At 63.3% G+C, this 110,845-nt stretch carries 116 protein-coding genes and 1 pseudogene (1 of these 117 cut by a window edge); 66 read left to right on the top strand and 51 right to left on the bottom strand.

From position 1 onward, the window contains the following. Together DOD19_RS19360 and DOD19_RS19355 are read left to right on the top strand one after the other, a co-directional pair. Positions 1-352: the end of a PLP-dependent aminotransferase family protein gene (locus DOD19_RS19360; protein WP_112187392.1), read on the top strand. Its footprint begins 1,067 nt before the window's first position; 352 of the gene's 1,419 nt are visible here — the last part of the coding sequence; the start codon falls outside the window, past its left edge; the stop codon is at positions 350-352. A gap of 74 nt (positions 353-426) precedes the next feature. Next, positions 427-864 carry a DUF3005 domain-containing protein gene (locus DOD19_RS19355; protein ID WP_112187390.1) on the top strand — a complete coding sequence of 146 codons (438 nt, stop codon included), beginning with the start codon at positions 427-429 and terminating at the stop codon, positions 862-864. Positions 865-909: 45 nt separating this feature from the next. On the opposite strand, the gene DOD19_RS19350 is transcribed toward DOD19_RS19355, so the two are convergent. Next, positions 910-1,644: an NUDIX domain-containing protein gene (locus DOD19_RS19350; protein WP_112187388.1), complete on the bottom strand. Its 735-nt coding sequence runs from the start codon at positions 1,642-1,644 to the stop codon at positions 910-912. A gap of 96 nt (positions 1,645-1,740) precedes the next feature. Between DOD19_RS19350 and DOD19_RS19345 the strand changes: the two genes are divergently transcribed. Both DOD19_RS19345 and DOD19_RS19340 read left to right on the top strand, forming a co-directional pair. Beyond that, the gene (locus DOD19_RS19345) at positions 1,741-2,790 is read left to right on the top strand and encodes an SPFH domain-containing protein (protein ID WP_024977653.1); all 1,050 of its coding nucleotides are present in this window, start codon (positions 1,741-1,743) and stop codon (positions 2,788-2,790) included. Continuing rightward, positions 2,787-3,719, top strand: a complete 933-nt coding sequence (locus DOD19_RS19340; protein ID WP_024977652.1) for a sugar kinase — start codon at positions 2,787-2,789, stop codon at positions 3,717-3,719. The genes DOD19_RS19345 and DOD19_RS19340 overlap by 4 nt, the downstream gene beginning before the upstream one ends. A gap of 49 nt (positions 3,720-3,768) precedes the next feature. Here the strand turns inward: DOD19_RS19340 and DOD19_RS19335 are convergent, their stop codons facing one another. From DOD19_RS19335 to DOD19_RS19325, 3 genes are read right to left on the bottom strand one after another with little or no spacing between them, the layout of a single operon-like run. Beyond that, positions 3,769-4,548, bottom strand: coding sequence for an enoyl-CoA hydratase-related protein (locus DOD19_RS19335; RefSeq protein ID WP_112187386.1), 780 nt, complete (start codon positions 4,546-4,548; stop codon positions 3,769-3,771). Continuing rightward, positions 4,545-4,979 (bottom strand): MarR family winged helix-turn-helix transcriptional regulator, encoded by a 435-nt coding sequence (locus DOD19_RS19330; RefSeq protein WP_112187384.1) that lies wholly within the window; start codon positions 4,977-4,979, stop codon positions 4,545-4,547. The genes DOD19_RS19335 and DOD19_RS19330 overlap by 4 nt, the downstream gene beginning before the upstream one ends. Then, positions 4,976-5,863 (bottom strand): alpha/beta hydrolase, encoded by an 888-nt coding sequence (locus DOD19_RS19325; RefSeq protein WP_112187382.1) that lies wholly within the window; start codon positions 5,861-5,863, stop codon positions 4,976-4,978. The genes DOD19_RS19330 and DOD19_RS19325 overlap by 4 nt, the downstream gene beginning before the upstream one ends. A 128-nt stretch (positions 5,864-5,991) precedes the next feature. Between DOD19_RS19325 and DOD19_RS19320 the strand changes: the two genes are divergently transcribed. Then, positions 5,992-6,348 (top strand): metalloregulator ArsR/SmtB family transcription factor, encoded by a 357-nt coding sequence (locus DOD19_RS19320; RefSeq protein WP_024977648.1) that lies wholly within the window; start codon positions 5,992-5,994, stop codon positions 6,346-6,348. Then, the gene (locus tag DOD19_RS19315; protein ID WP_024977647.1) at positions 6,332-7,291 is read left to right on the top strand and encodes an SRPBCC family protein; all 960 of its coding nucleotides are present in this window, start codon (positions 6,332-6,334) and stop codon (positions 7,289-7,291) included. Before DOD19_RS19320 ends, DOD19_RS19315 begins: the two co-directional genes overlap by 17 nt. Here DOD19_RS19315 and DOD19_RS28190 read toward each other — a convergent pair. Both DOD19_RS28190 and DOD19_RS19310 read right to left on the bottom strand, forming a co-directional pair. Then, positions 7,281-7,406, bottom strand: coding sequence for a hypothetical protein (locus DOD19_RS28190; protein WP_275426890.1), 126 nt, complete (start codon positions 7,404-7,406; stop codon positions 7,281-7,283). The genes DOD19_RS19315 and DOD19_RS28190 overlap by 11 nt on opposite strands. After that, a complete protein-coding gene (locus tag DOD19_RS19310; protein WP_112187561.1) occupies positions 7,403-7,786 on the bottom strand; it encodes a tautomerase family protein in 384 nt (127 codons plus the stop codon). The genes DOD19_RS28190 and DOD19_RS19310 overlap by 4 nt, the downstream gene beginning before the upstream one ends. A gap of 103 nt (positions 7,787-7,889) precedes the next feature. Here DOD19_RS19310 and DOD19_RS19305 point away from each other — a divergent pair, with 103 nt between their 5' ends. The 3 genes from DOD19_RS19305 to DOD19_RS19295 all read left to right on the top strand — a co-directional run bounded on the left by DOD19_RS19305 (position 7,890) and on the right by DOD19_RS19295 (position 10,765). Beyond that, positions 7,890-8,744 carry a LysR substrate-binding domain-containing protein gene (locus DOD19_RS19305; protein WP_024977645.1) on the top strand — a complete coding sequence of 285 codons (855 nt, stop codon included), beginning with the start codon at positions 7,890-7,892 and terminating at the stop codon, positions 8,742-8,744. Positions 8,745-8,810: 66 nt separating this feature from the next. Beyond that, complete coding sequence (locus DOD19_RS19300; RefSeq protein WP_112187380.1) at positions 8,811-9,650, top strand: GyrI-like domain-containing protein; 840 nt, start codon at positions 8,811-8,813, stop codon at positions 9,648-9,650. A 2-nt stretch (positions 9,651-9,652) separates the two neighbouring features. Next, complete coding sequence (locus tag DOD19_RS19295; protein WP_112187378.1) at positions 9,653-10,765, top strand: alpha/beta hydrolase; 1,113 nt, start codon at positions 9,653-9,655, stop codon at positions 10,763-10,765. Between the two features lie 34 nt (positions 10,766-10,799). Here DOD19_RS19295 and DOD19_RS19290 read toward each other — a convergent pair whose 3' ends face one another. After that, positions 10,800-11,921 (bottom strand): beta-ketoacyl-ACP synthase III, encoded by a 1,122-nt coding sequence (locus DOD19_RS19290; RefSeq protein ID WP_112187376.1) that lies wholly within the window; start codon positions 11,919-11,921, stop codon positions 10,800-10,802. Between the two features lie 225 nt (positions 11,922-12,146). Further along, on the bottom strand, positions 12,147-13,370 hold the full coding sequence (locus DOD19_RS19285; RefSeq protein ID WP_112187374.1) for a M20/M25/M40 family metallo-hydrolase: 1,224 nt from the start codon (positions 13,368-13,370) through the stop codon (positions 12,147-12,149). Positions 13,371-13,627: 257 nt separating this feature from the next. Between DOD19_RS19285 and DOD19_RS19280 the strand changes: the two genes are divergently transcribed. The 4 genes from DOD19_RS19280 to DOD19_RS19265 all read left to right on the top strand — a co-directional run bounded on the left by DOD19_RS19280 (position 13,628) and on the right by DOD19_RS19265 (position 16,432). Further along, positions 13,628-14,302: a histidine phosphatase family protein gene (locus DOD19_RS19280; RefSeq protein WP_112187372.1), complete on the top strand. Its 675-nt coding sequence runs from the start codon at positions 13,628-13,630 to the stop codon at positions 14,300-14,302. A 47-nt stretch (positions 14,303-14,349) separates the two neighbouring features. Next, positions 14,350-15,114 carry an SDR family oxidoreductase gene (locus DOD19_RS19275; RefSeq protein WP_024977639.1) on the top strand — a complete coding sequence of 255 codons (765 nt, stop codon included), beginning with the start codon at positions 14,350-14,352 and terminating at the stop codon, positions 15,112-15,114. Between the two features lie 29 nt (positions 15,115-15,143). Then, positions 15,144-16,058 (top strand): MBL fold metallo-hydrolase, encoded by a 915-nt coding sequence (locus tag DOD19_RS19270; protein WP_112187370.1) that lies wholly within the window; start codon positions 15,144-15,146, stop codon positions 16,056-16,058. Positions 16,059-16,159: 101 nt separating this feature from the next. After that, a complete protein-coding gene (locus DOD19_RS19265; protein WP_024977637.1) occupies positions 16,160-16,432 on the top strand; it encodes a hypothetical protein in 273 nt (90 codons plus the stop codon). Positions 16,433-16,443: 11 nt separating this feature from the next. Here the strand turns inward: DOD19_RS19265 and DOD19_RS19260 are convergent, their stop codons facing one another. Continuing rightward, a complete protein-coding gene (locus DOD19_RS19260; RefSeq protein ID WP_112187369.1) occupies positions 16,444-17,310 on the bottom strand; it encodes a LysR family transcriptional regulator in 867 nt (288 codons plus the stop codon). A 103-nt stretch (positions 17,311-17,413) separates the two neighbouring features. Between DOD19_RS19260 and DOD19_RS19255 the strand changes: the two genes are divergently transcribed. Both DOD19_RS19255 and DOD19_RS19250 read left to right on the top strand, forming a co-directional pair. Next, positions 17,414-18,040 (top strand): LysE family transporter, encoded by a 627-nt coding sequence (locus tag DOD19_RS19255; RefSeq protein ID WP_112187367.1) that lies wholly within the window; start codon positions 17,414-17,416, stop codon positions 18,038-18,040. Positions 18,041-18,223: 183 nt separating this feature from the next. Next, positions 18,224-19,279, top strand: coding sequence for a hypothetical protein (locus DOD19_RS19250; RefSeq protein WP_112187364.1), 1,056 nt, complete (start codon positions 18,224-18,226; stop codon positions 19,277-19,279). A 74-nt stretch (positions 19,280-19,353) separates the two neighbouring features. Here the strand turns inward: DOD19_RS19250 and DOD19_RS19245 are convergent, their stop codons facing one another. The 5 genes from DOD19_RS19245 to DOD19_RS19220 all read right to left on the bottom strand — a co-directional run bounded on the left by DOD19_RS19245 (position 19,354) and on the right by DOD19_RS19220 (position 23,948). Further along, positions 19,354-20,595, bottom strand: a complete 1,242-nt coding sequence (locus DOD19_RS19245; RefSeq protein WP_112187362.1) for an MFS transporter — start codon at positions 20,593-20,595, stop codon at positions 19,354-19,356. Positions 20,596-21,337: 742 nt separating this feature from the next. Continuing rightward, a complete protein-coding gene (locus DOD19_RS19235; protein ID WP_024977632.1) occupies positions 21,338-22,375 on the bottom strand; it encodes an AI-2E family transporter in 1,038 nt (345 codons plus the stop codon). Next, positions 22,372-23,043: a DUF1345 domain-containing protein gene (locus DOD19_RS19230; RefSeq protein WP_024977631.1), complete on the bottom strand. Its 672-nt coding sequence runs from the start codon at positions 23,041-23,043 to the stop codon at positions 22,372-22,374. Before DOD19_RS19230 ends, DOD19_RS19235 begins: the two co-directional genes overlap by 4 nt. Positions 23,044-23,131: 88 nt before the next feature. Further along, positions 23,132-23,434, bottom strand: coding sequence for a hypothetical protein (locus DOD19_RS19225; RefSeq protein ID WP_024977630.1), 303 nt, complete (start codon positions 23,432-23,434; stop codon positions 23,132-23,134). A gap of 127 nt (positions 23,435-23,561) precedes the next feature. Further along, positions 23,562-23,948 (bottom strand): hypothetical protein, encoded by a 387-nt coding sequence (locus tag DOD19_RS19220; protein ID WP_112187360.1) that lies wholly within the window; start codon positions 23,946-23,948, stop codon positions 23,562-23,564. A gap of 420 nt (positions 23,949-24,368) precedes the next feature. Here DOD19_RS19220 and DOD19_RS27750 point away from each other — a divergent pair, with 420 nt between their 5' ends. Continuing rightward, on the top strand, positions 24,369-24,536 hold the full coding sequence (locus DOD19_RS27750) for a DUF6726 family protein (protein ID WP_200869051.1): 168 nt from the start codon (positions 24,369-24,371) through the stop codon (positions 24,534-24,536). A gap of 129 nt (positions 24,537-24,665) precedes the next feature. Here DOD19_RS27750 and DOD19_RS19215 read toward each other — a convergent pair whose 3' ends face one another. After that, positions 24,666-25,214 (bottom strand): GNAT family N-acetyltransferase, encoded by a 549-nt coding sequence (locus tag DOD19_RS19215; protein ID WP_239498044.1) that lies wholly within the window; start codon positions 25,212-25,214, stop codon positions 24,666-24,668. Positions 25,215-25,371: 157 nt separating this feature from the next. Here DOD19_RS19215 and DOD19_RS19210 point away from each other — a divergent pair, with 157 nt between their 5' ends. After that, complete coding sequence (locus tag DOD19_RS19210) at positions 25,372-26,349, top strand: DedA family protein/thiosulfate sulfurtransferase GlpE (RefSeq protein WP_112187358.1); 978 nt, start codon at positions 25,372-25,374, stop codon at positions 26,347-26,349. A 373-nt stretch (positions 26,350-26,722) separates the two neighbouring features. On the opposite strand, the gene DOD19_RS19205 is transcribed toward DOD19_RS19210, so the two are convergent. The 6 genes from DOD19_RS19205 to fliF form a co-directional block, all read right to left on the bottom strand. Further along, the gene (locus DOD19_RS19205) at positions 26,723-28,297 is read right to left on the bottom strand and encodes a flagellar hook-length control protein FliK (protein ID WP_112187557.1); all 1,575 of its coding nucleotides are present in this window, start codon (positions 28,295-28,297) and stop codon (positions 26,723-26,725) included. Positions 28,298-28,335: 38 nt separating this feature from the next. Next, a complete protein-coding gene (gene fliJ, locus DOD19_RS19200; RefSeq protein ID WP_024977626.1) occupies positions 28,336-28,800 on the bottom strand; it encodes a flagellar export protein FliJ in 465 nt (154 codons plus the stop codon). Between the two features lie 108 nt (positions 28,801-28,908). Further along, a complete protein-coding gene (gene fliI, locus DOD19_RS19195) occupies positions 28,909-30,357 on the bottom strand; it encodes a flagellar protein export ATPase FliI (protein ID WP_112187356.1) in 1,449 nt (482 codons plus the stop codon). Then, a complete protein-coding gene (gene fliH, locus DOD19_RS19190) occupies positions 30,347-31,084 on the bottom strand; it encodes a flagellar assembly protein FliH (protein WP_024977624.1) in 738 nt (245 codons plus the stop codon). Before fliH ends, fliI begins: the two co-directional genes overlap by 11 nt. Positions 31,085-31,119: 35 nt before the next feature. Next, the gene (gene fliG / locus DOD19_RS19185; protein WP_024977623.1) at positions 31,120-32,112 is read right to left on the bottom strand and encodes a flagellar motor switch protein FliG; all 993 of its coding nucleotides are present in this window, start codon (positions 32,110-32,112) and stop codon (positions 31,120-31,122) included. After that, the gene (gene fliF / locus DOD19_RS19180) at positions 32,109-33,944 is read right to left on the bottom strand and encodes a flagellar basal-body MS-ring/collar protein FliF (protein WP_112187354.1); all 1,836 of its coding nucleotides are present in this window, start codon (positions 33,942-33,944) and stop codon (positions 32,109-32,111) included. Before fliF ends, fliG begins: the two co-directional genes overlap by 4 nt. Positions 33,945-34,226: 282 nt before the next feature. On the opposite strand from fliF, the gene fliE (DOD19_RS19175) reads away from it, so the two are divergent. The 15 genes from fliE (DOD19_RS19175) to DOD19_RS19105 all read left to right on the top strand — a co-directional run bounded on the left by fliE (DOD19_RS19175) (position 34,227) and on the right by DOD19_RS19105 (position 46,348). Beyond that, positions 34,227-34,568, top strand: coding sequence for a flagellar hook-basal body complex protein FliE (gene fliE / locus DOD19_RS19175; protein ID WP_024977621.1), 342 nt, complete (start codon positions 34,227-34,229; stop codon positions 34,566-34,568). A 36-nt stretch (positions 34,569-34,604) separates the two neighbouring features. Then, the gene (locus tag DOD19_RS19170; RefSeq protein ID WP_112187352.1) at positions 34,605-35,714 is read left to right on the top strand and encodes a glycosyltransferase family 2 protein; all 1,110 of its coding nucleotides are present in this window, start codon (positions 34,605-34,607) and stop codon (positions 35,712-35,714) included. Between the two features lie 10 nt (positions 35,715-35,724). Continuing rightward, on the top strand, positions 35,725-36,498 hold the full coding sequence (gene rfbF, locus DOD19_RS19165; RefSeq protein ID WP_024977619.1) for a glucose-1-phosphate cytidylyltransferase: 774 nt from the start codon (positions 35,725-35,727) through the stop codon (positions 36,496-36,498). Then, entirely contained in the window at positions 36,483-37,589 is a 1,107-nt protein-coding gene (rfbG, locus tag DOD19_RS19160) for a CDP-glucose 4,6-dehydratase (protein WP_112187350.1), read from the top strand. Before rfbF ends, rfbG begins: the two co-directional genes overlap by 16 nt. Continuing rightward, entirely contained in the window at positions 37,586-38,179 is a 594-nt protein-coding gene (gene rfbC / locus DOD19_RS19155) for a dTDP-4-dehydrorhamnose 3,5-epimerase (protein ID WP_112187347.1), read from the top strand. Before rfbG ends, rfbC begins: the two co-directional genes overlap by 4 nt. Then, positions 38,176-39,327: a DegT/DnrJ/EryC1/StrS family aminotransferase gene (locus DOD19_RS19150; protein ID WP_112187345.1), complete on the top strand. Its 1,152-nt coding sequence runs from the start codon at positions 38,176-38,178 to the stop codon at positions 39,325-39,327. Before rfbC ends, DOD19_RS19150 begins: the two co-directional genes overlap by 4 nt. Then, a complete protein-coding gene (locus DOD19_RS19145; protein WP_112187342.1) occupies positions 39,312-40,154 on the top strand; it encodes a phytanoyl-CoA dioxygenase family protein in 843 nt (280 codons plus the stop codon). The genes DOD19_RS19150 and DOD19_RS19145 overlap by 16 nt, the downstream gene beginning before the upstream one ends. A 2-nt stretch (positions 40,155-40,156) precedes the next feature. Continuing rightward, on the top strand, positions 40,157-41,332 hold the full coding sequence (locus DOD19_RS19140; RefSeq protein ID WP_112187340.1) for a class I SAM-dependent methyltransferase: 1,176 nt from the start codon (positions 40,157-40,159) through the stop codon (positions 41,330-41,332). Further along, positions 41,329-41,844 (top strand): GNAT family protein, encoded by a 516-nt coding sequence (locus DOD19_RS19135; RefSeq protein ID WP_024977613.1) that lies wholly within the window; start codon positions 41,329-41,331, stop codon positions 41,842-41,844. The genes DOD19_RS19140 and DOD19_RS19135 overlap by 4 nt, the downstream gene beginning before the upstream one ends. Beyond that, positions 41,841-42,557, top strand: a complete 717-nt coding sequence (locus DOD19_RS19130; protein ID WP_112187338.1) for a WbqC family protein — start codon at positions 41,841-41,843, stop codon at positions 42,555-42,557. Before DOD19_RS19135 ends, DOD19_RS19130 begins: the two co-directional genes overlap by 4 nt. Further along, the gene (locus tag DOD19_RS19125; protein ID WP_112187335.1) at positions 42,550-43,824 is read left to right on the top strand and encodes a glycosyltransferase family A protein; all 1,275 of its coding nucleotides are present in this window, start codon (positions 42,550-42,552) and stop codon (positions 43,822-43,824) included. The genes DOD19_RS19130 and DOD19_RS19125 overlap by 8 nt, the downstream gene beginning before the upstream one ends. 18 nt (positions 43,825-43,842) lie before the next feature. Next, positions 43,843-44,172, top strand: a complete 330-nt coding sequence (gene fliE, locus DOD19_RS19120; protein ID WP_112187332.1) for a flagellar hook-basal body complex protein FliE — start codon at positions 43,843-43,845, stop codon at positions 44,170-44,172. Positions 44,173-44,328: 156 nt separating this feature from the next. Further along, positions 44,329-44,751 carry an organic hydroperoxide resistance protein gene (locus DOD19_RS19115; protein WP_024977609.1) on the top strand — a complete coding sequence of 141 codons (423 nt, stop codon included), beginning with the start codon at positions 44,329-44,331 and terminating at the stop codon, positions 44,749-44,751. A 74-nt stretch (positions 44,752-44,825) separates the two neighbouring features. Beyond that, a complete protein-coding gene (locus DOD19_RS19110; protein ID WP_024977608.1) occupies positions 44,826-45,269 on the top strand; it encodes a MarR family transcriptional regulator in 444 nt (147 codons plus the stop codon). Further along, complete coding sequence (locus tag DOD19_RS19105; RefSeq protein ID WP_112187329.1) at positions 45,266-46,348, top strand: glycosyltransferase; 1,083 nt, start codon at positions 45,266-45,268, stop codon at positions 46,346-46,348. Before DOD19_RS19110 ends, DOD19_RS19105 begins: the two co-directional genes overlap by 4 nt. On the opposite strand, the gene DOD19_RS19100 is transcribed toward DOD19_RS19105, so the two are convergent. From DOD19_RS19100 to DOD19_RS19085, 4 genes are all read right to left on the bottom strand, one after another. Further along, a complete protein-coding gene (locus DOD19_RS19100; protein WP_024977606.1) occupies positions 46,342-46,698 on the bottom strand; it encodes a flagellar protein FliT in 357 nt (118 codons plus the stop codon). The two genes, DOD19_RS19105 and DOD19_RS19100, sit on opposite strands and share 7 nt — an antisense overlap. Before the next feature lie 58 nt (positions 46,699-46,756). Further along, positions 46,757-47,194 (bottom strand): flagellar export chaperone FliS, encoded by a 438-nt coding sequence (gene fliS / locus DOD19_RS19095; protein ID WP_112187327.1) that lies wholly within the window; start codon positions 47,192-47,194, stop codon positions 46,757-46,759. A gap of 59 nt (positions 47,195-47,253) precedes the next feature. After that, positions 47,254-49,302 (bottom strand): flagellar filament capping protein FliD, encoded by a 2,049-nt coding sequence (gene fliD, locus DOD19_RS19090; RefSeq protein WP_112187324.1) that lies wholly within the window; start codon positions 49,300-49,302, stop codon positions 47,254-47,256. 197 nt (positions 49,303-49,499) lie between these two features. After that, complete coding sequence (locus DOD19_RS19085) at positions 49,500-50,321, bottom strand: flagellin (protein ID WP_112187322.1); 822 nt, start codon at positions 50,319-50,321, stop codon at positions 49,500-49,502. A 411-nt stretch (positions 50,322-50,732) separates the two neighbouring features. Here DOD19_RS19085 and DOD19_RS19080 point away from each other — a divergent pair, with 411 nt between their 5' ends. Beyond that, positions 50,733-51,368 (top strand): response regulator transcription factor, encoded by a 636-nt coding sequence (locus DOD19_RS19080; RefSeq protein ID WP_024977602.1) that lies wholly within the window; start codon positions 50,733-50,735, stop codon positions 51,366-51,368. A gap of 134 nt (positions 51,369-51,502) precedes the next feature. Here DOD19_RS19080 and DOD19_RS19075 read toward each other — a convergent pair whose 3' ends face one another. Continuing rightward, positions 51,503-53,239 (bottom strand): EAL domain-containing protein, encoded by a 1,737-nt coding sequence (locus tag DOD19_RS19075; protein WP_112187555.1) that lies wholly within the window; start codon positions 53,237-53,239, stop codon positions 51,503-51,505. A 513-nt stretch (positions 53,240-53,752) separates the two neighbouring features. On the opposite strand from DOD19_RS19075, the gene fliL reads away from it, so the two are divergent. From fliL to DOD19_RS18950, 25 genes are all read left to right on the top strand, one after another. Next, positions 53,753-54,250, top strand: coding sequence for a flagellar basal body-associated protein FliL (gene fliL, locus DOD19_RS19070; protein ID WP_024977600.1), 498 nt, complete (start codon positions 53,753-53,755; stop codon positions 54,248-54,250). Between the two features lies 1 nt (position 54,251). Then, positions 54,252-55,262 carry a flagellar motor switch protein FliM gene (gene fliM / locus DOD19_RS19065; RefSeq protein ID WP_112187319.1) on the top strand — a complete coding sequence of 337 codons (1,011 nt, stop codon included), beginning with the start codon at positions 54,252-54,254 and terminating at the stop codon, positions 55,260-55,262. Continuing rightward, positions 55,252-55,704: a flagellar motor switch protein FliN gene (fliN, locus tag DOD19_RS19060; protein ID WP_112187316.1), complete on the top strand. Its 453-nt coding sequence runs from the start codon at positions 55,252-55,254 to the stop codon at positions 55,702-55,704. Before fliM ends, fliN begins: the two co-directional genes overlap by 11 nt. Before the next feature lie 68 nt (positions 55,705-55,772). After that, positions 55,773-56,174 (top strand): flagellar biosynthetic protein FliO, encoded by a 402-nt coding sequence (gene fliO, locus DOD19_RS19055; protein WP_112187314.1) that lies wholly within the window; start codon positions 55,773-55,775, stop codon positions 56,172-56,174. Beyond that, entirely contained in the window at positions 56,171-56,920 is a 750-nt protein-coding gene (gene fliP, locus DOD19_RS19050; RefSeq protein WP_112187312.1) for a flagellar type III secretion system pore protein FliP, read from the top strand. The genes fliO and fliP overlap by 4 nt, the downstream gene beginning before the upstream one ends. A gap of 19 nt (positions 56,921-56,939) precedes the next feature. After that, entirely contained in the window at positions 56,940-57,209 is a 270-nt protein-coding gene (gene fliQ, locus DOD19_RS19045) for a flagellar biosynthesis protein FliQ (RefSeq protein WP_004631435.1), read from the top strand. Positions 57,210-57,242: 33 nt separating this feature from the next. After that, complete coding sequence (gene fliR, locus DOD19_RS19040) at positions 57,243-58,055, top strand: flagellar biosynthetic protein FliR (protein ID WP_024977595.1); 813 nt, start codon at positions 57,243-57,245, stop codon at positions 58,053-58,055. Between the two features lie 394 nt (positions 58,056-58,449). After that, the gene (locus DOD19_RS19035) at positions 58,450-59,160 is read left to right on the top strand and encodes a beta-ketoacyl synthase chain length factor (protein ID WP_024977594.1); all 711 of its coding nucleotides are present in this window, start codon (positions 58,450-58,452) and stop codon (positions 59,158-59,160) included. Then, positions 59,145-59,951, top strand: a complete 807-nt coding sequence (locus tag DOD19_RS19030) for a 1-acyl-sn-glycerol-3-phosphate acyltransferase (protein WP_112187310.1) — start codon at positions 59,145-59,147, stop codon at positions 59,949-59,951. The genes DOD19_RS19035 and DOD19_RS19030 overlap by 16 nt, the downstream gene beginning before the upstream one ends. Next, positions 59,926-60,183 (top strand): phosphopantetheine-binding protein, encoded by a 258-nt coding sequence (locus DOD19_RS19025; protein ID WP_004631431.1) that lies wholly within the window; start codon positions 59,926-59,928, stop codon positions 60,181-60,183. Before DOD19_RS19030 ends, DOD19_RS19025 begins: the two co-directional genes overlap by 26 nt. Before the next feature lie 44 nt (positions 60,184-60,227). Beyond that, positions 60,228-60,473 carry an acyl carrier protein gene (locus tag DOD19_RS19020; RefSeq protein ID WP_024977592.1) on the top strand — a complete coding sequence of 82 codons (246 nt, stop codon included), beginning with the start codon at positions 60,228-60,230 and terminating at the stop codon, positions 60,471-60,473. A 4-nt stretch (positions 60,474-60,477) separates the two neighbouring features. Then, a complete protein-coding gene (locus DOD19_RS19015) occupies positions 60,478-61,107 on the top strand; it encodes a hypothetical protein (RefSeq protein WP_112187309.1) in 630 nt (209 codons plus the stop codon). Next, positions 61,104-62,780, top strand: a complete 1,677-nt coding sequence (locus DOD19_RS19010; RefSeq protein WP_112187307.1) for an AMP-binding protein — start codon at positions 61,104-61,106, stop codon at positions 62,778-62,780. Before DOD19_RS19015 ends, DOD19_RS19010 begins: the two co-directional genes overlap by 4 nt. A gap of 8 nt (positions 62,781-62,788) precedes the next feature. Then, entirely contained in the window at positions 62,789-64,498 is a 1,710-nt protein-coding gene (locus DOD19_RS19005) for a glycosyltransferase (RefSeq protein ID WP_112187305.1), read from the top strand. Continuing rightward, positions 64,491-66,089: an aromatic amino acid ammonia-lyase gene (locus DOD19_RS19000; protein WP_112187303.1), complete on the top strand. Its 1,599-nt coding sequence runs from the start codon at positions 64,491-64,493 to the stop codon at positions 66,087-66,089. The genes DOD19_RS19005 and DOD19_RS19000 overlap by 8 nt, the downstream gene beginning before the upstream one ends. Further along, positions 66,086-66,520, top strand: a complete 435-nt coding sequence (locus tag DOD19_RS18995) for a thioesterase family protein (protein ID WP_024977587.1) — start codon at positions 66,086-66,088, stop codon at positions 66,518-66,520. The genes DOD19_RS19000 and DOD19_RS18995 overlap by 4 nt, the downstream gene beginning before the upstream one ends. Next, positions 66,508-67,155, top strand: a complete 648-nt coding sequence (locus tag DOD19_RS18990) for an outer membrane lipoprotein carrier protein LolA (protein WP_112187301.1) — start codon at positions 66,508-66,510, stop codon at positions 67,153-67,155. The genes DOD19_RS18995 and DOD19_RS18990 overlap by 13 nt, the downstream gene beginning before the upstream one ends. Continuing rightward, entirely contained in the window at positions 67,155-69,572 is a 2,418-nt protein-coding gene (locus DOD19_RS18985; RefSeq protein WP_112187299.1) for an MMPL family transporter, read from the top strand. The genes DOD19_RS18990 and DOD19_RS18985 overlap by 1 nt, the downstream gene beginning before the upstream one ends. After that, positions 69,569-70,750, top strand: a complete 1,182-nt coding sequence (locus DOD19_RS18980; protein ID WP_024977584.1) for a beta-ketoacyl-[acyl-carrier-protein] synthase family protein — start codon at positions 69,569-69,571, stop codon at positions 70,748-70,750. The genes DOD19_RS18985 and DOD19_RS18980 overlap by 4 nt, the downstream gene beginning before the upstream one ends. A gap of 2 nt (positions 70,751-70,752) precedes the next feature. Next, a complete protein-coding gene (locus tag DOD19_RS18975) occupies positions 70,753-71,238 on the top strand; it encodes a hotdog family protein (protein ID WP_112187297.1) in 486 nt (161 codons plus the stop codon). Beyond that, entirely contained in the window at positions 71,235-71,972 is a 738-nt protein-coding gene (locus DOD19_RS18970) for a 3-ketoacyl-ACP reductase FabG2 (RefSeq protein WP_112187295.1), read from the top strand. The genes DOD19_RS18975 and DOD19_RS18970 overlap by 4 nt, the downstream gene beginning before the upstream one ends. Further along, positions 71,972-73,198, top strand: coding sequence for a beta-ketoacyl-ACP synthase (locus DOD19_RS18965; RefSeq protein WP_112187293.1), 1,227 nt, complete (start codon positions 71,972-71,974; stop codon positions 73,196-73,198). Before DOD19_RS18970 ends, DOD19_RS18965 begins: the two co-directional genes overlap by 1 nt. After that, a complete protein-coding gene (locus tag DOD19_RS18960; protein ID WP_112187290.1) occupies positions 73,198-74,442 on the top strand; it encodes a beta-ketoacyl synthase N-terminal-like domain-containing protein in 1,245 nt (414 codons plus the stop codon). The genes DOD19_RS18965 and DOD19_RS18960 overlap by 1 nt, the downstream gene beginning before the upstream one ends. Before the next feature lie 51 nt (positions 74,443-74,493). Further along, positions 74,494-74,928, top strand: a complete 435-nt coding sequence (locus tag DOD19_RS18955; protein WP_112187287.1) for a hypothetical protein — start codon at positions 74,494-74,496, stop codon at positions 74,926-74,928. 48 nt (positions 74,929-74,976) lie between these two features. Then, positions 74,977-75,414, top strand: a complete 438-nt coding sequence (locus DOD19_RS18950) for a hypothetical protein (protein ID WP_024977578.1) — start codon at positions 74,977-74,979, stop codon at positions 75,412-75,414. Between the two features lie 44 nt (positions 75,415-75,458). Here the strand turns inward: DOD19_RS18950 and DOD19_RS18945 are convergent, their stop codons facing one another. Continuing rightward, positions 75,459-76,187, bottom strand: coding sequence for a class I SAM-dependent methyltransferase (locus tag DOD19_RS18945; RefSeq protein ID WP_112187285.1), 729 nt, complete (start codon positions 76,185-76,187; stop codon positions 75,459-75,461). Between the two features lie 153 nt (positions 76,188-76,340). Between DOD19_RS18945 and DOD19_RS18940 the strand changes: the two genes are divergently transcribed. Then, the gene (locus DOD19_RS18940; protein ID WP_112187283.1) at positions 76,341-77,600 is read left to right on the top strand and encodes an NAD(P)/FAD-dependent oxidoreductase; all 1,260 of its coding nucleotides are present in this window, start codon (positions 76,341-76,343) and stop codon (positions 77,598-77,600) included. Positions 77,601-77,646: 46 nt separating this feature from the next. On the opposite strand, the gene DOD19_RS18935 is transcribed toward DOD19_RS18940, so the two are convergent. From DOD19_RS18935 to DOD19_RS27555, 13 genes are all read right to left on the bottom strand, one after another. Continuing rightward, a complete protein-coding gene (locus tag DOD19_RS18935; protein ID WP_024977575.1) occupies positions 77,647-78,390 on the bottom strand; it encodes a YoaK family protein in 744 nt (247 codons plus the stop codon). 67 nt (positions 78,391-78,457) lie between these two features. Further along, a complete protein-coding gene (flgL, locus tag DOD19_RS18930; protein WP_024977574.1) occupies positions 78,458-79,417 on the bottom strand; it encodes a flagellar hook-associated protein FlgL in 960 nt (319 codons plus the stop codon). A 67-nt stretch (positions 79,418-79,484) separates the two neighbouring features. Beyond that, positions 79,485-81,422, bottom strand: a complete 1,938-nt coding sequence (gene flgK, locus DOD19_RS18925) for a flagellar hook-associated protein FlgK (protein WP_112187281.1) — start codon at positions 81,420-81,422, stop codon at positions 79,485-79,487. Between the two features lie 115 nt (positions 81,423-81,537). After that, on the bottom strand, positions 81,538-82,623 hold the full coding sequence (flgJ, locus tag DOD19_RS18920; protein ID WP_024977572.1) for a flagellar assembly peptidoglycan hydrolase FlgJ: 1,086 nt from the start codon (positions 82,621-82,623) through the stop codon (positions 81,538-81,540). 16 nt (positions 82,624-82,639) lie between these two features. Beyond that, entirely contained in the window at positions 82,640-83,773 is a 1,134-nt protein-coding gene (locus tag DOD19_RS18915) for a flagellar basal body P-ring protein FlgI (RefSeq protein ID WP_024977571.1), read from the bottom strand. A gap of 10 nt (positions 83,774-83,783) precedes the next feature. Beyond that, positions 83,784-84,536: a flagellar basal body L-ring protein FlgH gene (locus DOD19_RS18910; RefSeq protein ID WP_024977570.1), complete on the bottom strand. Its 753-nt coding sequence runs from the start codon at positions 84,534-84,536 to the stop codon at positions 83,784-83,786. A 32-nt stretch (positions 84,537-84,568) separates the two neighbouring features. Further along, positions 84,569-85,351: a flagellar basal-body rod protein FlgG gene (flgG, locus tag DOD19_RS18905; protein ID WP_112187279.1), complete on the bottom strand. Its 783-nt coding sequence runs from the start codon at positions 85,349-85,351 to the stop codon at positions 84,569-84,571. Between the two features lie 40 nt (positions 85,352-85,391). After that, positions 85,392-86,129 carry a flagellar basal-body rod protein FlgF gene (flgF, locus tag DOD19_RS18900; protein WP_024977569.1) on the bottom strand — a complete coding sequence of 246 codons (738 nt, stop codon included), beginning with the start codon at positions 86,127-86,129 and terminating at the stop codon, positions 85,392-85,394. Positions 86,130-86,174: 45 nt separating this feature from the next. Then, positions 86,175-87,383, bottom strand: coding sequence for a flagellar hook protein FlgE (gene flgE / locus DOD19_RS18895; protein ID WP_024977568.1), 1,209 nt, complete (start codon positions 87,381-87,383; stop codon positions 86,175-86,177). A 54-nt stretch (positions 87,384-87,437) separates the two neighbouring features. Continuing rightward, positions 87,438-88,094 carry a flagellar hook assembly protein FlgD gene (locus DOD19_RS18890; RefSeq protein WP_024977567.1) on the bottom strand — a complete coding sequence of 219 codons (657 nt, stop codon included), beginning with the start codon at positions 88,092-88,094 and terminating at the stop codon, positions 87,438-87,440. A 28-nt stretch (positions 88,095-88,122) separates the two neighbouring features. Next, complete coding sequence (gene flgC, locus DOD19_RS18885; protein ID WP_024977566.1) at positions 88,123-88,530, bottom strand: flagellar basal body rod protein FlgC; 408 nt, start codon at positions 88,528-88,530, stop codon at positions 88,123-88,125. A gap of 199 nt (positions 88,531-88,729) precedes the next feature. Continuing rightward, complete coding sequence (gene flgB, locus DOD19_RS18880) at positions 88,730-89,185, bottom strand: flagellar basal body rod protein FlgB (protein WP_024977565.1); 456 nt, start codon at positions 89,183-89,185, stop codon at positions 88,730-88,732. 5 nt (positions 89,186-89,190) lie between these two features. Further along, positions 89,191-89,355 (bottom strand): hypothetical protein, encoded by a 165-nt coding sequence (locus DOD19_RS27555; protein ID WP_160169394.1) that lies wholly within the window; start codon positions 89,353-89,355, stop codon positions 89,191-89,193. Positions 89,356-89,606: 251 nt separating this feature from the next. Here DOD19_RS27555 and flgA point away from each other — a divergent pair, with 251 nt between their 5' ends. The 4 genes from flgA to DOD19_RS18860 all read left to right on the top strand — a co-directional run bounded on the left by flgA (position 89,607) and on the right by DOD19_RS18860 (position 92,943). Beyond that, on the top strand, positions 89,607-90,464 hold the full coding sequence (gene flgA, locus DOD19_RS18875; RefSeq protein ID WP_112187553.1) for a flagellar basal body P-ring formation chaperone FlgA: 858 nt from the start codon (positions 89,607-89,609) through the stop codon (positions 90,462-90,464). A gap of 121 nt (positions 90,465-90,585) precedes the next feature. Next, the gene (gene flgM, locus DOD19_RS18870) at positions 90,586-90,906 is read left to right on the top strand and encodes a flagellar biosynthesis anti-sigma factor FlgM (protein ID WP_024977563.1); all 321 of its coding nucleotides are present in this window, start codon (positions 90,586-90,588) and stop codon (positions 90,904-90,906) included. A gap of 400 nt (positions 90,907-91,306) precedes the next feature. Beyond that, positions 91,307-91,768, top strand: a complete 462-nt coding sequence (locus tag DOD19_RS18865; RefSeq protein WP_004631399.1) for a flagellar protein FlgN — start codon at positions 91,307-91,309, stop codon at positions 91,766-91,768. A 458-nt stretch (positions 91,769-92,226) separates the two neighbouring features. Next, a complete protein-coding gene (locus DOD19_RS18860; protein ID WP_080693687.1) occupies positions 92,227-92,943 on the top strand; it encodes a response regulator transcription factor in 717 nt (238 codons plus the stop codon). Positions 92,944-93,068: 125 nt separating this feature from the next. Here DOD19_RS18860 and DOD19_RS18855 read toward each other — a convergent pair whose 3' ends face one another. From DOD19_RS18855 to DOD19_RS18845, 3 genes are all read right to left on the bottom strand, one after another. Continuing rightward, positions 93,069-94,130, bottom strand: coding sequence for a porin (locus tag DOD19_RS18855; protein ID WP_112187277.1), 1,062 nt, complete (start codon positions 94,128-94,130; stop codon positions 93,069-93,071). A 258-nt stretch (positions 94,131-94,388) separates the two neighbouring features. Beyond that, positions 94,389-95,117, bottom strand: a complete 729-nt coding sequence (locus tag DOD19_RS18850) for a GntR family transcriptional regulator (protein ID WP_024977560.1) — start codon at positions 95,115-95,117, stop codon at positions 94,389-94,391. A gap of 110 nt (positions 95,118-95,227) precedes the next feature. After that, the gene (locus tag DOD19_RS18845) at positions 95,228-95,518 is read right to left on the bottom strand and encodes an H-NS family nucleoid-associated regulatory protein (protein ID WP_024977559.1); all 291 of its coding nucleotides are present in this window, start codon (positions 95,516-95,518) and stop codon (positions 95,228-95,230) included. A 471-nt stretch (positions 95,519-95,989) separates the two neighbouring features. On the opposite strand from DOD19_RS18845, the gene DOD19_RS28185 reads away from it, so the two are divergent. Beyond that, the gene (locus tag DOD19_RS28185) at positions 95,990-96,115 is read left to right on the top strand and encodes a hypothetical protein (protein ID WP_268747346.1); all 126 of its coding nucleotides are present in this window, start codon (positions 95,990-95,992) and stop codon (positions 96,113-96,115) included. A gap of 369 nt (positions 96,116-96,484) precedes the next feature. Continuing rightward, positions 96,485-99,154, top strand: coding sequence for a GGDEF and EAL domain-containing protein (locus DOD19_RS18835; RefSeq protein ID WP_112187273.1), 2,670 nt, complete (start codon positions 96,485-96,487; stop codon positions 99,152-99,154). 67 nt (positions 99,155-99,221) lie between these two features. Here DOD19_RS18835 and DOD19_RS18830 read toward each other — a convergent pair whose 3' ends face one another. Continuing rightward, positions 99,222-99,425 (bottom strand): hypothetical protein, encoded by a 204-nt coding sequence (locus DOD19_RS18830; protein ID WP_009277078.1) that lies wholly within the window; start codon positions 99,423-99,425, stop codon positions 99,222-99,224. Between the two features lie 1,502 nt (positions 99,426-100,927). Between DOD19_RS18830 and DOD19_RS18825 the strand changes: the two genes are divergently transcribed. After that, the gene (locus DOD19_RS18825) at positions 100,928-101,515 is read left to right on the top strand and encodes a lecithin retinol acyltransferase family protein (protein ID WP_112187272.1); all 588 of its coding nucleotides are present in this window, start codon (positions 100,928-100,930) and stop codon (positions 101,513-101,515) included. 857 nt (positions 101,516-102,372) lie between these two features. On the opposite strand, the gene DOD19_RS18820 is transcribed toward DOD19_RS18825, so the two are convergent. From DOD19_RS18820 to DOD19_RS18790, 7 genes and pseudogenes are all read right to left on the bottom strand, one after another. Beyond that, positions 102,373-102,618 (bottom strand): hypothetical protein, encoded by a 246-nt coding sequence (locus DOD19_RS18820; RefSeq protein ID WP_112187270.1) that lies wholly within the window; start codon positions 102,616-102,618, stop codon positions 102,373-102,375. An 83-nt stretch (positions 102,619-102,701) separates the two neighbouring features. Further along, entirely contained in the window at positions 102,702-104,276 is a 1,575-nt protein-coding gene (locus DOD19_RS28180; RefSeq protein WP_112187268.1) for a methyl-accepting chemotaxis protein, read from the bottom strand. A gap of 343 nt (positions 104,277-104,619) precedes the next feature. After that, positions 104,620-105,621 carry a YCF48-related protein gene (locus DOD19_RS18810; RefSeq protein WP_112187551.1) on the bottom strand — a complete coding sequence of 334 codons (1,002 nt, stop codon included), beginning with the start codon at positions 105,619-105,621 and terminating at the stop codon, positions 104,620-104,622. Between the two features lie 17 nt (positions 105,622-105,638). Then, on the bottom strand, positions 105,639-107,996 hold the full coding sequence (locus DOD19_RS18805) for an efflux RND transporter permease subunit (protein ID WP_204360087.1): 2,358 nt from the start codon (positions 107,994-107,996) through the stop codon (positions 105,639-105,641). 120 nt (positions 107,997-108,116) lie between these two features. After that, positions 108,117-109,847: a DUF1302 domain-containing protein gene (locus DOD19_RS18800; protein ID WP_112187264.1), complete on the bottom strand. Its 1,731-nt coding sequence runs from the start codon at positions 109,845-109,847 to the stop codon at positions 108,117-108,119. Positions 109,848-109,996: 149 nt separating this feature from the next. Beyond that, a pseudogene (locus tag DOD19_RS18795) lies at positions 109,997-110,314 on the bottom strand (DUF1329 domain-containing protein); the annotation flags it as partial. Between the two features lie 42 nt (positions 110,315-110,356). Beyond that, positions 110,357-110,845, bottom strand: a 489-nt coding sequence (locus tag DOD19_RS18790) for an integrase core domain-containing protein (protein ID WP_162634399.1), incomplete at its 5' end; no start/stop codon positions are given.

Genomic DNA, 110,845 nt, shown 5'->3' with positions numbered 1-110,845 from the left:
GAGCACGTTGCTGGAGCGCGGCGCCTATCGCAAATATGTGGAGCGGCTGCGCCAGCGCGCGGGTGACTCCGTCATCGCGTCGCTCGATGTGCTGGCCGATTCGGGCTGGGAAGTGTTTCACCATCCCTCGGGCGGCAACTTCCTGTGGGCACGTGTGCCGCATGTTGAGGACTCGCGCGATCTGGCGGCCACCGCCGAAAAGCACGGCGTGACGTTGGCGCCCGGGCATTACTTCCGCCCGAACCTGGAGGTATCGCCATGGGTGCGCATCAATAGCGCGTACGCAACGGAACCGCGTGCGGTGGCGTTCCTGCAGGAGGCAGGCAAACGGGCCACCCGCAAGCGCGCATAGACGCTGCGCTGGCATGACGGTTGCGGCAGGTTTGCCATCTGCTCTCACTCAGGAGCCCCACTCAGGAGCACGTCATGCCCTCCGACAAGTTCCGTTCTGCCCGCCCGCCGCTGCAAGAAGCCGGCAAGGCAGGCACCACCTATGTTCAAGGCCCCAGCCCGGCCGACCCCGTGCAGCAGGCATCACAGCGCATCCGCTCTGTAGACGCCGCCGGCACCGAAGCCTCCGGCAGCACGATCGACACGGACGGCAAAAGCCAGGCGGCGGTCAAAGACTCATCGCTGTGGCAAGACAACGTCATCTATTCCAACGCGTCGCTGGCCAACACCAGGCCCGAGCCTGATCCGGAAGCGCCGATTGCCGGCATCGACAGCCGCCGCAGCCACGGACAGCCAATGGTAGCGCCCGACCGCGGACACAAGCTCGTGCACCGCGGAGTGGTTGACGAGACCGTGCGCAACGGCACGCGCGCGGCGCAGCGATTTTCTTTGGAAGACGACGAACAACCTTAGCCTGGTGCGCTGCCCCCCCCTCTGTCACGGCACCCGTTACCCCGCTCAGGTATTTGAATCCCCCGCGCGCGGGCTGAAGGTGCGCGGAAAGACAACCGGCGCGCTGCGGTCAATCAGGCGGTAGCCCTTGGCGGGGCGATACGAATCGCCTTCTGCCACGCCCGCCTCTTCCAGAAAATTGGCCGACAGCATTCGGGTGCGGAAGCCGCTTTTATCGACCGGGCGGCCGAGCACGATTTCGTACATGCGCTGCAACTGCGGTAGCGAGAACGGCTCGGCCAGCAAAAACGCCGGCAACGATGTGTATTCGACCTTGCTGCGCAAACGCTCGACGGCAGTGCGCAGGATTGCCGCCTGGTCGAAGGCCAGTTCAGGTGCGCGCAGTACGTCGGCCACCGCATACCACGCCACGTCGGCCGCATTGGCGCCCTTGGCAAGCACGACGCCCTGCGCAGGTATCAACGCAAAGTAGACATGCGTGGCCGACCAGCCGCGCGGGTCGCGCGCGGCCCCGCCCCAACTGCCCAACTGCTCCAAATACGGGCTGCCCACGCCGGTTTTCTCCAGCAGCTTGCGGCGCGCGCAGTCTTCCAGCGTGGCATCGACGGCCGTATCGACATATCCGCCGGGTAGCGCCCATGCGCCGGGAAAGGGCTCCCCTTCGGCATTGGGCCGCTGAACGAGCAGCACGCGCAATACATCATCCAGTACTGTGAAGATGACGACATCCACAGTGGTGAACGGTAGCGGAAAGGTCTTGACGGAAGATCGGGTGGCCATGGCGGGTCACAAATTTCTTGACGGCCTCAATAGTAAGTTGTATTGTCCAACCCATACAAGTTGTACTGTGCAACTCACAACAAAAAGGGGGTCATCGTGTTTGGCATCCGTTTCATCAAGTCGCAGCCCACCGTTCACCTCATGCAGTTCCGTGCCGGCAAGGTTGTGCGCGAAGGCTCGGGCCTGTCGTTCTTCTATTACGGCCCGACGACCACGCTGGTGGCCGTGCCGGTGGCCAGCCAGGACCGCCCGTTCATCCTTGAGCTGGTGACGGCCGATTTCCAGAGCGTGACCGTGCAGGGCCAGGTGACGTACCGCATCAGCGACCCGCGCCGCACCGCCGCGATGATGGATTTCTCGCTCGCCAAGAATGGCCAGAGCTATGTCTCGGAAGACCCGAAGCGTTTGGGCGACCGCGTGGCGCAGCAAGTGGAGGTGATCGTGCAGCAGGCCGTGCAGGCGATGGAACTGAAGGCGGCGCTGCGCGCATCGGCGGCCATCGCGCGCACCGCACAAGCTGAACTGGCTGCACAGCCTGAAATTGCAGCGTTGGGGCTGGAGATCCTGGGCGTGTCGGTCATGGCGGTCAAGCCGACGCCCGACATCGCCCGCGCGCTGGAAGCCGAGGCACGCGAGTCCAACCTCAAGGCCGCGGACGACGCCGTCTATTTGCGCCGCATGTCGGCCGTGGAAAACGAACGCGCCATCCGCCAGAACGAGCTGGACACCGACATCGCCGTCGAGCAGAAGAAGCGCCAGATTCGCGAGACGCAGATGGAAGCCAAGGCCACCTTGATGCGCAAGGAGAATGCCCTGCGCAACGAGCAGATGGCCGCCGATGTGGAACTCGAAGGTCAGCGCAAGGCCTTCGTGGCCGGCCAAGCCGAGAACAGCCGCACGCTGGCCGAAGCCGAGGCCTATCGCGTGGCCGCCGTCATGCAGGCGCTGGAAAAGGCCGACCCGCGCATCGTCAACGTGCTTGCTGCGGCCGGCATGCAGCCTGGTCAGCTCATCGCACAGGCCTTTGGCGGCATTGCCGAACGTGCCGAACGCATCGGCCAGCTCAACGTATCGCCAGAACTGCTGCAAGGGCTGATGAACGCCTCCACCGGCACAATCGGCACCACAGGCAGGGCTGCATCATGAGCACCGATGGCCGCAAGGTCGTGCTGGTGACGCGCCGCACCCGGCTTGAAGAGCTGGTGGCGCGCCACCACACGCTGGCGCAGGCGAAGTTCTATCTCGAACACCTGGGCGCCGATTTTTCCGACTACCTGGCCGAGAACGCCGCCTACGCGCGCAGCCTGGAGATCACGGTGCGCGCGCTGGAAACGTGGGGCCGCTACCAGGTGGTGGACCGCGGCTACCTGCCCAACTTCATCTTTGCGCCGGACGACATCGTGGTGGCACTCGGCCAAGACGGGCTGGTCGCCAACTCGATGAAGTATCTCGACGGCCAGCCGCTGATCGGCCTGAACCCCGAGCCCGGCCGCTGGGACGGCGTGCTACTGCCCTTTGAGCCGAAAGACCTCGGCACCGTGCTGACCGACGTGGCACGCGACAAGCGCCCCACCAAGGCCGTGACGATGGCCGAAGCACGTCTGTCCGACGGGCAGGTGCTGCGTGCCGTCAACGATCTCTTCATCGGGCCACGCACGCATGCGTCTGCGCTGTACGAAATCGAGGTAGGCGACCGGCGCGAAGCGCAATCGTCGTCGGGGATCATCGTCGCCACGGGGTTGGGTTCGACCGCGTGGCTGAAGAGCATCGTGACCGGCTCGATGGGTGTCGCGCGCGCCATGCATGCGGGCGGCGATGACTTCCACTACGCGCCCGAACCGTGGGACGCTCCGCAACTGACGTTCGCCGTGCGCGAGCCGTTTCCGAGCCGTGCATCGCAGGCCACGCTCGTGTTCGGGCATGTGGATGCGGATCAACCGCTCAAGCTGCGCTCGCGCATGCCTGAGAACGGTGTGATCTTTTCCGACGGCATGGAAGCCGATTACCTACGCTTTACCGCCGGTATGGAAGCGACGATTTCCGTGGCGGCCACGCAGGGGCGATTGGCGGTTTGAATGAAAAAAGGCGGCCGGACCAGGGCCGCCGAAGGAGACACCGCCGCGCTCAGTGCGCCACGGCGTTGAAATTGGGCGGCCGTCGATCGACAAACGCCCGGAAGGCTTCATGCGCCTCCGGAGATTTCAAGCGCTGCGCAAAGCAGGCGCTCTCGACATCCATCTGCTGCTTGAGCAGTTCGGCATCGCGCATCAGGCGCTTGGTTTCGGTCAGGGCGCCCAGCGGCTGGCGCGCCAACCGCGCCGCAATGGCCTCCGCCTCCGTGCCGAGCTGATACAACGGCACCACCCGATTCGCCAAGCCCCATGCGAGTGCCGATTCCGCGCTCACCGCATCGCCCAGCGCGAACATCTCGAACGCGCGCACATGGCCCAGGCGCGCGGGCATCAGCAGGCTCGACGCCGCCTCAGGCACCAGCGCCAGATTGACGAACGGCGTGGAAAGCTGCGCGTTGTCCGCCAAGAGCACGAAGTCGCAATGGAGCAGCATGGTTGTGCCGATGCCGACCGCGCGGCCCTGCACAGCTGCCACCAGCGGGCGCGTGGCGCGCGCCAGTGCATGCAGGAAGCGGATGACGTTGCGCTCGCCATCGCCCTTGCCGCCCGACATGGCAATCGATGCGAATTCGCCGATGTCGTTGCCGGCGGAGAACATGTCGCCTTCAGCGCGCAGCAGCACCACGCGCACGGTCTTGTCGCACTCGGCGGCGTCCAGCGCATCGGCCAGCGCGCCATACATCGCATCGGTCATGGCGTTCTTCTTGTCAGCGCGTGCCAGGGTGAGCGTCAGCACGCCATCGGCGGTGCGGCTCTGGATGTGTTCAGTCATTGCTCGTCTCCGGTGGGGAATTTGCTTTGCAGGCTGGCGAGCCAGCGTGCGACGACGTCGATCTCGGCGTCGGTAAAACCTTCGGTCAGCCGCGCGTTCAGTTCGGCCAGGCCGGTGCGTGTTTGTGCCAAGGCTTCACGGCCGGCGGGCGTAATCCAGAGCTGCCACGCGCGGCCATCCTTGGCATCGGCGCGGCGCTCGATCAGGCCGGCGTCGGCGGTGCGATCGACCAAGCCACTCATGGCGGAGGGGCCGAGGTCCAACGCGGCGCCGGCTTCGCGCATCAACGCGCCGTCGTTCTTCTCCAGGAAGAACAGCAGGCCGGATTGCGCTGCGGTCACGCCCTCGGCGGTGCGCGTTTGAATCCAGCGCTGCAAGCGGCGTTGCCCTACGCTGATCAGATAAACGAGGCGACGGTCTGGTGCGGTCATGCAGCCACCGCTTCAGGGCGCGTGGCTGCAGCGCGCTCGCTCAGCCAATCCACCAGACCTGGCCACAGCGTGGCAGCAAACTGCGCGCGGAAGAAGCCCATGTGCCCCACCGCGCCGCCGGCCTGCGCGGGCGCAATCTGCCGGCGCTCGACCCACGTGTTCGTGAAGTGCATCGTCAACGCGTTGATGGCGGCGGGCGTGGCCCACGGGTCGTCGTCAAAACCGTAGACGAGCACGGGATGCGTCACGCGGTTGAAGCGCTCGATGGCGCCGAGCGTCGGGTCATCGAAGAAGTAGCGCTGCATGCCGGCCCATGCGCCCCATTCGATGGCGACACCGCCGGGCAGGTCTTCGCCCAGACCCAGGCGCTTGCCGGGTACGTAGCCAATCAGCCGCGCCATCAGTGGCCCAACGCCGCGCAGGATCAGCTCCACGCGCCAGCGTTCGCCGCGTTGGCGGATGAAGCGCGAGTTGCCCGTGTGGCAGGCCACCTGAACAACGCCCGCGACATCCCAGTCTGCACAGCACAGGCCGATGGCGTGGCCGCCCACCGAATGCCCGACTGCCAGTTGCGACAGCGCCGGGTAACGTGCCCTTGCCCATCGCATCACGCCTTCGGCGTCGAGCAGCGCCCAATCGCGCATGCGGGCAGCAAAGCGGCGCAGGCTCTTCGGTCGGGATGCACCGATGCCGCGGTAGTCATACGTGATGGCATGAAACCCGCGTTCCGCCAGGAACTTGGCAAAGGCTTGATAGATGCGTTGCGGCACGCCCGTGGCCGGATGCATGACCACCACGCCCTGCGGCGTGCCAGCGGCCGTCCAGAGCATGGCGCCCAGCGGGTAGCCGTCGGTGGCGGGAATGGTTTGGGGTGTGCTGTTCATTGCGCCGATTTAGTTCGCATACGAAATTTTTACTTTGTATGCGAACTAAATCGGCCTGTCAACCGACGTGTCAACGACGCAAAGATAAAGTACTTGCTTAACTATTCAGGGTCGCTATAGTTAACCACATGCTTAACAATGACACCTCCCTCGATCTCGCCTTCCAGGCGCTGGCAGACGGCAACCGGCGCGCAATGCTGGTGCAGCTTGTGCGCGGGCCTGCGTCTGTGAGCGAACTCGCCCAACCCCTCGATATCTCGTTGCCTGCCGTGATGCAGCACCTCTCAGTGCTGGAGAACTCCGGTCTCGTGCGATCGGAAAAGGTGGGCCGCGTGCGTACTTGCCGTATCGAACCCGAGGCGCTGAGCCTCGCAGAGCAGTGGATCAACCAGCGGCGCCTGGAGTGGGAACAGCACTTCGACCGCCTCGGCGCCTATCTGGACACCCTCAAAACCCAAGGAGACGTACATGACGACGACCATTGACAGCCCCGCCGGCACGACCCTGCGCCCCCTCGTGATCTCGCGCACCTTCCCCGTATCCCGCGACTGGGTCTTCAAGGCCTGGAGCACCGCCGACCACATCAAGCGCTGGTTCTGCCCGACGCACTTCACGGTGCCCGACGCGACGGTGGAGTTTCGCGTGGGCGGCAAGTTCGACGTATGCATGCGCTCGCCCGAGGGGCAAGACCACTGGTCGCGCGGCCACTTTCTTGAGATCGTGCCCAACGCGCGCCTGGTGATCGACATGAACGTCGTGGACGGCGACAACCGCCCGCTGATGAACGCCCACACCGTCGTCACCTTTGCTGAGGAATGCGGTGGCACACGCATGGAAGTCACGCAAACCCACACGCCGCTCGCCCCGATTGCCGAAATGATGATCAAGGGCGCGCCCGAAGGCTGGAAGCAGACGCTCGACAAGCTCGAGCGCGAAGCCGCAAGCATCCCGCTGGCCGAGGGCATTCAGCGTTCGGTCGTGCATGCGACTTTTACGGTGGAGCGCACATACGACGCACCACGCTCACGCGTATTCAAGGCGCTGACCGACCCTGCCGCCAAGGCCAAGTGGTTTGCCGGCGGCAACGGCTACACGCTGCTCGTGCGTGAGATGGACGCCACGCCCGGCGGCCGCGAAGTCGTCAAGGGCCGGTGGGACAGCGGTGTCGTGTCCAGCTTTGAAGCGCTGTATCACGACGTCATCCCCAACGAGCGCGTCGTCTATTCGTACGTGATGCACCTCGACGACCGCAAGATTTCCGCCTCGCTGGCCACGCTGGAATTGCGTGAGCCGAAGGACGGTTCGGGCGGCACGCACCTCGTGATGACCGAGCAGGGCGCCTTCCTGGATGGCTACGACGATTCCGGATCGCGTGAGCGCGGCACGCAGTTCCTGCTCGACATGCTCGGCAATTCGCTCAAGGACTGAGCCTCTGCAATACGTCGCGCGTGACGGCCGCCAACGTGACCGCTGCGCCAACGATCAACACTGCCGCCCACAACACGCCGCCCAGGTGCGCCAGAAGCGCCTGGCGCGGCGTCATTGCGCGTACTGCGCGAGTCCGTTGCCGAACGACCAGTTCTCGGGCAGCACCTCCACCAGATTGATGAACACATCTTCGGGCCGTATGCCGGGCTTGTCGCCCAGCAGCTCGACGATGCGGCGATAGAGCGCCTGCTTCTGCTCCAGGTTGCGCGTGTTGTTGGCAGTGACCTGGATGATCACAACGTCGTCGCTGCGCGCGATGCCGAAGTAGGTCGGACTGACGCTGAAGGTGCTCGCGTCGTGCTCGGTGAGCGTCATGAAGCGATCGTCTTCGGGCACGTTGAACGTCTCGCGCATGGCGCGATAGACGCCATCGAAAATGGCCTGGTGATAAGCGGCAGGCTTGCCGCGCCGCAGCGACACTTGAACGAGAGGCATGGTGGGCTCCGTGGTTTGCAGTGACCACAGCATGCCTCACGTTGATCATTGAAAAAAGGCATCCTAAGATATTTCAATCATTCGATTTCAAAATGACTGAGCCATGAAGATGCTGGATCTGGAGGCCGTCCAGGCCTTCGTGCTGACCGCCGATCTAAAGAGCTTCACGCGCGCGGCGGAGGCCATGGACTCCACGCAATCCGCCGTGAGCCTGAAGATCAAACGGCTGGAAGATGCACTCGGCCGCCGGCTTCTGGAACGCACGCCGCGCCTCGTGCGGCTGTCGCAGGATGGCGCAGCCTTTCTGGCAGCGGCGCGCGAGCTGGTGGCCGCGCACGACGGCGCGATCGGCGCGTTTGGCCTGGAACGGCGACGGCTGTCGGTCGGGATCAGCCATCACATTGTTGGGGCCGAGCTGCCACGCCTGCTGCGCCAGATGGGCCTGGCCGAACCCGCGTTGACGCTGGAGATCCGTATCGCCAGTTCGTGGGAGATCCTCGAGATTTTCGAGAGCGGCGCGTTGGATGCGGCCATCGTGCTGCGCCACGACAACCGCCGCACCGACGGCGACGTCCTCATGGAAGAACCGTTCGGCTGGCTGGCCGCGCCCGACTTCGAGCACCGTGCCGGCGAGCCCATTCGCCTGGCGAATCAAGCTGACACGTGCCGCATACGGCAGATGGCAGTCGCCACGCTGGAAGCTGCGGGCATTGCCTGGCAGGAGGTGTTTGTGGGCGGCGGCGTGGCCACCATCGGGGCAGCCGTGGCAGCGGGGTTGGCCGTGGCGGCGCTCAGCCGCCGCGTTGCGCCACCGGGCACGGTGGACATGGGCGAAGCGCTCGGCCTGCCTCGGCTCCCATCGCGCAGCGTGGTGCTGCATTCCCGCTTGACCGATCCTGTGGCGAAGAAGGCGCTGCGCACGTTCGCATCCGCCCTGCGGGCCACGGCCGCGCGATAGCCATACGCGCACATTTGCGCAATCGCTGCACCGCGCGAAGCGTGCCGGGCGACTATGCTTTGCCGCATGAAGCCGCGCACTGAACACGACTACCACCGCCGCATCGCCCACGTGATCGAAGCGATCCTGGCCGACCCAGCAGCCCCGCACACGGTGCAGAGCCTGGCGGCGGTGGCGCACCTGTCGCCGTTTCACTTTCATCGCATCTACCGGGCGCTCACTGGTGAAGGCGTGTTCGAAACCGTCCAGCGCATGCGGCTGGCGCAGGCCGCGCGGCGTTTGAGCGGCGCAGAAGATTCCGTCACCGATGTCGCCCTGAATGTCGGCTATGGCAGCCCGCAGGCATTCGCCCGTGCCTTTCGCGAATTCACCGGCGTAAGCCCGCGCGCGTTCCAGAGCCGGCAGCAGGCGTTGAATGTGCGCAGCGCAGATACCGCAGACCTGCCGCCCATCGAACTGATCGAGCAGCCGCCTCTGCACGCACTCTGCCTGCGCCACGACGGCCCCGTCGCAACCATCCGTCAGACGTTCGTCATGCTGCGGCAACTGCTCGGCATCGATATGGAATCGGCGGATGCGCCCGACCGCATTGGCGTCTGCTATGGCGATCCGGAAACGCCCGGCTCGTTCGAGTACTTCGCGGGCGTCATCCTCGATGCGCCGCGCGCCATGACCGGCCGCTTGCTGCCGATGCGCATCGAAGGCGGCCTCTACGCTTGCCACCGGCTGATCGGCCCTTACGCGCTGATCGCGCCCACCATGCAGGCGCTCTACGGCGGCTGCCTCCCAAGCTACGGCTTCGATCCGGACGACCGGCCGGCGCTTGAGTTGTATCGCAGCCCAGGGCGGCACCATCCGCCGCGCGCCTGCGTGACCGATCTGATGATCCCCATCCGCAAGGAGTAAAGATGCTGCATCGTTGCCTTGCCGCCGCACTGGCGGCCTTCGTCATGGGCGCAGCTTATGCCGGTTCGGCAGACGCGTCCGCTACGCCTTATCACGTGGGCGAAACCACCCGCGCGTTCCACCCTCAGGCTGAACGCCACTGGCGCGGGGCGCTCACGCACGCGCTCATCACCAACGTCTGGTATCCGGCGGACGTTTCTGTGCCGGAGGTTTCGCACAACATCGATGCACTAGGCCGGTCGCCATTCCGCATGCAACCCTCTGCGGGCGAAGCGCCGGTCGCGTCAACGCATGCGCAATATCCGCTGCTGGTGCTTTCACACGGCACTGGCGGCACGGCCGGAAGCCTCGATTGGATGGCCGCTGCGCTGGCAGCGAACGGCTACATCGTCGCGGGCGTGAACCACCCGGGCAACACGGCGCTGGAACCGCTCACGCACGACGGCTTCATGCTGTGGTGGGAGCGCGCCACCGATGTGAGTGAAGTACTGGATGGCGTTCTCGCCGATCCCGTATTGGGCGCGCATGTCGACCGCACGCGCATCGGCGCAGTGGGCTTTTCGTTGGGCGGGTATACGGTGCTGGAGCTGGCCGGCGCGCGCACGGATGTCCCGGCATTCATGGCGTTCTGCGGCTCGCCGCAGGCCGATGCGATTTGCCATCCGCCGGAGATGGCCCGTGCGCAGATCAACCCAGCAGCTGACACCACAAGGACACCGCAAACGGAAGCGTCGCTCGCCCGCTCCGGTGCGTCCTACCGTGATGCACGCATCAAGGCTGTCTTTGCGATGGCGCCTGCAGTCGGCATGGCGATGGATGCCACGTCGCTCGGCAACATCACCATCCCGGTTTCCCTGATGGCCGGAGATGCGGATACCACCGTGCCCATCGACACCAACGTGCGCCGTGTCGCCAAACTGCTGCCCAAGGCGGATCTGCTGCTGGTGCCAGGCGCGTCGCATTACACGTTCATGGATACCTGCCTGCCCGGCGGTGCCGCCCATGTGCCGCTGCTGTGCAACGACAACCCCGGCGTGGATCGTGATGCGGTGCATGCCCAGGCCGTGCGCCGGGCGCTGGATTTTTTCGGGGCGACGCTACCCGGTCAAACCTGAGTGTCGCCCGCCGGTTGATGTCGACGCCAGTCGATTACTGCTTCTGTACCGCCACGCTGCCGATCGAATAGCCCGCACCAAACGAGCAGATCATGCCCAGGTCGCCGGACTTCAGGTCGGCACGATGACGGTGGAACGCGATGATGGAACCCGCTGATGCGGTGTTGGCAAACTCATCCAGGATGACCGGCGCCTCGTCCGCCGACGCATCGTGCCCAAGCAGGCGCTTGCCGATCAGCTGATTCATCGCCAGGTTGGCTTGATGCAGCCAGAAGCGGCGCACGTCGGCCGGGACATGGCCCAGTTGCTGCAGATGGGCGGCAATGTGTTCGGCGGCCATCGGGCAGACTTCCTTGAAGACCTTGCGGCCTTCCTGGCGGAAGAGCTGATCGCGGTCCTCCGGGTTGCGGTCTTCGCTGCGCGAGAGATAGCCGGCGTTGTTGCGGATGTTGTTGGAAAAGCTCGTCGCGCATTTGGTGCCGAGCACACGCCAGGCATCGGCGGAGCGTGTGTCTTCTGCCCGTTCGACCAACACGGCGGTGCACACGTCACCGAAGATGAAGTGGCAGTCGCGGTCTTTCCAATCGAGGTGGCCGGAGGTGATTTCCGGGCTCACCACCAGCGCGGCGCGCGCCGTGCCGCTGCGCACGGCATTGATGGCCTGTTCCAGCCCGAATGTGGCTGACGAGCACGCGACGTTCATGTCGAACGCGTAGCCGCCCGCGCCAATGCCGTTCTGAATCTCCACGCCCAGTGCCGGATACGGACGCTGGAAGTTGGACGTCGCGCACAGCAACATGTCGACGTCGGCAGCATCGCGGCCGGCAGCGGCCAATGCATCGCGCGCGGCCGCCACGCCAATCTCGGCTTGCAGCGACAGCGCATCATCGGGGCGCCGCGTCAGATGCGGGCGCATACGCGTCGGGTCCAGCACGCCGGCCTTGTCGATCACGTAGCGCTGGCGAATACCCGAAGCCTTCTCGATGAACTCCGCCGACGACTCCGCCAGCGCCGTCAGATCGCCTGCGGCAATCGCCGTGGCGTGCTGCGCGTTGTAGAGCTGCGCGTAAGCGTTGTAGGAGGCGACCAGTTCCTCGTTGGTGATGACCTCGGGCGCGACCCACAGGCCCGTGCCGCTGATGACGACGTCGTGCATACCCGGAATTTGTTAATTTTTCGTGGCGGCGACGATAGCACATCGGCCGGGCAAGGCGGGGCGCGGGATGTGGTCGTTTACATCTAGTGTGGCCTTGCGCTGCCGCGCGCACATGCGCAGACGCCGCCCCAACTCCGCGCCCAGCACTGGCACTGCCAGCAAAACAAAACGGGTGACAGCACCGCTCTGTCACCCGCCCTTTGTTGCGTACCGCCGGCGTGGAGCTTACTTGCTCGCGGCAAGCTCCATGATCATGCGCGACAGCAGATAGAGGCGCGGCACGACGCTCTCTACTTCTGCGTATTCCTCCGGCGTGTGGATGCCGCCGCCAACGATGCCGAAGCCATCGAGCGTGGGCGTGCCGACACCGGCCGACAGGCTGGAATCGGCCGCGCCGCCGCTGCCTTCAAGCGTCAGCTTGCGCCCGATCTCACCGTAGATGGCTTGCGCCTTGGCGGCAAGCTGGTCCGACGCGGCATTGCGCGGCATCGGGGGGAAGCCGCGCACCAGCGAGGCCTTCACTTCCGTATCGGCGATCAGCTTGTTGGCCGACACGCGCGTCATGTCGCGTTCCACGCGGTCGAACTCCTCCGGCACGGCCACGCGCACGTCTGCATAGGCCGTTGCATGGTCGGGAATGACGTTGGTTGCGTCGCCCGCCTTGAGCACGGTCACGTTGAAGGTCGTCTGCTTGGCGCTGTCGCCCAGCTTGCCGAGCTGCAACACCTGGTGCGCCAATTCGTTGGCGGCGTTGCGACCCGACTCGGGTGCCACACCGGCGTGCGCGGCCTTGCCTTTGATGTCGATCTCCGCCGTGCCGCTGCCCTTGCGCCACACGACCAGCCCATCAGCGGGCCGGCCAGGCTCCAGGTTGAGCGTCACGTCATGCTGTTTGGCCTCGCGCTCGATCAACGCGCGCGTGCCCTTTGAGCCGGTTTCCTCGTTGGTGTTGAGCAGCAGCGTGACTTGCCCGTACTGCCTGAAGTCGAGCTGCTGCAGAATCTTCATCGCGTACAAGCCCGCCACCACGCCGCCCTTGTCGTCCATCACGCCGGGGCCGTAGGCGCGCTTGTCCTTGATGGTGAACGGCTTGGCGCGAGCCGTGCCGTCTTTGAAGACTGTGTCCATGTGGGCCATCAGCAGAATGCGCGTCTTCCCAGTGCCCTTCCAGGTAGCGAGGATGTTGTTGCCCACTGCCGGCGCGGCGGGCACCGTTTCCACCTGGGCGCCGGCCTTGCGCAGTTCATCGGTGACGATGCTGCCCATCTGGCTGAGCCCCGCCTCGTTGCCCGTTCCCGAATCGATATTCACCAAGCGCTCAAGCAGGTGCAGTGCGTCGCCACGGTAACCCTCTGCGGCGGACAGCACCTTGGGATTGGCATCGGCAGCGGAGGACAAACCTGAGGCACACAGCAGCAGCGCAGCAACGGCAAGGCGGGATGGTTTCATACGGGACCTTTGTAGCGGAGTGGCAAAACGGCCATTACACACAAGATCGGTGCTTGCGGGGGCAGCGATGTTGCGCGAGGCGCACGGGTGTCACCCGCAGCTTGTCCTGGCAGACGAGTCATGCAGTGGCGGCGGGAAGCGCGATCAAGCACCGGCCCAACTATTCATTGCATGCATTACCGGTCATTCAAAGAATAAATTTCACAAATAATGCACACCCCGCTAATCTGATCCCCCTTTGATTTGGCGAGCAGACGATGGCGGAGCTTTATCTCGTACGGCACGGACAAGCCTCGTTTGGCGCGGCAGATTACGACCGGCTCTCCGAACGCGGCGAGCAGCAGAGCGTCTGGCTCGGCGAATATTTCGCGCGGCAGGACATCGTTTTTGATCGCGTCATCTGCGGCACATTGCGCCGCCATGAGCAGACCGTCGGCGGCATCCTGCGTGGCATGGGCATGTCGGGCACAGCGTATGAGCAGCACGCCGGGCTGAACGAATACGACTTCCAGGGGCTGTTTGCCGCGCTCGGCGAAGATTTTCCGGAGCTGACAGAGTTGGCGTCGGGCTCGATGCGCGATCACTACCGGGCGCTCAAGCAGGTGCTGCATCTGTGGTCGGACGACAAGATTCGCGGGCCGCTGCCAGAGACCTGGGCCGCCTTCCAGCAGCGCGTGGCCGATGCGCGCGCGGCCATCCAGGCCGGCGGCGGGCAGCGTGTGCTGGCGATCAGTTCCGGCGGCCCCATTGCGGTGACCACGCAGCAGGTGCTGGCCGCACCGCCCACCAGCGCCATTGCGCTGAACCTGCAGATCCGCAACAGCAGCGTCTCGCAGTATTTCTTCAACGCCGAATCGTTCCAGTTGGCCACCTTCAACGGCGTACCGCATCTGGACGACCCGGCGCGACGCGCATTCCAGACATACGGCTGATCGCCCAGGCGAACGCCCACAACACACAACCATTGGAGGAGCACACCATGAGCACGAACCTGTTCGACCTGACCGGAAAGATCGCCCTGGTCACCGGCGCCAGCCGCGGCATTGGCGAAGAGATTGCCAAGCTGCTTGCAGAACAAGGCGCGCACGTGATCGTGTCGAGCCGCAAGCTGGCCGACTGCGAAGTCGTGGCAGAACGCATCCGCGAAGCCGGCGGCAAAGCAGAAGCCCTTGCCTGCCACGTCGGCCGCATGGAAGACATTGCGGCGGCGTTCGACACCATCCGCCGCAAGCACGGCCGGCTCGACATCCTCATCAACAACGCGGCGGCCAACCCGCACTTCGGCCACATCCTCGACACGGATCTGGCGGCCTATGAGAAGACCGTGGAGGTGAACATCCGGGGCTACTTCTTCATGTCGGTCGAAGCGGGCAAGATGATGAAGGCGCAGGGCGGCGGCGCGATCGTCAATACCGCGTCGGTCAACGCACTGCACCCGGGCGACAAACAGGGCATCTACTCCATCACCAAGGCCGCCGTGGCCCACATGACGCGCGCCTTCGCCAAGGAATGCGGGCCGTTCGGCATTCGCGTCAACGCGCTGCTGCCGGGCCTGACGAAGACCAAGTTCGCGGGGGCCCTGTTTGAAGACAAGGCCACGTATGACCGGTGGATCAGCGAGATCCCGATGCGCCGCCACGCCGAGCCGCGCGAGATGGCCGGCACGGTGCTTTACCTCGTGTCGGATGCAGCGAGCTACACCAACGGCGAGTGCATCGTCGTTGATGGCGGCATGACGGTCTGACACCGGCCGAGCCACACGGAGCAAGCGAGATGGCGACCCTGCCCCACGCAACGACGGCGCGCGCCGACTTCGGCCGCGTGTCGGTGTTCTTTGGCGAGAAAAGCGGGAAATATCCCGACGGCAACCAGGTCGTCATCCGCGGCTCCGACACGCTGGCCGCGTTCGACACACCGCTCGTCTCCAACCACATCGGCCCCGAATTCGACGCGACCGAGCTGGTGGTGATGGGCCACGTGCATGAAGACCACATGGCGGGTCTGCACCGGCTGCCCCGCGCGACGGTGTACGTGCATGAAGCCGATCTGGCCGCCGCCCGCAGTTGGGACGGCATGGTCACCACGTACGGCCTGGACGAGGCAACCGCCCCGGCCATGCTGGAGAAACTACAGCGCGAGTTCTTTTATGCCCCCCGCCCCGATGCGCTGGGCTATGAAGACGGCGCGCAGTGGGACCTGGGCGATACGCACGTCCGCGCGTTTCACATGCCGGGGCACACCGCCGGCCACACCGTTCTGCTGGTCGAGCCCGAAGGCGTGGCTTTTATCGGCGATATAGACCTGACCGGCTTCGGCCCTTACTACGGCGACGCCTGCTCAAGCCTGCGTGATTTCCGCCGCAGTTTGGCGCGCCTGCCGGACATTCCGGCCAAGGTGTGGGTCACGTCGCACCATCGCGGCGTCTACACCGACCGCGAGCACTTTCTGCGCGACCTGGCGACGTATACGGCCAAGCTCGATGAACGCGAACAGCGCCTGCTGACCATGCTGCGCGAATCCCCCAAGACACTGGCGCAATTGGTGGAGCAACGCCTGCTGTATCCCCCGGGCTACGAGACGTTGTGGGTCGTCAGCGCGGAAACCCACACGATTTCGCAGCACCTGGCCGAACTGCAGACTGATGGGCGGGTGCAGGTGGACGAATACGGCGTGTACCGGGTCGACTGAGGCGCCCGTCGCGGTGATGCAGCGCGCCCGCAACATCGTCCTTGAAATCTGTGGATACCTGTATATATTTACAGTAACTGTAAATTTATACAGCACTTGCCATGGACGACCTGATCCGCATCGAAAACGAGTACGACCGCCAGACGGTGCTCTGGCTGCGCGAGCGCCTGGGTGAACAGGCGCTGAACGAAGTCGTGTTGCGCATGGACGGCCGCGGGCAGCCATATGCGTCGGAAGTCTGCCGCACGCTGGGCCTGACGCCGCCGCCGCGCAAGCGGGCGACACCGCGCGCGCGACCGCTCAACCGGGCCGTTGGCGAGGCATATCTGGCCGCTATTCGCGGCATCCTGGGCGGCGGGCACGCAGCGGCGTAAGCCGCCGTGCGTTAATCCGCAAGCGTGGCGGCCGTCTCTTCACGCAACCAGGCGAGCCACGCGCCGGCCGCGCTGTCGTCAGCAATAGGCGCATCGGCCAGCAGGTAATAGCCCGAGCCGTCACGCCGGAACCCTTCGGGCGCGATCAGCCGCCCATCTTTCAGGTCATCACCGGCCATCAGCTTTGATGCGATGGCCGTGCCCTGCCCCGCCAGGGCTGCCTGCAAGCTCAGATAGAAATGTTCGTAGCGCGCCTCGGGCAACCGACCACGCGGCCGCACCATGCCGCTGGCCCGCCACCATGCCTGCCATGCATCGGGGCGCGTGGCCGTGTGCAGCAGCCGTCGGCGCACGGCGATATCCGCTTGCGGGGCGTGCACCGGGCCGATCCACTCATCGCAGATGGGCGCCGCATGCACGTGTGCGGGCCATGCAAAGTCATCGCGGCGTAGTGCGACGTCCACACCTGTGCGTGCGAAATCGATGGGGCCACCCGCCGCAAACAGATGCACCTGGATGGCCGGATGCCGCGCCTGAAAGCGCGACAGCCGCGGGATCAGCCACCGCATCGCCAGCGTCGGCTCGCAGGACACCACCAGCGCTGAAGATGTGGCCCGACGGGCAATACGGTCAATGCTATCTGTGAGAATCGCGAACGCATCAGTGGCAGCCGCGTGCAACTGCTCGCCCGCAGGCGTCAAGAAGACCGCGCGGTTGCGCCGCTCAAACAAATCTACCCCTAACGACACCTCAAGCTGCCGTATCTGTCGGCTCACAGCGCCATGCGTAACGTGCAACTCTTGCGCCGCGCGCACGAAGCTGCCATGCCGGGCGGCAGCTTCAAACACACGCAGGGTGTTCAGCGGAGGCAGGGCCATCTGTCAGTTTTTCTCACCGAAAAACGGCATCATAAATCGATTTTCAGCGATGACGGACCCATCCAGAATCGGCGCATCCTCACTTTGCGACTGCGCATCTGACATGACCGAACTCCTTGCTGTTGCCGTCATCACCATCCTGGCCGTCATCAGTCCGGGCGCGGACTTTGCCATGGTCACGCGCAACAGCCTGCTGCATGGGCGGCGCGCCGGCGTGCTCTGCGCGTTGGGCATTGCACTGGGCGTGCAGGTGCACGTGTTCTACACGATGTTCGGAATGGGACTGCTGATTGCGCATGCTCCGGCGCTTCTGCAGGGCATCAAGCTGGTGGGCGCGGCGTACCTGGTGTGGATTGGCTGGAAGACGCTGTCGGCCAAGGCGTTGCCCAACGGTGAGGCAACCGCCCACGGCACCAGCACGCCGACGCTATCGACCCTCGCCGCGCTGCGCATGGGATTTCTCACCAATGCGCTCAATCCAAAAACGACGTTGTTCGTGGTCAGCACGTACACGCAGGTTGTTCACGCGGGCACGCCGCTGGCCGCGCAGTTCGGCTATGGCGTGTTCATGTCGGCGGCGCACGCGGTGTGGTTTGCGTTGGTGGCGGCGGTGTTTGCGTCAGGTGCGTTGCGACGTTCGCTGCTGGCACGGCAACGCATCGTGGACCGCGTGATCGGCGTGATCCTGATCGGGTTGGGATTGGCGCTAGGGCTCGCGCGGCTTGCGTGATTTCAGGCAGAGCGGCCTGCCCGTGCCTGCGCCCATGCCATCTGCCCCAGGTCTTCTGCTGCATTAACAGGCGCCAGCCCGTTTGAGACAGTGCCCTCGCGCCCTGCCCGTCGCCACGCGGCGATGGAGGCCATCGCGCAACCCCGCTGACTCGCAGCACAACCTCACACCTGGAGTGCAACCATGCAATGGAATCGCGCCTTCACTGACCTCATCCGCAATGGCCGCGCGGCTTACTGGGGCAACTGGACGCTCGCCCCCACCATCAGACCCGGCGCCGTCGGTTTTGTGTCGCCCGACACCGGCGACTTCACACCCGTCAAGCCGGAAACGCCGGGCGTGGCAGTCAACACGCGCACCGTCCCCAATCAATGGAAGCTGTCGACCAACAACGTCCACCGCACGGAGACCAACGTCAAGCTCGATGGCTCGGCCACCGATCCTGAAAGCGGCACCAAGATCAACGCGGGCGTGGAAGTGAAATGGGAGTTCTCGTCGGTCGGGTCGATCGCCTCGGAATTCGGCATTGCCTCGGAGTCGTACATCAACGACCTGACGCAGCTCACGCGGCCCGAGACAATCAAGTGGCTGGCCGAGCAGGCACAGTCGGTCAGCATGGGCTCGGGCGGCAACATCGCGCAGGGCTTCGGCGTGGTGACCAGCGTGATCCTGGCCAACAGCGGGCTGAACGTGGGTTCGCAAGACAACAACTCGTCGTTCTCGATCACGGGCTCGGCGGGTGCCGTGCATGACATGCTCGGCAGCGCGACGGGCAAGGGGTCGTTCGTGTCGGTCAACCAGACAAAGAGCGTCGATCAGCACCTGTGGCCGTTCGAGCCGGGCAAGCAGGCGCCGGCGCCCATTCCGGTGGCCTACACGTTTGCTTCGTTCGACGGCAACCTGCTGATCCCGAACTGGATCACGCGCCTGGGCGGCTTCGAGATCTACTTCAACAACAAGCCGGGCTGCACCTACGTCACGCACATCAAGCTGCGCTACAACACGCCGCAAGGCCCACGCAGCGACGAGTTCTCGCTCAGCGGCGGCATCTCCAAAACGGTCGCGAACATCCCGCTCAACGCCACCAATATCCAGGTGGACGTGAAGTTCCAGGGCGTGGTGAACAGCGACAACTACTCGTTCAACTGGCCCAGCCCGCTAGGCCAATGGCTGACCGGCCGGCGCGAGATCGAGATGACCGGCGTGTGGCCGGGCCAGACCCACGCCATCGAGAAGTAACGCCCAAAGCAAAGCGGCGGAGCGTCCTGGAGGGGACGTCCGCCGCGCTGTGTCTGTATGCCGTATGCGGCGCGTTACGCCGCCTGCTGGCGCTTGCGCTCGATATCCGGCAGGAACACCGTCAGCAAACCGATGAGCGGCAGGAACGAGCAGAGGTGATAGACGTTGTAGATGTCGGTTGCGTCAGCCAGCTTGCCGAGCACCGCGGCGCCAATGCCGCCCAGCCCGAACGCGAATCCGAAGAACAGGCCCGACACCATCCCGACCTTGCCGGGAATCAGCTCCTGCGCATACACGAGGATGGCCGAGAACGCCGAGGCCAGCACCAGCCCGATGATCACCGTCAGCACGGCGGTCCAGAACAGGTTGGCGTATGGCAGCAGCAGCGTGAACGGCGCCACGCCCAGGATCGACACCCAGATCACGACCTTGCGGCCCACCCGATCACCAATCGGCCCGCCCACGATCGTGCCGACCGCCACCGAGAACAGGAAGAGGAACAGGAACAGCTGCGACGTCTGCGCCGACAGGTGGAACTTGGTGATCAGGAAAAACGTGTAATAGCTGTTCAGGCTCGCCAGATAGAAGTACTTGGAGAACAGCAGCACGACCAGCAGCGTCATCGCAAACGCCACCTGCTTGCCCGGCAGCCTGACCGCGGCATGCGCCCGGCCGCCCGCCTTGCGGCCATGGCCTGCGGCACGTTCACGCTTGTACCAGCCGCCTACGTGATAAAGCACGAAGATGGCGATCAGGGCCGCGATCGAGAACCACGCGAGGCTGTGCTGCCCATACGGCATGATGATGATTGCCGCGAGCAGCGGACCCATCGCGCTGCCCACATTGCCGCCCACCTGGAACAGCGACTGCGCCAGCCCATGCCGGCCGCCCGACGCCATACGCGCCACGCGCGACGATTCCGGATGGAAGATCGACGAGCCCGTGCCCACCAGCGCCGCCGCCAGCAGCACCGTGCCAAAGTTGGGCGCCATCGACAGCAGCACCAGCCCCACCAGCGTGAAGCCCATGCCCACCGACAGCGAATACGGCTTCGGATGCTTGTCGGTATACAGCCCGACCATCGGCTGCAGCAGCGACGCCGTGATCTGGTACGTGAGCGTGATCAGCCCGATCTGCGAGAAATCGAGGTGGAAGTTGCCCTTGAGCAGCGGATAGATCGCCAGGATCAACGACTGCATCATGTCGTTGAGGAAGTGCGCGAAGCTGATGGCGCCGATCACGCCAAAGCCGGTCTTGTCGGCCTGCGCGGCGGGGGCTGCCGATGCAGCGGCCGTGCCGTTTGCGGTGGTTTGCATGATGGTTTGAGGTAACGAGGATGAGGCGAGGAAGCGCTCAATCTTGCGCCTAAACGGTGCAGGCGTGTTACCGCAAATTCGACAACGATTAACGCAAACCAGACAATTTGCTGTCGGGGCAAAAGCGTCAGCCCGCGCGGCGCCGTTTCCACCAAAACACCGGCCTTCTTCCCGCAAACCCTTGCCCAGCTTGCCCTGGCAGGCAGCTAACGTGTTAGCCATTTTCGCGCGCGGGGCTACTCCGTTCGGAGCATGGCCGCTCAGGAGACGCTTTCTATACTCGCCAGCATGGACTGCAACACGACGCCGGAAGCAAGCGCAAGGCGCCAGTGCCGACAGCCTGACGGAACCCGCTGCGTGAGCAACTTCACACGCACAACGATCCGCAAACTGAACCGATGACCAGCGTCCACGATGCTGCACACCGGCCAACACGGGAGGGGAGCCATGATGATCCTGCTAACGGGAACGCTATGCCGCGCGATGGGAGACCTTTTTTATCAGGCCTTGCTCGACGACCGGGTCGTCTGCTGCTTCGTCACGTCCGAAGCCGTGGATGTCACCGGCAACGCCACGCGCCCGCCGCCCGCTTCGTCCCCGTGTACCGACCCTCGGCTCGCTGACGTCTCTCGGTCAGCGAGTTATTGCGCGCCCCTCGTCCCGTAGGGCGCGCTCTTTTCTGCCGATGCCGTCAGCGCGGGGGCGCTGGCGGGTCACCCCGCACATCAATGCGAGAAACGTCTCAGCCGATCAGCCCGGCGTCCGTCAACTCGCGCTTCATATAGGCGTAGACCACCGGCGCGGCAATCACGCCGCCCACGCCAAACAGCGCCTCCATCACGATCAGCGCGAGGATGAGTTCCCACGCGCGCGCATCGATGCGGCTGCCGATGATGCGCGCGTTCACGAAGTACTCCAGCTTGTGCACCACCACCAGAAAGATGAGCGATGCCACCGCCAGCTCCAATGAGGCGGTCACGCTCATCACCACGATGGCCGTGTTCGAGATGAGGTTGCCCGCCACCGGAATCAGCCCCGCCACGAAGGTCAGCAGGATCAGCGATTTGGAATACGGCACGTGCTGACCGAACAGCGGCAGCGCGCCCAACAGGTAGATGGCGGCGAGCGCCGTGTTGAGCGCGGAGATCTTCACCTGCGCAAAGACCACCGCCTCGAATGCGTCGGTCAGCCGGCTCAGCCGGTTCACCAGTGCTGCGGCCAGCGGCTTGTGGTGCTCGGGATCAAGCGTGTCCGACCACGCCACCATCGTCCCCAGGATCAGCCCGACCAGCATCAGTGCGCTGGCACGCAACCCGTCGATACCGAGGGTCGACACCTGATGGCCGTGCTCCTTGATCATCTGCACGAGCTGGACGCGCAGCTCAGTCACCGACTGCGGAACGTAAGCGACCACCGCCGCCGGCAACGATTCCCGCACGTTGTCGAGCACGTCGGCAATGCGCGTGAGCATGCCTTCGAGCCCATGCCCGTGCTCCACCAGGCGGCCGATCCCGATGCCAAGCCCTGCAAGAATGAGCGCGGCGATCACGGACACGCAGATCACCGCGGTCGCCTTCGCGCGCTGCGACAGCCTGCTGCGCTCGCGCAAGCGCGCCTCCAGCTTGCGCGCCAACGCATAGACGAGGAAGCCGGCAATCGCGGCCGGCAACAGATGCAGCCACAGCACTGCCGCAATCATGGCCGCCACCAGCACGTAGCTGATGGCGTTGATGGAGCGAGTGGGTGCGCTGGGAGAAAGCTCGGGAGGCAGCATCGTCATGAAAACAGGCCGGCAGCAATGTTGATGGAGAGCGCGAGGATGCTCGTATTGAAGAAGAACGACAGCAGCGATTGCCCCAGCACCGCTCGCCGCATTGCACGCGAGCGAATGCCGATATCGGCCGTCTGACTGGCGACCGCGATCGTAAAGGAGAAGTAGAGGAAATCCCAGTAATCGGGGTCAAGCTGCTCGTCGGGAAACTGCAGCGGCGGCTCGTGGGGCGCACGGTAATACAGATGCGCGTAGTGCACCGTGAACATCATCGGCACCATGAGCCACGCGCCCAGCACCGTGATACCGGTGAACACGTAGTGCGACGTCTGCGCATGCCCCGCCGACTTGGCTGTCGCGAGTTCAAACGCAATGGCCACCATGCTGGCCACCACACCGAGGCAGACCACCGCCAGCACGGCCGAGGTACGCTCGTCTTCACGGCGGGCGACGGCGCGGATGCGGTGTGGGTCTGCGCGCAGCATCATCACCGTGATCAGGAGGAGGTACGCCCACACGGCGATGTCCCAGCCGAGCAACAGGCGCGCAAGCCACCCGTGCGCTGGCACAACAGCGACCGCAACGGCGCCCAGCGCAAACGCAGACAGCAGGCGCGGCCGTGTCGCCGCAAAGCGGGAAACCTGGGAAATCTCGGAGGACTTGTCTTGCGGGTTCACATGCGCCTCAGGTGCGTGCTCGGGATTGTTCACACAAGGCCGGCAACGCCAGCCGATGAGGCGACATGGTAGCCGCTTCAGCGCAGCATCAGGACGGCGAGAGCATCGAAGCAAACGAACGCTTGCAGCGTTCCTGCAGGCGCTCGTGCGTTGAGAGCTGCTCTGCGATGACGGTGGCTTCCGGATACACGCGGCACATGCCGATCATGGCGGTCTCCAGCGACCCCTGCGAGCCGGCCTGGAACTGGAATTGCTCCAACACCGTGTCGTCGGCATCGCGCACAGTGATCTGGAATGGGCCCGGCGTTACGGTCGCACAGCCGGCCAGCATGGCGACCGCGGCCAGCGTAAAGCACAGAAGGGAGCGGGGCGGACGACGGAAACGAATCATCATGGCTTCCTGGTTGCGATGACAGTGAGACGCCGCAATGGCAACTCGGTTCGCAATCATCGCGCTTCCCGGTGACACAAACAAAAACGCCCGCAGTGTGCGGGCGTCTTTGCGGGAGGAACCAGGCTCAGGCCACGGCGCCTTCGGTGTACGGGTCGAACTTGCTGCCAGCCTTGGCGCCTTCGGTGTAGGTATCGAACTTGCCGGCACGGGCCAGTGCGCCTTCGGTGTACGGATCAAACTTGCTGCCGGCCTTGGCGCCTTCGGTATAGGTATCGAACTTGCCGGCACGGGCCAGTGCGCCTTCGGTGTACGGATCAAACTTGCTGCCGGCCTTGGCGCCTTGGGTGTACGGGTCGAACTTGTCGCCAGCCTTGGCGCCGTCCGAGTACACGTCGAAGCGTTGGCTGATTTGCGCAGCACCTTGCGTGTACACGTCAAACTTGGCTGCGGCCAGTGCCGGCACGCTTGCCAGGGCGATCAAGGCAGCGATCAGGGTGCGTTGGGCTTTCATGATGTCTTCTCCAGATGGGCGCAGCGCGTCAGGCAGGTGATCCGGGCATTTCCTGGATCTTCTTTTTCGCTGCGGCGCCGCATTCGATGGAGTCATCGTAGGCGAGGCTGTTCAGACAATAAATGTCGCGACAGACAATTTATTGTTGCGATATGTGAAATTACGGGAAAACCCGCATCAACAGTGGCTTTGCGGCCTGGAGAAAAGGCTGGCAGGAAAATTTGCGCAAACAAAGAATGTGACTTTTTCACCCAAAGTCAGCGTTGTACGGCTTTCGAACGGATTTTATTGTTGCGCTCTGATGCATCGCATCATGGTTTTGAGACCCGCACAGATTGTCATTTCCCGATACAAACGCGCACAGGTTGGCGAATGACTCTGTGTCACACTGCCCGGCATTCGCTTTCAAACCCACCCACGATGAAACGCCTTCTGCTCGCTGTGTCCTTGCTTGGTGTTGCTCTCCTTTCGGGCTGCGGCGTAGTGGCCGCGCCGTGCCGCGTGGCATCTGCGGGCCTGAAGATGGTGCCGCTGGTCGGGCATGTGGCGGCCGCGCCCACTGACGCCTGCGCCGACATCATCGATTGAGCGCAGTGACCAATAGCCTCTGAATTGGGCTCAAAACTGTGATGCGTTCCGGAGGAGTCAACGCTGGCCTTCTCGACTACTTTGGTTTTTCGCTGAACCTCTTTGATGGGTTCAGCTAGCGCCCTCACCTCACAAGACTCGCTGCATCAGCAAACAATCCAGCCAGCGTCCAAACTTGTAGCCCACCGCCTCCAGCACGCCCACTTCCCGAAACCCGCAGCGCGCGTGCAACTTGGCTGATCCCGGGTTTTCGCGGCCGCCGCCCACCACCGCCACCATCTGCTTGAAACCGCGCGTCTGGCATTCCCGGATGAGCGCCTCCAGCAGCAACGTCCCAACGCCCCGCCCTTGCGCTGCAGTGTCAAGATAGATGGAGTCTTCCACCGTATGGCGATATGCGGGCCGAGCACGATGCGGGCCGGCATACGCGTAGCCGAGCAGCACACCGCCGGCTTCGGCCACAACGTAGGGCATGCCGGCATCCTGCAGTACGTGAAAGCGGCGCGTCATCTCGGCCAGATCGGGGGCGTCGATCTCAAAGCTGGCGGTGCCGGTCTGCACGTGATGTGCGTAGATGCCGACGATGGTCGGCAAATCCGCCACGGTAGCCGGACGAATGGCGATGGCACCAGATTCATGCACGGAAGGGGCAGCGTCGATGGGCATTGCAGAAGACATGGCGACAGGATTCAGAAGCGGTATGAAGCGTTCATTGTCACGCCAATTCCACACGAACCCCATATCACCGAGCGCATTCCGGTGACATGGCTATCGGGCGGCGCCGGAATGCGGTAACTTGGCGGACGCTTTCGCCCCCCGCCGCGCCCCTCCTGCCATGCATGACCTGTTTCCCCTGATCGCCGAATACGGCGCGTTTGCCGTGTTCCTCAATGTGCTGCTGACGCAAGCCGGTGCACCGCTGCCGGCCGTGCCGACGCTGCTGGTGGCCGGCGCGCTCACGTTCCATGGACCGCTCTACCTGATGGAGCTGGCGCCCGCCGCCGTGTCAGGCGCACTCCTGGGCGACGGCCTGTGGTACTTCGCAGGCAAGCGCTATGGCCGGCACGTCATGGCACTGCTGTGCCGCGTCTCGCTGTCGCCCGATTCCTGTGTACGGCGCACGCGCACGCAGTTCGAACGCTGGGGCGCGCCGATGCTGCTGATTGCGAAGTTCGTTCCGGGTTTGTCGACGGTGTCGTCTGCGCTGCTGGGCACAATGCGCACGCCGTTCAGCACGTTCGCGCTGTACAACCTCGTGGGCTCGGCAGCTTGGGCAACGCTCTGGCTGATGCTGGGCCGCGTGGCGCATGACAGCATCGACCAGGCGCTGCGCCAGCTCGACCAGCTCGGCACGCGTGCCGTACTGCTGATCGCGTTGCTTGCAGCGGTGTATGTGGCAGCGCGCTGGCTGCAGCGCTGGCGCTTTCGCAAGATGCTGGAGTTGGCGCGCATTTCGCCCGATGAGCTGCACGCACTCATCGAATCAGGCGCGGCCCCCGTCATCATCGACGTGCGCGCCGACAGCTCGCGCATGCTGCAGCCGCAACGCATTCCGGGGGCGATGCTGTACGACATGTCCGCCAGCCACCGCGCGATCGAGATTGATGGCCCCGACCGCGAGATCATCATCTACTGCGCCTGCCCCAACGAGGCGTCTGCCGTGATGCTGGCGCGCACGCTGATGGGACGTGGCTTCAAGCGCGTGCGTCCGCTGCATGGCGGTATCGATGCGTGGGTGGCACGCGGCTACGGCGTAGAGCACGTGGTGTCGGTCACGCCCGCCACACTGGCAACGGCCGAGGCGGGCGCCTGAGGCTTCTCCACGTAGCGGCTCAACGACGAAGCCCGCACACAAAAACAAAAAGCGCACCTCGCGGTGCGCTCTCCCGTAAGTACGGCAAACATGCGGTGCGCCAGCCCCCCGGCTCGGACACCCCGCATCGGTCCGTGTGCATCCGCCCGTGGACGGATGTGGCGAAATGATCCCCGTTTGATCCCTTCTTCGCCAGTCGGACTTGACCCCCTTGTTATTCATTTGCAACGCTGCCGCATCAAACGTATGCGCGGCGTGCTCGCGTTGTTATTTCCCGTCCTTCTTTCGTTGCCTTGCGGCTGGCCATTTATGCATGGCACTCCTGCGTACTAACGGCCGGCTGGCATCAAACTTTAGGCACCGCCGGTAATCGTCACGCGAATGTATCGATCGCGCCTTCGTGGCTGGAAACACGGCGCGGCGCCACCGTCGACGTATCGGCGCGGTCTTGCGAGCCGCCGCTGCCATAGCGGCTGCCGCTGCCCCCGTTGCCCGAACCGCTGCCTTGGTTTTGCGCCGACGAGCCTTGCGATGCGCTCTGCTGCTGGCTGAAGTCACCCGTGCTGACGGACGTTTGCGCAAGCTGCATCCCGCCTTGCTGCATGGCGTCGCGCAGGCGCGGCATGGCGTCCTGAACGAGTTCGGCCACGGCCTGGTGCTGGCAGACAAAGCTTGCGTTGACGGCGCCGTTGTCCACTTCCAGCTTGACGTGCATGCCGCCCAGGTCGGCCGGGTTCAACTGCAGCTCGGCTGACGATTGGCGATGCACCTGCATGAACGCGAGCTGGCTGGCCATGCTCTGCGGCCATGCAGCATCGCCAAAGGTGGGCAGCGTGTGGACTTGCTGCGGCGTGATCGATGCCCCTGCCGTTGCGCCTGCGTTGGCGCTGCCCACCGCAAAGGTCGGTGCGGCCATGCCGGCGTCGCCATTGGCACGCGACAGCACGCCCTGGAACTGCATACCGTTGCCCTGCGCATTGGCTTGCGTGCCAGCGTTGTCCGTATTGCCGCTGTTACCGCCATTGCTGGCGTGGCTGGTGGCATCGGTCACGGCGGCGGTTGCCGGTTGCGCGACAGTGCTGTGTGCGTTCAGGTCGGTGCGGCGCGGCAGGCCGCGGTCGGCATTGGTGCCCTGTGCAGACGACGTGCTGCCGAGTTGGCGCACGGTGGCCGGCGTGTTGTCGGCAACGGCGCGCGTGCGGGCCATGGTCTGGGCCAGCGTGCCGCTGTCGGGCAGCGCGGTGGCGGGCGGCGTCGGCGTGTTTGCGGCGTTGGCTTTGGCGTCCTTGGCGGCGGGCAATCCGGCTTGGCCGGCTTGTGCCGTCGTGGCCGGGTCAGCGGCGCCCTGCGTCCCGTTGGCTGCAGCATTTGCGGCGGCCAGTGCGGCGGCGTCATTTGCGGACGATTTGCTCGCGACCGGCGTCGTCGCGTCGGCATCGGCGTTGGTATTCGATTGGGCAGCGGGCCGGGCAACCGGTTGTTGCGCAACTGCGGCCTGCTGCGCGGCCTGGCGTGCGGCCTCGATCTGGGCAGCCAGTTGTGCAGCCGGGTCAACCACGGCCTGCTGCGCCGCGGTATCGAGATCCTTGGCGGCAGGCAGCGCCGGCTTGGCGCTGGCCGTATCGGCGGTGCTGCTGGCCGGCGTGGTATTGGCCTGCGCCGGCGTGTTGGCATCGGCCGGATTGGCATCCTGATCGTTGCGCGCGGCGCCGTTGCGTGCGACGTCCTTGCGGGCGATATCGGCACGGCGGCCGGCATCGTCGGCGGCGGATTGCGCATCGGCGCGACGGCGCGCGGCGTCCTGGGCCAGTCGGTCCGACAACAGGTTGCCGAAGGTATCGGTGCCCGACGAGGAGGCCTGTGTCTTATCGGCGGCGGCAGTGTTGCCGGCCGACAGCATGGCGCCCAGGTCCTTGGCGGCGGCATTGGGGGTGGCACTCAAGCCCACGTTGACTCCATCTTGCGACTGCGTGTTCGCGTTGGTCTTCAATTGCCGCCCTGCGCCGCACGCATGCGGATCACCTTGGCGGCGTGTTCATCGTTGTCGCGCTGGGCACGGCGTTCTTCGTCCAGGCGCTGCTCTTCAATATGGCGCTGGCGCAGGATGTCGAACGACTGCTCGCGGCGCTGCTTTTCCAGCCAGTTGGCACGGCTCATTGCAAGCTGCTGCTCCAGCGAGTTGATGGTGCCCTTCTGCTGATGCACGGCATTGCCCAGGCGGTCGATAAAGGCCGCGTAGTTGCGCAGGCGCGTGATGTCCATGCCGCCTTCGGCGGTGCTCAGCATCTGCTGGTGGTAGTTGTTGCGGTAGTCGGACAGCAGCGCCAGCTTTTGCGTGGCAGCCTCGCGCGTGTTCATCAGGCGGCCGACTTCCTGCGTGGCTTTCTCGGTGTCCTTCTGGGCCAGTTCCAGCACAGTTTCGAGGCGGAACGGCTTGTTCATGGTGGTCATCGGTAGACCCTCCAGCTTCCCGTTACATCAACCCATCGGACGCAAACCCGGCGGCTTTAGCCTCCGGCTTGCGCAACGCCTGCGGTTTCACAGTGTTAAGCGAGCACATCACGCGAGCACTCCCTGCATCTTCTCCAGCGTGTGCTCGCGGCTTTCGTTTTCGAACATGCCCTGCTGCAGGAACGCTTCCATGTCGGGGTAGCGCGCGATGGCCTGGTCGGTCACCGGGTCGCTGCCACGCGCGTAAGCGCCCACGGCAATCAGGTCTCGGTTGCGCTGGTAGCGGGCATAGAGCTGCTTGAAGCGGCGGGCCGTGTCGAGCTGCTCGCGCGGCACGATGGCCGACATCACGCGGCTGATCGACTGTTCGATATCGATGGCGGGGTAGTGGCCCTGCTCGGCCAGCTTGCGCGAAAGCACGAAGTGACCGTCCAGAATGGCACGCGCCGCATCGGCAATCGGATCCTGCTGGTCATCGCCTTCGGCCAGCACGGTGTAAAACGCGGTGATGGAGCCGCCGCGCCCGTTGGCATCCACCATGCCGTTACCGGCACGCTCGACCAGCGCGGGCAGCTTGGCAAACGCCGAGGGCGGATAGCCCTTCGTGGCCGGCGGTTCGCCGATGGCCAGGGCGATCTCACGCTGCGCCATGGCATAGCGCGTGAGTGAATCGACGATCAGCAGCACGTTGCAGCCGCGGTCGCGGAAGTACTCGGCAATGGTGTGGGCGTAAGCGGCGCCCTGCAGGCGCATCAATGGCGAGGTGTCGGCCGGCGCGGCCACCACGGTCGAGCGTGCCATGCCTTCGTCGCCAAGAATCTCGTCGATGAATTCCTTCACTTCGCGGCCGCGCTCGCCGATCAGCCCCACCACCACCACGTCGGCTTCGGTGTAGCGGGCCATCATGCCCAGCAACACGCTCTTACCCACGCCGGAGCCGGCGAACAGACCCAGACGCTGGCCCTGGCCGACGGTCAGCAGACCGTTGATGGCGCGCACGCCCACGTCGAGCACATGCTCGATCGGCTTGCGCTTGAGCGGGTTCAGCGGTGCCGGGTTCAATGTGCCCCAGGCCAGGTCTTCATGCGCGCCCAGCGGCCCCTTGCCGTCGAGTGGCTCGCCGTTGGCGTCCACCACACGGCCCAGCAGGCGCGGACCCACGGGCAGGAACTTGCTGTGTGAAATCGTCGGGTTGGCGCCGTCTTCGCTCGTCACCGGCAGGCGTTGCGGCTCCAGCGGAAACACGCGCGCGCCGGGCACCACGCCCACCAGATCCGTTTGCGGCATCAGGAAGGCGCGCTCTTCGGCAAAGCCCACCACTTCGGCCAGCACGTGCCGGCCGTGCGGCAGTTCCACGCGACAGGCGCTGCCCACCGGTAGCTTCAGGCCCACGGCTTCCATGACCAGGCCGGCCACACGCGTGAGCTTGCCGCACGTCACCACCGGGCGTGCCAGACGCGCACGCAGCGCGGTCTGCTGCAGGTGGGTTTGCCACATGCGCACGTTGGGGTTGTTGGCGGTGTTCTGCGCTGCCGGCTGCATGGTCTCAGGCGACATGGAGTGCGCCCCCTGCCACGCGTTCGGCTTCCGCGCGCTCGCTGGCAAGCCATGCCGTATCGCGGCCCAGCGCGCGGGTCAGTTCGGCCCAACGGGTTTGCAGCGTGGCATCGGTTTCGCCAAAGCGGGTCTGCACGCGGCAGCCGCCGCGCTCGATGGCTGCATCGACGATGAGCGTCCAGCCGGCGGCGGCCAGCTCAGTGCCCAGCATCTGGCGGATCAGCTCTGCATCATCGGCATGCACGCGCAGCATGGCGGGCGCCGGTGCGGTGGGCGCGTCGCCCAGCACTTCGCGAATCAGCGGCAGGATGCGTTCGGGCTGCGCATGCAGCGCGCCGCGCAGAAACTGCTGCGCCAGTTGCAGCGCCAGATCGACCAGCTCTTCGGCAACGCTGCCGTTCAGTTGGTCGATCGCATCGCGCACGGATTGCATCAGCGTGGCGATGTGCTTTGAGTCTTCCTCACCCTGGCGGCGGCCTTGTTCAAAGCCATCCTGAAAGCCTTGCGCAAAGCCATCGCGGCGGCCTTCGTCGCGAGCGGTGGCAAGCTCCGCGTCAAGCGCGGCCTGCCATTCCTCTTCGGAAATCGGCGGCTCTTCAGGCTCGGGCGGCGGCGGGGGCGGCGCGGCTGCAGCGGCGGCCAGCGCTGCCTGTCGCTCGAAGTCGGTCGGCTCCCACGGCTGGCAGTTGACCAGCGTATCGCGCGGGATGATCGGCGGGCGCGGCATCTCAGCGCTCCGTCACAACATGGCAACCAGTGCGGTCAGACATAAGCGTCCTCCGCCTTGCGGCCGATCGTGATCTCGCCTTCGTCGGCCAGGCGGCGCGCAACGACCAGGATTTCCTTTTGTTGCGCTTCGACTTCCGACACCTTGACCGGGCCGAGCACTTCCAGCTCTTCCTTGAGCATCGTGCCGGCACGCTGCGACATGTTGGCGAACACCTTGTCGCGGAACTCCTGCTTGGCGCCCTTGAGGGCCACCACCAGAACGTCCTGGCTGATCTCACGCAGCAGCGTCTGCAGCGCACGGCCGTCCAGATCGATCAGGTTGTCGAACACAAACATCTTCTCGACGATGGCGTCGGCCAGTTCCGGATCGCGCGAGCGCACGCCTTCGATGACGGAGCTTTCCACGGCGCTCGGCACCAGGTTGAGGATTTCCGCTGCCGTGAGCACGCCGCCCATCGCGTTCTTCTTGCGATGGTCGTTGCCTTGCAGCAGCTTGGTCAGCACGTCGTTCAGCTCACGCAGGGCGCTGGGCTGGATGCCGTCGAGCGTGGCGATACGCAGGATGGTGTCGTTGCGCAGGCGCTCGGTGAAATAGGTCAGGATTTCCGATGCCTGATCGCGATCCAGGTGGACCAGGATCGTGGCGATGATCTGCGGGTGTTCGTTGCGGATCAGCTCCGCCACCGACGATGCATCCATCCACTTGAGGCCTTCAATGCCGCTGGTGTCACCGCCCGACAGAATGCGGTCGATGATGTTGGCGGCGCGGTCGTCGCCCAGTGCCTTGCGGAAGACGGTGCGGATGTACTCGTTGGAATCCACGTCCAGCGGCAGGTCTTCGGCTTCGATGAAGAACGCGTCAAAGGCGTCCAGCACACGCTCGCGCGACACGTTCTTCAGCGCGGCCATGGTGGCGCCCAGCTTCTGCACTTCGCGCGGGCCCAGGTGCTTGAGCACTTCGGCGGCTTCGCTTTCGCCCAGCGACATCATGAGGATGGCGCTGCGTTGGAGTCCTTCGGCGCTCATTCGTTACTCACCCATTGTTTGATGACGGCCGCGACTGCGCGCGGATTGCTCTGCGCCACGCGGCGCATGGTCTCGAGCTTCTTCTCGAAGTCGTTGTTCTTGAGTTGCGGCAGCGCGTCCGGCATATCTTCGGAATCGGCGCCGGCAGCCGCCGGGCCTTCCAGCTCAGGCCCGGCCGAAGCCGCGGCACCGGTGATGATCGGAGCGTTCGGATCTTCGCCTTCACGGCCGACGAAGGTGGGCGTGGCTGCCTCGGCCTTCTTGCCCATCGAGCGGATCGCCGGGCGGATCACAGCGAACACCAGGATCAGGAAGCCGATTGCCAGCGCCAGATACTTGGCGGCCTGGATGGCGTACTGGATCATCTCCGGCTGCTTCCACAGCGGCAGGTCGTCCTTGGCCATCGGCAGCGTGCCAGAGAATTGGCTGTTGACCACGTTCACGGAGTCGCCGCGCTTGGCGTCAAAACCCACGGCATCCTTGACCAGCGCGTTGAGATTGGCCATCTCGGCTTGCGACAACGGCTTCCAGGTCTTGCCGTCGCCACGGTAGTTGACCACCACGGCCACCGACAGGCGGCGCACGGTGCCCACTGCGGCGCGGGTGCGGCGCACGGTCTTGTCGACTTCGTAATTGGTCGTGGTGTCGCGGGTGCTCGACGAATTGCCGCTGGTTGCGGTACCGCTCGTGTTGGCAGCCGCCGCTTGTTGCGGTTGACCATTCGGGCCGGTTGCGGCCGGTTGCGAGGCCGAGGCCGGAGCCGGTGCGGTCGGCAACATGCGCGGTGCGGTTGGCGGTTGGTTGGACAGCGCGCCGGGCACGCCGCCCTGTGCGTCGGCCTTGTTCTGCGTGGCTTCAGCGGTGTGCGTGCTGCGCACGGCTGCGTTGGCCGGGTCCTGGTTCGGACGATACGTCTCGGCCATCTGCTCGGTGTTGTCCAGATCGACGTCGGCCGTCACCTGCGCACGCACGTTGTCTTCGCCCACCACGGGGCCCAGGATGGCTTCGATACGTTTGATATAACCCTGCTCGACGTCGCGCACGTAGCTCAGTTGCGTCGGGTCGAGGCCCGAGGCGGTGTCCTGGAACGACGACGACAGCAGGCGGCCCGATTGGTCGACCACCGTCACGTTGGCCAGCGGCAGGTTCGGCACGCTGCTCGACACCAGGTGGCCAATGGCCTGCACCTGCGAGCGGTCAAGCATGCGGCCCGGATACAGCTTGAGCAGCACCGACGCGCTGGGCTTGGCCTGCTCACGCACGAACACCGACGGCTTGGTCATGGCCAGATGCACGCGGGCGGACTGCACCTCCTGCATGGCCTGGATGGTGCGGGCCAGCTCGCCTTCCAGGGCGCGCTGGTAATTGACTTGCTCGGCAAACTGGCTGGTGCCGAATTTCTGGTTCTCCATCAGCTCGAAACCGGCTTGGCCACCCTTGGGCAGACCTTGCGAAGCGAGCTTCAGACGGGCTTCATGCACGCTCGTCTCGGGCACCATGATGGCGGTGCCGCCTTCGGCAAAGCGATACGGCACGTTCATTTGCTGCAGCGCAGCGATGATCGCCCCACCGTCGCTGTCGGACACATTGCTGTACAGGACGCGGTAGTCCGGAGCACGGCTCCACAGCATCGCGGCGGCAATGACGGCCACCAGCGCGGCACCGCCGATCATCATCAGCAGACGCGGCGACAGACGGCCGAGCGGGCCCAGGGCGCCCAGCGCACCTGCACCTCCCGCTTTCTGACGCGTCATCGCGCCCTGGCCCACCGCCGGCATATCCACCGTACCGAGCGTGTCGGCGACAGCAACCGAATCGGCTGTCGTTGGCATCCCAAATCTCCTGACTGACTACGTTGCTTGAGCGCTCACCCAATGTCTGGGCATGGCTCCGTGGTTGCCATTATCGGCAGTGGGTGCGCAAGCAAATCGGCAAGAAGAGGGCCTTTTCCCGTTCTTTTGGGCGCTTGGGAACCGCGGGCGGGCGGCTACCTTTGCATCACCGTGGCGCCATAGCGACCAACCGGCCGGGGCGGAAAGCCCTCAAGAAAGCCGGCCCAGGCAGCTAAGCAACGGCGCCGCAAGCAAGACAGAGCAAAGAGGAGCTTTCTTCACATGGATATTACAAACGCCAATTCAGTGGTCTCGCTGATGAACAGCGTGCTGGCACCGTCCAGCACGGTGGGCGGCATTGGCGCGGGCGGCGCGGCCTCTGGCGACGGCGCCAAGGTCAGCGTTGACTTCGGCGCGGTGCTCAAGTCGTCGCTGGACCGGGTCGACGCGTCGCAGCAGAAGGCTGAATCCGTTTCGCGCAGCTTCGAAATGGGCAACAACGACGTGGATCTGCACGACGTGATGCTCTCGCTGCAGAAAGCCAACATCGACATGCAGACCGCGGTGCAGGTGCGCAACAAGTTCGTCTCGGCGTACCAGAGCATCATGAGCATGTCGATCTGACGTCACTTTTTCTAGGCTTCTTTTTCTTCGCGCCGCATGTCCAAACACGCCAAACACCGCGCCAAGCCCGCCCGGGGCAGTCTTGCGCTGGTCGTCATCGCCCGCGACGAGGCCGCCTGCATCGAACGCTGCCTGATGAGCGCCAAGCGGCACGTCGATCGCATGATCGTGCTGGATACCGGCTCGACCGACGACACCGTGGCGATTGCCAAGGCGTGCGGTGCCCAGGTGCACCATTTCACGTGGGTGGATGATTTTTCCGCCGCCCGCAATGCCGCGCTGGACGCCGCCAATGCGGACTGGAACCTCGTGCTGGACGCCGACGAATGGATTGAAAGCGGCACGGACGAGCTGCGCGACGCCTGCACCTTCGGCCCGTTGCTGGGCGTGGTGTGCATCCGCAGCGGGTTTGAAGTCTCGGGCAAGGTGGAGCAATCCAACAGCTGGATCGCGCGCCTGCTGCCGCGCGGCGTGCGCTACAAGGGCCGTATCCACGAGCAGCCCGATGCCGACCTGCAACGGGTGCGCCTGCCGCTGGTGATCGGCCACGACGGCTACCTGGACGTCAAGCTCGACAAGAAGCGCGGGCGCAACCACACCCTGCTGCAGCTGGAGCTGGCCGCGCGCCCGGACGATCCGTACGTGCTCTACCAGCTCGGCAAGGATTTCCAGATCAACCAGGGCGACGCCGCCCAGGCCGCAACGCATTACCGGCGCGCCGTGGCGACGGCACCCAAGCAGTCGCCCTATCGGCACGACTTGTGTATCTGCCTGCTGGCCTGCCTGAGCCGGACCGGGCAACTGGACGAGGCCATCACCCTTGCCGGTGAGTGGATGGACGAATGGTCCGGCTCGCCAGACTACTTCTACCTGCTCGGCCACCTGATGTTTGAAGCCGCCGCAAAACACCCGGCCGAGGCCGAGAAACAGTGGCTGCCGATGGCGGAAAACGCCTTCCTCAAGTGCCTGGAGATTGGCGAGCAGCCCAAGCTGGACGCCGCCGTGTTCGGGCGCGGCAGCTTTGCCGCCGCAAAGTACCTGGCGCTGACCTACCGCGCCCTGGCCGACACGCTGGCCATCAAGTCGAACCAATATTCCGACCTCGCGCGGCAGATGCAGGAACGCAGCGCTGTCGCCGCCGCATGAGCACGCAATCATGAAGACAGTCATCCTGGCCGGGGGCCTCGGCACGCGCATCAGCGAGGAATCGCACCTGCGGCCCAAGCCGATGATCGAGATTGGTGGCCGCCCGATCCTATGGCACATCATGAAGATCTATGCCGCCCACGGCATCAACGATTTCATCATCTGCCTCGGCTACAAGGGCTACGTGATCAAGGAGTACTTCGCCAACTACTTCCTGCACATGTCGGACGTGACGTTCGATATGTCGAAGAACGAAGTGACCGTGCACGAGCGCCACGCCGAGCCCTGGCGCGTCACGCTGGTCGACACCGGCGAACAATCCCAGACCGGCGGGCGCCTGAAGCGCGTGGCCGCCTATCTGGACCCGAACGAGCCGTTCTGCTTCACCTACGGCGACGGCGTGTCCGACATCGACATCACCAGCAAGATCGCCTTCCACCGCGAGCACGGCAAGATGGCCACCGTGACGGCCGTGCAGCCGCCTGGCCGCTACGGCATGCTCCAGCGCGACGGCGCGCGCGTGACCGGCTTTACTGAAAAGCCGCCCGGCGACGGCGGCAGCTGGATCAACGGCGGCTTCTTCGTGCTCAATCCGTCGGTGATCGAATACATCGCAACCGAAGACACGCCGTGGGAAGGCGCGCCAATGGCACGCCTGGCCGAGATGGGCGAACTGAACACGTTCGAGCACCACGGCTTCTGGCAGCCGATGGACACGCTGCGCGACAAGAACAGTCTGGAAGCCCTTTGGCAAGCGGGGAGTGCACCGTGGAAAAAGTGGTGACGCTCGACCCGCGTGCGTGGGCTGGCAAGCGCGTCTTTCTGACCGGGCATACCGGTTTCAAGGGCAGTTGGCTTGCGCTGTGGCTGCGCCAGCTTGGCGCCGAAGTGTACGGCTACAGCCTGGCCCCGGAAACAACGCCGAATCTGTTCACGGCTGCTGACGTGGAACCTGCATTGGCCGGTCACACGCTGGCGGATATCCGCGATGCGGACGCCCTGCGTACCGCGATGACAGCAGCGCGGCCCGATGTGGTGTTCCATCTCGCGGCGCAACCGCTCGTGCGCGCGTCGTACAACGACCCGGCCGGCACCTATGCCACCAATGTGATGGGTACGGTGAACGTGCTGGAGGCCGCGCGCGGCTGCACGAACCTGGCTGCCATCGTGGTGGCCACCACCGACAAGTGCTACGACAACCGCGAGTGGGCCTGGGGCTATCGCGAGACCGATGCGCTCGGCGGCCATGACCCGTACAGCGCATCGAAGGCCTGCGCCGAACTGGTCGCCGCAAGCTACCGGCGTGCCTTTTTCGCCAACGGCCCGCTGCTGGCCACGGGTCGCGCAGGCAATGTGATCGGCGGCGGCGACTGGTCGGAAGACCGGCTCATCCCCGATGCCGAGCGCGCGATGCGTGCCGGTACCCCGCTGATCATCCGCTCGCCGCACGCTACGCGGCCGTGGCAGCACGTTCTGGATTGCCTGCATGGTTACCTGGTGCTCGCGCAACGGCTGGTGGCCGGTGACGCAGCCTGCGCCACCGCCTGGAACTTCGGCCCGGACAGCGCCGCCACGCGCACGGTCGAACAGGTCTTGCAAGGCTTGCAACATCATTGGCCCGCGCTGATCTGGCAACTGGACGCCAATGCCGCCACCGGCAAGCACGAGGCCGGCATGCTGCATCTGGACGCCAGCCGGGCACGCCAGCAGCTAGGCTGGCAGACAGCGTGGCCGTTCGAGACCGCGCTGGAACAGACCGCCGCGTGGTATCGGCATCTGCATGAAAAGACGGCGAGCGCACGCGCGCTCTGTGACCAGCAGATCGACCGCTTCACCGCCGTCGCGTCTGCTGCCACATCCAGGAGCGCCGCATGAGCCGTTTCACCATCCAACCGACACCTCTGGCCGGCGTGGTTGAAATCACCCGCAAGGTCATGGGTGACCATCGCGGGTACTTCACCCGCTTCTTCTGTGCAGAGGAACTGGCCGCCGCCGGCTTCGACAGCCCGGTCGCGCAAATCAACCATTCCTATTCGGCCAAGCGCGGCACCGTGCGCGGTCTGCACTTTCAATACCCGCCGCATGCCGAGATCAAACTCGTGAGCTGCGTGCGTGGCCGTGTGTTCGATGTGGCCGTTGACCTGCGTGCGGGTTCGCCAACGTTCCTGCAATGGCATGCGGTGGAGTTGTCAGCCGAACGCCACAACAGCCTGCTGGTGCCGCGCGGGTTCGCCCACGGCTTCCAGGCGCTGGAAGACGATTGCGAGTTGCTGTATCTGACCTCGACGCCATACGCGCAAGCCGCCGAAGACGGGCTCAACCCGACCGACAGCCGCTTAGGCATCGCCTGGCCGCTCGACATTACCGAATGCTCCGACCGGGACCGCAACCATCCGCCGCTGACCGACGCGTTTGCGGGCATCACGTTGCGGGCCCTGAATCCTGAACTGCAGGAACAGCCATGACCCAGAAGATTCTGTACTCCAAGCCGTCGATCACCGAGCTGGAAGTCGAATACGCCACCGACGCCGCACGCAACGGCTGGGGCGACCAGTGCTACGCCTACATCAACCGCTTCGAAAAGCAGTTTGCCGAGTTTGTCGGCACGCAATACGCCATTGCCACATCAAGCTGCACCGGTGCCATGCACATGGGCCTGGCAGCCCTCGGTATCGGCGCCGGCGATGAGGTGATCCTGGCCGACACGAACTGGATCGCTACGGCATCGCCCATCACTTACGTGGGCGCCACGCCGGTGTTTGTCGACATCCTGCCGGACACATGGTGCCTGGACCCGGCGCTCGTGGAAGCGGCCATTACGCCACACACGAAGGCGATCATCGCCACGCACCTCTACGGCAACCTGTGCGAGATGGACCGCCTGCTGGACATCGGCAAGCGCCACGGCATTCCTGTCATCGAAGACGCAGCCGAAGCCATTGGCTCGCGCTGGCACGGGCATGCAACGGGCGCGCAAGGCATCTTCGGCACGTTCTCGTTCCATGGCACCAAGACCATGACGACGGGCGAAGGCGGCATGTTCGTCACGAACGACCGCGCGCTGTACGACCGCGTGATGACGTTGAACAACCATGGCCGCGTGCCGGGCGGCAAACAATTCTGGTCTGACTTCATCGGTTTCAAGTACCGCATTTCCAACGTGCAGGCCGCCATCGGCTGCGCGCAGCTCGAGCGCATCGATGCACTGGTTGCACGTAAGCGCGAGATCTTTGCCGAGTATCAGGCGCACCTTGGCGGCGTTGCCGGCCTTGCACTGAACCCCGAGGCACCCGGCACGCTCAACAGCTACTGGATGCCCACCGTGGTGTTTGACGAAGCGCTGGGCATGACGCGCGATGGCCTGCTGGCCGCGTTCTCGCGCCGCGGCATCGATGCACGCGTGTTCTTCTATCCGCTGAGCGAGACCGAGTTGTTCGGCACGTCTGCCGCCACTGCACGCCACAACGCGCCCAACAGCTACGCGATTGCCGAGCGCGCCATCAACCTGCCGTCGTATCACGACATGTCGAGCGAGAACATCGAGACGGTGTGCAACGTGGTGCTCGATCTCGTGCGCGAACATCAGGAGAAGCTGGCATGCCTGGCATCCTGAGCCCCGATCAGATCGAGACCTTCCAGCGCGACGGCCTGCTGATCCTGCGCGACTTTTACGCGCCGTCGCAGGTGGAGCCGATTCAGCTAGCGATCTACGACATCATCGGTCTGGTGATCGACAAATACCGTCTCGACATCGAGCGCGCACCATTTGCGCCGGAACGATTCGACGACGGTTATCAGGCCGTCATCCAAGCCAATCGCAAATACGGCGCCGAGGTGTACGACGCCGTCAAGCAGATCCCCGCGTTTGTCCGCCTGCTGGGCGACGAGCGCCATGAGCAGCTCGTTCGGATCGTGCGTCCCGGCGCACTGCCGGGCATTGCGCACGCTGGCTCCGGCATCCGCATCGACAACCCGCGTGAAGAGAAATTTCGCGCCAACTGGCATCAGGAATATCCCGCCCAGTTGCGCAGCCTTGACGGCGTGGTGTTCTGGAGCCCGCTGGTGGAGATCACGCCCGAGATCGGGCCAGTGGAGTTCTGCCCCGGCTCGCACGTAGAAGGCCCGCTGCCCGTCTTCAGCGCGGACCCGGACAACGCCGGCAAGCAAGGCGCCTATGCATTGCTGATCAAGGACGAGGCGAGCTACCTCGCGCGCTATCCGCACGTGCAACCGCTGACCAAGCCGGGCGATCTGGTGATGGTCGACTTCCTGGTGCTGCACGCCTCCGGCCACAACACGAGCCAGCGCTCGCGCTGGTCGATGCAGTTCCGCTACTTCAATTTCTGCGAGCCGACCGGGCGCTCGCACGGTTGGAAGGGCTCGTACGCCAATGGCGTCGACTTCCGTACCGTTCACCCCGAACTCTCCGTGGAAGCCTGACCATGACCCAAGGTGCACTGCCCTGCAACGTCTGCCAGCAACCGCTGCCAGAACCGATTTACCGCGCAGCGCCGCAAAGCTCGCTGTCTTCCCTGCGCCGCGCCATGGACGGCACGCTGGAGGTCTTCTGCTGCGCCGCGTGCGGTCACATCCAGACCGTCGAGCTGTGTGACAACGGCAGCTTCTACGACACCGAGTACGACATCCTCGTCAACAGCGAGGAAGAAGACCAGATCTACGCCGTCGAGAACGGCCAGAAGATCTTCCGTGCCGATCACCAGGTCGCCACGCTCCAGCGCAAGGTGGCGCTGGCCGAAGGTGCGCGCGTGGTCGACTTCGGGTGCGCAAAGAGCGCGACCATGCGCCTGCTGAAGCAGCAGCGCCCGGACGTGGACGTCCACCTGTTCGACATCAGCGACCGCTACGTCGGCTTCTGGGAAAAATTCCTGCGCCCCGAGCAATGGGCCACCTACACGATCCCGTCGGCATGGCAGCGTTCGTTCGATGTCGTCACCTCGTTCTTCTCGCTGGAGCACATCCCCGACCTGGCGACTGCGCTGCGCAACATCCACGGCCTGCTGCGCGACGGCGGCCGCCTGTATGCCATCGTGCCGAACACGTTCACCAACTCGGTGGACTTTCTGGTGGCCGATCACGTCAACCACTTCACGCACACGTCGCTGCAGACGCTGCTGGCCAACCACGGGTTTGACCTGCTCGCGGCCGATGCGCAAAGCCACCGTGGCGCATTCGTCGTGACCGCCGTGCGCCGTCCTGGCGACAGCAAAGTCGCGCCGGCGCTCGATGCGCAAGCGTTGGCCGACACACAGAGCGCAGCCAACAAGCTTGCCCGCTTCTGGCAGCAAGCCTCCAGCCATCTGACGGATTTTGAAACGCAGCACGGCAACGCGCCCGCCGTGATCTATGGCGCCGGTTTCTATGGCGCCTACACCGCAAGCAACCTGCAACAGCCGCACGCCCTGCGCGCGTTTGTTGATCAGAACCCGTACCTGCAAGGGTCCTCCCTGGCGGGCAAGCCGGTTGTGGCGCTGGACAGCATTCCGGACGAGGTTGAGGTGGTGTACCTGGCCGTCAACCCCGTCATTGCCGATGAAGTGCGGCACACGGTGGAAGCCGCGTATCCGAATCGCTTCCGCTATTTCCGCTTCCAGCCATGATCGCGCGCGGCTCACTCGTCCTTCGGGAATGGCGCGAGAGCGACATCGCGCAACTGCTTCCGCTACGCAACGACGTTCCAACGCAGTTGCAGCTCATGACACGCCCACGGCCAAACTCGGCCGCGAGCGTGCGCGACTGGCTGATCGCGAAATCCAAGCAGAGCGACCTGGTGCTCTTTGTCATTGCCAGTCAGGCAGATGACAGCGTGTTGGGCTACCTGCAGTTGAACCACATCGATGCGGTGAACAGGCACGCGTCCCTCGGTATCTGCCTGGCGTCGTCCGCGCAAGGCAAGGGCCACGGGCGCGCCGCATGCGAAGCCGCATTTGCCTACGCCGCCGAAACGCTGTGCCTGCGCAAGATCACGCTGGAAGTGCTGGCCGAAAACACACGCGCCATCGCGCTATACGAGAAACTCGACTTCCGGACCATCGGCACGTTGGCCGGCCACTACCTGCAAGACAACCGCTGGCACGACGTTGTTCTCATGGAACGGATGCTGGCGTCATGAAGGTCGTGATCACACAACCGATGCTGTTCCCGTGGGTCGGCCTGCTTGAGCAGATCATGCTGGCCGACGTGCTCGTCAATTACGCCGACGTGCAGTTCTCCAAGGGCAGCTTCACCAACCGCGTACAGATCAAGGAGCCGGCCGGCACGCGCTGGATGACGGTGCCGCTGGAGAAGTTCCACCTCGGCGCGCGCATCGATGAAGTCAAACCCGCGACCAACGTTGACTGGCGCGCGCAGCATCTGCGCATGCTGGAGCAGGCCTACGAGGCCGCGCCGCACGCAAGCGACATGCTGACGCTGGTGCGCTCCGTGTACGAAGCCGACTACCCCAACATGGGCGAGCTGGCACTGGCGTCCATGCGCGCGGTATGCCGCTACCTGGGTATCGAGCTGGACCGCAAGTTTGTCGATTCGCCTGAACTGGACATTCCCGGCCGCAATACGGACCGTGTGCTGGCCATCGTGCAGAAGCTGCAAGGCGATACCTACATCACCGGACACGGTGCCAAGAATTACCTGGCCCATGCCGAGTTCGAGCAGCACGGCATCGCCGTCGAATACATGAACTACGCCATGCGGCCGTATCCGCAACTGCATGGCGTGTTCACCCCGTTTGTCAGCAGCCTGGACCTGATTGCCAATCATGGCCCGGCCGGCAAGCAGTACATGTGCCCTCAGACCCTCAACTGGCGCGAGTTCATCCATGAGTGAGATCGAAGCAATCCAATCGGAAGCGCTGCAGGACGTTGCGCCCGTGAAGCACGACGCGGTCATCCAGCAGGTCGCGCTGAGCGTCTGCATCCCGACCTACAACCGTGCGCGCTATCTCGACAACCTGCTCGCAGAACTGGTCTCGCAGATCGGCGAACTGAAGTTCAGCTACGAACTGCTGATCGGCGACAACTGCTCGACCGATGCCACCGAAGAGGTCGTCGGCCGCTATCAGGACAAGCTGAACATCCGGTATTTCCGCCGCCCGTCCAACCTGGGCTCGGCAGAAAACCTGAACCAGCTCTATCGCAGCGCGCAGGGCAAGTACGTGCTCTACCACGCCGATGATGACCTGCCGATCCTGGCCGAGATCAACAACAACATCGACATCTTCGAGCGCAACCCGGGCGTGGATGTCATCTTTGCGCCGTGGTTCATTCACGACCTGCCGACGCGGCAGGATGTCACCGCGTTCTATCGGCAGGACGACAACTACCTGATCGAGCAGCACGACTACGCCAAGCTGCTGGCGCTGGTCTTGTCGCACCACCTGTTTCCGGAGATCTACCTGGCACGCCGCGAGGTGATGGACCGCATCTACTTCAGCGCGCCGGAACACGCGTTCTACGCCTTCGTGCACGCGGCAGAAATGCTCGGCTCCAGCGCGGTGTACTTCAGCAAGACGCCGTTCTACCGGTCGGTCTCACGCTACTTTGCCGACGAGACCCGCGCCCAGGCCGGCAACGAAGAAGTGAAGCATGCGTGGGACCGCTATCGCGGCGGTCTGGAATACCTGTTCGGCAAGTTCGCGCACACGCTGCCGGCAGCCGAGCGCCCGGAGTGGCTGAACGCCATCAACCAGTTCGTGCTGGCACGCATGAAGGTTGCGCTGCGCCTGCGCACGCATGAAGGCGGCAATTGGATCGACAACTATTACATCGCCAACCGCGTTCGCGCGCTGGGTGAAGTGTCCGATCTGCCCGCGCCGTATGACCTATACCGCGTCAATGCTGCGTTCGAATACTTGACCAAGCTCGACCCGTTCAAGCCCGAGCCGCCCAAGTACGCCACCCTGCGCCGCGCACCGCTTCAGGTCTTCCACCACGCGCACGGCTTTGCCGAAACCGAGTTTCTGGTGCTCGACGACGATGCCGCCATTCCGCATCACACCATCGTCGTCACGCCGATCCCGATGGACATAGCGGTGCCGGCCGGCCGTGAAGTCCGCTTCGTGTCGGAGCTCGAAACGCTCGCCAAATTCCCCTGAGTCACTGTTCACGCCAACATGGACCTCTCCAACGCCAATTCCGTGGTCTCCCTGATGAACAGCGTGCTGGCACCGGCAAGCGCCGTCGGCGGCAGCACCGCCAGCGGCGATGCCGGCAAACCCAGTGTCGACTTCGGCTCCGTGCTCAAGTCGTCGCTGGACCGTGTCGACGCTTCGCAGCAGAAGGCCGAAGCCATTTCGCGCAGCTTTGAGATGGGCAACAACGACGTCGACCTGCACGATGTGATGCTCTCGCTGCAGAAGGCCAACATCGACATGCAGACTGCCGTGCAGGTGCGCAACAAGCTGGTCTCGGCTTACCAAAGCATCATGAGCATGTCGATCTGAGATCACGCTCTTCCGCCCTTTTCCACGTTCCGGAAAAGGGTTTCTGGTTGTCCTTGCTATTTATATTGTACGCAATATAATTGCGTCATCGATTTTAGGATCGATCTCCCGGCCGACATGTCGCCGACCGGGCTTCCCAAATAAGAGGACCCGACCATGAAGACGCTCTACCAGACCCAAGTCACCGCTGAAGGCGGCCGTGCCGGCCATGTTCGCAGCGCCGATGGCACGCTGGATCTGCCCCTGTCGCTGCCGCGCGAACTCGGCGGCGCAGGTGGTGCCGCCACGAACCCCGAGCAGCTCTTTGCCGCCGGTTATGCCGCCTGCTTTGAAAACGCTGTGCTGCATGTTGCACGTGGCAAGCAGATCAAGCTGGCATCAACCTCGGTGACCGCCACGGTGGGCATCGGCCCGCGCGAGGATGGCGGGTTTGCGTTGACAGTGTCGCTGAATGCCACCCTGGGCGGCGTGGATCAGGCGACGGCGGAGGCGCTTGTGACCGCCGCACACGGTGTATGCCCCTATTCGCATGCCGTCCGTGGCAATATTGACGTCCAATTGAACACGGTCACGCGCTGAGCCTTGCTTAGCCCTTTTCGGGCCGATGCGGCATTCGCCGCTCGGGCGCCAGACCGTCCCCCCGGGAGTTTTCCGTGAACGACGTGCTGGCGCTCGATCAGCAGCTTTGCTTTCCTTTGTATGCCGCCGGCCATCTGCTGACGCGCCTCTACCGCCCGCTGCTGGATGAACTGGGCCTGACCTATCCGCAATACCTCGTGATGCTGGCGTGCTGGCAGCAGGCGCCGTGCGCCGTGGGTGACCTCGGCCGCACGCTGTACCTCGATACGGGCACGCTGACGCCGCTGCTCAAGCGTCTGGAAGAACAGGGCCTCGTCACCCGCACGCGCGATCCCGATGACCAGCGCCGCGTCGTCATCGAGCTGACCGATGCCGGCCGCGCGCTACGCGAGCGCGCTGCCAAGGTGCCCGAAGCCCTTGCCTGCAAGATTCCGCTGGAACTTGATGAAATTGGCGCCACGCGCAACGTGCTGCGCAAGCTGCTCGACGCCCTCGCCACGGCGGATGACCGCGAATGAGCGCCCCGTCCGCTTCCGCCGATGTGGCGTTGGTCGTCATCGCCCGCAATGAATCCGCCAGCATTGCGCGCTGCCTGCTCAGCGCGAAGCCGTTTGTCGATCGCATGGTGGTGCTGGATACAGGCTCCACGGACGACACCGTGGTCATTGCCCAGTCGTGCGGCGCGCTCGTCAGCCACATGGCCTGGACAAACGATTTTTCAGCTGCGCGCAACACCGCACTGCAGGCAGCCAACGCCGACTGGAACCTGATCCTCGACGCTGACGAATGGCTGGAAAGCGGCGGTGAACATCTGCGCACGCTCAGCGGTGCGGAGCCGGCTGTCGGTGTGGTGTGCGTCAAGAACGATACCGACGACGCCGAAGCTGCCAGCCAGCTGATTGCGTGGATCCCGCGTGTGCTGCCCCGTGGCGTGCACTACACGGGGCGCATTCACGAGCAGCCGGTGTCGTCATTGCCTGCGGCGCGCGTACCCATCGTGATCCGCCACGACGGCTATACCGCGGCCAAGATGCAAAAGAAAGGCGAGCGCAACACGCAACTGCTGCTCGATGAACTCGCGCATCGGCCGGACGACCCGTATGTGCTGTATCAGCTCGGCAAGGAAACCGAGCTGCATCACGAAGACTACGCAAAGGCCGTGAATTACTACGCGCGCGCCTTCAGCCTGGCGCCGCCTGATGCGCCGTACCGCCGCAACCTGACGCTGCGCTATGTATACAGCCTGGGCAAGGCCGATCGCGTTGAAGAAGCGCTCGCGCAAGGCGATGTCGCCATCCAGACGTGGCCAGATTTTCCGGACCTTTGCTTTGCACTGGGATTGGTCTTGCTGGATGCGGCGGCCAAACACCCTGATGAGGCGGCCGCCCGGTGGCTACCGCTGGCAGAACAGGTCTTCAACCGCTGCCTTGAGATCGGCGATCAGCCGGAGATGGACGGCAGCGTCGTCGGGCGGGGCAGCTTCCTCGCTGCCCAGCAACTGGCGATCGTGTACCAGATGCAGAGTCACGCGCTCGCACGCAAGTCCGAGCACTATCTGACGCTGTCAAAACAACTGCAAGACGCTTCGTCTCAATAACGCGCCATGCTGCCGTAAGCGTTGCTTGCGGTGGTGGCACGGCGTGCCGTGTCGATGCGCTTTTGCAGGCGGTCCAGGCGCGGATACACCATGGCGCGCACGCGGGCGTCATCTTCCAGAATGCGTACCAGCAGCGCGCGCTTGCGCTCCACGTCCGCACGCGAGAGCTGCGGATGCGGCTCGGAACGGCGCAGTGCATCCACATAGGTGGCGCTCTCGCGTTCCAGCGTACTGACGACGTCCCAGTTACCCACTTCGGCCGCGCTGACCATTTCGGCGGTCAGGCGTGCGATGGCTTCGTAGCAGGTGAACAGACTTTCGCTGTCCTTGATCGGGATGTTGCGGTGCATATTGGCTCCAGTTGGGCCGAATTCAGTCAAAGGTCGCTTTACTGCCAACGTCCGGCAATCAGCTCACAACGCTCAGGTGGCTGTTTGCCACGGCGGCGCCAGGCTGGCCCATCTGGCCAATGGCGAGCCACGCATCCTGCAGCGGGACGAGCAAGGCGTCCACTTCAGCGAGGATCGTCAGATCGTTGTTGCCGTTGGCCAGCAGCAAGCGGCGCAGCATGTAGTCGTACAGATTGTTCAGTTGCACGGCGATGTCGCCGCCGCGCTGGTGATCGAGGCTGGCCTGCAGGCCCTGGCCGATGATCGAGATGGCCTTGTCGAACGCCCGCACCTTGGTCAGCACGTCGCCGCGCTGGATGGCGGCGCCGGCCAGATTGATGGCGGCGCGCGCGCCTTCGAACAACATGGCGATCAGGCGATGCGGATTGGCGTCTACCACGGACGTCTCGATGCCGACTTGCGCATAGGCACCGATGGCACGGCGTGCAGCGTACATGGAAAAGGTCCTCGCTGTAGTCTGTTTGTTTTGGGTTGTGCTCTAAACCTGAACCTGGCTTAGTTGCTGCTCGAGGTCTGCTTCGTAATGGCCGCGAGCTGCGTCGTCAGATAGTTGCTTGTGTTCGTCATGCTCGCCACCGCTGCCGACAACGCGTTGAACTGCGTGTAGTACAGCGCCTGCTTGTTATCCAGCCGCGTCTGCATGGCGGTGATCTGGCTGGCAAGCGAGGTGAGCGAACTGTTGATCGAGTCCGTCTCGTTCTGCACCATGCCGCTGGTCGACAGCAGGTTGGTCATCACCGTGTTGAGCTGGGCAGCGTAACCGCGCTGCACCGTGACCGTGCCACGGGCGCCCAGCGGGCCGCCGGCCACCTGCACGGTCAAGCCGTCGGTGGCGGAACCGCTGATGCCATAGAGGTTCTGTCCCGAACCGGTTGCAGCAACGCCGTTGATCGTGCCTTGCACATCCACACCGTTGGTGGCCGTTGGGCTCGCGCCGAAGAGCGACGAAGCGCCATTGCCCGACACCGATACCGCCGACACCGAGCCGAACTGGCTATCGGTTACGCTCAGCACGCCGCCGGCATTGGCCGACACCGAAGCGTTAACCTTCGCGTTCTGCAGCGTCGTCGATGCGTTGATCTGGCTTTGAATCTGCGCAGCCAGCGTCGCCGCGGTGTAACTGCCGGCCGCCAACGTCACGTTGATGGACATGCCGCTGATGTTGAACGCGAGCGTGTCGTTCACACCCGCCGTGATGGTCGTGCTGGCGGCGGCCGAACCCGTGAGCGTGCCCTGCGTGGCCAACCGCGTCACGTTGAGGGCGTAGCTGCCGGCCTGCGTGGAATCCGAGAACGTCGGCACGCTGACCAGTGAATCGGTGGCCGTGCCGGTACCGGCAAACAGACCGGCTACCTGGCTGGGCGACTTTGCAACGGCAGCCGACAGCTTGGTGTTGTCAACCGACAGCGTGCCGTCGGAATTCATCGTCACGCCCACGCTACCCAGCGACTGGTAATTGCCGTTGCCAACCGCTTGGCCCAGCACGTCGGTAATCTGGTTGATGAGCGTCTTGGTGCTCACATCGCCCGCCAGCGGCCCATTGTTGGCGCTGTTGGCGGGGTCGATGTTGGTGAGCGAATTCAGTTGCGTGCGCAGCGCGTTGTAGCCGTTCACAAAGTTGGTGACGGCGGTGGTGGTGGCGGTCGGGTCGTTGGCTACCGTCACGTTGGTGCTGCCCGTCTTGGACAGCGTGAACGATGTGCCGTCCACCACGTTCGACAACGTGTTGGTCGGGCTCTGCACGGCAATGCCGTTGATGGTGGCGAGGGCGTTCTGGCCCGTGGTCACCTCGGTCATGTTCTGCGTGCCTGCCGGGTCTTGCGAGAGCAGCGATTGCAGCGTCGAGTCGCCCGACACCGAAATCTTCATCTCCGAGCTGGAGCCGCCCGCGGTCGACGTCAGCACCAGACGGTACGGGCTGCCGCTGCCGTCGTTCACGATGCTGGCCGACACACCCACGTTGGCCGAGTTGATCGCATCACGGATACCCGCGAGCGTGTTGTTGGACGAATCGATCGTGATCGAGCCACCCGCCAGGTTGCCGTTCTGCGTGAACGTCGAACCGGTGTACTTGCCGCCCGAGAACGAGCCGCCCGACACCGAGCCGAACGAGAACGAAATCGTGGTCGAGGTGCCGCTGCCGATGGCCGTCGTAGTGGACGTCTGCCCCTGCGCCGCCAGAACCTGCGATTGCGCAAGCTGCGTGACATTGACCGCGTAGGAACCTGCAGGCGCCGAGCCCGTCACCGACGCACTCAGCATCGAGGTGTCGTATCCGCTGGCCTTCATGGCGCTGTAGTTTGACGCGCTGCTCAGATTCGACAGCGTGGTCTGGAAGGTCGACAGCGCACTCTTGAGAGACCCCACAGCCGACAGCTGCGTCTGGTACGAGCTTTGCTGGGTCTGCAGCTGCGTCAGCGGCAGGCTTTCCACCTTCATGAGGCTGGACACCAGCGAGTTGACGTCGATGCTCGTCCCAATACCGGGAATCGAGATCGGCGGAACGTAATTGCTGGTTGAGGAGGTGGTAGTGGTAGTCGCCATGATCGGGTCCGATAAGCATCTGCGCCGGCGGAAGTCTCTCTACACAACGGCACGGGTTGCAGCTTCTTTAGGGCAGGTTATGCAGGCGCCACCCACGAAAAAGGGGGGTATCCAAAAAAAGAAAAAAGGCCGACGCCCCGAGGAGCGCCGGCCCTTGGCCCAATCGCGAAGCGGCTGGGCTGCATCCAACTTACTGATTAACCCTTCAGCAGGCTCAGGATGCTGTTCGGTGCCGAGTTGGCTTGCGCCAGCATCGCCGTACCCGCTTGCTGCAGGATGTTCTGGCGTGTCATGTTCGACGTTTCCGACGCATAGTCCGTATCGATCAAAGACGACTTGGCTGCCGACAGCGCAGTGTTGTTCGACGTCAGCGTGTTGATCGTCGAGGTCAGACCACTTTGCTGAGCACCGAGGTTGGCGCGGGCCGCCTTCAGGTTGGTCAGATCGGTGTCGATGGCTGTCTGGGCAGCTGTCGCGTTGGCAGTCGAGGTCACGCTCGTGCTGGACAGCGTGCCGAAGCTTGCCAAGTTAGCGTTGGTGACCGTGGTCACATCGGTCGCGGCATTCTGGCCGTACTGGAAAGTCGTGGACGTGACCGAACCGTCGAACAGCTTGTTGCCGTTGTAGTTCGCGTTGGTCTCGATGTTCTTGTTGGCTGTGGCCAGCTTTTGGTATTCCTTGTCCAGGTTGGCCTGGTCGGTGGTCGACAGACCGCCGTTGTTGGCTTCCACGGCCAGTTGGCGCATACGTTGCAGGTTGTTTTCAACCTGGCCCAGGTATGAGTCGGCCGTTTGCAGATACGACATCGCCTGGTTGGAGTTCTGGATACCTTGCGTCTGCGAGTTCAGCGTGGTGGTCAGGCTGGAAGCCACAGCGTAGGCGGCGGCGTCATCCTTCGCGCTGTTCACGCGCAGGCCGGTCGACAGACGTTCCAGCGAGGTCTGCAGCGCATCCTTCGATGCCGACAGTGCTTGCTGCGTTTGCAGGGACGAGATGTTGGTATTGAGGCTGAGGGACATGACGGCTCCTAAGTTTCCCGATGGTTTGTTGCCCGTGTTTGCTAATTCCGGCTAGGCCGGGCAACGTGACCTGCAACTTGAAGGGGATCAGGTCTGCGTTGTACTCAGGTTATCGGTGGCCTCTGAGGAAAGTTTAGGGTCGCCTTGACAAATTTGTGCGTCGGCGGCGGTTTGGGCTTGCGGGTGCCTGACTTTCGACACCCCCTCCAAAAGAGGCGGCAAGCCTGCTTCTTGGCCTGCAGACCCTCGGCTATACTCGTTCGACCAGTTCATAGGCGCCAGCATCCTTCTATATATAGAGCGCCACACAGTGCACAGATGGGGAGTTGCAAGCCCGCCAGTTCGGCCGGAAGGCCTGCGGGCGGAAAGAAGAGCTCGATGCGAGCCCGCGTTTGACCCGCAACACCCACCATGCTCAATGTCCTGATCGTCGAACCGCACGATATTGCCCGTGTCGGCCTGCGCCAGATCCTCAAGGATTCGCGCCTGGCCCGGCAGATCGAGGCCGTGCCGGACCTGCGCGATGCCAATAACGACCTGCTCGCGCAGCGCGAGTGGGACGTCATGCTCTTCTCGGTGGAATCGGCCACCGGAGACGAATTCCAGACCATCAAGACCGTGCGCCAGCAGCATGCCCGCCTGGCCGTGCTGGCACTGGGCCGCCATCCTGAAGCTCTGCTTGCCGTACGGGCACTCAAGGCGGGCGCCGCCGGCTATCTGCCGATGGACGCCAGCCAGCCGCAGTTGCTGGCCGCCGTCAACGCCATCTCCAAGGGAAAGAAATACCTGCCTTCGGACCTCGTGGAGGTACTTGCCGACAACCTGAATGTCGATTGGGACAAGCCCCGCCACGACATTCTTTCCGACCGCGAATTCCAGACGCTGCGCATGCTCGGCTCTGGCCGCACGTTGGGCGAGATTGCCGAGGCACTGCAGATCAGCGTCAAGACGGTCAGCGTGTATCGGGGGCGCGTGCTCTCGAAGATGAAGCTGCGCAACAACGCCGAGCTGACCATGTACGTGGTCAGCAACGGCCTGCAACTCTAGGGTGTCCCGTAAAGCTACTGCGCGGCCCGATCTTGGCGGTGCGATGCTCGCCGTACACATGTACGGCTGCGCTTCTCCCACCAACCTCAGGCCGCTCGCTACGCTTTCCGGGACACCCTGAATAGACTCAAGACTTATAGAAACCGGGGGACACGCTCGCCGTAGCGGCGCGCGTTCTCGCGTACGAGGTCCTGTACCGCAGCCGGCTCCAGCGGCCGCGTGAGCAGATAGCCCTGAAACTCGTCGCAGCCGACTTCGCGCAGAAATTCGAGTTGCCCGGTGGTCTCCACGCCTTCGGCCACGGTCTTCATGCCCATGGCCTGCGCCATCATGATGATGGCCCGCGTGATGGCCGCGCGCTCTGCCACGTGCGGCAGCTCTTGCACGAACGAACGGTCGATCTTCAACGTATCGATCGGGAAGCGGTGCAGATACGACAGCGATGAATATCCGGTACCGAAATCGTCCAGCGCCAGCGATACGCCCATCGCGCGCAGCTCGGTCAGCAACGCATGCAAAGATGGATCGTCGCGAATCAGAATGCCTTCGGTCATCTCCAGTTCCACCGCATTGCCGGGCAAGCCACTGGTCGATAGCGCGCCACGCACCATCCCGCTCAACTGCCCAGAGCTGAATGCCTGGCCCGAGAGGTTGATCGACATGCGCAAGTCCGGCAGCCCGATGCGGCGCCAGCGTGCAAGCTGGTCGCAGGCAGCGCGCAGAATCCAGCGGTCGATCTCGACGATCAGGCCGGTTTCTTCGGCGTCCTGAATGAACTGGCCGGGCATCATGTGTCCGAAATCGGCCGAATTCCAGCGAATGAGCGCTTCCACGCCGACGATACGGCCGCTCTTGACGTCCACGCGCGGCTGGTAGTCGGCGTAGAACTCGTTGCGGTCGCTCGCGCGGCGCAGGCCCGATTCAATGCGGAAGCGGCGCGAGACGCGGTCATCCAGGTCGCTCGTAAAGGTCTGGAAATTGTTGCGGCCGCGCTCTTTTGCCAGGTACATGGCGGCGTCGGCCTTGCGCAGCAGCGTGTTCGGGTCGTCGCCGTCGTGCGGCGCCACGGCAATCCCGATCGACACGCCCAGATACAGCTCCTGCCCCTCAATATGGAACGGCGCGCTGATGGCCGAGAGAATGCGCTCGGCCACGCGCCGCGTGCCCAGCCCGTCGAGCGCTTCGAGCATGACGACAAATTCATCGCCGCCCAGGCGGGCCACGGTGTCGGCTTCGCGCGCACAAGCCTGCAGGCGGGCCGCCACTTCGCGCAACAGCATGTCGCCAAACTGGTGGCCCAGCGTGTCGTTGACGTTCTTGAAACGATCCAGGTCGAGGAACATGACCGAGACGCGCGAGCGGTTGCGGCGCGCGATCGCCAGCGCGTGCTCCAGACGGTCTTCCAGCGCGGAGCGGTTCAGCAGACCCGTCAGCGTATCGTGCGTGGCCAGATGCCGGATGCGCTGCTGGGCTTCGCGGATCTGCGTGATGTCGACCAGCGACACCAGCACCGAATATGGCGTCGCACCGGCTTCCGATGCCCGCGGCGAGGCCGTCATCGAATGACCGCCATCGGCATACAGCGGCGTCCAGTTGCTGGAAACCCACACCGTGCGGCCATCCACGCAGTGCATCCCGAAAATCTGGTTCAACTGCGGCTGCCCTTCGGCGATCACATCCTGATCAGGCCAGTCGGCCTCGTGGATAGACGCATCGAATTCATCCACCGCGGCGTTGACGACCGTGGGCAGCAAGCGCCCCACCAGCGCTTCCACCGGCAAACCCAGCAGCCGTGCGGCACTCGGATTGGCGTAGGTGACGCGGCGGTCTGTTCCGCACACCAGGATGCCCTCCGTCAGCGCGTTGACCATCGACAGCAGGTCCAGCTTCGGGCAGAAGCCCGGCGGCTCGCCGCGCGCAGGACAGTCGGCCGGCAAGCCTTCGGCATCGACGAGCGCAAGGTCAATACGGGTGGAAAAGGGCAAGGAATTCAAGGCGGCTTCCGGCAAGGCAACGCAGGTATGCAGGGCCGGACCGTGCCGGCGCATTCCATCATTACAACGGCAAGTGCGGGCAAATCTTTCGGGCAACGTCACTTTTGCGGCGGAGCCGGCGAGCGGCGCGACGGGTAAAGCGCCCGGCGCAACGTAATCGGCACATAAAAGTGCCTCGATAATCACTTTCGGCGCACATACCGTCCCACCCTGCACATCGCAAACGCCCGAGATAAGCGGGATTGACCACGTTTCTTGCTGGAATGAGCTGGACAGAGGTGGGGAAGAATGCCATCCGAGAACCCGACTCTGTGCTTTGCGTTGTTTTACGGTGTCTTGCGCGACACGAGCCGGGAAAGCCCACCCCCCCCTAGTCCCCGAGTGATCCCCATGGCCGAAGCCGCTGCCGCCACTACCGCCCCCGCCCCAGCAAAGGGCGGCTCCACCAAGCTGCTGCTGATCATCCTGATCGTGCTCCTGCTCGCCGGCATGGGCGGCGGCGCTGCCTGGTTCTTCCTCGGAGGCGGCAATCACGCCGCATCCGGCCCCGCAGCGCCACCCAAGCCCAAAGAGCCGGTGTTCGTGGCCATGGAAACCCTGACCGTCAATCTGCAGCCCGAAGAAGGCAACGACCGTTACCTGCAGATCGGCATTACGTTCAAGAGCTTCGACAAGCATGCCGAAGAAGAGATCAAGACCTATACGCCCGAGTTGCGCAGCAAGGTCCTGATGCTGCTGGCCAGCAAGACGCCCACCGAGCTGTATCCGGCGGAGGGCAAGGTCAAGCTGTCCAAGGAAATCGTTGAACTGTGCGAACACGTCTTCAAGGCTGTCGGCAAGGAATCGCCGGTCGCTGATGTCTTGTTCACCAACTTTGTGATCCAGTGACATGCTCAAGGAAGAGTTTCTTTCCCAGGAGGAAATCGACGCGCTCCTGAAGGGCGTGTCCGATGACGCGGACGACGACCCCGTCGAAGCCGCCGACCCCTCAGGCATACGCTCGTACAACCTGGGCTCGCAGGAGCGCATCGTCCGTGGGCGCATGCCCACGCTGGAAATCATCAACGAGCGGTTCGCACGCAACTGGCGCATCGGGCTGTTCAACTTCATGCGGCGCAACGCGGAAATCTCCGTCGGGCCGGTGAAGGTGCAGAAGTACAGCGAGTTCATCCGCAACCTGGTGGTGCCGACCTCGCTCAACCTTGTGCACGTCAAGCCGCTGCGCGGCACGGCGTTGTTCGTGTTCGACCCCAACCTCATCTTCCTGGTGGTCGACAACCTGTTCGGTGGTGACGGGCGCTTCCACATGCGCGTGGAAGGCCGCGACTTTACCGACGTGGAGCAGCGCATCATCCAGCGCATGCTGCAGCTTGTGTTCGAGCACTACGCCAAGGCGTGGCAGCCGGTCTACCCGATCGATTTTGAATTCCTGCGCATGGAAATGCACACCGAGTTCGCCAACGTGGCCACGCCCAATGAAGTGGTGATCACCACCAGCTTCAGCATCGAGCTGGGCAGCAACGGCGGCGACGTGCACATCTGCATGCCGTACACCATGATCGAGCCGATCCGCGACCGGCTCACCTCCGCCATCCAGGGCGAAGCGCTGGAAGTGGACAAGCGCTGGCTGCGGCTGCTGTCGCAACAGGTGCAGACCGCCGAGGTGGAGCTGATTGCCGACCTCGCTACGGCCAAGGTGCAGGTGTCCGACATCCTGAACATGAAGGTGGGCGACGTCATTCCGCTGGAGCTGGATGACTGCGTGACCGCCAAGGTAGACGGCGTGCCCGTCATGGAATGCAACTACGGCACGTTCAACGGCCAATACGCGCTGCGGGTCAACCGCATGCTGAATATGAGCGGCAGCGAGTCTGCCACGGAGTCTGACGATGACAACTGAACCGACCATGAACCCCGAAGCCAACGCCGACGACATCGATGTCGAGATGACGATGGAAGAGGCCATGGCCCTGGAAGCCGCGCAGCGTGCTGCGGCCAACCCGCCGGCTCCCGCGCCCGCCGCCGAATCCAGCACGGTGTTCAAGCCCCTGACGGCCGACGGCCTGGGCGGCGCCCAACGCCAAGACATCGACATGATCCTGGACATCCCCGTGCAGTTGACGGTGGAGCTGGGTCGCACCAAGGTGCCCATCAAGAACCTGCTGCAACTCGCGCAAGGTTCGGTGGTGGAACTCGACGCACTGGCCGGTGAGCCGATGGATGTACTTGTCAACGGCTACCTGATCGCCCAAGGTGAAGTGGTGGTGGTCAACGAGAAGTTCGGTATCCGCCTCACCGACATCATTACGCCGTCGGAACGTATCCGTAAGTTGAACCGATAAGCCACACAAGTGCGCCGTCAATCGGCACCCTGACAGCAACCAGTGCTCCCCCCGGGCAAGGTGTTGAAATGAACCATGCAGTGGATTGGGCCCGCACCCTAGGCGGGCTGTTTGTAGTGTTGGCGATGATCGTGGCGGCCGGCTGGCTACTGCGCCGTCTGCAGCAGCGCGCGGGCATGGGCCCCGCAGGTTTAGGCCGGCGCCGCAGCCAGGTGATCACCGTGGTTGCGCAGCAGATGCTGGGCGCCCGCGAGAAGGTCGTCGTCGTCGATGTGGAAGGCACGTGGCTCGTGTTGGGCGTGACTCAGCAGCACGTGCAGACGCTCCACACGCTGCCGCGCCCCGCAGAAGCTGCTTCCGCGCCGGACGACCAATCCGGAGACGGCACTTCCAACTCCGGCAAGCCGCCCCGCTTTGCCGACGCGCTGTCCATCCAGCTCAAACGTCATCTGACGGGGAAGTCGGAATGAACGCGGGCACATTCTTCCGTTGCCTGATCGCAATGGCGCTGCTGGGCGCCGCGCCCGCCGTGTTCGCACAGGCGCAACCCGGCCTGCCGCTGCTCACGGGCGCCGCCGGGGGCCAAAGCTATTCGCTACCCGTCCAGACGCTGGTCTTCCTGACCTCGCTCGGGTTTCTGCCGGCGATCATCCTGATGATGAGCAGCTTCACGCGCATCATCATCGTGCTGTCATTGCTGCGCCATGCGCTGGGCACGCAAACCACGCCGCCCAACCAGGTGCTGATCGGGCTGGCGCTGTTCCTCACGTTCTTCGTCATGTCGCCGGTGCTCGACAAGGTCTACACCGACGCCTACGTGCCGCTGCGTGACAACAAGATCACCGTCGAACAGGCCATGGACACGGCCGCCACGCCGCTGCGCCAGTTCATGCTCAAGCAGACGCGCGAGCCGGATCTCGCCCTGTTCGTCAAGATGGGCAACATGCCGGCCATTGCCTCGCCCGAGCAAACGCCCATGCGCGCGCTCATCCCCGCCTTCGTCACCAGCGAGCTGAAGAGCGCATTCCAGATCGGGTTTGCCATCTTCATCCCGTTCCTGGTGATCGACATCGTGGTGGCGGCGGTGCTGATGTCGATGGGGATGATGATGGTCACGCCGTCGATCTTCTCGCTGCCGTTCAAGATCATGCTGTTCGTGCTGGTGGATGGCTGGCACCTGCTGCTGGGCTCGCTGGCGCAGAGCTTCGTGCAATAAGCGTCGATAGGAAACCGACATGACACCCGAGTACGTTCTGGATATGGCCCGCCAGGCCATGCAGGTCGCCATGATGGTGGGCGCGCCGATGTTGCTGGTGTCGCTCGTCGTCGGCCTGCTGGTGGCAGTATTCCAGGCCGCCACGCAGCTCAACGAGCAGACGCTGTCGTTCATCCCCAAGCTGCTGGCCGTCGCGGCCACGATGGTGCTGGCCGGCCCGTGGATCGTCGCCGTGATCGTCGACTACACGCGCGGCGTGCTGACCAATATCCCCAACTACGTGAATTGACGACACCGAGCTGACGCAGCCGCCAAATCAACGATGATCCAATTCACCGCCACGCAGCTCAACGGCTGGATCGCCATGTACTGGTGGCCGCTGGTGCGCGTGCTGGCGTTCATCGCCATTGCGCCCCCGTTTGCCAATACCGAGATCCCGACGTCGATCAAGGTGGCATTTGGCGTGGTCATCACGGTGGCGCTGGCGCCCATGCTGCCGGTGCCCGCAGGCGTGTCGGTGGGCTCATACGAAGGGCTGTGGATCACGCTGGTGCAGGTGTTGATCGGGCTGGCGCTGGGCTTTTGCGTGCAGCTCGTGTTCTCGGCCATCAGTGGTGCCGGCGAAGTGATGTCGGTGCAGATAGGCCTGGGTTTCGCCTCGCTGCTCGACCCAACGCAAACCGAGAGCAGCATGCTCCTCGGCCGCTTCCTCAGTCTCACGGCCGTTACCGCGTTCATTGCAGGTGACGGCCATCTCGTGCTGCTGCACGCGTTGTTCGACAGCTTCACCGCCCTGCCCGTCTCGGCAGCGCCGCTGGGCAACGCGGGTTGGCAGACGCTGGCCGGCGGCGGCACGATCGTCTTTGCGCTAGCCCTGCGCATCGCCCTGCCCATCATCGCGATCATGATGATCGTCAACCTCGGCTTTGCCGTGCTCTCGCGCACGGCGCAGGCGCTCAACCCGTTTGCCGTGGGCATCGCCGCCACGCTCGTGGTGGGGCTGATGCTCGTCATGGTGATGATGACGTCGTTGGCGCCGGTGGTGGAGCGGTCTGTGATGGATGCACTGGACCTGGGTGGGCGGGCGTTCAGCCAGTTCAGTACACCCCCGTCATCGGGCCAACCTCGCCCATAATCCGAACAAATTAAAACGGCGGTTTCAATACCCCTCTACATGGGGGAATCCATTCAAGCGCCATCACTTCAATAACCGCGCGAACGACGCCGTCCTGTTTTGTCACATTCCTCGCGCATTCTCGCCAGCGTCGCGCATGTGACACGAAGTCAAGCAAGCGGTTGTTTTCCTAGGGGACTTTTCAGTATGATTCGGCCCCAGGGTTGGGGAATAGCAAGCGCTTTGAAAGACAAAATCGGCTGAGAATAACGGCCCGCGCATTCACCCAGATCAATCGAAAACAATGAGAGCGAATCGGGTGAGGCAAGTGTTGCGTTGATGCGCGACAGCCAGCCCCGCGCCGGGCGCCGCACACACTGCGGCCACTGGCAGTGCTCCACATGCGAACACCGATATGCCCGATTTGCACTGGACAATCCCGGTTGCTCGCTGGTCCTGCTGGCCTGCCATTGGTGCTGATTCAATATCGTCTCCGGAAATCGGTTTTATTGAACCGATGGTTCGGCGGCGTCTGAGCACGCTCTCTAAAAGCGCGCTGAAGGTCGCACACGATTGCGCTGCCGATGTCCCACGCGCGCGTGTCGTCTTTGCCTCCCGGCATGGCGAATTGCGCCGCACGGCCGGCATCCTGGCCGACATCGAGAACGCCGCCCCGGTCTCCCCCACAGCATTCAGCCTGTCTGTACTCAACGCCATGAGCGGCGTATTTGGCATTGCGCGCGGCGACACCTCGCCTGCCATCGCCGTGTCGGCCGGCCCGGCTACGCTGGGGCTCGCTCTGCTGGAAGCGCATGCCCAGTACGCATCGGACCCTGCTTCACCGGTGCTGCTGGTCTACGCCGATGAACCCGCCGATGCGCGCTTCGGCTCCGTGGCCGATGAGGTGGATACGTGCGCGCTAGCCGTACTGCTCGACGGTTCGGCCAGTGCCTCGTTGGTGTGTTCGCATGGCCCCGCGACAGCGGGCGGGCAAGCGGCAAATGTCACGACAACGCAAAGCCAGGCCGTTCTGCACTGCCTGTCATCCCGCACCTCCGGCGTCTGGCAACACGCAGACGGCAGCTGGACGTGGCAATGGCGTGAGGGCCCATGGCAAGCACACTGAGCGCCCGCCTCAACTTGGCATGGCGCTTGGTGGCAACGGGGCTGGCCTTTACCGTCTTCGGCGTCTGCGGGGTGCTGTTCTCCGTCGTCGTATTTCCCTTGGCTTGGCTGTGGCCGCACCGGGCATCGCGCCAACGCACTGTCACGTTCGTTATCCATTGGTTCTTCCGTACGCTGGTTCGCGCGCTCCAATGGCTCGGTGTGATGAGGCTGGATGTGCAAGGTGCGGAGGAGCTGCGTGCGCGCCGACCCGCCATCGTGGTGGCCAACCATCCGACCTACCTGGACGTGATGGTGCTCCTGGCGCTGACTCCGTCAGCCTGCTGCGTGGTGAAGAACGCCCACTGGGGTAACCCGTGCTTCTGGGGCATCGTGCGTGCCGCCGAATACATCAGCAACGCAGACCCGACCGAACTGGTAGAGGCGAGCGCGCGCCAGTTGGCCGCGGGGTACACCATGATCATCTTCCCGGAAGGCACGCGCAGTCCGGCCAAGGATCGGTTGCATCCATTCTCACGCGGCTTCGCACATATGGCGCTCAACGTGGGGGTCCCCATCGTGCCCGTGCTGATGGATTGCGACCCGCCCGCCTTTACCAAAACCATGCGTTGGTACGACGTGCCACCACGCGCCTTCTGCATGAAGATCGCCGTGCTGCCGCCTATCAGCGTCGCGCAATACGTGCCCGATGGCTCGCCGCCGGCGCTCGCCGCACGTGCACTTACCACCGGCGTCGAAACCCACATCACCGATCATCTTCTGCAACATGGATTCTTTGAAGCTCGAAATTAAGCAACTTCTTATCGAAGCGCTCGATCTGGAAGATATGACGCCAGCGGACATTGACGACGATGCCCCGCTCTTTGATACGAACGGTATTGGCCTGGATTCCATTGACGCACTGGAAATCGGCATCGTGCTGCGCAAGCGTTACCAATTGACGATTGCCGCCAATGACGAACATACGCGCGAGCATTTCCGCTCGATTAACACACTCGCCGCACTGGTGAAGAGCCAACAATAATCGCCCGGGCATTGGCACCGGCAGGCACAGGGAGAAAAAAAATCATGACGGACACTGAGATCCTCGAGCGCATCCGCGTCATTTTCAAAGAGAACTTCGATATCGATCCGGCGCGCGTCACGCCCGAAGCGCATCTATTTGAAGAGCTGGATCTGGACAGCATCGATGCAGTCGATCTGGCAATCAAGCTGCAGGAAATGACAGGACGCCGCATCAAGCCCGAAGAATTCAAGACGGTACGCACGGTGGGCGACGTCATCGGCGCAGTCGAATCGCTGCTCGCGGCATAAGCGGATGCAGGCGCAACCTGCACGCCACCCCCTGGCACTGCCCAAGTGGGCGCGTGGCGCCGCTCAAGCGGCGCTGAAGATCGCGTATCCGCTGGTGCTGATCGGGGCATGGCATTTCGGCACACCGCGCTACGCCGGCATCGCGCTGCTGGCGTTGCTCTGGATGCAGCGGTGGATCGGCGCGGGCAGCGTATCGACGCTGCTGCGCCAGCTCACGCCGCTGGATTGGCTGACTGCGGGAACGCTGACATGCATGTCCGCCGCCGTCGCCATCACGGATAGCGAATTGCTGCTGCGCCTGTATCCGGCGCTGGTCAATGCTGGGCTGTTGCTGAGCTTTGCAGCTACCCTTCGCTCGGGCCCTTCCATGATCGAAAAGTTTGCGCGCATGCGCCTGCCCGACCTGCAGCCGCGCGCCGTTTGCTATACGCGGCGCGTCACGCAGGCGTGGTGCGTTTTCTTCGCACTCAACGGAGTGACGGCAATGATCGCGGCCCTGTACTGGTCGCGCGGTGCATGGGCGTTGTACAACGGCGTGATCGCTTACGCCTTGGTCGGTGTGTTGGTGGTAGCGGAAATGGCGTTCCGTCATTGGATTGTGCGCCCGCACGCCCTGCGGTCGGAGGCGACATGATTGCCCTCCACGCCCTGCTGTCGGCTGCGCAGCCTGTTGACACTGCCATCTGCGCCGATGGCCGGCAATCCATAACATCCGGCGTCTTTCGCGCCCGTGTAGCGGCCTGCTCAGCGGTGTTCGCTGGCCAGCAGGCGACACGCTACGCGCTGTGCGTCGACGATCCGTTCGATTTCGCATGCGCGCTGTTTGCGTTGTTTGCATGCGGCAAGCATGTCGTGATTCCCGCCAGCGCCGCGCCTGCCTATCTCGGCACGCTGGCAGACGCGTACGACGTGCTCATCACCGATACCGACCTCCCGACCATCGGCGCGCATGCCGAAGGCGTGACGCTCAGCACAATCCATCCGGATGTACCGATCACGCTGTACACCTCAGGTAGCACCGGCGCGCCCAAGCCTATCCGTAAGACGCTCGCGCAATTCGATGCGGAAGTCTTAACACTTGAACAGCAGTGGGGTCCGCAGATGGGCAGCGGCGTGGTGCTGGCGAGCGTACCCCATCACCATATTTATGGGCTGCTGTTCCGCGTGTTCTGGCCGTTGGCCGCCGGGCGCGCATTCAGTCGGCAGACCGTCACCGAACCCTCCGCATTGCAGCGTGCCCTGATGTTGCAACCCGCTGCCGCGTTAGTCTCCAGCCCGACCCAACTGGCGCGATGGCCGTTGCTTTCGGGTTTCGATACGCTGCCGGCACTCCCAACCGTGTTTTCGTCTGGTGGCCCATTGGATGCGGCTGCAGCAACGGCGTTTGCAGATGCACATGGAAGTGCACCCATCGAAGTGTTCGGCAGCACGGAAACCGGCGGCATCGCCTGGCGCCGTCAGGACCGCTCCCATGCATGGCAGCCGTTCGGCAGCATCGAAGTCCGCCAGGAAGACGACGGCGCGCTTGCCGTACGCTCGCCGCATCTACCACACCGCGACTGGCACCGCACCGATGACGCGATCGCGTTTGACGACAGTGGCCGCTTCGTCCTGCGCGGCAGATTGGACCGCGTCGTCAAGGTTGATGGCAAGCGTGTCTCGCTGCCAGAAGTCGAAGCGTGGTTGGGTGAGCATCCGTTTGTGGCGCGGGCAGCGGCAACGTTGCTAACGGGGATGTCACGCGACCGATTGGGCGCGCTGGTCGCACTCACGCCGGCTGGCGCGCAGGCGCTGCGCGCGCAGGGCCGCGTGGCGCTGGCCAAGACGCTGCGCCGGCACCTGTCCGCCTACACCGAGCCCACGTTGATCCCGCGCCGCTGGCGCTTCTGCATGGCCATGCCGATAGACGCGCGCGGCAAATTGCCCGCGGCAACCGTGGCCGCTGCGTTCCGGCCGGGCGCCGAGGGCTTCGAAACGCTCTCCCATGTGAGCGATGCCGACAGCGATCACTACGAGCTGCGCGTCAGCCACGATCTCGTGCATTTCGCGGGCCACTTTCCTGGCCTCCCGATCCTGCCCGGTGTGGTGCTCATCGACTGGACTGTGAGCCTGGCCGCTGCCCGTAACAGCGCAGTACGTACGATTACGTCAATCGACCAACTGAAGTTCATGGCGCCGGTACCTCCTGGGGCCGTGGTGTCGCTGCGCCTCGTGCACGAGCCGGATCGCAGCCGCGTACGCTTCACTGCCCGACTCGGCGCCCGTGATTGCGCCTCGGGCGTACTGGTCCATCGGGAGGCTGCGTGAGCCCGAACATGGTCATCGTCATCCCGATCTACAACCACAAGGATGCGATCGGCAACACCGTCGCGAACCTGTTGGTCCACGGGCTGCCGATCCTCATCGTCGACGACGGCAGCAACGCGGCCACGCAATCCGTGCTGGCCGCGCTCGCACAGCAGTACGCACAACAAGTCACGCTGCTGCGGCTACCGGAAAACGGCGGCAAGGGCGCAGCTGTGATGGCCGGTCTGCGTGCGGCCTACGCTGCCGGCTATACCCACGCCCTGCAGATCGACGCCGACGGCCAGCACGATGCGGGCGACGTACCTCGCTTTCTTGCCGCCGCCATTTCCGTGCCCGACGCCATCATCCTCGGCCGCCCGGTCTACGACGAAAGCGTGCCCAGGTCGCGCCTGTACGGCCGCTACCTCACGCACGTGTGGGTGTGGATCGAAACGCTGTCATTCGACATCCGGGATTCGATGTGTGGCTTCCGCATCTACCCGTTGGCGCTGGCGTGCAAGCTGATGGATGACGTGGCGCTGCCCACCCGCATGGATTTCGATATCGAGATTCTGGTACGCCTGCACTGGCGCCGGGCGCGCATCATCACGCTGCCCACGCGCGTGACGTATGAACGCGGCGGGCTGTCGCACTTTGACGTGCTGTGGGACAACATCCGCATCAGCAAGAGCCACACGCGGCTGGTGGCCGGCATGCTGCTGCGTTTTCCGATGCTGCTGGCCGGAAAATGCTTGCCGCGCTGGCGTCATTCTTCGGCATCAACCACGACGCAAGGTTGGTGGCGCGTGGCCGAGCGTGGGAGCCAGTTCGGCATGCAACTTCTTGCGCTGAGCTGCCGCCTGTTCGGCACACGCCTCACTTCGTTGTGGCTATACCCGATCGTCGCGTATTTCCTGATAACCGGGCGTGCGGCGCGAGAGGCATCGCGGCAGTACTTCACCCGCTTGCATTCGGTGTCGCCGGGTACAGGCATGCCGCAACCGGGTTGGCTTAGTGCATACCGCCACATGATCGCGTTTGCGCAGTCGGGGCTAGACAAGCTGGCCGCATGGTCGGGGCAGGTCAAAAATGAACGCGTGCGCTTTGATGACCCGACCGCATTCGAAGCACTCGTTGCCAGCGGTCGTGGCGCACTGGTCATTGGCGCGCACCTGGGCAACCTGGAAATGACGCGCGCGCTGGCTGCCCGCAATGGCCTCGCCAAGGTAACTGCGGTGGTCTACACCGAGCATGCGCAGCGCTTTAACCACGTGCTGGCACAAGCGCATCCGGATGTCGTCTCGCACCTGATGCAAGTGACCGACTTCGGCCCAGCCACAGCCATGCTGATGCAAGAGCGCATCGACGCCGGCGAACTGCTGGTGATCGTGGGCGACCGGGTGCCCGCACACGAATCCGGCCGCACGGTGGAGGCCCGCTTTCTGGGCGCACCTGCACAATTCGCACAGGGCCCATACGTTCTGGCACACGCGCTGGGCTGCCCGGTGTACCTGTTCTTTTGCCTAAAGACGGGGCAGGACCATACCCTGTATTTCGAGCCATTTGCCGAGCACGTTGCGCTACCGCGTGCCGAGCGCGCACGCCACCTTGGCGCATTGGCCCAGCGTTACGCAGAGCGGCTGGAACACTATTGCCGCAAGGCCCCTTTCCAATGGTTCAATTTTTTCGATTTTTGGGCGCGCCCCAACGCCACCAAGAACATGGACGCCCATGGCTGAACACGATTTGAACGTGCCCGCGCAAGTCAATGCGCCCGCCCAACGGCTCGGCGTTGTCATCGGCAACCGTCATCTGACGATTGAAGACGTCGTTGCCATTGCGCGCGACCAGCAGCCGGTTTCGCTCTGCGCCGATGCCGCGTGGCGCGATCGCATCGAACGTGGTGCGCAGTTCCTGTGCCAACGGCTGGCCGAAGGCGCAACCATCTACGGCGTCAACACAGGCTACGGCGATGCGTGCCAAGTAAGTGTGCCGATGGCGCTGGTTGAAGCTCTGCCGCTGCAGCTCACGCGCTATCACGGTTGCGGCATGGGCCGCCACCTGGAGCCGGCTGAAACGCTGGCCGTGGTGGCTGCACGACTGAACTCGCTGGCCCACGGCTATTCGGGTGTCCGGTATGTGCTGCTGCAGCGCCTGGCCGACCTGATCAACCACCGCATCCTGCCGCGCATTCCGGCCGAGGGATCGGTGGGCGCCAGCGGTGACCTGACGCCCCTGTCGTACGTGGCTGCCACGCTGGTCGGCGAGCGCGACGTGCTTTTCAACAACCATGTGCAGCCCGCCGCCGGCGTGTGGCACCAGATCGGCCACTCGCCCATCACCCTGGCCCCGAAAGAGGGGCTTGCGCTGATGAACGGCACTGCGGTCATGACTGGTCTGGCGTGTCTGGCCTACGCCCGCGCAGAGCAACTGATTCGCCTGTCTTCTCGACTGACGGCCTTGGCCACGGTGGCACTCGATGGGCGCGCTGCGCACTTCCACCCGACCATCTTCGCGGCCAAGCCACATGCGGGGCAGGCGGAAGTTGCCGGATGGATTCGCGCGGATCTGGCCGACTGGGATGACGCTTCGGCGCACCGCGTGCAAGATCGCTATTCGATCCGCTGCGCTCCGCACGTGATCGGCGTGGCGCGCGACGCGCAGTCGTGGATCCGCCGCGACATCGAGAACGAACTCAACAGCGCCAACGACAACCCGCTGGTCGATCCCGATGCGCAGGAGATCCTGCACGGCGGCAACTTCTATGGTGGGCACATCGCGTTTGCGATGGACGCGCTCAAAACAGCCGTTGCCAACCTGGCCGACCTGATGGACCGCCAGTTTGCGCTCCTGGTGGACGACAAATTCAACAACGGCTTGCCGCGCAACCTGTCGGGCGCCACCGCCGAGCGTGCACCGATCAACCACGGTTTCAAAGCCGTGCAGATCTCGTCATCAGCCTGGACGGCCGAAGCGCTCAAGCACACCATGCCGGCCAGCGTCTTCTCGCGATCAACGGAAGCGCATAACCAGGACAAGGTCAGCATGGGCACGATTGCCGCGCGTGATTGCCTGCGCGTGCTGGAGCTAACGGAACAGGTGGCAGCCGCGCATACGCTCGCAACTGTCCAGGCAGTGCGACTGCGCTGTCAGCTTGACCCGTACACGCAGGTGCCGGCACCCGTGCAGGCGTTCGTGGAGCGTATCAGCGCCATGTCGGCATTCGTGAGCGAAGACCGCCCACTGGAAGCCGATCTGCGCACACTGACGCTCGCCATCGAGCGTGGCCTGCTCACCAACGCAGACAACCAACAGGAAATGCCAGCATGACTTCCCGCGACCTGCCGCCACTGGCCGCCAGCGCCCAGGTTGAGGTGCCGTTTCACGACGTCGACGCCATGGACGTCTGCTGGCATGGTCACTACCTGAAGTACTTCGAGATCGGCCGTGCCGCGCTGCTGCGCCGCTTCGACTACGACTACCGCGAGATGCGCGACTCCGGCTACCTATGGCCCGTTGTCGAAGCACACCTGAAGTACATCAAGCCGGCAACCTACGGCCAACAGATCGAGGTGCGCGCAACGCTGCTCGAATACGAGAACCGCCTGAAGATCGGCTACGAGATCGTCGATTGCGCATCCGGCACCCGGCTGACCAAGGGAACCACCACGCAGGTAGCCGTATGCGCCCGCACCGGCGAACTGCAGTTCGTCTCGCCGCCCGTGATGATCGAACGTGTGGAGCGCGCATGGTTGGGCTGAACGCTATCGTGCGCGCGTGGATTACCGCGCTGATGCTGGGGACGTGCACACTCGCCAGCGCGACACCGAGCGAAGTATCGCCGGGCAGCACACTCGTCTCGCAAGTCGCTGCGCAATTGGCACAGGCACGTGGCATACGCGCGCAGTTCGTACAAACGCAATCGCTGCAGGCCATGCAGAAGCCGCTGGTAAGCAGCGGCACGCTGCTGTTCTTGCGCGATCTGGGCGCAGTCTGGCGCATCGAGCAGCCGACCCGCATGACGTATGTGATGACCGACTCGGGTGTCACCGTGCTGGATGCCAACGACCGGCCGACGCGTGGCGCGCGCAACGCCGCTGGTGTAGCGCAGGTCTCGCGCATGATGCGCGCGATGCTCACGGGCGACCTGTCCGCGCTGTACTCCCAGTTCAACGTCAATGCACAAGGCAACGTCAGCCGCTGGCATCTGAAGTTGACCCCAGCCCAGCCGCAATTGGCACAGGCACTGCGCGGGCTGGATCTGTCGGGCGACACCTACGTGCGGAGTATCCGCATCCAGTCAGCCAATGGCGATGAAACACGCATCGAGTTCACGGGCAGCACGCGTGTGGAAGCGCCCAGCGCTGCCGAGCGCACGCTGCTGGGAGCGCCCTGATGACGCTGGAGCTGGGGTTGCATCGGCCGGCCCTCTCTGTCCGACGAATGTGGGGCATCCGGCTCGGCTGGCTGGCGGTCGTGCTGGCCGCCCTGCTCTATTGCGGCCTGCGCCTGCACGACGGTACGGCGTTGCAAACGAACCTGCTGTCGTTGCTGCCGGACACCGAGGCCGACCCGGTTGCGGAAAAGGCTGTCGATACGCTGGCGGCATCACTGGGTGACCGCGCGGTCTTCCTGCTCAGTAGCCGCAACGCTGACCATGCAAAAGCGGCTGCCATGCAGTTTGGTTCGCAACTCAAGCGCAGCAAGTCTCTTCGCACCGTGATTGCCCAGTTGCCGCCATTCGATACCGCGCAGATCACCCGCTTCTATCTGCCTTACCGATTCGGCCTGCTGAGCGCCGCAGACCGCGCGGCACTGGATGACACATCCACCGCGCTGCCCACACTGCTCGCGCAAAGGCTGTACGCGCCGGTCGAAGCCGGTCTGAGCGCACCGCTGGCTGACGACCCATTCGGCTGGCTCAGCCACTGGCTGGCGGGCCTGCCGCTGGCCGCCACGCGGCTCGAACTGGAAGACAACCTGCTGATCACCCGGCGCGGTGACACCACCAGCGTCTTGGTCACCAGCACGCTGGCCGCTTCTGCCTACGATGGGCAAACCCAGGCCGACGTCCGCACCGCTGTCGCACAGGCTGAGCAATCATTGGCGCGTACCTTTCCGGACGTCACTCTGGTGCGCACCGGCGCCGTTTTCTATGCCGCCGCTGCGCGCAGCGCTTCGGAACAGGAACTGCATCGCATCGGCATCATCTCGACGCTCGGTATCGCTTTGCTGATGTTGTGGGTCTTCCGCTCGCCGCGCTTTCTGCTGCTCGGGTTCCTGTCCACGGGCATTGGGATCGTGTTTGCGTTGGCCGCAACGATGCTGGTCTTTGGAAAGCTGCACCTCCTCACGCTCGTATTCGGCGCCAGCCTGATCGGCGAGGCGGTGGATTACTCCATTCAGTACTTCGTCGGCCACCTCGGTGCCCAGGGGCAAGACGCGCGACGCAGCGCGCGCGAGGTACGGCCGGCACTGCTGGTGGCGCTTGCAACAAGCCTGCTCGGCTACGCGATCCTGGTTGGCGTGCCATTTCCGGCGCTGCGCCAGATTGCGTGCTTTGCGATCGCTGGGATCGGAGCGGCCTTTTTGTCAGTGGCATCGCTGTTGCCTGCACTGCTGACGAATGCGCAGCGACAGCCATACCGCACCTACGATCGCGCCGCGCGTTGGCTGGGCCGCTGGCAGGCAGCACTGACGCGACGGGGTGCTTGGGTTTGCCTGGCACTCATTGCGGCGGCCGCCGTGCCCGGATGGCTACGCCTGACCAGCGACGACGACATCCACCTGCTGATCCAGCGCGACCCCGATCTGGCACGACAAGAGGCCTTCGTGCGCGAAGCCATCGGCGTAGAAAACAGCACCCAATTTTTCGTTGTGAAGGGCGACTCCACCGAGCAGGTGTTGCAACGTGCTGAAACACTGCAACACAAGCTGGAGCTGCCGATTGCAGGTGCCTCGCTCAAAGGCGTGCAATCAGTCACCCAGTTCGTGCCTTCCGCTCATCAACAAGCGGAAGACCGCGCCCGCCTGAGCAAACGCGTGTCTGCTGACCCGCAAGCCCTGCGCGCGACCTTGACGGACGCTGGCTTTCGGCCCGAGATCGCCGCCAAGTACGTGACTGCGTTTGAAACCCCTCCGAGCGACCCGCTTACGGTGGATGCATGGCTAGCGATGCCTTGGTCGCAGCCCTATCGCCACCTCTGGTTAGGCCAAGTGTCGAGCGCCGGTGCGCCGCGCATGTTTGCCGCCATCGTCATCCCGACCGGTGTCACGTCGGCGCAGTTGCCCGCGTTGGCGGCACTGGCCGATGCCACCCCTGGTATCCGCTTCGTCGACAAACCCGCCAGCGTCGCGCGCCTGTTCGCCACGTACCGCATCGATAGCGGTTGGTGGCTGGCTGGGGCGCTCAGCCTGATCCTCATGCTGTTCTGCGTGCGCTATGGCGTGGCCGCCGGTGTGCGCGTGACCTTGCCGGTCGTCTGCGCTGTCGGCATCACGTTTGCTGTGTATGGCTACGCGGGCATTCCGCTAAACCTGTTCCATTGGCTAGCCCTGATGCTGGTGCTGGGCGTCGGCGCCAACTACGCTGTGTTCCTGCGCGAAGGTTGTGCGCGGCAGCGCGCGGATATTGGTGGCGTATGGGTTGGCGTGTTGCTGTCGGCGTCCACCACGCTGCTCTCGTTCGGCCTGCTGGGTAAAAGTGGCATGCCGGTGCTGCGCAGCTTCGGCATGACACTTGCCCTGGGCATTGTCATTGCGGTTGCGTTGGCGCCGCTCGGAATGCCCACCGTAAGACATCGACCATCATGACCGCTTCTCCTGTTTATCTGCATGCGCTCGGCATGGTCAATGCGCTGGGTGATGACGTGAATTCCATCCGGCGCAACCTGGCAGCCGGGCATGCGCCTGGCATGGGGGCGGTCGACCGGCCAGAAGGTTCAACGGGCATGATCGGACGCGCCTTGGCTGCACTCGAGATCGAACCGCCCGCGCACTTGTCCGCCTACGACTGTCGCAACAACCGGTTGCTGCTTGCCGCGCTCGCGCAGATTCAACCCGTGGTGGACCAGGCCCGCACCCAGTATGGCCCGCACCGGATTGGCATCGTCCTCGGGACCAGCACGTCGGGCATCGACGCTGCCGAGGCGGCGCTGCGCCATGCAAAAGAACACGGCAATCTTCCCCGCGCGTTCGACTATCGCCAAATGGAAATCGGCACGCTGGCACCGTTCGCCGCTGCGGCACTTGGCACCACTGGTCCGGCTTATACGGTATCCACCGCTTGCACATCGAGCGCCAAGGCTTTCGCCTCGGCCCGCCGGTTACTGCAACTAGGCCTGTGTGACGCAGTGGTCGTGGGGGGTGCGGATTCGCTATGTGAGTTGACGCTGCAGGGCTTTGCCTCGCTGGAATCGACCAGCGCCGCGCGCACCAACCCCATGAGCCGCAACCGTGCCGGTATCAATATCGGCGAAGGGGCGGCCGTATTCCTGATGACACGTGAACGCGGCCCCGTACGGCTGGCGGGTGTGGGGGAGTCGAGCGATGCCCACCACATTTCTGCGCCCGACCCGACCGGCGCCGGCGCTGAGAGCGCCCTGCGTGCCGCCTTGGCGGATGCTGGCATCGATGTCAGCGCCATCGGCTACGTCAACCTGCACGCCACCGCCACCCGCAAGAACGATGAGATGGAAGCGCACCTGATGGCGCACGTCTTTCCAGCGGGTGTGCCGACCAGCGGCACCAAGCCGCTGACGGGGCACACGCTGGGCGCCGCAGGTGCCACCGAACTCGGCTTCGCATGGCTGACGCTCGCCGATGAAGGCATCACCCTGCCGCGCCACCTCTGGGATGGCGAAGCCGACCCCGCTCTGCCCACGCTCGATCTGATCGAAGACACCCGCCGCCTGGGCGCCGGCCGGTACGTAATGAGCAACTCGTTTGCTTTTGGCGGCAGTAACGCCAGCCTGATCCTGGGGCAGGGATGAGCATGACTGATACCGAAGTGAGGGCTGCTTCCCCCTTGGCCCCCATCGAATCGATCCTGCCGCATCGCGGCACGATGTTGCTGCTCGCAGGCGTCGAATCCTGGGATGACGAATTTCTTGCGGCGGTTGCACATGTCGACCCTGCCGCCTGGTATGCCGACACCCGCGGCAACATGCCCGCGTGGATCGGCATCGAGCTGATGGCGCAGGCCATTGCCGCACATGTCGGCCTGCTTTCGACGCGCGCTGGTCAACCAGCGCGGCCCGGCGTGCTGCTTGGTTCGCGCAAGTACGAGGCCAGCGTTCCCGCGTTTGAACAAGGCAAGCCGTTGCGCGTGGAGGCACGCGAGCTGTTGCGAGGTGCCGAGGGTCATGGCGCGTACGAGTGCACAATCAGTGCGGGCGGACAGCCCCTGGCCAACGCCATCATCAAGGTTTACCAGCCGACCGATTTTCAAGCATTCATCGAAGGGAGTCTCACGATATGAGCCGCCGTGTTCTTGTGACGGGCGCAAGCCGTGGCATCGGCCGCGCCATCGCCTATCAGCTCGCATCCGACGGGTTTGACGTCTCGGTGCATTGCCGCAGTGGCCGCAACGAGGCCGATGCCGTTGTCGCCGGTATCCAGGCGCAGGGTGCGAATGCAGGTAAGGCCCGCGTGCTCCAGTTCGATGTACGCGACCGCAACGCCTGCCGTACGCAGCTCGAGGCCGACGTCGAAGCGCACGGTGCCTACTACGGCATCGTTTTGTGCGCGGGTGTCACCCGCGATGCCGCCTTCCCCGCCCTGACGGACGAAGACTGGGACATCGTGCTCGAAACCAGCCTGGACGGTTTCTACAACGTCCTGCACCCACTCACCATGCCAATGGTGCGTGCTCGCAAGGGGGGGCGCATCGTCACCATCGCATCGGTCTCGGGCGTGATGGGCAATCGGGGGCAGGTCAATTACAGCGCGGCCAAGGCCGGGCTCATTGGTGCAACGAAGGCCCTGGCAGTGGAACTGGCTTCACGCAACATCACCGTCAACTGCGTAGCCCCGGGTCTGGTCGAAACCGAGATGCTGTCCCACGTCGAACACCTGGACCACGCACTCCAGACGGTACCGATGCAGCGCGTCGGCCAGCCAGCCGAGGTGGCTGCGGTGGTGGGCTTTTTGATGTCGGATGCGGCGTCGTACGTCACGCGCCAGGTCATCGGTGTCAACGGCGGGATGATCTGATGAAACGGGTTGTCGTCACCGGCATGGGCGGTGTTACCGCCCTCGGCTCTGAGTGGAGTGAAATCCAATCGGCCCTCGAACAGGGCCGCAATGCCGTTCGGCGTATGCCGGAGTGGGATTACTTCGACACGCTGCACGCGCGGCTGGCGTGCCCGCTGCCGGCCTTCACCACACCGGCGGAGTACCCACGCAAGAAGACCCGTTCAATGGGACCTGTCTCGGTGTACGCCGTGCGCGCAAGCGAGCTGGCCCTGGCCGATGCAGGCTTGGCGGGAGACACCTCCATCGCCGATGGCCGCATGGGCGTGGCGTATGGCTCGTCGTCAGGCTCGGTGCAGCCCATCCGCGCGTTCGGCAACATGCTGGACACGGGCTCGATGCAGGGCGTCACATCCAACAGCTACGTGCAGATGATGCCGCACACGACGGCGGTCAACGTCGGGCTGTTCTGGGATTTGAAGGGCCGAGTCATTCCCACATCGTGCGCGTGCGCATCGGGCAGCCAGGCGATCGGCTATGCCTATGAAGCCATCGCGACCGGCAAACAGACGATGATGCTGGCCGGCGGCGCCGAGGAACTGTCCGCACCAGCCGTGGCCGTATTCGACACCCTGTACGCCACCAGCACGCGCAATGATGAGCCGCACCTCACGCCTCGCCCGTTCGACAAAGCCCGCGATGGTTTGGTCGTGGGCGAAGGCGCAGCCACGCTGGTGCTGGAAGACTACGACCACGCCCGCGCGCGCGGCGCGCGCATCCATGCCGAGGTCGTCGGTTTCGGCTGCAATTCCGACGGTGTACACATGACGCAACCTACCGCGGCCACCATGAGCCAAGCCATGCGCCTGGCGCTGCAGGATGCACGCCTGCCGCAGGACGCCATCGGCTACGTCAACGCGCACGGCACATCCACAGACCTCGGTGACGTGGCCGAGAGCCTGGCCACGGCCGAGGTCTTCCGCCCCACGATGCCGATCAGTTCGCTCAAGAGCTATATCGGTCATACGCTGGGCGCATGCGGCGCCATTGAAGCGTGGTGGACCATCGAGATGATGAAGCGCAACTGGTACGCGCCCACGCTCAACCTCGAGAACGTCGACCCGGCCTGTGCACCGCTCGACTACATCGTCGGCAGCGCGCGCACCCTTGATACCGAGCACGTGATGAGCAACAACTTCGCGTTTGGCGGCATCAACACGTCGCTGATCTTCAAGCGCGCTGCCTGATGTCGCTTAGCACTTCGCGCCCCTTGGCTGCACCGGAACGCGTGGTCGTGACGGGCCTGGGTATCGTAAGTTGCCTGGGTAACACGCTGGATGGGGTTTCTGCGGCGCTGCGCGACGGCCGCTCGGGCCTCTCGCACGTTCCGGCCTGGCAGGCGCTGGGGCTGTCGAGCCAGGTCGCAGGCTTGGCCTCAGTTGAGGGCGCTCCGCCGTTTGCACGCAAGTTCGAACGCTTCATGGGCGAGACCGCGCGCATGGCGTGCCACGCGGCACGCAACGCCATCGGCGATGCTGGACTGGAATCGACGGCTCTGCAGACGCCGCGCGCGGGCTTGGTGGCAGGCTCCGGTAGCGGTGCATTGGCCGCGTATGACATCGCACTGGACGCCGTACGTGCGCGCGGCGTGGAACGGGCATCGCCCTATATCGTGCCGCAGGTGATGAGCAGTACGGTGTCGGCCAACCTTGCGCAGGTGTTCGGGTTTGGCGGCATCAGCTACTCACCGTCATCGGCGTGCACTACGTCGGCGCTGGCGATTGGTCAGGCTGCGCAATGGATCCGCTCAGGGCAGCAAGACATCATGCTGGCCGGCGGTGCTGAAGAACTACACGACAGCTATGCCATGTTCTTCGATGCCATGGGCGCGCTGTCGCGTGCACCGGCGCACGCGCCCGAGCGCGCATCACGCCCGTACGATGTGGCACGCGACGGCTTCGTGCTGGCTTCCGGCGCCGGCATGCTGGTGCTGGAATCGCTTACGCACGCACGCGCCCGTGGCGCCCGGATCTATGCGGAACTGACCGGCTTCGGGCAGAGCACCGACGTCGGCTCGATGGTATCGCCGCGTGCACCGGGCATTGCGCGTGCAATCCAGGGCGCAGTGGATGATGCCGGCACCCGCCCTGACTACATCAATACGCACGGCCCATCCACACCCTCTGGCGACGTGGAAGAGCTGCTTGCCCTGCAAACCGTATTTGGTACCGCCATGCCGCCGTTCTCATCCACCAAGGCCCTCACCGGACATCCCCCGGGGGCGGCGGGCGCGCAGGAAGCCATCTATACCTTGTTGATGATGCGAGACGGCTTCATTGCGGGTTCGACCGGTATCGAAACACTCGACCCCGCGGTTGTCGGCCTGCCGCTGGTGCGCCAATCGCGTGCCGCTCGCATCGAGCGTGCGCTATCGATTTCCTTTGGGTTCGGCGGCAGTTGCGCCGGGCTGATGTTCGACGCCGTGATCTGACACCATCCTCGGCGATTTTCTCAACGCAATAAGAAGACAGGAGTGCTCTCAATGAAGAAACAACTACTGCTGGCCGCCAGCGCGCTTGCCATGCTCACGCAGGTTGCACACGCGCGCACAGAAGTCATGACGTACCCGATCCAGCCCGTGCTGCAATCGCAGCAATTCGCCCCCGGCGTGGCGCTCTACTTCGGCAGCCAGGCGCACCCGGCAGTGGTGTCCAGCCTGGGTGAAGTCACGAAGTCGTCCCACCCGGCACGCAAGACCGCCACGGAGGTCGAAATCTGCAACGCCACGCTGGCCGATGCCCTGCGCCAGCTCGCAAGCGCCGCGCACGACCGTGGCGCCAATGCCGTCATCAACATCAAGACGTGGTTCCACTCGACCGAGAGCAACGACGTGAACAACTACACCTGCGGTGTCAGTGGCGTATCGGCGGCATTGCGCGTGAGCGGCGAGTTGGTCACGGTCGAGGCGGCCAAGTAATCGGCGTTCGTCGTCCGCACCCACTCACACTCGTTACAGGAGTCTGGAATGAAGCGTCACCTGATGCTGGCCGTGCTGTGCGTTGCCACGGTGAGCACCGCCGCGTTTGCCCGCAACGATGTCGAGGCGTACTCGCTCGATGCGGCCCTTAAGAGCGAAGGTTCCGACAAGGTGGGCAGCGATATCGCGCTCGTCTTCGCCGGCCAGAAGCACGCGGCGGTCGAGAAATCGATGGGCGAGATTGCCACCAACAAGAAGACCAATGGCGTCGGCCGCAGCGATGAAGCGGCGTGCCAGTATGTGTTCCTGTCTGCCGTGCTGGCGCTGCAGGAACGTGCGCGCCAGTTGGGTGGCAACGCGGTCATCAATATCAAGAGCAACTATAAGAACAAGCTGACCGAGAGCGCCACGGAGTTCACCTGCGGTTCGGGCGCGCTCATGTCGGGCGTTGCACTGAAGGGCGAGGTTGTAACCCTGAAGAAGTAGTGGCCAGCGGGCGCCGCCGGCCAGAGAGATCGGTCGGCGACCCCTCAGGCAACCAACTTGGTGGCGGCGACATTGACGAGCGTCTCGCGCCGCTTGCCCGGCTTCGGATGGTGCAAGCCCAGGCGTTCAAACAAGCCGAAATCCGCCGCCCTGCTCCACCAGAGATACGGTAGCGACACGTTACGTTGGTCAAAATCGAAACCGCCCGCACGCAGCATTTGCAGATACCCGTCCGCGCTCTTTTGCACATGCATCGGATGACGGAACAGCAACCGGATGACCCACGACTTGATATACGCGTCGGTCGATTCAGCGAACAGCAGCACGCCGCCTGGCTTCAATACGCGGCGGAACTCCGCCAATGCGCGCTCCTGTTCGACAAGATGATGAAACGTCTGGTGGCAGAACACGATATCTGCGCAGGCATCAGGCAAGGGCAGCGCCGCGCAATCGGCATGCAGGATGTCGACCGGCGTGCCGATGGCACGGGCCGCCCTACGGGACGCCTCCAGCGAAGGCGCATGGCAGTCCACCCCGACAATCCGTTGCGGGGCAAACGCTTGCTCCAACAACCGAAAGGAAATGCCCTGTCCGCACCCCACATCCACCAGGACCGGCGCGGCAGGCAGCGGTTTGGTGATCAGACGTTTGAGGTCATTGATTGCAACACGCAGCACATGGTGCTCCCACGTATACGTGCGCAGAAACCAGATGCCGAAGGCGGTTTCCGGAACAAACGATCCGATATGCGCAGGCGTTGAAGTGGTATCCATGGATGAATGGTGTTGGTCTGAAAATCAAAACGGGTTTTCAAGGCTGGCGCATTGTACCGACATCGATCGCCGGTTTTCAAAGCGTTTGGGAAGACGTAATCTCGTGCGTTATCTCGGCCGGCCGCGAAAAGACAACGAAAATCACAACCGATAATGCACACAACTACCCAAGCAATCGAAAAGCACGAACATGTTGACGTCGCCATCATTGGCGCGGGCCCTTCGGGCGCGGTAGCAGCAGCCTTGCTGCAGCGCGCCGGGCGCAATGTGCTGGTGCTCGAACGCCAGCACTTCCCGCGCTTCTCCATTGGCGAAAGCCTGCTGCCCCAAAGCATGGCCTACCTTGAAGCGGCGGGCATGCTGCAAGCGGTTGTGGAAGCAGGATTCCAGTACAAGAACGGGGCGTATTTCGTACATCAGGACAAGCACGCCTCCTTCGATTTCCGAGACAAGCATTCCGCTGGCTGGGGCACCACGTATCAGGTTGAACGCGCAGTGTTTGATCAAACACTGATCAAAAGCGCCGCCGAACAAGGCGCCGACGTTCGCTTCGGCCACACCGTGCGCACGATGCAGCCGGGCGATGCGCCTGTGCTGGAAGTTGAAGACGAAGCCGGGAACGCTTATGTCGTTCATGCCCGCTTCGTGCTAGACGCAAGCGGCTTTGGCCGCGTGCTACCGCGCCTGCTGAATCTTGAAGCGCCGACCCGCATGCCAACCCGTGCGGCGCTGTTCACGCACGTGCGCGACGCCTTGCCCGCCGGCAGCACCGATCGCGACAAGATCTGCATCGCCGTTCACCCCGAGCGGCGCGATGTCTGGTACTGGATGATCCCGCTGGCCAACGGTCGCTCGTCAGTCGGCTGCGTAGCCGAAGCGAGTTTCCTCGACGTGCCGGAGGCAGAGCGCGAAGCGACCTTGCGCAAGCTGATCCAGGCCGAACCGAATATCGCAGCGCTGATTGGCGACGCGCCGTTCCTCATGCCCGTGCGACAGATCGGTGGCTACGCGGCCAATGTAGAGCGCCTCTATGGGCCAGGCTATGCGTTGCTGGGCAATGCGGGCGAGTTCCTGGACCCGGTGTTCTCGTCAGGCGTAACGATCGCATTGCGCTCGGCGGACCTGGCGACGCGCGTCCTCGTACGCCAACTCAACGGCGAAACCGTCGATTGGCTTGCCGATTACGACAAGCCGCTACGCAAAGGCGTCGATACGTTCCGCGCCTTCGTCGACCGGTGGTACTCGGGCGAGCTACAGGACATCATCTTCCACCCACGACATTCTCCAGGCATCCGCCGCATGATCAGCGCCATCCTGGCGGGCTACGCCTGGGACGAAACGAATCCGTTCGTGGTCAATCCGGTGCGGCGCCTGAATACACTGCACGAGGTATGCCGGCGGGAAATAGGCTGAGGGGAGCGCCGCTGCGCACGCCCGGGCCGATGCAGCCCGGGCCCGTTTACCGACGACGCGCCAGCAAATCATCCACCACTGGCACAACGGCCAGCAGCATCAGGATGGACGCCAGCGGAATCGTGGCGGCATAACCCAGATACTTGAAGCCCAACGCGCCCGCCACGCCGCCCACGAAGAACATCCCCAGCAACGACGCCAACAGTCGCAGCTTGGGCCGATTGGCTACGACGGCCGGCAGGTTGCGGTGCCCGTGGTTCCAGTAGAGCGCCTTGCCCACTTCGATGCCGATATCGGTGGCCAGGCCGGTCACGTGCGTGGTGCGGATTTCCGCTTTCGAAATCTTGGTGATGATGGCGTTCTGCAGCCCCATCAGGAAACACAGCAGTGCCACGGTGGCCGGCACGAACACGACACGGTATTGCCCCAGCGATGTCCCCATCAGGCCGAACAGCAACAACAGCGCGGCTTCGAGCATGAGCGGCAACGCGAATTCGCTCTGCGTGCTGCGCCGACGGCCCCAGTTGACGAGCACCGCCGTGCAGGCGGCACCGCAAAGGAATGCCAGCAGCGAGGCGAAGCCGGCGAGCACAAGGACAATATCGCCCAGCACGAGCGAGTCGGCCATCGCCGAGACGATGCCGGACATGTGGGAGGTGTATTGCTTGACGGCGAGGAATCCGCCTGCGTTGGCGGCGCCCGCCACGAAGGCCAGCGACTGACCGAGGCGCCGGTTGGCATCCTCTGAGCGTTCCGGGCTGGTCAGGCGGCGAAGATACTGGATAGGCATGACCAGTCCTGACGGTAGGTTAGCCGACATGATACGCCGCGCCACCCCACCGTCTGCCCGCGACAGATCACGGATTGATGTACTGGAACAGCGACATGCCCTGCATTGCCGTGAACGTCTTCTGCGCGGCCTGCAGCGACACCTGCTGCTGAGAAAACTGCGAAATGGCGGTGGTGTAGTCCACCGATTGCAGCTTCGAGATCTGCTCCTTCAACTGCTCGCCGTAGTTCGAGCCGCTGCTGTTGAGCGTGGTGATCTGCGCTTGCTGCGTGCCCACCGTCACCTGCGCTTGCAGGGCGACCTGATAGGCGTTGTCCAGATTGCCCTGCGCCGTCTGCACGGCCTTTTGCAGGTTCGCGACGTCGGTGGCCTGGGTGGCCGCGCTGATCGGGGTCGACAGCGCCGAGATCAGGTTCTCGTACGTCTTGAAGATGCTCTGGTTGGTGTTCGGGTTGGACGTATCCGAGTTGGGGATGCGCACGAACACCGAATCGCCCGACACCGAATTCGGCATCGAAATGTTCTGTGACACCTGCACCGTGGGCGGCTGGCCGCTACCAACGTACTGCACGGAACCGCTGGTATTCGTGAAAGGATCGGTCGTGCCGTTGGCGCCGCCAAACAGGGCCACGCCTGCGGCATCGCGCTGGTTGGCCGTCGACAGCAACTGCTGGTACTGCTGCTTGACCTGCGCCAGCACACCAATGCGCTGCGAATCCGTCATCAGCGAGGTGTTGGCCCCCACCAATGTCTGCTTGCCCTGCTGCAGCGTGGTCACCAGGTTGGTCAGCGCCGAAGACACGTTGGTCAGACGCGCGTCGGTGGCGTCGCGATTGGCTTGGTATTGATCGTTGGCGTCCTGCGTTTGCTGCAGTTGCGCCATCTGACCAAACGCGCTGGGGTTGTCGCCCGCGCTGTTGAGCGCGATGCCGCTCGCAATCTGCTGCTGCAACGTGAGCAGGTTCGATTGCGTGTTCTGCATCGAAGCGGAAGACGCTGCAAAGAATTGGGCGGTACTGACTCGCATGATCGGTCCGGACGGTAGGGCTTTAGGACGTTATCGGCAGGCGGGGCGATTTCTTCAGCCGCCGCGATCAGCCGCCGGCTATCGACAGCAAGCTGGCAAACAGCGAATTGGCCGTCTGCATCACCTTGGCCGAGGCCTGGTAGGCCTGCTGATACTTCATCAGGTTCATCGCCTCGTCATCGAGGTTCACCCCGGAAACCGACTGCTGCTGTTGCGTGGAGCTGGCCAGCAGCGCCTTCTGCGAGGTCAGGTTGGTGCTGGCCCGGTTGGCCTGCACACCCACCTGGGTGACGAGGTTGTTCCACGCCGTGCCGATCGACGTCGTGCCGCCGTCAAGCAGGTTGCTGTTGCGCAGCTTGGCCAGCGCGCTGGCGTTGCCGTTGTCGGTGCTGTTGGCGGTGTTGGCCGAAATGGTGAACGTGTCGCCATTGCCGGGCGAGCCCGAAAGCGTCATCTGCACGCCGTTGAACGCATACGTCGCGCCCTGCGTGTACGGCGCCGTGCCGCCCGTGTACGTGGTGGACGTGCCGCCCGCCGTGACCGTCACACTGCCCGGGAACCCCGACAGCGAGCCGCCGACGGCCGAGCTGTACGTCAGGTTGATTGGCGAGGTGAGCGGCGAACCGGCATACGTGCTGTCCACGCCCAACGACGACACCGTGGCACTGCCCGTGTTGTTGCTGCCCTGGTTGAGCACCACGGGCGAGGCCGCGGCCACGTTGTGGTAGTCGGTGGTGAGCGTCTGCATGGTGGCGGCCGCGTTGGCGGTCGGACGCACCAGGAAGGAATCGCCGCTGTTCATCGTGCCCGACAGGTTCAGCGTGACGCCGTCAATCGTGGTCGGCCAGCTCGACACCGTTACAGAGGCGGAGCCGTCCGGATAGTGCGAAACGGTGTAGGCGCCGCCCTGGTACTTGACCTGATAGTCGTAGCCTTGCCCCGCATTGGCGTTGGTGATGCTGGCAGTAAGCGTGCCGCTGCCGGTATTGTTGGTGCTGGGTGCAACGCTCGGGCTGGCCACGGAGAAGAGGTCCGTGCCCATCTTGCCGTTGGCGTCCATGCCGAGCTTGTTCTGCGCATTCACGTCGGCCGCCACGGCCGTGGCCAGGCGGCCCAGGCTGTTCTGCGCCGGAATGAGCGTGTTGCTGCGGAAGTCCATCAGGCCGCCCAGCGCACCGCCGCCGAGCTGGCTGTCGTCGATGTTGACCGTGCCGCCCGGGCTCTTGTACCCCACCGACAGTTGCGTCGGATCGTACTGCGATGGCACCGCCGTCAACTGGTAGCTCTGATTGCCCTGCACCAGCGCCTGGCCGTTGCCCACGTAGATGTTGAACTGGCCGTCGCCGGTCTGCACCACGCTCGCCTTGATCGACTGGTTGAGCGTCTGCACGAGCTGGTCGCGCTGGTCACGCAGGTCATTGGCCGGCTGGCCGGTCGACGCTTCCGCCTTGGAAATCTGATCATTCAACGAAGCGATCTGCTGCGCGGTGCCATTGACCGAGCTGATCTGCGTCTGCACCTGCGTATTGACCTGGTTGCTGAGCGAACTCAGCTGCCCGGCAATCGAATTGAAGCGGCTTTGCAGGCCCGCGGCCGCGTTCAGGAAAACCTGGCGAGCGGTGGTATCCGACGGCTTGGAGGCCAGGCCATCGGCGGCATTGAAGAAACTGGTGAGCGACGAAGTCAGGCCGCTGTTGCTGTCCGACATGTACTTGCTCAGGCCCGACACCAGGCTGTTGAGCTGGTCGGCCGCGCTGGTCGAAGCCTGGCCGCTTTGTACCTGCGCAGTCAGGAACTGGTCGTAGATACGCTTGACTGTCGTGACATTGGCGCCCTGACCGAGATAGCCCACGCCGGCGTACAGCGGAATGTTTTCCGTCTGCACGGCTTCCTGGCGTGAATAGCCGGGGGTGCTGGCGTTGGCAATGTTGTTGCCGGTCACTTGCAGGTTGATATCGGCAACCCGCAGGCCGGACGCGCCAATATTCAGAAGGGAGCTGCTCATAGTTGTCTCGGTGCGGGCAGCATGACGCCGCCGAAATAAGCTCTAGAAACAACATCGGCCGGACAAGCGCAAACTTGAGCCGGCCGTCGTCGCCAAAATATGCTTCTTGGATCACTCAAACGATCTGCTTGAGCACCGCCATGATCTTGTGGGCGTAGTTCGGATCGGTGGCGTAGCCCGCGCGCTGCAAGCCCTTGGCGAACGATGCCGCGTCGTTGCCGTTGCCGGCCGCCACAACGTTGCTGTAGCGCGGGTTGTTGGCCAGCAGGTTGGCGTAGTCCTTGAACGCCTCGGCATATGAGCTGTAGGCGCGGAATTTCTCCTGGACCTTATGGGCGACGCCGCCAATGTATTCGGTGGTCGTCACCGTGGCGGTCTTGCCGGCCCACGAGCCACCGGCCTTGATGCCGAACAGGTTGTGCGTGTTCGTGCCGTCCTTTGCCTTGATCTCGCGACGGCCCCAGCCGGATTCCAGCGCGGCATGGCCGATCATGAAGTTGGCCGGAATGCCGGTTTCCTGCGCGGCCTGCGATGCGTGGCCGATCAGCTTGTTGTAGAAGCTGGTCATGCGCTCGCCGCGCGGCTCAGACGCCACCGTCGACAGGTCAACGTCGGGCGGCGCGCTCGGGGTCTGCGCCTGCGCGTCCGCCTGCTTGCGCAGGGCGGCCAGTGCACGTTGCACGCGTTCTTCCAAGCCCGGGCGCGGCACAGTGCTGATGCCCGAACCGTCGTCTTCCGTGCCTGGCGCGACGGCCGCGGCCATGCTGTTGAGCGACGAGCGGGCGATGGCCTTGGCGGCATCGCTCGTGGAGCCGGCAGCACCTGGCAGCGCGGTATTGGTGGCCGTCGTGTTGGACAGGGTGGTGTTCACCTTGCCGCCCGCATCCGGGTTCACATGCGTGGCCTGACGCAGCATCTGCTTCAGAAGCTGGTCTGCCACGCCCACGCCGCGCGAGGCCATGGTCTGCGAAAGCTGCTGATCGAGCATCGACGTGTACATCTTGCTCGACGACGAATCGAGCGGCCCGTTCTGCGGCGTTGCATCGCGCATCTGCTTGAGCATCATGTTCACGAAGATCGCGTCGAACTGCTTGGCGACGGTCTTGGCGGCGCCGGTCGGGTCCGTACGCGCCGTTTGCTTGAGCGACTCGAAACCCTTGGAATCGAGCGCCAGGCGGCTGGTGAGGTCGGTTTGGTTCATCGTGGCCTCCCCAGCGTCAGATGATTTCCAGATCGGCGCGCAGCGCATTGGCCGCCTTCATCGCCTGCAGGATCGAGATCAGGTCTTGCGGGTTGGCGCCAATCGCGTTGATGGCCTTGACCACGTCCGCCAGATTGGTGCCGCCCTTCACGTTGATAAGGCTGCCGCCTTGCTGTTTGACCTCGATGTTCGAGCGCGCTGCGGCCACCGTCTGCCCTTGCGAGAACGGCGCCGGCTGGCTCACGACCGGATCTGTGCTGATGGTGACCGACAGGCTGCCGTGCGCCACCGCGCAGGGCTCGAGCTTGACGAGCTGGTTCATGACCACCGAACCCGTGCGGGCGTTGATCACCACACGTGCGGCGGCCAGCGCCGGCGTCACGTCAATGTTCTGCAGCTTGGCCAGGAAACCGACGCGGTCCGACGCCAGGGCCGGTGCGCGCACGTTGACCGTGCGGCCGTCCGCGGCTTGCGCCGTATCCGAGCCGAACTGCTTGTTGATGGCCGTGACGATGTTCTGCACGGTGCCGAAATCCGTCGTGCCGGTATCGAGCTGGATACTGCCCGCCTCGCCCACCGTGGCCTGCACAGCGCGCTCCACCGTGGCGCCATTGGCGATACGGCCAGCGCCGAGCTGGTTGATCTGCACCTTGCTGCCATTGGCCGATGCGCCCGCGCCGCCAATCACCACGTTGCCTTGTGCCAATGCGTAGAGCTGGCCATCCACGCCCTTGAGCGGCGTGAGCAGCAGCGTGCCACCACGCAGGCTCTTGGCGTTACCGATGGACGACACCGTCACGTCGATGGTCTGGCCTGGCCGCACAAAGGCAGGCAGCGTGGCCGTCACCACCACGGCGGCGGTGTTCTTGAGCTGGATGCTCGCGCCGGCCGGCACATTGATGCCGAACTGCGTGAGCATGTTGTTGAAGCTCTGGACCGTGAACGGGGTTTGTGTGGTCTGGTCGCCGCTGCCGTCCAGGCCGACGACAAGGCCGTAGCCGATCAGCGCGTTGTCGCGCACGCCGGCAACGGTGGTCAGATCCTTGATGCGATCCGCGTGTGCCGTTGTCGGAACAACCGCCGAGATTGCGCTCAGTGCCACCAGGGCCGCGCCAAGGGTTCGATACAACCTCGTTCGATGCAAAGTCATGGCAGATCCCTTAGAACGGTGACACGGTCAGGAAGAACCGCGACAGCCAGCCCATCTGCTGCGACTCGGCCACATAGCCCGTGCCGCGGTATTCCATGCGTGCGTCCGCCACCTGGGTGGACAGCACGGTGTTTTGATTGTTGACGGTGGTCGGGTTGACCACGCCGGAGAACTTGATCGACTCGGTGCCCTGGCCAACGGCCATCTGCTTCTCGCCGCTGACCACCAGGTTGCCGTTGCCCAGCACTTCCACCACGGTCACGGTAATCGTGGCCGTGAAGTTGTTCTGCGCACCGTTGGCGCCCTTGCTGTCGAACTTGTTGGCGTCGCTGGCCGACACACCCAGCAGCGAGAGCACGCCAGCGTTCATGCCGGCGAAGGTCGGCACCGAAGCGCTCATGCTGCCCGTGCGGTTGACGCTGCCGGAGGTCTGCTTGCTGGCCGCCGTGTTCTCGGTGATCACGATCGTGATCGTGTCGCCCACCATGTGGGCGCGGCGGTCTTCAAACATCCCGCGGAAACCACCACTGCCCGATGCCACTTCCTGGTAGATCGCCCCGTTCTGGCGCGGCGCCATCACCGGCATCGGTGGGCGCGCGGTTGTCGGACCCTGCACGATCGGGGCCGGCGGCGGCAGCATGCCGCACGCCGTAGCGAGCAAGGCGGCCGTGCCGAGCACGGCCAATCGAACGACTCGAACAGCAGACACAGCGCGGCCGCTGTGCTTGCCATTCTGGAGCGAGTAAACCGGGGGGGTATGCATCGCACTACATCCTCAAAAACTGCGCCGTCAGCTCAAAGCTGAGACAGCTTCTCCAGCATCTGGTCCGACGTCTGGACCGACTTGCTGTTGATCTCATACGCACGCTGCGTCTGGATCATGTTGACCATTTCTTCCACCACGTTCACGTTGGACGTTTCAACGTAGTTCTGATTGAGCGCGCCCACGCCATTCGAGCCCGGGTTGGCCAGGTTGGCCGTGCCCGACGCTTCGGTTTCGGCGTACAGGTTTTCGCCCATGCTGCGCAGGCCGGCCGGGTTGATGAAGTTGGCCAACTGGAACGTGCCCACCTGCGTGTTGTTGACCGCGCCCGGCGTGGTGACCGTCACAACGCCGTCCTTGCCGATGGTCAGGCTGGTGGCGTTCTGCGGCACCGTCACGGCCGGCTGGACCGGGTAACCGCTCGAGGTCACGAGCTGCCCCTGCGCGTTGATCTGGAAGCTACCGTCACGCGTGTAGGCCAGCGTGCCGTCGGGCATCTGCACCTGGAAGAAGCCGTTGCCGTTGATGGCCACGTCGGTCGAGTTGCCCGTCTGCTGCAGGTTGCCCTGCGTGTGCAGACGCTCGGTGGCGACGATGCGCGTACCCGTACCGATCTGCATGCCCGAAGGCAGCGTGGTCTGCTGCGACGACTGCGCACCCGGCTCGCGCACGTTCTGATACAGCAAGTCTTCGAACACGGCGCGCGAGCGCTTGAAGCCCGTCGTGTTGACGTTCGCCAGGTTGTTCGAGATGACATCCAGCTGCGATTGCTGGGCGTCCATCCCGGTTTTGGAAATCCACAGGGAGCGAATCATGTTCGAGTCCTTGGTTGATTCAATTCATTGCGCCGGCCGTTCAGGCGTGGCGCAGCAGTTCATTGGCCGACTGGGCGTTCGTGTCGCTCGTGTGCAGCGACTTCATCTGCATTTCCAGTTGGCGCGAGATTTCGATCATGTTGACCAGCGAGTCGGTCAGGTTGACGTTGCTGCCCTCCAGCGCCCCGCCTGTCACACGAACTTTTTCATCCACATCGGCGTCCTGGCCGTCGCGCTGGCGGAACAGGCCGTCGGCGCCGCGGTCGATGTTCGACGGGTCGATGCTCACCAGCTTCAGACGGCCCAGCGACACGGGCGGCGTACGGCTGTCCGCGCTGATCGCGTTGACCGTGCCGTCCTTGGCAAACTGCACCGTGGTGTCGGGCGGCAGCGTGATCGGGCCGCCATCGCCCAGCACCGGCTGGCCGGAGAGCGTCTGGATCGTGCCGTCAGGACCGAGCTGGAACGTACCGGCGCGGGTGTAAGCCTCGCCGCCATCGGGCGTCTGCACGGCAAAGAAGCCTTGCCCGTCGATGGCCACGTCCAGGCTGCGGCCCGTGGTCTCGATCGGGCCAGGCGCGAGGTCCGTACCGATAGCCGATGCCATCACATAGCTGCGCGTGGGCGAGCCATCGCCTTGCACACCCACCGTATGGAACGCGTCGATCTGCGCCTTGAAGCCGGTGGTGCTGGCGTTGGCGAGGTTGTTGGCGCTGGCAGCCTGTTGATCGAACAGGTGCTTTACGCCAGTCATCGACACGTAGATCGAGCGGTCCATGCGAGTGTCCTTGGTGTGCGGTCAGTCAGCTTCTGGCAACGACGATTACATCGTCACCAGGGTCTGCAGGATGGTGTCCTGCGTCTTGATGGTCTGCGCGTTGGCTTGATACGAGCGCTGGGCAATGATCATGTTGACCAGCTCGGCAGACAGGTCCACGTTGGATTGCTCCACCGCCGACGACTGCAGCAGGCCGAACGAACCCATGCCCGGCGTACCCAGGTTGGGGGCGCCCGAGTTGGACGTTTCCACCCACTGGTTGCCACCGATGTTCTGCAGACCTTCCGGCGACTTGAAGTTGGCCATGGCAACCTGGCCCAGCGTTGCCGTGCGGCCGTTGGAGTAGCGCGCGGTGACGGTGCCATCGGTACCGACCGCATAGCTGGCCAGGCGGCCGGTGGCGTAACCGTCTTGCGTCACGCCCGGGGCGGTGTCGTTGTAGCCGCCGCCGTACTGCGTGGTGCCCGTGAAATCCATGCTGGCGATGCTCATGCCGGGGAAGGCCGTGGCGATCTTGCTCGGCGTGGAAGTCAGCTGGCCGCTGCTGTTGAACGTGAGCGACGTCACCGGGTTGCCGCCGGTCGGGTTGTTGCCGTCCACTTGCGAGTACACATCCCAGCCTGCGGCGGTGCGCACGTAGTAGTTGGTCAGCATGTGGGCCGTGCCCGTGCCGTCGTACACCTGTTCCGAAACGGAGTGGTTGAACGTGGCCGAGTTGGTGGGCGAGAACGGCGTGGTGGTCGGCACCGTGGCGGCGGCATCCAGGTTCACGCCGAACGCGGTGTTGGTGGTGGCCAGCGGCGCCAGGTCGTTGACGGGAATCTTCAGGTTGGTCAGCACGGCCGTGTTGACCTTGCCGGTGGAGTCCACACCGTAGCCGGTCAGATTCTGGCCGGTGGCCGAGATGATGAAGCCGTTCTTGTCGGTCTGGAACTGGCCGTTACGCGTGTACGACACCTGGCCGCTGGACGGGTCGACCATGCGGTAGAAGCCCGTGCCGTTGATGGCGATGTCCAGCGGGTTGCCGGTGTTTGTCACGTTGCCCTGCGTGAACGACTGCGACACCTTGGTCACGCTCACGCCCTGGCCGATCTGGTTGTCGGACGCCCCCACCAGCGAGCGTGCGTACACGTCGCCAAACTCGGCGGTCGATTTCTTGTAGCCGACAGTGTTGGCGTTTGCCACGTTGCTGCCGATCACGTCGAGGTTTGCAGAGGCGGCGTCGAGACCGCTCAGGCCTTGCTGGAATCCCATAGTGTTCTCCCGTAGAAGATAAAAGCGCGGGGTCTGCCCGCAGTTGACCCGTAATTACTGAATCGATGCAACGTCGGACAGCTTGGCGGTTCCGCCAGACGCCAACACCAGCTGCATCGTGCCGTTGTTGATAGTGACGCCGGCCACCTTGTCGATGCCCAGCGCGTTACCCGTGACCACCTTCCCACCCTGCGTGGCCGACACCTTGATGGAATAGGCACCGTCGGCGAGCTGGTTGCCCTTGTCGTCCTTGCCGTTCCACGTGTAGTTGCCACTGCCGGCCGCCATCTGGCCGAGGTCGACGGTGCGCACCGCCACGCCCGCGGCGTTCGTGATCGTGACGACGACATCGTCGGCGCCGTTGGGCACCGAGACGCCGAAGTTGGCAGCGCCCGAGGCCAGCGTCAGATTGTTGGTCGGCACCTGCACGGTGCGGCCGATCATCGACGACGCCTGCGTTGTCGCGTTCTGCGTGAGCATGCTCGACATCGTGGTGTTCAACTGCTGGATCCCGTTCACAGTGTTGATCTGCGCAAGCTGCGAGGTCATCTGCGAGTTGTCCATCGGGTTGAGCGGATCCTGGTTCTGCAACTGCGCAACGAGCAGCTTCATGAACGTGTTCTGCAGGTCGCCGCCGTTGGTGATGGCAAGCTGGTTGCCGGAGGTCGTGCTCGCGGCGCTGGTCGTGTTGGTTGTTGAGCTGACGGTCATGTTCGTGTCTCGCGATGAATAGAGCCGCTTACTGGCCCAGGGTCAGAGCCTTGGAGGCCATCGTCTTGGTGGTGTTGGCGACTTCCACGTTGGCCTGGTACGAGCGCGACGCAGAAATCATGTTGACCATTTCGTCCACCACATCGACGTTCGGCATGGTCACGTAGCCGTCGGCATCGGCCAGCGGGTTGCCCGGCTGGTGCATGCGCTTCATGGGGGTGACGGTGTCTTCGACCACGCGGTCGACCGACACGCCGGTGGCGTAATCGTCAGACTCCTGCACGGGCGAGAACACCACTTGCTTGGCGCGGTACGCCTTGCCGTCCGGGCCCGTCACGCTTTCGGCGTTGGCCAGGTTGGAGGCGACCACGTTCATGCGCTTGGACTGCGCGGTGAGCGCGCTGCCCGCTACATCCATCACCTTGAATAGCGACATGTTGATTCCGATGTCTTCAAACACTGTTGCCGGCATTGCTGCCGAACCGATCCGGTTGTTCTGTATGGCGGCTTGCTCCGGACCGATATTTCCCGGCCCGGAGCGCCACACAGTTCCCGCCCCTCTTTCGCCGCGCGTGATTGCTGCGCGGTCGTCTTAATGCCTGTCTGCTGCTCTTGCTGCTCTTGCTACGTCCGCGCTAGCTGTTCTGAATGGCCGCCAGCATCGACTTGATCTTCTGCGTCACGATGCTCAGATCGGCCTCGTAGCGCACGGTGTTATCGGCAAAGCGCATGCGCTCGCCATCCATGTCCACCGTATTGCCATCGATGGACGGCTGCTGCGACGTGCGGTACTGCACTTCGCCCTGCAGCGCCTTGGTCTGCTGCGACAGCGACGCCTGCATCAGCGACACATCGCCGGCCGGTGCGCCATCCACTGTCAGGTGGCCTGAAGCCGTTGCCGTCATCGGCAGGCTGTTACCGCTTTGCTGGCCGACCGCTTTCTGCAGCGCCGACTGAAAATCGAAGTCGCGCGCCTTGTAGTTGGGCGTATCGGCGTTGGCAATGTTCGAGGCCAGGATCTGGTGACGCTGCGAGCGCAAGTGCAGCGCCTGCTCCTGAAAACCGAACAACTGATCCAGCTTGTCGACCATGTCTGTCATTCCTTGCGCGTGGCGCCCTGGTTACTGCTGCCACCCGCCGGGGTTGCGTTCTGTATTGCGTGTTCCCTTCGGCCGGAGAACTCGGCATCAGCGGCCCCTTCAAAACCGCCGATGCCGTCTCCAAAACCGCTGAACCGCTTGTCTTGCTGAGTTGCCGTCATGCGACCTCAGTGGAAAAGACCTGTCTGCGAATCCGATATCTGGCCGAAGAACGAGCAACCTCGCCACCTACCGGGACAGGCTGTACGGCCAGGAACCGCACAACGCCAGGGACTTCACCACGTTGCAAAGTCTAGGGGCCGGTGTGCAAGACCATTCGTCCGAATAAGGGGGGGATTGGCCGACATTTCCGCATTTGGCGCTCGCGCACGCGTGGCTAAACTTCACCGGACTTTTGATGAAGGGGCTCTCCATGTCCACGCGGTTTGCACGCAGCGCGCACCACCCGACCCGACCTGCCGCCACGGCCATGCCGCTGGCTGGGCGCCAGCGCAAGCTGTTGTTGATCCTAGCGCTGGGCCTGCTGGCCAGCGTCGTGCACCCGATCCTGGCGCACGCACAGGGCATGGTGCGCGTCGGCTATCCGCCGATCCAAGCCGTGCAACAGCCCGCGCAGCCCACCACCATCCAGGGGCCGAACGCCATCCAGATGCAGATTCAGCAACAACTGCAGTCGCAACTGGACATCCTTGGCGGCACGAATGAGACGGGAGCGCCACGTGCGTCGGTGGAAGTCGGACCGGTAGATGCCCGCGTGGCCAACCAGCCCTGTGACCAGATCGACCTGATGCTCCCGGCGGCGAACCGCCTGCGCGGCCGTGTACAAGTGGGCGTGCGCTGCCGTTCGCCGCATGCCTGGGCGGCCTGGGTGCCGGCCACGATCCAGATCACTGGGACGTATTACGTCGCCTCGCACCAGCTCCCGCCGGGCAAGACGCTCGACATGGGCGATCTGGAAGCCCGGACGGGCGATCTTTCGATGCTGCCGGCCTCGGTCGTGCAGCAGCCGGCCGATGTGGTGGGGCGTGTACTGCTCACCAGCGTGGCCGCCAACCAGCCGCTGCGCGCCGAAAGCCTGCGCCTGCCGGTTGCCGTACAGGCAGGCCAGACCGTCAAGCTCATCGCCGAGGGCGGGGGCTTCCAGGTCAGCAGCGACGGTCGCGCCTTGAACCAGGCGGCCGTGGGCCAGGTGGCGCAGGTGCGCACCGCCAACGGCAATGTCGTTTCCGGCATTGCACAGTCTGCTGGCGTCGTGGCGATCCAGTTTTAAGACAAAATTGATAACGATTGATCACTTTTAACCGTGATGCGTTATCGATACCTGCCGCTAAAGTTTGAGCCGGGGTTGGCCGTTATGGGTGATAGGATGAACGCGCTCTTCGGAGACACCCGTGAAAATCAACCATATCGTGAACAACACGCCGGCCGTTGCGCCGACCAAGGACGCTGCGTCCGGGTCGACGCGCGCGACCGGCTCGTCCCCGGCCGCTACGACGGCTTCGGGCACCACGCGCCACACCGGCGATTCGCCGTCGCTGTCGGTCCAACAAGTCTCGCGCCAAGTGGGCAGCGGCGACTTCGACGCGGCACGCGTCGAGCAGATCCGCAGTGCCATTCAGAACGGCACGCTCAAGATGGACGCCGGCAAGATCGCCGATGCGGCGCTTTCCGACGCGCAATCGCTGCTCTCCACGCGATCCAAGAAGGTCTGACGGGGCTTTCCCGTCGTCCGTCCCCTGTATTTTCTGACGCCGCCGGTCCGAGGGTTTCCGACCCTCGACTGATCGCGGCGGGGCGGCGTGCCGGCCGGCGGCTGCCCAAGCTTCCCAGCCTGAGGTTCAGGGCCTATTCCCGTATGAAACGTGTGCGCGCAATGTCGATACGGGCTGTAGGGCTAGGCGCGACCGGCGCCGCTTGGCCAGCCAAGCAAGTCGGTCGCAACGACGCCATGCGGCCCGTATCGTCATTGCCCTCCGGGTTGGCCCAAGCGGGGGCCATCTGCTTTGTCGGCGCGTCTTGCAAAGGGAATCACCCTTTGCGGCGACGCCCTTCGCGCATCTGGCCCCCGCTTGGGCCAACGCGCGCACGTTTCATACGGGAATAGGCCCTACCATGGACAACACACTGCTGATCCGCACCCTTGCCGACGAGCAGGAACTGCTGCGCGCAGCCACCCTCACCCTGGATGCCGAAGCGCAGGCGTTGCGCGATGGCGACATGGTCGAGCTCGAACGCATTACCCAGACCAAGCAGAAGCAACTCGCCGCGTTGGGCGAGGCCGACCGTGACCGCCGCCTGTGGTGGGCCCAGCACGGCGGCGCCGATCCGTACGGGCTGGTCAAATACCTGCGCACCGATGAAACCGCCAGCCGCCTGTTCGACGAAAACCTGGCCCTGGCCCGCCTGCTGCGCCAGCGCAACATCGACAACGGCACCCTGATCGACCTGCGCCTGCGCGCCACGCAGAACGCGCTGTCCGTCCTGCATGCTGCCAACAACGGCGGCGGCACACCCTACGGCCGCGACGGCAAGCAACCGCTGTCGATGCCACGCTTCTCGGTCGTCGCGCAATAAGCCACTACAACACGTTTTTTGGGTACAAAAGCCCCGCTTTACGCTTACGTCAATGGGCGTGAAGTGGGGCTAGCTGCTGCTGTCTGATCCTGCTATCTATAGGGGGGTCTAGCACACCACCGATCGGGGTAAACAAAAAGGTTTACATCCCATTGATGGGTGCAACAAGCATGCTGGGGATTTATTCTGCGATTTTGGCGGGGTTAATCCTCCGCGCCTGGCGACATAAACAAGAAAAACCGGAAGGAAATTGCGCCTGAATGGCGTGCCAAGGTTTCGGCCCGGCGGCACCGCACTGCGGTGACTGCCGGTTGAACGGGGAATATACCGAGACCGCACGCCAGAAGCATTTTCCACAAGCACGGCTGCATTGATTTTGGACCCAGTGGTCCAAAAAGGCGCGGCAACAAGCTGATTCCGGAAATGGGCAAACAAACCATAACCAGACAGGCGGCGCAGTGAAATCAATCGTAGTGGAGGCACACCCTTTGGTGCGTGCCGGCGCGACCCACGTGTTGCAATCCTTGCCGGCCATTACCGAAGTGGTCAGCGTCGAGCCGGACGAAGCCCTCTTTGAAAATCTCGCGGCGCATGCGGACGCCGAACTGGCCCTGATCGGCCTGCCCTTACCCGGCATCGACGATCTGCCGGCCCTCTCCCGGCTATTGCAACAGCCGCATCCCCGGCATGTCGCCGTACTCGGCGAAACCGATTCCGCTGCGCACGTGCGTACGCTGATGCAATTGAATGTCTCGGCATATCTGCTGAAAAGCTATTCCGGCAAATTGATTGCAGCGGCATTGGAACTGGTGCTCGCCGGCGGCCGTTATGTGCCGGCGTCGATCGTGCTGACACGGCCTGAAGCCATTGCGGCAGGTTCTGCCAACGGTAATGACGATGGCGCGTTGCTCGGCCTGACGCAGCGGCAATATGAGATTCTCGTCTTGCTCTCGCGCGGGCATCCGGTCAAAACCATCAGCCGCATGCTGAGTATTTCCGAGGCGACAACCAAGGCGCATATCAACGCGCTGTATCGCCGGCTGGAAGTGCGCAGCCGTACCGAGGCCGTCTTCGTTGCCACGCAGCGCGGCGCCATGCTGCTGAATCATCCGAACATTGGAGCGGAGGCCTCATCGCCGCTCTCGCCGCCGTTGCGCCTGGCGCGCACAGGCTGACGCCGCCGCCCTTTCGGCTTTTCCGCACAACAAAAAACGGCGCCCGGACTCCGGACGCCGTTGCAAATGCCCGCCCACGCTGTCGAGACGGGGGCGGTGACAAGGAAAAGCAGAACGCGAAAGGCTTAGAACTTTGCGCGGATGCCTACACCAAAGGTGTCGGCCGTCGACAGGTCCGACACCTTGTCGCGGAAGTACGCCGCATACACATCGGTGCGCTTGGACAGCGAATAGTCGTAGCCCACCGCCCAGGTGTTGCGCTTCACGTCAGCCGCACCCGAGGTCTTCGTGTAGGCATACGATGCCAGCACGGCGCCCGGGCCCACCGGAATCGACACGCCCAGCTGGCCGCCGTTGCTCTTCGCGTCGCCGGTGCTGATCGTGTTCTTGATGTACTGGTATTGGCCGTACAGCTTGACCACGCCAAAGTCATACGTGGCGCCCAACTGCCCCGCCGTCTGGCGCGAGAAGCCTGCCACCAGGCTGTTCAGATCGCCAGGCGCGCCGTCGTAGCGCACCTGCTGGAACGCCGCCGTGGCCGCAAAATTGCCGCGGAAGTACAGCAGGCTGCCGCCCCACTTGTTCTGACCGTTGTGGCCGGCTTGCTCGCCCGCGCCGTAGATCAGGTTGGCCGTCAGGCCGCCCATGTCCGGCGTGGAATACATGATCGAGTTGTCCCAACCCGAATCCCCGACCAGACCCGAGATGCCCGCGGCGCCCGAACGGCCGTTGCCGAGGTAGGTGTGGAACACCATCGGCGAGAACGTGTACGAATCGATGAACGGGTTAAACAGGATCGTCGAAACGAAGTACGGCGGGGTGTTACGGCCGAGCTTGATCGAGCCCCAGCTGTTCGACTGCAGACCGACAAACGAATTACGTGCGAAGAAGTGGTCGCCATCAAAGCGGCCGGACTTGCCCGTATCGGGGCGGAAGAACGCTTCCAGGGTGAAGATCGCCTTCAGGCCATTGCCCAGATCTTCGCTGCCCTTCATGCCCCAGTACGACGTCGACATGCCGCCCGAATTGACACCCCAGGCGCGGTCCTGGCCCAGGTTCTTGGTGGCGCCCGCCCAGGCATCCACCTGGCCGTACAGCGTCACAGACGATTGGGCCTGCGCCGCGCCTGCGGTCAGGCCTGCGGCGGCGGCCAGCACGGCCAGCGAAAAACGTCGCTTGAGTTGCATTGTTGATTTCTCCCTCTTGGTTCCGATGTGTTGAATCGACTGAATCAGCGTTGAGGCGGCAGGTGGCTCAACCCGCTGCTGCTGAGATGGCGCCGTGAATGCAACAGCCGTGCCAATACGCTGTCGGCAAAGCGTCGCTTCACAAATAAATATGTTTTCTGGGGAAGGGGCGCAGACTAGCTTGAATACTTTAGGCGGACAAGTCCCCATCGCGGGGTGTGTGGCGCCGTTTCTGCACCGGTCTGGCGCAGTGCGCTTTCAGTCGTTTTGGAGCACGCGGATGTCGACTTCGCGCGTGTAGCGCTCAGGGGAAAAATCGCAGTAGGTGAGGGAGATCGGCACATCAGCCACGCTGTAGCCGATGCGTCGCACACGGACCAGCGGCACGCCGGCTTCCACGCCGAGCTGCGCGGCCTGGTGGGCATCGGCCACACAGGCCAGTGGCGCCTCGCGCGAGCGCGCGATGGTCAGATTGGCGCGCTGGAAGACCTGCACGAACAGGCGATCTTCAAAGTCGCGCGCCTCAAGCATCGCGGCCAACCGCGACGTCAGCCAAGTACGCAGCAGCATGATGGGTTGCCCCTCCACCTGGGCTCGGCGCTCGACAAACGCCACTTGCGCCCCCACCGCCAGGTCGAGCGCGGCGGCCACGGTCTCGTCGGCCAACTCCAATCGAAATGCGCTGACCGTATAGACGGCCCCCGGCACGTATTCCAGCGCAGCGTCGGACTGGCCTGGCGCGTACAGCACTGGCCGATGCGGCCCCACACGATCGAGCACCACGCTACGCTGCCCCCGCGAGCGCCGAAGCAGCCCGCGCGCCGCGAGTTCGTTCAGAGTCCGGCGCGCCGTCAAACGGGATACGCCGTAGCGCTGGGCGACTTCGTTCTCGCTGGGCGCGATGCTGCCCGCCGGCAAGGTTCCGTGCAGGATGTCGAGCCGAATGCGGTCGGCCAGTTCGAGGTATTTGGGCAGGCGGGGCGTCATGCCATTGTTATACAGGAACGATCATCACGCGCAGCAACGCAAATGGCCCACCGGGCGGGTGGGCCATTTGCGTTGCACGCTTGCGCGCGCGCCAGGCAGGGCCTGGAAGATCAGGCGATCAGGAATTTATCGCGGTTCTTGCCGATCCAGGCCGGGGCACGGCCGCGGCCGGACCACGTCGCGCCCGTCTTCGGGTCACGGTACTTGGCCGGCACCGGCGCCTTCGCACCAGCACGGCGGCCGCGACGCTGAGCCAAGCCCAGGTCTTCAGCCGTCAGGCCATATTCGACAACCGTCTGGCGCACTTGCTGGATAACCGCTTCCAGTTCCTTGGCACGCGCAGTTTCGATCTGCTCTTCGAGTTTGGCCTTTTGTGCAACCAATTCCTTGTATGTCGCCATATGCGCTCCCAATAAAGTCTGGTGTGAAATCTGGTGTGGACCAGATATTAGATCAATTGTATTCATAACTGAAATCAAATTTCAACGTTTTTGATCATGCCCCTTCAAACGCGCCACTAGGCCAAAAATCAACTCGTGGCACACCAGATGCCCAGGTTTCAACCCGAAAGCCAGATTGGCGCATCGGATTCGCGTGCGCGATCATGCAAGGCCGCAAGCCGGTATCGCGCTGCATTTCAGTGCCACCACCATAGCAAGCGCTGCCGGGTACCGCAATTCCGGTTCTTGCTCCAAGCGGCAATCTGCGGCATCGCAGCAGTACAGCAAACGCAATATCAATTCATACGCAAGCTGCTGGATGCCGGGCATGCCATTGCACCGCGATTGCAACCGCACTGGCATGTTCATTTGAGCGCCCGGTAAAACGATTCAATGCGCCACCTTTCTTGGTTGCAGCTGGATGAGACAACGATGAATTCGCCCTTGCCATGCCATTTTTACTATCTGCTTTTGGCCTTTGGCGCACTGATCGGCACCCTGTTTTTCGACGCCTCCCGTTTTCTTTCCGCAACGTTCAGTCGAACGGATCAGCGCTGATTTCAGCCTGACAATGGGAACATTCGTTTTGATGTGTGCAATCGGATTGGCACTGATGCATCGCTGGACCGATCGGTATTTCGCCGCGCACGAAGATGGAGATGGCTCGGATACTGAAATAGAACCGACTGCGGCCGAACCGGAGCAAACCGTCTTGAAACCCGCGCCGCAAACAAACTAGAGCGCGACCGGCAAGGCGAATTCTCGTGTGTTGTATCGGCCACAAACTAGGCTTTGCGCCGCGCACGACTTTTGCGCATCATGAAGAGCATTGCCCCGACTTCCGGAGCCGGCGCGTTCTCGCGGTCAGCCTGGCCAGAAGTTCATGCTGAGTGAGATGTCGGGCAATACCTCAGGTTGGAGCGTGGGATGCCAGACGAAATTTCCTACCCGTTGTCGGCGCAAAGCCTTCCGGTTCCGCTCTATGTGGTGCTCGAAGGCCGCATCGTCTTTGCCAATGCAGCCGGCGTTTGCATGGTGCGGGCGCTTTCGTCCGATCAACTGCTCGGCGAGCCCTTCTCGCGCTTCTTCCAGGACGTGCCCGCGTGGCTGGAGACGCATACCGGCGCAGACGCCGATGTCAGCCAGCCCGATGCCGGGGTCATTTCGGCAGCACAACTTGTCTCGGCCCTTTCCGCAGGCGATGCCAACGAGGTGATCAGCGTTCGGCTGACGGTTACGCCAACCCGCTTTGATGGGCTGCCGGCGCAGCAGGTTGTCGTGCACGGATTGCCGCTGCCGCTCGATGCACAGCTGCCGGGCAAGGCTGGCGAACGCGTGCTGAGCGCCGAGGCCATTGGTGCAGCGCTGCCGCACGAGCATCTCGACCATCTGCTTTCCACGCTGCCGTCCGCCGCCTCCCTGGGCGAGCGGCTGCATGCGGCGCTGCGGGCGCTGGAAGCGGCGTTGCCGTCGGCGCTGTGCGTGGTGGTGCGTGTCGTCTCCGGGCGCGCGAGGCTCTATGGCACGCAGCGCGCCCGTGCGAAGCTGGCATTGCGCGACGATCATGCGGCGCACCTGCCCACCGCAGCACAGGGTGAGTTCGATATCGAACTGGCCCGCATCGCGCCGCTGCTCAATGAGCTGGCGCCCATCGAACTGGTTCGCGAGGCGAATGCACCCACGGCTTTGCGCGAAACGCTCGTCCGCGTGTTGGATACCGCGCAGCCGACATGGCTGTGCCGCATCCCGGCCCAGCATGGCGGCATGGCCGTCGCCGATGATCTGCTCTGCCTCTTCTTCCCAACTGCCAACCCACCCGACGACTCAACGCTGCGCGCGGAGTGCGGCCGCTACATCGCCGCGTTGGTCAAGCTGCTGCGCCTGGAGAACGAATATCGCCAGTCCCGCGAGCTGCGCGATCAGTACCGGCTGGTCGTCAATCATTTGAGCGAGGGCGTGCTGACGCTGTCCACCGATGGCCGCGTGCTGTCGTACAACCGCAGCGCGGCCGAGATCCTGCGCATGTCGGGCCCGTCATGGAAAGGCCGCCCGCGTGTGGCACTGAACGACATGATGTTGGGCGAAGACGGCGCCATCCTGCCGCGCGCCGCGTGGCCCTCCACGCTGGCCGCCCGCACGGGGCGCGCGATCAGCAACGTCGTGGTGGGCGTACCGGCCGGCAATGGGCAGATCGTGTGGCTGCGTGAATCTGTGCTGCCGATGTTCTCCCCAGACAGCGCGTCACCGCACGCGGTGCTGGTCATCTTTACCGACATCACGGCCGAGCGCTCCGCCTACGAGCAACTTCGCCTGCTGGAGACCAAGGATTCGCTCACGGGCCTACCCAATCGGGCGGCGTTCATTGAGCGGCTCGATGCGCGGCTGACGCTGCCGTCCACGGGCGAATCCGCGCTGCTGTATATCGGGCTGGACCACTTCAAAACCGTGAACGAGGCGATGGGGCACCACGTGGGCAACCAGGTGCTGAACATGGCGGCGCAGCGCATCCGCGGCCAGGCGGGCCAGCGCGCGCTGCTGGCCCGCCTGGGAGGCGACCAGTTCTGCGTGGCCATCGATGACCCGACCGCCGCCGACACGCTCGCACAACAGGTGCTCGAAGCGCTGGCCCGCCCCTTTACCGGCGGCGAACGCGAGGTGCATCTGTCCGCCAGCATTGGCGTGGCGGCCTACCCGGAAGACGGCGCCGATGCGGCCTCGCTGGTCAGCCATGCAGAAGCCGCCATGTACCGCGCCAAGGAAAACGGCCGTAACCGCATCACCCGGTATTCGCGCGCGCTGGAAACACAGATGCTGCGTCGCTTCACCCTCAACGAGCGCATGCGGCGTGCGCTGGGGCGCGGGCAGGTGCGGTTGGTGTATCAGCCCAAGTACGCGCTGGACTCGGGCGAACTGGTGGCGGTTGAAGCGCTGATGCGGTGGTCCGACCCCGAGCTGGGCGCGGTGTCGCCCACCGAGTTCATCGACGTGGCCGAGGAGTCGGGTTACATCCTCGAACTCGGCCGCTGGGCGCTCATGCAGGCCTGCGCGCAGGGCGAGGCATGGGCGCGCAAGTTCGGCTTCACGGGGCGCATGGCGGTGAATGTGTCCGCGCGGCAGTGCGATGCCGGCGTGATCGAGCGTGACGTCGATGAAGCGCTCAAGGCCTCAGGCATGGCGCCGGGCCGGCTGGAGCTGGAATTGACGGAAAGCGTGCTGCTGGCCGACCGGCAATCGACACAGCGTTTGCTGATGAGTCTGGCCGCGCGGGGCGTGCGTATCTCGCTCGATGATTTCGGCATCGGGTTCTCGTCGCTGTCGTATCTGCGCAGCTTGCCGATCCACAACATCAAGATCGATCGATCATTCATCAGCGGCGTACCCGGGGTGGCCGACTGCGTGGCGCTCACCAAGACCATCATCGCGATGGCCCGCGCACTGAACATGACCGTCACGGCCGAAGGTGTGGAAACCCCCGAGCAATCGGCTTTCTTGTCCGCGCATGCATGCGACGAGGTGCAAGGCTTCCTGTTTGGGCGACCGCTGGAAGTGTCGGCACTGGAAGATTTGCTGCGCAGTCGAAGCCGCGCACAGGCATAAAAAAACGGACCCAAGGGTTCAACCCCGGGTCCGTTTCTTTTAGGGCGACGCTCAGGTCGAATCGAAATCAACGCGTCGATACGTTGCCCACCAGGCCGCCCAGTGCGGCGCCACCCAGCGTGGCACCCGGGCCGCCAATCAAAGCAGCGCCGGCCAAGCCGCCCACACCCGCACCAATGGCGGTATTGCGTTGACGTGCCGTCATGTCGGCACAGCCGGTTGCCGTCAGCAGCGTGGCACCGGCCAGCAGAATCGTCAGTACCCGAACCATGTTCTTCTCCTCGAATGCGTCGGTCGCGATCAAGCCATCGCGTACCGGTAGTCTGGCTAACGGGCGCGCAACTTGCTGTTTCAAGTTGTAATCAATCGTTGCAATGTGCAGACCGACCTCTCCCGACAATCCCCTGCCACATTCGCAAGCAGCGCCGATCAAAACCCGTCGCCACGCGGGCCGGATGGTGTTTCCCACAGAGTTATCCACATGTTCTGTGCATAACCGGCGCAAACGGCGGAGACCCAAGTCACAAAAGGGCTTGACGGGTTTGTGCAAACGTGCAGATCATGTAAAACGTGTGCGTGCCGTTGGAGTTATCCACATCGGCTGGGGCTGTTACATCGTGCAACAAACCCTTGCGCGTCAACCGCTTGCGGTGGGTTCTGCAAGCGGTGTGCGCATTGCTGTGGACAAGTTGTGTCGACCGGAGTTGAAGTGTGAAACGATCGATTAGTTTCGGATACAGCGCTTGATTAGTTCCGGATACAAGCTGCGACGGCGACCCGCGAAGCCTTACGGGGCGAGGCGTATCCGGAACTAATCGATGGTGGGAAAAATGCGAGACCAAGCCCTTGCCGCGACGCAGCATTTGAACGCCGACCTCTTTGCCGATCCCCTCTCGAGTCCAAGTCAATCGGGTGGCGGCTGAGTCAATTACGGATACGGGAGCCCGGGATGCACCCGCTTTGCACGGAAGTGCGCGGCATTCTCATGCCTCTGGAAGCTGTTCAGCGCTTCCGAAGATCAACCGATAGCGGCCGTTCAGTCGCTAGTGTGACGATTTTCGTGAGGTGGCGCTGACGCACATGCCCATCAAGGTGCCTGGTTAGCGCGCACACATACACGTGCGCTTGTACTTCGCTCAGGCATGAGGGAACTGCTACCTCGGCATCGAGGCAAATCCGGTACGGAATGTTGCGCGATTCGCCGTAACCCTGTCGAGCGTAGTCAGTCCGATAGTTATTCAGGATCGAGCTGGAGTGGTGACTGAATAACCACCATTGGTTTGGCAGCCCGCAGCTCAATGACGGAACCGGCGTCGCTACCGCCTAGGTCCAGCAGCAATGTGCTCGCGTCAACTACGACGCCAGACCAGGAAATGGCCCGCGCAATGACCGGCAAGCCTGACAGCACTGTACCCCCATAAGCAGCGCTGCCGATGCTGCGTTGATGCGTCTTTGAGTTCTGTGCTGCGAATATGCATCGAATGCGCATGGGCCGGAAGCTTCCTCCCCCACGAGATTCCCCATAACCTCAGATGCCACTGCGATTTCAGCAACATGGCACGAATCTCGCTTTGACAGCTTCCACAATCGGTTCGTCTAGTCGTTTTGATTCAAACGAACTTCCACGGAGGCTTCCGATGTTGATCACCCGCATCAAGAGCCGTCCGGTGCATGACGTCCTCGCGCCGATGAGCAATGGCGCGGCGCACGTCATAGCAGGTCAATGAAGCGGAGGCGGGAGGCACTCGCCCGCCAAGATCGAGGACCAGCATCATGGACTATGCGCTCCAACATCCACTCGTGGGGCACGACGGCACTGTTGCGATCGGCTCAACCTATTGGCGCCTCCATGAGGAAGGCTCGCTCGCCCTTGGAGCACACATCATCACGCCGCGCCTGGGGTATTGGCACCATGGCATCTACGTTGGCGACGGCAAAGTCGTGCACTACGCCGGTCTGTCGCGAGCGTTCCACCGCGGCCCGGTAGAAGAAATCACCGTCGATCGATTTACCGCCGGCCGCCCACTGTTGGTTAGGCAAGATTGCCAACACAAATTTTCCTGCCAGGTCGCGGTACAAAGGGCGCGCTCGCGAGTGGGTGAATCCCAGTACCGGATCCTCACCAACAATTGCGAGCACTTCTGCAACTGGTGTCTGAACAACGAGCACCACAGCGACCAGGCTGACAGGCTGCTCGCATGGCGGGGAGCACTGTCACGCATGATGCTGCGCGCAGTTGGCGCACTGCTCGGCCCTACCGGCCACTTCAGCCACCCCGGCTTATACCGAGCCGGATCACTCCAGACCGCCATCGCAACACCAGCCTATTCCGAAGCAGACGCCGCTGCATTGCACGCGTGATCGGCTACGACATGCTTGGGGCCACTGCTCATGGATGGCGAGGATGTTTTACACCGCACGGCTTTGGATGCCGCCGGCGATCACCATTGAGGCCTCCTTGAAGTTCGTCAGGGTCATGGCGATCGAACGAACCGATTGCGGAAGGGTTGATCATGCAAAATTCGCGCCATGCACACGCAAATCAAGCTGGCACAAGGTTTTAAGGGGAATCCCCTAGCGAAGGATGCTTCCAGCTAAGGCGCGTTTGATGCATATTCGCAGCACAGAACCCAAAGATGTATCACCGCTGCATCGGCAGCGCTGCTTATGGAGGTTACAGTGCTGTCAGACTTGCCGGTCATTGCGCTGGCCATTTCCCGGTCTGGCGTCGTAGTTGACGCGAGTTCGTTGCTGTTGGACTTAAACGGCAGCGACGCTGGTTCCGTCATTGGGCTGCCAAGCCACTGGTTGTTCAGTCATCACTCCAGTTCGATCCTGGATAACTATCTCGGACTGACTACGCTTGACAGGGTTACGGCGAATGAAGAGCTCGAAATGACCCTGGGGGGAGAACCCGTTGCGGTAAACGCCCGCCTAGCGGGAACCCAGCGCGATGGAGAGCCGACGCTTCAAGTCTTCGCTGTCGAGGCGGTTACCCATCGTCAACGCAAAGAGCGACATCGAAATAAGTCTCGGTTGGAAGAAGACCTCGGACTTTCCCCTACTCATGCGGTTCGTGGAGCACGCCCTGAGCGTAGCGGCAAGGCACTCAATCCCAGATAAAGCTGAGCCTCGCCGTAGATCGAGCAAGCAACTCAGAAGTCGATAGGGACTCGCCTGCCTGACAGAACGAGTCTGCCAGGCAAAGACAGAATCACTTAGAACTTGTGGCGCATACCCACTGCCACGCCCATCATCGAGTTCGCGCCACTCGGCAGCGTGTAGCTGAAGCCGAGGGCCAAGCTGGTCAGATAGCCGGTGGCTGCCGAATCCGGCGTCAGGCCTGCGTTCGTCGAGTAAGCGGCGCTCGGGTAAAGATCCGTACCCTTGGAGAGCGAGTACGTCGAGATCAGCACGATCTGCCACTGCTTGGGCGCGCCCGTATTGCTGAACAGGCTCTTCACCTTGTCGTACGAATAATCATGCGGAAGGCATCAGGATTGCGTCATGTTGCAACCCGAGCCAACTCACCCCGCTCATTGAAGATCTAGGCTGACGGAAGAGAGCTACCGACATTGAACACGGCCACGGCCAAGTTCAGTTTCGTAGCCTGCTGCTCAAGAGATTGAGCAGCCGCTGCGGACTCTTCGACCAGCGCGGCGTTTTGCTGAGTGACTTCGTCCATCTGCGTGACGGCCAGGTTTACGTGTTCGATTCCGGAGCGCTGCTCCTCCGATGCGGACAGTATTTCAGCCATGATTTTTGAAACGCGCCCGACCGATTCGACAGTTTCGTTGATCGTACCGCCCGCCTGCTCCACGAGTTTCGAGCCTGCGTCTACACGTGCTACCGAATCTTCGATCAGCGCTTTAATCTCATTCGCAGCAATGGCGCTGCGTTGAGCGAGAGCTCGTACCTCCCCAGCCACGACGGCAAAGCCGCTCCCCTGCTCTCCGGCCCGTGCCGCTTCCACCGCAGCATTGAGCGCCAGGATATTCGTCTGGAACGAGATACCTTCGATCACTCCAATGATTTCGGTCACCTTCGACGAACTGTCCGAGATGCCACGCATCGTGTCGACAACGCGCCCGACTACTTCACCGCCACGCTGCGCGGTCTCTGAAGCTGTTGAAGCAAGCATCGATGCAGCTTTCGCGTTATCCGCATTGTTGCGAACCGCAGTTGTCAGCTGCTGTATGCTGGACGCCGTTCTTTCGAGGGAAGCGGCTTGTTGCTCGGTGCGCTCTGACAGGTGCGAATTTCCTTGAGCAATTTCGATCGCCGCCGTTGCGATGGCCTCGCTCGAAGTCTTGATGCCTTGAACGATGGCCTTCAGCTGGCGCTGCATTGTGCATAGCGAATACATCAGACTAGAGCCATCTCCCGACCTAAGAGGCACATCCACACAAAGATTTCCATTCGATATCTCACGCGCGAACCCTGCCGCGTCACGAGGCTCTCCGCCCAGCTGCTTTGCCAAACCACGCCAAATGGCTCGAGCGACGCCGGTTGCTATGACTGCCGCCGCTACTGTCATCACGATAACGAACTTGATGGTCTGCAAGTACGCTTGGTTAGCGAGCTCGCCCTCTCTTTCCGCTCCCGCCGTATTAATATCGACGATCTTACTAATATCTTTCTCTAGCCTCGCATTTATCTGCTTTGCTTCATCCTCTAGCAGATTTATTGCGTCGATCTGGTTACCCCTCCTTACAAGCGAGCGGATTTGCTCGTCGATTTCCAAATACAGATGCATCTGTTTCTGAATATCGTTGTACAGCGCCGTCTCTTCCAGCTCGACGATAAGTTTTTGGTATTCAGCAGAGGCACGGCGAAATTCTGAAATTGCAGCGTCAATCCGGGTGATGCCTTGCTCAATTGAATCGAGGGTCTGAACCGTAGCGGCGGAGTACTCTGCGAGTTGAATGCCTCGCAATCCATCCTGCATTTGCAAACTGGTACGGACACGAGGTAAGTGGTTATCGCGGAACTCTGCAACGTGAGTGTTTTCCTTTTTTACTTCAGATAGACAAAATAGACCCAACCCAACCATCAGAACGACGACCACCCCAAATCCAAGCAAGAGCTGCGTAACGATTTTCTTGTTTCTGATAAATTGCATGAGCAATCCCGATCAATTTGATTCGTTGGAACGATTGTCTTGCGCTACGCTCACCATATCCCTAGCGACGGAATTTTTCTGATTTGCTTGACACATGCGGCTCGGTCCCGCGGCTGCCTACTGCATCCTTCCCAACGCTTAGTACAGCCGCTCTTGCCTCCCGCCACGAAGTAACGGAAGACAGAAAGGCCGTACCAAGATCGCGTGTACGCGGTGATTTCGTTGAACCTGCCTAGCCCCTGCAAGGAAAACGGCTATACGTGTTATCCAGATCCAGAAAGTCAGCACTGGCAGGCGGCTGCCCCCCTGGTACGCGCTCACGCTCCAAGGACGCTCTTCCTCCTCAGTTCGAGGCAGCTACCGGACCATTGCCTGAAAACAAGACCAGCCGGCCGTCGGCCTTTGGGAGAACCGCCGTGAGCGGCGCCCGATCCTCGCGATTAACCCCGGCAAAAGTTTTCCCGCCGTCGTTACTTTTCAGAACGGCACCATCGAGGCCCACCGCCACAACGGCCCCTCCCGACTCCTGCGCGAGGGCGGTTATCGAGCTCTTCATTTCGCTCTTCGCTGTTGCCCACGTCGTGCCATTGTCGGAGCTCGTAAGCAGGCTTCCGCGAAGCCCACCAGCGACGACCGTCCCATCCTTCAGCGTCACGCCGGTCCACAGCGAACCTTTGTATCCGGTCTGCAGATAAGTCCAGTTCGCGCCTCCGTCGACGGAGCGCAGCATCACCCCTTGCTCAGAGGTAATGAAAAGCGCGTCGTCCTTCCCAGGAAAAATGGCATACAAGTTCTTGTCTGCCTTCTTCGCTCCTTCCGGCGGTGGCAGGGTCACCGTCGTCCACGTGCGACCGCCATCGGAAGTGTGAAGAACCAGCGACCATAGACCGACCGCCCAACCTTCGGACGCATTGCGGAAGAAGACCGCGAACAGCGGTTGATCAACTTTAAGGTCTTCACGCTGCAGACGCCACGTTTCACCACCATCATCCGTGGCGAGGATGACGCCGCCATGCCCCACCGCCCAACCCTTTGCCGAGTCGGCAAACGAGACCGCAGTCAGCGTAAGGTCAGTTGGCACACTCCGGGCCTGGCGAAACGTCCGCCCGTCGTCGTCTGATAGCAGGACTACGCCGTGGTCACCAACCGCAACGATGCGCCCTCCTGCGCGTGCAGCGCCGAGTATCGCCGTCTTCGTCGCTGCTGCTACCCGTTCTGCGGGATGCAGACGAAGCGTCGGTGCATCGTTCGCAAACGCCAGCGGCGAAGCCGCGAGCAACGTAATCCAAACCAGAGACGCCTGCGCCAGAGTTTTGGCTTTCAGACTCACACTTTCATAGTTCATCTGCTTCACCTGACGCATTAGTGACTGAGGACTCCAGGAGCTCGAACTGGACGGCGCCGTGGAAAGATGATTTCGAGAACAACCGCGAGCGCCGGCAGCGCCGTCATCGCCATGATCAGATTGACCATGAACATGAAGGCCAGCAGCTTGCCCATGTCAGCCTGAAATTTGAGCGCGCTGAACGACCAGGTGGCCACACCAATAGCGAGTGTGATTGCCGTAAACACGGTCGCCATCCCAACCTCCAACATCGAGTGCTCGAGCGCCTTCGTGATGGGCTCGCCGTTAGCGAGATGCAATTGGAGGCGGTTGTAGATATAGAAGGCGTAGTCCACGCCGATACCGACCGCGAGCACCATCACCGGAAGTGTCGCAACTGTCAGCCCAATCTGGAACTCTTTCATGAACCAGTAGCCAACGAACGTTCCGACCGTGAGCGGCAGGCAACACGCTACGACGGCTCTCAAGTCTCGATAGACGAAGAACACAAGCAAGATGATTGCGCCATAGACGTACATCATCATCGGTGTCTCCGACTTCTCGACTTCGTCGTTGGTCGCCGCTAGGACACCCGCATTGCCCGCTGCGAGCTTGATGGACACACCTTCGAGCGTGTGCGTCTTCTCGAACGCTTGCACAGCCGAAATCACACGGTTGATGGTTGAGGCCTTGTGGTCCGACAGATAGAGGTGAACCGCTGTCATGCTGCAATCTTTAGACAGGTATCCGCGTACCCGATTGATTTCGGCACTGAGAGACGCGTAGTTTCCGGAGTCGAGCGGCACCACGTTCATCTTCGGATTACCTTCGTTGTAACCCTCGTTGTAGGTTCTCAGCATGGATGGATAAGAGCTGATCGAAACTACACCGGGCACCGTCTGCATGTGATAAGCCAAATTATCGGCAAATTGACCAACCGCGGGGCTCTCGCACGAGTTCGCAGGTGCTGCGACGACAACGGACAGCCAATCAAGACCGACGTCGAAGCTGTTCGAAATATCCACAGCGTCGCGGTTGAACCGGGCTTCGGGCCGCAACTCCGGTGCACCGGGCTGCAACGTTCCCACGACTCGGTCACGGCTCTCGTAGATGGATGTCGCGAATACAACGCCAACCGCGACCAAAACCATCACAGCGTTGCGCGGTTTAGCAACAGCAGCCAGCGCACTCAACCACTGTGCGCGTCGCTCGCGCTTGCGCATGGCTTTTTCCGCATACTCGCGCGTGAAATTGAAACAAGACGCCGCCACCGGCAGCATCACCAGGTTGGTAACAATCTTGTACGCAACGCCAAGCGACGCCGTGATTGCAAGCTCCCGAATCATCGGAATCGGAATGAGCATCAAGGTGATGAAAGAGACGAAGGCTGTCACCAGTGCCAAGGTTCCCGGAATGAGCAATCCCGTGAAGCTCGAACGCGCTGCCTCCATCGAGCTCTTGCCATGCGAGAGTTCGCGGACGATGTAGTTGATCTGCTGCACGCCGTGTGAAACGCCGATTGCGAACACCAGAAATGGAACAAGCACAGCAAGAGGATCCAGACCAAAGCCAAGGAGCTTCAACGTGCCGAACTGCCACACCAGCGACGTGAGCGAGCAGACAATGGGCAAAATCGTGAAGCGCACTGAGTGCGAGTACCAATACACCGCCGCGGCGGTCAGCAGCAGCGCGACAGCACAAAAGACAAGGACGCCTTGGGCACCGTCGGCAATGTCACCAATCTGTTTGGCGAAGCCGATAATCTCGATCTTGTAGTTGCCGTCCTCATACTTGCTACGCAACTGCTCGAGCAATCGGTTGTACTCAACGTAGTCGACCTTCTTTCCGTCAGCACCGACTTCATTGATCTCGGCGGTAATCATCGCCGCGGTCTCGTCGCGGGAGACCAAAGAGCCGAGGAACCCACCGGCGGTCGTTGTTTTGCGAATGGCATCGATGTCTTGCGCAGTCATCGTGTCAGAAATCACGGTTGCTGGAATGACCGGCTGGGCTCGAAACCCCTCCTCCGTGATTTCGTTGACGAAGCTGTTGGGCGTCCACAACGACTGCACGCCCGCTCGATCGACATTGGGCAGCGAGGCGACAGCTTGGGTCACCTCGTCTAGCCGCTTCAAACCTTCTTTAGTCCAGATGGTGCCGTGGTTGGCATGTACCACCACCGTCAGACGATTGGCGCCTAAAAGGTCCGCTCGATACTTCTGGAACGTCTCAACATAAGGGTGTCCGACTGGAATCTGCTTTTCGAAACCCGCGTCCATGTGCAGCTTGGAGCCAAACACTCCCATGATCGCGGTGAAGAGGCCCAGCGCTAAGAGCGTGAGCATTCGATGAGTGAAAAACCAATCTTCCAACCGCTTGATGACTCTGTTCACGATAACTCCTGTGCGTGGCAAAGCCACGATCCTGCTGTGTCAGGCACTCCTCGAGCGACTGAGCGCCGACAAATCAAAGCATTGCCCTGCGCGCGTCTGTTCAGACGCGCGCAGGTCCCTCCATCAGAAATTGCGTGTCAGGAACATGCCGATAAAGTTGCGGTCGCCGAACGGCTGGCTCAGAGCATTCCCGCCGAAATACGTAGTGAAGTTGATACCGCCCTGCCACTTCGTCGGGTTCTGGTTGAACAACACGTAAAGGTTCACCGATTTAGCGCCGCTCATGTAGTTGGCCGAGAACGTCGGCGTGTACCCCAGCATGCTGGCAGAGAACGTGACGCCCGGCGTAACCTGCCACCCTTGAATCAGAGAGCCGTCATAGGTCCAGTTAAAGTCCAGAACGACGCCACCCGAGCTCGATGTGCCCTGACCTGCGGCGATCGGATAGCCCAGTCCAGAGTTGTTGTTGAGCCACGTGCTGTAGCCGGTGGCTGGCACTTGGACGACATTCACGCCATTGACCGTGCGGAAAAACTGCGAGTCCGAGCTCACACCTGGATACTTGACCCACGTGAATTCAGCAGTAAAGACTGCCGCTTGCGCCCCCAGGTACTTGATGAATGGCGCGCTACTCTCGGTCAGGTTAATTTGGGCATTGATGTCAAACTGGAATTTTTTCTTGTCGATCCATTGCTGGCAGTTGATACCGCTCACCAAATTCGTATTTGCGTCGAGCGGCCCACCGGGCCCGTAACAGCCGGAAAGTGCTACGGCATCATGAGGCCGGTACGAGAGCTCGGAACCGATGGCCCAATCGCCCACTTGGAAATTGGTGCTCACGCCAAAGAGCTTTCGGCGTTCGCGGTATGACCATTGGAAAGATCCGTCCGTGAGCGTCGACAGCGTTGGCGCTTGATCCGTGTACTGCATGTAATAGAGGCCAAAGTTTGCATCAACGGCCGTTGGCTTGAAGGCAAGCTTGACGCCATACTGCGGCGAGCGATTGCTTGGCAGTTGCGTGCTGACGGGCACTGGCACGCCATTGGGCGAAGTCGCGGATACGTTGAAGTTGTTCGGGTCTGCGTAGAACGGCTGCGCCCCGCGGCCGAAGACATTGGTCGTGGAAAAATACGTTCCCACCGGCGGATACCTGTTGCCGTTCCACCGGAACTGGTAGTACGCCTCCGTGCTCATCCCATATGGGAGCTCGCTAGCGAACTCAACCATCGGTGAAGGAAGAAGAGCCTGCTTCAACTGCACGCCCGGAATCAGAATCTTCTGGATATCGAGCGGGTTGGTCGCGTTGATCCCACCAGATGCAAAGTAACTCTCGCCCCAGTTGATCACCTGATTACCAAGGCGCACGTGTGCGTTCTTCCCGGCGATGTCAAAGTCCTTCTGCCCCCAAAGGTCCAGCAACTGAACGGGATAGATCGTCTGAGACTTGGCGGTCGATGATAGGTCGCTGTATTTCGTATGATCGGCCGCGAAGTCATACAAGCCCGTGCCGCGAACCATAAATTTGTAGCCCTCGGACGGCATCGTGAGGAGAAGCTCGCTCGTCAAACCGAGGTAACTCGTGTAGGGCTGGCCCTTCTTGTAGTTGAGGTTGCCATTGCTGCCTGACCCATACTGGGCCACGTTCGCACTGGCTCCGCAGCTGTTGTAGGCATTCGGGTCACCAGTCAGCGCACAGCTCGGATTCTTGAGCCGAATACCCAGACCTGCGGTTGCGCTAGTAACCCAAGACGCGTGCAGGTCACCCAGCCCAGTGTCGAATTCGTAAGCGGATGCATGTCCTGACAATACTGCCGCGCCGACTAAGAAGCCCGCTCTTCCCAACGTTTTTTTCATCTCTTCCTCCTCTAACTGCCGCAATTGGCCCAATCGCATACCCGACGAAGTCCAACCCGTCCTTCGTCGGGCAACGTGTAAGCGCGTGGGCTATTACCGATATATTTTTGAAATAGGCCCGGGCAGTGCAAACGCACCGCCTAGAGGGATCACCGCTCGCTCATCGACTGCAAGCTTTGGGAAGTGAAGAAATCTTCATTGAGCCGTTTGTCAGACGCGGACTCGTATCGACGTTGGTCCTTACCCGTGCCATACACGAGCATGTCTGCGACGTATCGACCATTGGTCAGATCGTACATAGCGAAGGTCGGAACTGTGCAGGTACCGCCAAGCTCCCATGTCGGCACCACGTTGTTCTCTTTGGTCTTCCAGAGCTTGCCTTGCACGTCGTAGTCGTCACCGACCACAATGTTCCAGGAGTCCTCGTCCAGATACATGACCTTCTTGGCAGCGGTATGGCGTACGCCGGACTTGACGGTCGGTGCGTGTCAAGGTAGTTGTCGCCTGAATCACGCAGCCAGTCGTTCTTTGTTGCCTCCTGGAAGTTCGCCGGCGCAAACGGTCGCTTCGCGCTCGGGGTTGAGGGCCACCACGTCGATGCGACGCCAGTTGCGGGTTTCTCCAGACCAGCGGCCCGGATTGCTTTGCCGCGCCCGAAGGTACAGCTCATGCCGAGCCTGCAGGATGTGGCGGTCAGTGCCGGCGTGGCGCTGCGCCGGCGTCACGTAGCCGATGCCGCTGTGGCGGTGCGCGTGGTTGTACCAACGCACGAACTCGGCCGCCCAGCCGCGAGCATGGTCCAGGTCGACGAAGCCGCCGGCAGGGAACTCGGGCCGGTACTTGGCGGTGCGAAACAGGCTCTCCACATACGGGTTGTCATTGCTCACGCGAGGGCGCGAATACGACGGGTCGATCCCCAGCCAGTGCAGCATCGCCAGCACGGTGGTTGCCTTGAAGGTCGAGCCGTTGTCGCCGTGCAGCACCGGCTTGGCCGCCAT

The sequence above is a fragment of the Ralstonia sp. GX3-BWBA genome (assembly GCF_003290055.1).
Taxonomy (GTDB): Bacteria; Pseudomonadota; Gammaproteobacteria; order Burkholderiales; family Burkholderiaceae; genus Ralstonia; species Ralstonia holmesii.
This window is presented reverse-complemented; position numbering and strand designations above follow the sequence as displayed.

Bases quoted from the DNA above. Each gene is read 5' to 3' on its own strand.
- DOD19_RS19355 (WP_112187390.1), top strand. From the start codon at position 427: ATGCCCTCCGACAAGTTCCGTTCTGCCCGCCCGCCGCTGCAAGAAGCC.
- DOD19_RS19350 (WP_112187388.1), bottom strand. From the start codon at position 1,644: ATGGCCACCCGATCTTCCGTCAAGACCTTTCCGCTACCGTTCACCACT.
- DOD19_RS19340 (WP_024977652.1), top strand. From the start codon at position 2,787: ATGAGCACCGATGGCCGCAAGGTCGTGCTGGTGACGCGCCGCACCCGG.
- DOD19_RS19335 (WP_112187386.1), bottom strand. From the start codon at position 4,548: ATGACTGAACACATCCAGAGCCGCACCGCCGATGGCGTGCTGACGCTC.
- DOD19_RS19330 (WP_112187384.1), bottom strand. From the start codon at position 4,979: ATGACCGCACCAGACCGTCGCCTCGTTTATCTGATCAGCGTAGGGCAA.
- DOD19_RS19325 (WP_112187382.1), bottom strand. From the start codon at position 5,863: ATGAACAGCACACCCCAAACCATTCCCGCCACCGACGGCTACCCGCTG.
- DOD19_RS19320 (WP_024977648.1), top strand. From the start codon at position 5,992: ATGCTTAACAATGACACCTCCCTCGATCTCGCCTTCCAGGCGCTGGCA.
- DOD19_RS19315 (WP_024977647.1), top strand. From the start codon at position 6,332: ATGACGACGACCATTGACAGCCCCGCCGGCACGACCCTGCGCCCCCTC.
- DOD19_RS28190 (WP_275426890.1), bottom strand. From the start codon at position 7,406: ATGACGCCGCGCCAGGCGCTTCTGGCGCACCTGGGCGGCGTGTTGTGG.
- DOD19_RS19310 (WP_112187561.1), bottom strand. From the start codon at position 7,786: ATGCCTCTCGTTCAAGTGTCGCTGCGGCGCGGCAAGCCTGCCGCTTAT.
- DOD19_RS19305 (WP_024977645.1), top strand. From the start codon at position 7,890: ATGAAGATGCTGGATCTGGAGGCCGTCCAGGCCTTCGTGCTGACCGCC.
- DOD19_RS19300 (WP_112187380.1), top strand. From the start codon at position 8,811: ATGAAGCCGCGCACTGAACACGACTACCACCGCCGCATCGCCCACGTG.
- DOD19_RS19295 (WP_112187378.1), top strand. From the start codon at position 9,653: ATGCTGCATCGTTGCCTTGCCGCCGCACTGGCGGCCTTCGTCATGGGC.
- DOD19_RS19290 (WP_112187376.1), bottom strand. From the start codon at position 11,921: ATGCACGACGTCGTCATCAGCGGCACGGGCCTGTGGGTCGCGCCCGAG.
- DOD19_RS19285 (WP_112187374.1), bottom strand. From the start codon at position 13,370: ATGAAACCATCCCGCCTTGCCGTTGCTGCGCTGCTGCTGTGTGCCTCA.
- DOD19_RS19280 (WP_112187372.1), top strand. From the start codon at position 13,628: ATGGCGGAGCTTTATCTCGTACGGCACGGACAAGCCTCGTTTGGCGCG.
- DOD19_RS19275 (WP_024977639.1), top strand. From the start codon at position 14,350: ATGAGCACGAACCTGTTCGACCTGACCGGAAAGATCGCCCTGGTCACC.
- DOD19_RS19270 (WP_112187370.1), top strand. From the start codon at position 15,144: ATGGCGACCCTGCCCCACGCAACGACGGCGCGCGCCGACTTCGGCCGC.
- DOD19_RS19265 (WP_024977637.1), top strand. From the start codon at position 16,160: ATGGACGACCTGATCCGCATCGAAAACGAGTACGACCGCCAGACGGTG.
- DOD19_RS19260 (WP_112187369.1), bottom strand. From the start codon at position 17,310: ATGGCCCTGCCTCCGCTGAACACCCTGCGTGTGTTTGAAGCTGCCGCC.
- DOD19_RS19255 (WP_112187367.1), top strand. From the start codon at position 17,414: ATGACCGAACTCCTTGCTGTTGCCGTCATCACCATCCTGGCCGTCATC.
- DOD19_RS19250 (WP_112187364.1), top strand. From the start codon at position 18,224: ATGCAATGGAATCGCGCCTTCACTGACCTCATCCGCAATGGCCGCGCG.
- DOD19_RS19245 (WP_112187362.1), bottom strand. From the start codon at position 20,595: ATGCAAACCACCGCAAACGGCACGGCCGCTGCATCGGCAGCCCCCGCC.
- DOD19_RS19235 (WP_024977632.1), bottom strand. From the start codon at position 22,375: ATGACGATGCTGCCTCCCGAGCTTTCTCCCAGCGCACCCACTCGCTCC.
- DOD19_RS19225 (WP_024977630.1), bottom strand. From the start codon at position 23,434: ATGATTCGTTTCCGTCGTCCGCCCCGCTCCCTTCTGTGCTTTACGCTG.
- DOD19_RS19220 (WP_112187360.1), bottom strand. From the start codon at position 23,948: ATGAAAGCCCAACGCACCCTGATCGCTGCCTTGATCGCCCTGGCAAGC.
- DOD19_RS27750 (WP_200869051.1), top strand. From the start codon at position 24,369: ATGAAACGCCTTCTGCTCGCTGTGTCCTTGCTTGGTGTTGCTCTCCTT.
- DOD19_RS19215 (WP_239498044.1), bottom strand. From the start codon at position 25,214: ATGTCTTCTGCAATGCCCATCGACGCTGCCCCTTCCGTGCATGAATCT.
- DOD19_RS19210 (WP_112187358.1), top strand. From the start codon at position 25,372: ATGCATGACCTGTTTCCCCTGATCGCCGAATACGGCGCGTTTGCCGTG.
- fliJ (WP_024977626.1), bottom strand. From the start codon at position 28,800: ATGACCACCATGAACAAGCCGTTCCGCCTCGAAACTGTGCTGGAACTG.
- fliI (WP_112187356.1), bottom strand. From the start codon at position 30,357: ATGTCGCCTGAGACCATGCAGCCGGCAGCGCAGAACACCGCCAACAAC.
- fliH (WP_024977624.1), bottom strand. From the start codon at position 31,084: ATGCCGCGCCCGCCGATCATCCCGCGCGATACGCTGGTCAACTGCCAG.
- fliG (WP_024977623.1), bottom strand. From the start codon at position 32,112: ATGAGCGCCGAAGGACTCCAACGCAGCGCCATCCTCATGATGTCGCTG.
- fliF (WP_112187354.1), bottom strand. From the start codon at position 33,944: ATGCCAACGACAGCCGATTCGGTTGCTGTCGCCGACACGCTCGGTACG.
- fliE (WP_024977621.1), top strand. From the start codon at position 34,227: ATGGATATTACAAACGCCAATTCAGTGGTCTCGCTGATGAACAGCGTG.
- DOD19_RS19170 (WP_112187352.1), top strand. From the start codon at position 34,605: ATGTCCAAACACGCCAAACACCGCGCCAAGCCCGCCCGGGGCAGTCTT.
- rfbF (WP_024977619.1), top strand. From the start codon at position 35,725: ATGAAGACAGTCATCCTGGCCGGGGGCCTCGGCACGCGCATCAGCGAG.
- rfbC (WP_112187347.1), top strand. From the start codon at position 37,586: ATGAGCCGTTTCACCATCCAACCGACACCTCTGGCCGGCGTGGTTGAA.
- DOD19_RS19150 (WP_112187345.1), top strand. From the start codon at position 38,176: ATGACCCAGAAGATTCTGTACTCCAAGCCGTCGATCACCGAGCTGGAA.
- DOD19_RS19145 (WP_112187342.1), top strand. From the start codon at position 39,312: ATGCCTGGCATCCTGAGCCCCGATCAGATCGAGACCTTCCAGCGCGAC.
- DOD19_RS19140 (WP_112187340.1), top strand. From the start codon at position 40,157: ATGACCCAAGGTGCACTGCCCTGCAACGTCTGCCAGCAACCGCTGCCA.
- DOD19_RS19135 (WP_024977613.1), top strand. From the start codon at position 41,329: ATGATCGCGCGCGGCTCACTCGTCCTTCGGGAATGGCGCGAGAGCGAC.
- DOD19_RS19130 (WP_112187338.1), top strand. From the start codon at position 41,841: ATGAAGGTCGTGATCACACAACCGATGCTGTTCCCGTGGGTCGGCCTG.
- DOD19_RS19125 (WP_112187335.1), top strand. From the start codon at position 42,550: ATGAGTGAGATCGAAGCAATCCAATCGGAAGCGCTGCAGGACGTTGCG.
- fliE (WP_112187332.1), top strand. From the start codon at position 43,843: ATGGACCTCTCCAACGCCAATTCCGTGGTCTCCCTGATGAACAGCGTG.
- DOD19_RS19115 (WP_024977609.1), top strand. From the start codon at position 44,329: ATGAAGACGCTCTACCAGACCCAAGTCACCGCTGAAGGCGGCCGTGCC.
- DOD19_RS19105 (WP_112187329.1), top strand. From the start codon at position 45,266: ATGAGCGCCCCGTCCGCTTCCGCCGATGTGGCGTTGGTCGTCATCGCC.
- DOD19_RS19100 (WP_024977606.1), bottom strand. From the start codon at position 46,698: ATGCACCGCAACATCCCGATCAAGGACAGCGAAAGTCTGTTCACCTGC.
- fliS (WP_112187327.1), bottom strand. From the start codon at position 47,194: ATGTACGCTGCACGCCGTGCCATCGGTGCCTATGCGCAAGTCGGCATC.
- fliD (WP_112187324.1), bottom strand. From the start codon at position 49,302: ATGGCGACTACCACTACCACCTCCTCAACCAGCAATTACGTTCCGCCG.
- DOD19_RS19085 (WP_112187322.1), bottom strand. From the start codon at position 50,321: ATGTCCCTCAGCCTCAATACCAACATCTCGTCCCTGCAAACGCAGCAA.
- DOD19_RS19080 (WP_024977602.1), top strand. From the start codon at position 50,733: ATGCTCAATGTCCTGATCGTCGAACCGCACGATATTGCCCGTGTCGGC.
- DOD19_RS19075 (WP_112187555.1), bottom strand. From the start codon at position 53,239: ATGGTCAACGCGCTGACGGAGGGCATCCTGGTGTGCGGAACAGACCGC.
- fliL (WP_024977600.1), top strand. From the start codon at position 53,753: ATGGCCGAAGCCGCTGCCGCCACTACCGCCCCCGCCCCAGCAAAGGGC.
- fliM (WP_112187319.1), top strand. From the start codon at position 54,252: ATGCTCAAGGAAGAGTTTCTTTCCCAGGAGGAAATCGACGCGCTCCTG.
- fliN (WP_112187316.1), top strand. From the start codon at position 55,252: ATGACAACTGAACCGACCATGAACCCCGAAGCCAACGCCGACGACATC.
- fliO (WP_112187314.1), top strand. From the start codon at position 55,773: ATGAACCATGCAGTGGATTGGGCCCGCACCCTAGGCGGGCTGTTTGTA.
- fliP (WP_112187312.1), top strand. From the start codon at position 56,171: ATGAACGCGGGCACATTCTTCCGTTGCCTGATCGCAATGGCGCTGCTG.
- fliQ (WP_004631435.1), top strand. From the start codon at position 56,940: ATGACACCCGAGTACGTTCTGGATATGGCCCGCCAGGCCATGCAGGTC.
- fliR (WP_024977595.1), top strand. From the start codon at position 57,243: ATGATCCAATTCACCGCCACGCAGCTCAACGGCTGGATCGCCATGTAC.
- DOD19_RS19035 (WP_024977594.1), top strand. From the start codon at position 58,450: ATGCCCGATTTGCACTGGACAATCCCGGTTGCTCGCTGGTCCTGCTGG.
- DOD19_RS19030 (WP_112187310.1), top strand. From the start codon at position 59,145: ATGGCAAGCACACTGAGCGCCCGCCTCAACTTGGCATGGCGCTTGGTG.
- DOD19_RS19025 (WP_004631431.1), top strand. From the start codon at position 59,926: ATGGATTCTTTGAAGCTCGAAATTAAGCAACTTCTTATCGAAGCGCTC.
- DOD19_RS19020 (WP_024977592.1), top strand. From the start codon at position 60,228: ATGACGGACACTGAGATCCTCGAGCGCATCCGCGTCATTTTCAAAGAG.
- DOD19_RS19015 (WP_112187309.1), top strand. From the start codon at position 60,478: ATGCAGGCGCAACCTGCACGCCACCCCCTGGCACTGCCCAAGTGGGCG.
- DOD19_RS19010 (WP_112187307.1), top strand. From the start codon at position 61,104: ATGATTGCCCTCCACGCCCTGCTGTCGGCTGCGCAGCCTGTTGACACT.
- DOD19_RS19005 (WP_112187305.1), top strand. From the start codon at position 62,789: ATGGTCATCGTCATCCCGATCTACAACCACAAGGATGCGATCGGCAAC.
- DOD19_RS19000 (WP_112187303.1), top strand. From the start codon at position 64,491: ATGGCTGAACACGATTTGAACGTGCCCGCGCAAGTCAATGCGCCCGCC.
- DOD19_RS18995 (WP_024977587.1), top strand. From the start codon at position 66,086: ATGACTTCCCGCGACCTGCCGCCACTGGCCGCCAGCGCCCAGGTTGAG.
- DOD19_RS18990 (WP_112187301.1), top strand. From the start codon at position 66,508: ATGGTTGGGCTGAACGCTATCGTGCGCGCGTGGATTACCGCGCTGATG.
- DOD19_RS18985 (WP_112187299.1), top strand. From the start codon at position 67,155: ATGACGCTGGAGCTGGGGTTGCATCGGCCGGCCCTCTCTGTCCGACGA.
- DOD19_RS18980 (WP_024977584.1), top strand. From the start codon at position 69,569: ATGACCGCTTCTCCTGTTTATCTGCATGCGCTCGGCATGGTCAATGCG.
- DOD19_RS18975 (WP_112187297.1), top strand. From the start codon at position 70,753: ATGACTGATACCGAAGTGAGGGCTGCTTCCCCCTTGGCCCCCATCGAA.
- DOD19_RS18970 (WP_112187295.1), top strand. From the start codon at position 71,235: ATGAGCCGCCGTGTTCTTGTGACGGGCGCAAGCCGTGGCATCGGCCGC.
- DOD19_RS18965 (WP_112187293.1), top strand. From the start codon at position 71,972: ATGAAACGGGTTGTCGTCACCGGCATGGGCGGTGTTACCGCCCTCGGC.
- DOD19_RS18960 (WP_112187290.1), top strand. From the start codon at position 73,198: ATGTCGCTTAGCACTTCGCGCCCCTTGGCTGCACCGGAACGCGTGGTC.
- DOD19_RS18955 (WP_112187287.1), top strand. From the start codon at position 74,494: ATGAAGAAACAACTACTGCTGGCCGCCAGCGCGCTTGCCATGCTCACG.
- DOD19_RS18950 (WP_024977578.1), top strand. From the start codon at position 74,977: ATGAAGCGTCACCTGATGCTGGCCGTGCTGTGCGTTGCCACGGTGAGC.
- DOD19_RS18945 (WP_112187285.1), bottom strand. From the start codon at position 76,187: ATGGATACCACTTCAACGCCTGCGCATATCGGATCGTTTGTTCCGGAA.
- DOD19_RS18940 (WP_112187283.1), top strand. From the start codon at position 76,341: ATGCACACAACTACCCAAGCAATCGAAAAGCACGAACATGTTGACGTC.
- DOD19_RS18935 (WP_024977575.1), bottom strand. From the start codon at position 78,390: ATGCCTATCCAGTATCTTCGCCGCCTGACCAGCCCGGAACGCTCAGAG.
- flgL (WP_024977574.1), bottom strand. From the start codon at position 79,417: ATGCGAGTCAGTACCGCCCAATTCTTTGCAGCGTCTTCCGCTTCGATG.
- flgK (WP_112187281.1), bottom strand. From the start codon at position 81,422: ATGAGCAGCTCCCTTCTGAATATTGGCGCGTCCGGCCTGCGGGTTGCC.
- flgJ (WP_024977572.1), bottom strand. From the start codon at position 82,623: ATGAACCAAACCGACCTCACCAGCCGCCTGGCGCTCGATTCCAAGGGT.
- DOD19_RS18915 (WP_024977571.1), bottom strand. From the start codon at position 83,773: ATGACTTTGCATCGAACGAGGTTGTATCGAACCCTTGGCGCGGCCCTG.
- DOD19_RS18910 (WP_024977570.1), bottom strand. From the start codon at position 84,536: ATGCATACCCCCCCGGTTTACTCGCTCCAGAATGGCAAGCACAGCGGC.
- flgG (WP_112187279.1), bottom strand. From the start codon at position 85,351: ATGATTCGCTCCCTGTGGATTTCCAAAACCGGGATGGACGCCCAGCAA.
- flgF (WP_024977569.1), bottom strand. From the start codon at position 86,129: ATGGACCGCTCGATCTACGTGTCGATGACTGGCGTAAAGCACCTGTTC.
- flgE (WP_024977568.1), bottom strand. From the start codon at position 87,383: ATGGGATTCCAGCAAGGCCTGAGCGGTCTCGACGCCGCCTCTGCAAAC.
- DOD19_RS18890 (WP_024977567.1), bottom strand. From the start codon at position 88,094: ATGACCGTCAGCTCAACAACCAACACGACCAGCGCCGCGAGCACGACC.
- flgC (WP_024977566.1), bottom strand. From the start codon at position 88,530: ATGTCGCTATTCAAGGTGATGGATGTAGCGGGCAGCGCGCTCACCGCG.
- flgB (WP_024977565.1), bottom strand. From the start codon at position 89,185: ATGGTCGACAAGCTGGATCAGTTGTTCGGTTTTCAGGAGCAGGCGCTG.
- DOD19_RS27555 (WP_160169394.1), bottom strand. From the start codon at position 89,355: ATGACGGCAACTCAGCAAGACAAGCGGTTCAGCGGTTTTGGAGACGGC.
- flgA (WP_112187553.1), top strand. From the start codon at position 89,607: ATGTCCACGCGGTTTGCACGCAGCGCGCACCACCCGACCCGACCTGCC.
- DOD19_RS18865 (WP_004631399.1), top strand. From the start codon at position 91,307: ATGGACAACACACTGCTGATCCGCACCCTTGCCGACGAGCAGGAACTG.
- DOD19_RS18855 (WP_112187277.1), bottom strand. From the start codon at position 94,130: ATGCAACTCAAGCGACGTTTTTCGCTGGCCGTGCTGGCCGCCGCCGCA.
- DOD19_RS18850 (WP_024977560.1), bottom strand. From the start codon at position 95,117: ATGACGCCCCGCCTGCCCAAATACCTCGAACTGGCCGACCGCATTCGG.
- DOD19_RS18845 (WP_024977559.1), bottom strand. From the start codon at position 95,518: ATGGCGACATACAAGGAATTGGTTGCACAAAAGGCCAAACTCGAAGAG.
- DOD19_RS28185 (WP_268747346.1), top strand. From the start codon at position 95,990: ATGAATTCGCCCTTGCCATGCCATTTTTACTATCTGCTTTTGGCCTTT.
- DOD19_RS18835 (WP_112187273.1), top strand. From the start codon at position 96,485: ATGCCAGACGAAATTTCCTACCCGTTGTCGGCGCAAAGCCTTCCGGTT.
- DOD19_RS18830 (WP_009277078.1), bottom strand. From the start codon at position 99,425: ATGGTTCGGGTACTGACGATTCTGCTGGCCGGTGCCACGCTGCTGACG.
- DOD19_RS18825 (WP_112187272.1), top strand. From the start codon at position 100,928: ATGGACTATGCGCTCCAACATCCACTCGTGGGGCACGACGGCACTGTT.
- DOD19_RS28180 (WP_112187268.1), bottom strand. From the start codon at position 104,276: ATGCAATTTATCAGAAACAAGAAAATCGTTACGCAGCTCTTGCTTGGA.
- DOD19_RS18810 (WP_112187551.1), bottom strand. From the start codon at position 105,621: ATGAACTATGAAAGTGTGAGTCTGAAAGCCAAAACTCTGGCGCAGGCG.
- DOD19_RS18800 (WP_112187264.1), bottom strand. From the start codon at position 109,847: ATGAAAAAAACGTTGGGAAGAGCGGGCTTCTTAGTCGGCGCGGCAGTA.